Genomic DNA, 115,343 nt, shown 5'->3' on the forward strand with positions numbered 1-115,343 from the left:
ATTTTGAAAAGTCCGCAGCAGAAACTATTGGTGATTTAGAGCGTCAGTTAAGAAAACGCAAGGAAAAATTCAATAAACGTAAAAAAGCCATTTAGTTAGTATGAAAAGAATTTTGGTGCCCATAGATTTTTCCGAGACCTCATCTAATGCCTTGGAGATTGCAGCGCAAATCGCAAAAAGGCAACAGGCAGAAATTGTAGTGCTGCATATGCTGGGGCTTTCAGAAGCCGTACTGACTAAAAATGAAATACAGGAATACGAGGAGGCCAGATATTATATGGAACTCGCTAAAAAGCGATTCATACCTTTTTTGGACAAACCATATTTGAAAAATATTAAGATAAGGGAAATTGTCCAAAACTATAAGATTTTCAAAGAGTTCAACACCTTGGCCCAAGAACAAAAGATTGATCTAATAGTCATGGGGTCACACGGGACTAGTGGAATAAGTGAAGTGTTGGTTGGGTCAAATACCGAGAAGGTAGTGCGTACGTCAAATGTGCCAGTGCTCGTAGTAAAGATGAAAAATCCGGATTTTAAGATAGAAAAAGTGCTTTTTGCTTGTGACTTTTCAGAAGATGTTATATTGGCATTCAAGAATATTCAGGCTTTTACAAATGGTTTTTCCGCTAAATTAAAACTCATTTATATCAACACGCCATATAATGGTTTTAAAAGCACCAATGAAATCGAAGAAAAAATCGCAAAATTCTTTTTTAAGTCCAATAGTGTATCACAAGAAGTGGTAATATATGATGACTACACCGTTGAGCAAGGTTTATTGAACTATTCCAAAAAAGGCAATTTTGATCTACTTGCCATACCTACTCACGGCAGAAAGCCTTTTTTACACTTTTTATTAGGTAGTAGAAGTATAGGTGAGGATGTTGCCAACCATGCGAATTTACCTGTTCTTACCATTAAAATCTAAATTCTGAAATAATTCCGTACAAAGCAAAACTATTGAAGCTATTTCAACAACAAATCAAGCTTAGCCAAAATTATTAGTTCTGATTTGTTTTTTCCCGCAAAAGAATTAGCTACCGCTCTTGCGGTTTTTTTGGCTGTAGACTTTATTTCCTCCGTAAAGGCATGTGGGTGTTCTTTATAAAATTCCTTGAATTCGTCAAAACATTCTTCACTGCTTTTTGTATATTCCATGAGTACATCGAAAACAATTTCTATTTGGTTTGCGGAATCGGTGCCATACCTATCTGTAAAGTCATCTAAAGACAGCCAATCTTCCCTCACAATTTCTTTTAATTTATCCCATTCCTTAACATGAACGCTACCGTCACTAATCGCTACGGCATAAAATAATTTGCCTAAACTTTCATAGAGCTTGTTCATTGTTCTAGCTGTATTTTTCATCCTTTCTCTCTTTTTAATACTTAAATGTATTGCATGGGCCATAGTTAATAAATGATAAAAATCAGTCTAATCTCTTTATATTTGATTTATGCATGTTTTCAATAAAAACAGTAATATTTTTAACCTACTTTCAGAAGGGGTTTCAGAAGGTGTAATTGTCATAAATGAAGAGCAGACAATTGTAGCGACCAATTCTTCAGCCGAGGAAATGTTCGGATATGGAAAAGAAGAACTCATTGGAAAACCTTTAAAAATTCTAATCCCCAATCGTTTCCATAACCACCACGAAACCCATGTTCAAAATTTTATTGCCAAAGGTGAAAAACGCCAAATGGGTCATGGAAGGGATTTATATGGTGTTCGTAAAAATGGCCACGAGTTTCCTGTTGAGGCAGGTCTAAACCCTTTTGAACTGTATGGAGCTACCTACACCATGGCACTGGTCATTGATATTACGGAACGTAAGAGAATAGAGAAAGAACTTAGCCTTTGGGCACGCATTTTTGATGAAACCCTGAATGAAATTTATGTTTTTGATATTGATAGTCTCAAATTCATCAACGTAAATAAGGAAGCTCAGCGAAATTTAGGATATAACATGCAGGAACTGGCGGAGATGACACCTTTGGACATTAAACCTGACCTTAAACTTTCAGAATTTAGGTCTTTGGCTAAGCCTCTATTGGAAGATGAGATGGGTAAAGTAGATTTTGAGACCAAACATCTAAGAAAGGATGGTACATTATATCCGGTAGAAGTACACCTCCAACTTTCCCTAATGGGGGAGAAGAAAGTCTTTTTTGCAATCATTTTGGATATAACCGAACGCAAAGGTTATACTGAAAAACTTGAAAAAACGGTGGAGAAGCGAACAAGGCAGTTAACAAAAGCCTTGGCCAAGGAAAAAGAACTCAATGAATTAAAAACACGATTCTTATCCCTCGTTTCCCATGAATTCAAAACTCCTTTGAGCAGTATTTTAACATCCATTACTTTGTTGGGAAAATATACTGAAACAGAACAACAGGAAAAACGTGATAAACACGTAAATACTATTAAAAACAAAGTAAAATACCTGAACGCCATTCTAAACGATTTTTTATCTATAGAACGCTTGGAGTCCGGAAAGGTAAATTATAAGAACGAAATCTTTCCTTTGAGTAAAGTAGTGAATGAAGTAATCTATAACGCTAACATGTTACTCAAATCCGGACAGAAAATTCAGTATCCCGATAACATAGATGAAGCTATCGTCTTTTTTGATGAAAAGACATTGGAATTGGCACTTTCTAATTTGGTACATAATGCCATTAAATATTCCCCGGAGGATTCCATTATCGATTTAAAATTGGAAATTGAGGAGGAATTTGTTGTTATCAAAGTCATCGATGAAGGAATTGGAATTCCAAAAGAAGATCAAAAACATATATTTGACCGGTATTTTAGAGCGGAGAATGCCTTGGTTACGCAGGGTACAGGAATCGGTCTGAACATCTCAAAACAGCACCTTGAAAACTTGGGGGCAAGTCTTGAATTCTCCAGTAAGATAAATGTTGGCTCTACCTTTGTTTTGCGAATCCCCAAAAACTTAATCCAAATTAGAAAATGAAACAAATTCTATTAATTGAGGATGATAAGGCGCTTAGAGAGAATACTGAAGAGCTCTTAGAGCTTACGGGTTACTCGGTACTAACTGCTTCAAATGGACAAATAGGTATACAATTCGCAAAGAAAAATCTACCGGACATCATAATTTGCGACATAATGATGCCATTAATAGATGGATATGGTGTTTTGGAGGAATTATCTTCCGATGAAAAAACTAAGCAAATCCCATTTATTTTCCTATCCGCCAAAACAGAGCATAAGGAAATCAGAAAAGGTATGGATCTAGGAGCGGACGATTACCTAACCAAGCCATTTGAAGAAGATGAATTGATTAGTGCCATTGAAAGTAGGTTGGCCAAGGCACAACTTTTAAACCGTATGCTCGATTCAGAAACTACGGAACAAGCGATTTCAAACGATGAAATGCGTACGTTACATGAACTTAAGAACTTTTTTGATGATAATGGCGAGATAGTGGAATTTGATACAGGTGCTATTATTTATAAGGAAGGTTCACGATCAAATAAAATATATCTTATCCTTAAGGGGTTGGTCAAAAGCCATTGTATGGATGCAGACGGTAAGGAACTCACAACATCATTGTATAAAGCAGATGATTTCCTAGGTTTTACCTCTTTTTTAAACAATATTCCTTATCAAGAATCCGCAACGGCTTTGGAGCAAGTAAAGCTTGCCGGTATTTCCAAAGAAAACCTAATGGAGATTCTAGAAAAAAATAAAGATGTATCTATAGAGCTAATGGAGTTGTTTACTGAGAACATTTCCGTAATAAAAGCACAATTACTTCAAATGGCCTACAGCTCTGTACGCAAGAAAACGGCTCAAACTTTATTACAGTTCGCGGAAATCATGCAAACAAAAACTGACAAGCCTATTAAAATTTCCAGAAACGATCTTGCCAGTGTGGCAGGAATAGCTCCGGAAAGTCTAATACGCACCCTTTCCGGTTTTAAAAAGGAGGGACTAATCACCATTGAGGGTCGTAACATCAAAATCTTGGAACTAGAGGCTTTACAATATGTAGATTAGTCTTTATGATTGCAAAATCATAACATTAAATAATCTGACAAATATCATATAGTAGGTTTACTCAATGGTCTATTTTTGTTTAACAGACCAATTTAATGAAGCATATTTTAATACCCACAGACTTCTCCGAAAATTCTTGGAACGCTCTAGAATATGCGATATATTTTTTTAAAAATGAGGATTGTAGCTTTTATATACTGCACGTTGGAGAATTAAGCAAATCAGAAATCAAGAATAATTCCTTCGTATTTCCTCGAAAAACTTCTAGTCCTGTCATACGGAAAAAGTTGAAATCACTCTTCGAAAGAATTGCCGATGTATCTACAAATGACAAACACCATTTCTTGGCACTTCAAGATTATGGGAATTTTATAGATATTGTGCGTAAGACAGTGGAAACAAAGAAAATAGATCTTATAGTGATGGGTACTAAAGGTGCTTCCGGTATAATGGAAACCATTGTAGGTAGTAATACCGGGGATGTTATTACCAAAGTGCTTTGTAATGTATTGGTCATACCTGAAAACGCTTCATTCATTACACCTCAAAAAATTGCCTTCCCTACAGATTACAATCTGTATTACACCTATCCCATATTAAAAACCATTGCAGAACTATTACGCATTACAAATGCCAATCTCCAGGTTTTTAATGTGGAACAATTTAGTATCCCATTAACTGACCAACAAGAAAAAAATAAAGACTACTTGAAAGATTATTTGGAAGAGACATTGCCTAAATCACATAGTTTTTACAGTGTAAAAAGCAAGGATGTAAAATCCAGCATCCTAAATTTTGTTTCTGATAACCAGATTAATATGTTAACCATGGTCGCCAAGAACCTAAATTTCCTTCAACAAATCCTATTTGACACTACTATCGAAAAACTTAGTTTTCACACCACGATACCAATGTTGGTATTACATGAATAACTAAGACTATTTTGATTACTGCGATAGCATACCGTTAGTTTGATTTCAGTCCTATCTGCAAAGAAGTATTTTTAAAATTATCATTCTTCAAAAGTTATTAATGTAATTAGATTCAAAAAGTTGGTCGTACATCCCCTTAATTCGATTTGACATAAGCACTACAAATACCAACAATAAATGATGGGTTTAAAAGGCAATTCTTTAAACCAACCTTATATATAAAAAGCTACTAGAATTGAACTTGGGCAATGTTTTTCAGTGAAATGGTGCTAGCATTATAAATATAAATCCTAAGGTGATTAAAATTACCCAGGTTGAGCATTACTGCAATATTCATTTAATTTACGCAAGGACCGGAATGTAGCTCTAACTATCCAAAATCCGATAAGAAAAAATGTAAGTGATTTTATCAAGCTTACGAATTTTCACCGAGTTCTAGGTTCAGTAGTCCCAGTTTATTCAAAATATAAAAATCCCTTTACCGCATGACCTTTGTCATTTGATAACATCTGGATTACAAATACCTTTAAGTAAAAACATTTCGGAAATGAAAAATATACTGATACCAACAGATTTCTCGGAAAACGCTTGGAATGCCATTACTTATGGATTAGAGTTATTCAATAAAACATCTTGTACATTTTATATAGTAAATGTTCACCCAATAGCGGCATACTCTGGTGGGGAGACAGCAATGTACGTTTCTTCTCAAATACTTGAAGATAGTATTTTAAAGGAAAACAAAGAAAAGATGAACCACTTACTCAAAAGAGTGGAACACCTTCCAATAAACACAAGGCATACATTTAAGACTGAGGTTTTTTATGGTTTTCTTACTGATTACATAAAAAAAGAAGTCGTCGATAAAAATATTGACTTGATTATTATGGGAACAAAAGGAGCAACAGGATTGAAGGCCATTGCTATGGGCAGTAATACGGGTGATGTTATTACAAAAGTACCCTGTGCCGTTTTGGCTGTACCTGAAAATGCAAAATACCGTAGACCTAAGGAAATAGGCTTTCCAACAGATTTTCAATTGGGCTATAATTGGAAAGTAATGCAAAATATCAAGGAGCTGATCATAACACATAATTCGGCCTTACGGTTTTTATATGTTTCGACCAATGAAGAAAGATTTAGTGAACAACAACAAAAGAATCGACAATTTTTAGAGGATTATTTTACGGGTATCGAAATCTCTTTCCACACCCTTACAGGAAAAAAATTAGACGAAACCATTCAAAATTTCATTGAATGTCGCAATCTGGATATGATTGTAATGGTGGCCAAGCATTTGAATTTTGTAGAACGAATTCTTTTTAGGCCTACGGTTGAAAAAGTTAGCTACCACACAACAATACCATTTTTAGTGCTTCACGATTAAACATTCAAAAAACTCCATCGTATTTTTTCAGGTATAATGTTGGTAATTCTTAAGTGAAAAAATAAAAACTCATAGTAAACAATATGCTATCATGGACAAAAGAATATTAATTCCTACGGATTTTTCAAAAAATGCATTAAACGCCGCTAGATATGCACTTGACCTTTATGCGAAATTGAATTGTGAATTCTACTTTCTAAACGTTTTCAGCTTGGACGGCTATACGACCAAATCACTATATTTTCCTGAACCTGATAGCGCGGAATATAGGATTGCCCAAGCAAAATCCCATGATTCCTTTCTAAAACTCTTGGATATGTTGAAGCTACATAATGACAACCCCAAACATGCCTTTCATACAATTTCCACCTATAATTATCTTTCTGAAGCGATAAAGCGTACAATTGCTGAAAAAGACATTGATTTAATAGTAATGGGTACCCAAGGAGCTTCTGGCACAAAGGGGGTTATTTTTGGAAGCAATACCGTAAAAGCAATGGAAAAGATTAGAGAATGCTCGGTTATGGCCATACCCAAAAACGTAAAGTTTTCTATCCCAAAAGAAATTGTTTTTCCAACAAATTTTAAAGCCACTTTTAAGAGACGGAAACTTAGCTACCTTATTGAGATTGCAAAAATGTTTGAATCAACAGTAAGAGTGTTATATGTAAGTAAAAAACATGATTTAACTGAACTACAAGAAATCAATAAGCAATTGTTGCAAGATATTATGGAACCAATAAAGTATAACTTTCATAACCTAACTGAAAATGACGTATCAGAAGGCATAACTTCATTTGTTGAAAGTAGAAATAGCGATATGATCGCATTTATAAATCACAAGCACTTTTTCTTCAATAGTGTTTTCTCCAAACCATTGGTGAAGGAAATTGGTTATAAAGCCATAGTACCAATCTTGGCCCTGCACTGAAATCAAAATTCCTTTTCAAAAAGTGAGTTGAGTCTATATTGAATACTGTAAACAAATTTGAAATACCCACCAGCAAAGCAAAGAAACTGTTGCCTTGGTGCGATTAAGTATTTTAAGAGCGACAAAATAAATTTCATTCTAGCCCTTAACAACTAAAATTCCAATTAATCTTTTCGCAATCTAAAATAAACCAATAATTACATTTAAATTATGGTCGATTTTGACACCATGTTTAATTTATAAAAACGTCCCTACCAAAACAAACCTTAAATGAAAACTATTTCCATTATCAAAAAAAGCATATTTCACATTCTATTTGTCTTCCTTTTTACAACAGCCCTGAATGCTCAAAATTCATCTAATACATACCAGGATTTGACCGCTTTTTTTAAGGAGTGGAGAACCTTTGAAAACCCTCCTTTGCGGGATGGCGCACCGGATTACACCCAGGAAACCTTTGACAAAAGATGGCCGGCATTCCAAACCCTACATAAAAAGTTGCAGGAGATGGATACCACAGGCTGGTCCATACCCGATCAGGTAGATTGGCGTATCGTAAACGCAGAGATGAACGGCTACGACTTTAACCATCGCATCTTGAAACCCTGGCAGCGCGACCCCGCCTTTTATGCCACCATTTGGACGGCACGAAGCGATGTTCCCGCACACGAAGGGCCAACGCATCACGCCATCATAGATCTTTGGACCTATAATTTTCCGTTGGATAAGGAACAACGCACCAAATTATTGGCGCAGCTAACGGTCATTCCGCCCTTGAACGAACAGGCCAAACTGAACCTGACCGGGAATGCCAAGGACCTTTGGATTGCCGGAATTCGCGATATTAAAACCCAGAGCAAAAATCTGGAAGATATGAAGGTGCTCCCCGGAATATCAAAGGACCGAAAAATAGTAAAGGCCATAGAAGAAGCCATTGCTTCTACGAATAATTTAGCAAGTTGGTTGGAGGCTGAGGCATCCAACAAAACCGGGCCATCCGGTATTGGGAAGGAAAATTATACCTGGTACCTACAAAACGTTCATTTGGTGCCTTTGACCTGGGAAGATGAAGTCATGATCTTAAAACGGGAACTTTCCCGAGCTTGGTCGGCCTTAAAACTAGAGGAGCATCGCAATAGAAACCTACCGCAATTGACCGATGCCAATTCCCCCGAGGAATACGACCGCCGCGCCAAAGCCGCCGCCAAAAGTCTCCTGGATTTTCTGGACAAAAACGAAATGGTCACGGTTAAGGATTATTTTGAACCTGCATTAAATGCACATCTTGGCGGTTTTGTACCCCGGGAAACACGCAACTTTTTTTGGATTACAGCGCACTATGACCAACGTCCCCTCTACTCCCATTTTTACCATTGGTTCGAGCTGGCACGTATGGATACGGAACCGCATGCCAGTGAAATCAGGCGTACACCGTTACTTTACAATATATTCGACTCCCGTAACGAAGGTACGGCCACGGCCGTAGAGGAGATGTTCATGGATGCGGGACTGTATGACGATTCCTCTCGCTCTAGGGAAATCGTTTATATTATGATAGCCCAACGAGCCGCAAGAGGACTTGGTTCCCTGTATGCCCATGCCAATATGATGACCATGAAAGAGGCCGGGGGCATTCATTCTGAATATACCCCACGCGGCTGGATGAAGACTGAAAAGGAATTGTTGCTTTTTGAACAGCATCTCTACTTGCGGCAACCGGGCTATGGGACCAGCTACATTACCGGAAAATATCTCTTGGAAAATACAATGGCAGAATACGCCCGAATGAAAGAAGCCAAAAATAAACCTTTTGAAATGCGCGCCTTCTTTGATGAATTGAATTCCGTGGGAAGTATTCCCATTTCCTTAGGCCGATGGCAAATGACCGGTGTAGAAAATTACTTGGGGCAAGAACAGCGATAACTATAAATTTCCTATCGTAATGTTCAATGCCAAACCAAAGAAACTGGCCCGTCAAATGGGACTATTGGCCCTTACGGCCACGGGTGTATGTTCCATGTTAGGTGCTTCCATCAACGTGGTGCCCTTTATGATCCAACGAAATGTTCCCGGTATTGGGCCCTACGTTTTACCAGCCTTTGCCTTTGCTGCCATACCCGCATTGTTTGCCGCTTTGGCCTATGGAATTTTGGGTTCGGCCATGCCACGGGCCGGTGGCAGCTACATTTACGCCAGCAGGGGTCTTAATCCTTATCTAGGTTTTATTGCCAGTTTTTCGCAGTGGTTCGGGCTTTCAATTGTCATTGGGGTCATTGCCTATGTCACCGTTCCCTTCATTAGGGATGTCACCCTGGCCTTGGGTTGGGAAGAAATCTCCCAAAGTTTGGAGATTGGATGGATCCGGGTGACCATCGCTTTGGGTCTCATTTGGACCTTTGTGGCCATCAACATCCAAGGCATTAAAAGTTACGAACGCATAGTCCTGCCCATGATGTTCCTTATGTTTGGGCTGGGAGGCATTGTTATCGTTGCCGGATTGGTGTACGATGCATCGGATTTTCTATTGGCGCTTGAAAACAAAACGGGAACCACTTTTCAGCCCACCAAACAGACCGATTTTGACTGGCGCATCTTCCTATCGGCCGCAGCCCTATTATTCTCCAGTTTTATAGGGTTCGACTCCATTGCGCAGGCAGGTGGTGAGGCCAAAAACCCGACAAAATCCCTTCCCACGGCCATTATTCTGGCCATTTTTGGCGTGGGGTTGTTTTACTTTTTGTTCGCCGCATCGGTATACCACATCGTTCCTTGGAGCTATGTGGCCCAGGAGGCCATGAGTAAGGACATTTCGGCACCGGGCCTTTTAAGTTATGTATTGCCCTCTAGTCTGGGAATCGCCATTTTGGCCGGAGCGGCTATTGCCTTGATCAATGACCTGCCGGCAATGCTTTTGTCCGTCTCCAGATTGATGTTCGCATGGGCGAAGGACGGTATTTTTCCCAAGGCCGTTTCCAAAATACACCCTAAAAACCAGACCCCGCATGTTGCCCTTTGGGCGGCAGGTGGCATGGCCAGCATCGGAGTGTTGGGCTCCCATTTTGCGGGCGATTTCTTTTTAGGTATCGATATAATGGTCACTTCCATGATGGTGAATTTTTTGTTGATGTGCATTACTTTGGTTTCCATCGGCAAACTAAATCCAGTCCTTGCAAAGCGAAGCGGTGTCCTGAGAAATAGAACGATGCAGCTTCTCATAGGCTGGATGGGCATTATTACACTATCGGCCTTTTTGATTATCCATACCTATAAGGATATGATGGCGGAGACCAAAGCTTGGTATTTTCACTCCACCCCCATTTGGGGCATCGTCATGGGCGTGGCAAGTGCTATCTTTGTCTATAATTGGGTCCGACTCAAAAAAAATGAACCCCTTTTGAAAGAACGATTTTTACAACTTCCCGAAGAATAAAACATGCAAAAAACGATAGCGTTAGCGGATGGTCTGGAAATTTCACGTGTAGTGACCGGACTTTGGCAAATTGCCGATATGGAACGGCACGGAACTACCTTGGATCCCGTGGAAACGGCTAAATACATGCAACCGTATCTGGATGCCGGACTGACTTCCTTTGATATGGCCGACCATTACGGCTCCAGCGAAATCATTGCAGGTACTTTTAAAAACAACCTTGCAGATAAAAACGCTGTTCAACTTTTTACCAAATGGGTACCCAAACCGGGGAAGATTACCCGAGCGGCTGTCCGTGAAGCGGTCAATACCGCCCTGGAAAGGATGCAACAGACTTCCATTGACCTCATGCAATTTCATGCATGGTACTATCCAGATCCCAGTTGGTTGGACGGTTTGATCTATTTGAAGGAACTAAAGGACGAAGGGCTCATAAAACATTTAGGCGTTACCAATTTTGATGCGGCCCATTTGCGCATTGCCCTGGCCAGCGGTATTCCCATTGTGTGCAATCAGGTGTGCCATTCCTTGATAGACCAACGTGCCCGAGGAAACATGTCCGCGGTCTGTACCCAATACAATGTAAAATTATTGGCCTTTGGTACATTGGCGGGCGGATTTCTGACCGATGCCTGGTTAGGCAAACCCGAGCCCAAACAGGAGGAGTTGAACACTTGGTCACAGATGAAGTACAAGCGCTTCATCGATTCCGCCGGGGGGTGGGAACCTTACCAGTACGTGTTGAAAACCGTACGCACGGTGGCGGACAAACACAAGGCCTCCATTGCCAATATCGCTACGAGGTACATCCTTGAAAATCCGGCCGTGGCCGCCGTCATCGTTGGAGCTCGATTGGGTAAAAGTGAACACATACAGGACAACCGAAGCATGTTGGACATCACCTTGGACCGTTCTGACATGGAAAACATCAAAAATGCGTTGGAGGAATTACAAATGATTCCGGGTGACTGTGGGGACGAGTACCGAAAGCCTCCCTTCTTGACCGCATCCGGCGACCTCAGCGACCACTTGGAAACCATTCCAAAAGCGTTTACGCCGATAAAAACCGGACACAATCGCGAACAGATTTTTAGCGGTACGGAATGGGAGGATTACGCCGGATACTGCAGGGCCGTAAAAGTGGATAACAGAATCCATGTTTCTGGGACGACCGCCACCCATGGAAATCTATTGATTGGCGGGAACGATCCAGCGGCTCAGACCCATTTCATCATCGATAAAATTGAAGGAGCTATTACCTCTTTTGGAGGTTCGTTGAACGATGTAATCCGTACCCGAATTTTTGTGAACGAGTTATCCGATTGGGAAGCTGTGGCCCGCGCGCATGGAGAGCGGTTTAAAGACATCAATCCGGCAAATACCTTGGTGGAGGCCAAATTGGTGGGCGAAGGCTATATGGTGGAAATTGAGGCCGAAGCGGTATTAGGGTAAATCCTTCACACATTTTCATAGGAGAAAAACCGCCTTTAATAAACCAAATGTCAGTTCGAGTGGCGTCCTGGAAGAGACGTTGTATCGAGAACCTTTTTGTGTCCCAAAGCTTCTCGATACGTTTTCAACTTCACTACCGTTCGTTTGAAAACACTCGAAGTGACAGAGCGGTTAATTGAATTTTTTCTTGGCAAGGTTCGGCAAGTCGTCGAATTGCCCCAAGATTAAAGCCTTCTTTTTGGCTTTGGACCATTTTTTAATCTGTTTTTCAGTCTGGATTGCCATTGCGGCTTCCGTAAATTCACAAAAATACGCTAGCTTAACGGGTAGTCTTGAAGATGTGTAGCTATCCTTATATTTTCCGCTTTTATGGGATTCCAATCGTTTTTCCAAATCGGATGTAATTCCCGTGTAACAAGTTCCATCGGAACACTCAAGAATGTAAACAACGTATATTTTCATTTAAATAAAGTACGAATTATTACCAGGAAATCCGCCATAAAAAACCGATTGTCAGTTCGAGTGGCGTCCTGGAAGAGACGCTGTATCGAGAACCCTTCGCCTTCGCTCAGGGCAGGCTCCTTTTTGGCCCGATTGCTTCTCGATACTAATTTTCCCGTATCTCGAAAATTCACTCGAAGTGACAGCAAGGCGATAAAAATTATTACGAGGAAATCCGCCATAAAAAACCCGTTGTCAGTTCGAGTGGCGTCCTGGAAGAGACGTTGTATCAAGAACCCTTCGGCTTCGCTCAGGGCAGGCTCCTTGTTTACTCAAGTGCTTCTCGATACAAATTTTCTCGTTCCTTGAAAATTCACTCGAAGAGACAGCAAGGCGATAAAAATTATTACGAGGAAATCCGCCATAAAATAACCGTTGTCAGTTCGAGTGGCGGCCTGAAAGAGACGTTATATCGAGAACCCTTCGGCTTCGCTCAGGGCAGGCTCCTTGTTTACCCAAATGCTTCTCGATACAAATTTTTTCGTACCTCAAAAATTCACTCGAAGTGACAGAAAGTTTATAGTTACTCTTTTTCCATATCCAAATTAAAACCTGAATTTTTAATATCGCTTTCAAAAGAGGACCATTCTTTTTGCATAAATCGGTCTACCTGGGTCGAAAAATCAGAAATCAACCCCTTCGCCTGCTCTAGGGTCTCCCAATGCTGTTTGGATGGTTCCGTGGTCTGGGCGGCAGCAATCTGTAGGACTTCCCTAATTTTTGAATAGGCCGATGTTTCAAAGGATTGCCAAGCCCCCACCTGACGTTCCGGTCTTGGGGTCTGCCCTTTTGCTTTTAAGGCTTTTAAATCCGTATTCATTCGGTCGATTTTTCGTTGTAAGGAAGCGTTCGATTTCCCCGATGCATCTGAGACTAGCTTAAGTAGCTTTTCCACCTTTTTCTGCTTTTCATTAATGGATGTAAGTTTCCATGAAATCCGTTTTACCTGCTCATCGGCCCCTTTTCTGTAGTTGTACAACTGCCGGTCTACTTCCTCGTCCAAATCGAAACGTGGATCAGAGATTACCCTTACTTTTGTAGTATCGGATACATTTCCATACTTCAAGACGATGGTATAGTCTCCCGGCAGCACGGGGATATCCCTAGAAAAATCGTCCGTCCAGGAACCTGGTAGGGAACTTGACTTTTCGTCCAATTTCCAGAGCACGTAATTCAATCCAACTTTGAAATCTTTGGTTTCCACCGAATTGATGTTATTGCCTTGATGATCAAAAATATCGGCCTTAATGATTTCACCCTGCTTGGGTACTTCCGAAAGGTAAAAGGGGATTTCGGTTTTTTGAAAGACCTTGTTCTCGCCCTCAAAAGTGGTGTGGAACCCGGTCCAAATATTCCCGGGCGGATTTATAAATAGTCCTTTGACCTGTACGGCATCGTTCATGGGTAGGGCGGTCAATCCCTCTTTCAATCTGTTCCCGGCAATTTCACGTAAAGACAACAAATCGTCCAGCACCCAAATGGCCCTTCCAAAAGTTCCTACAATTAAGGCGGATTCCGTTTCCTGAATTTTTAAATCCATGGTGGAAACTGAGGGAAAACCGTTTTTAAACTGTGCCCATGTTTGGCCTTCATCGGCACTGATCCAAAGTCCGTGCTCCGTCCCCAGAAAAACCAGATTGGGTTCTACGGGATCTTGGATAACGGTGAGGGCATACCCACGTACCGTTTTACCGTTTACCATTCGCTGCCATGTCTTACCAAAGTCATCGGTCTTAAAAAGATAAGGCGCATAATCGCCCTTTCTATAATTGTTCACCACCATCCAAGCGGTTCCTTTGTTATAGGTCGATGCCTGAATCTGTGCAATCCACCCTTCTTCTGGCAAATCGGTTACATTGGAAGTGAGATTGGTCCATGTCTTTCCACCGTCCGTGGTCAATTGCACCTGACCGTCATCGGTACCTGCCCAAATCAATTGCTTGTCCAGCGAACTAGGGGCAATCGTTAAAATAGAAGAATAGCGTTCCGCCCCGGAAATATCCAGGGTGAGTCCGCCGTAATCCCCTTTTTGGTATGCCGGATTATTGGTGGACAGGTCCGGTGAGACAACCTTCCAAGTGGACCCTTTGTCCGGAGTAAAATGCACGAACTGGGAACCGTAGTAGGCCGCATTGGGGTTGAACGGGTCCCGTGCAAAACCAGCGTTCCAATTAAAGCGCAGCTCAGTTTTTAGATCGGGGGCGGGCGGTTGAATGCTTACGTAATAGCCTGTCAATTTATCGTACCGATACAAATTTCCATTCTGTGAGGAACCGTAGCCAAATCGGGAGTTGTCCAAATCGGGCGAAATGTCAAAGCCATCGCCCCCCACTAAATATTGCCAATACAGGGTACGGATGCCCCCGCGTTTCCAGGTATAGGCCGGTCCGGACCAGTTGCCATTGTCCTGCATGCCACCATAGACATTATACGGGCGGTCGTTATCCACACCTACATGGTAGAACTGTGCCACTGGAATGGTCTCCGGAAAATACCAGCTTTTGCCATGGTCATGCGTAATACCTAAACCACCATCGCCCCCAATGATAAAATGCCTTGCATCCTTGGGATTGACCCAGAAGGCATGAAAATCGGCATGGATTCCCTTGGTTTCGTCGGCAGGAATCATGGGAATCGTATCAAAAGTCACTGCACCATCATAACTGACGGATAAGGGCTGATAAATATTATAGACTCTATCTGCATCCTCTGTATCCACCGCCAAATCCTGAAAGTAAAAAGGTCGGTTATTGGCGAATTTGGGCGTATCATTGATGATTTCCCAATGCACTCCTCCATCATCGCTGCGGTAAATGGCATTTTTTTTCGCCTCTATCTTGGCATACATCCTATTGGGGTTGGAAGGGGCGATCGCCAGCCCGATTCGTCCCAAATCGCCAGAAGGCAGGCCTGCATCGGCACCCAATTTCCTCCAGTTTTTTCCTGCGTCCTCGCTCACAAAAAGTCCGGAACCTTCCCCTCCCGATGTAAAATAATACGGGGTACGTTCGTGCTCGTACAAGGCCACGAACAATTTCTTGGGATTCCTTGGGTCCATGACCATATCCGCAACGCCCGATTTTTCATTGGTAAATAGAATTTTCTCCCAATGGTCACCGCCATCGACGGTTTTGTAAAGTCCCCTATTTGGGTTGGCCGTAAAAGGATCGCCCATAGCACCAACATAGATAGTATTTGGGTCTTTAGGGTCAATGATAATCCTGTGGATGGTCTTGGTAGCTTCCAGTCCAAAATGCTTCCAACTTTTTCCTCCGTCCTCGCTTTTGAAAATTCCCATGCCCAAGTTCATGGAATTTCTAGGATTTCCTTCGCCGGTACCTACCCAAATCACATTGGGATTGCTTTGCTGTATGGCCAAGGCCCCAATATTCTGTGTGGGCTGTTCATCAAAAACTGGACTCCATGCAGAACCACCATTCTCGGATTTCCATACCCCACCAGAGGCAGCACCTACATACATGATATTTGGGTTTTCAGATACCACATCAATGGCCGTTATCCTGCCACTCATATTTGCAGGTCCCACAATCCTAATTTTTAGGTTCTGTAGTTTTGAAAAATCGATCTTTTGGGCAAAGCACGTAACTATAAAAAAAATAGAAAAAAGAAGCGTAAAAAGTGATTTGTTGGCCATTGGAATTATTGAGTTAAAAGTCAAAAATAAACCATCTGAAACAATTCGGATCTAAATTACTTACCCCTAAAATAGAATTTCAGTTTTAACTAAAGTAGACCTTCGTGTTCCAAGGTTTCCCTTAACTTCGACTGGTTTTCCCAAAAACGTTCCTTTATTTTTTGAATGGTCTCAGCGTACTCTGGATGGGTCTTAAGGGGGTCTATGAGCGGATCTTCTTCCAGAAACAATAATATCCAATATTGAAAATGGTCCTGTGTGGCAAAATTCTTAAGTTCGTCAATAGCTTCGTCAATTCTTCCGTCATAAGAATATTTCATAGCGATACTGGCACTTTTGTACATGGATACATCTTGTTCGCAATAAATGGCATAGGCATTATAAAACTCCCTTGCCTTTTCTTCCTTTCCCACCTTGGAATACGTTAAACTAATCTTCAGGTCTTCTTGTGGGTATATTTTTAGACTATTTTGACTCCTGGCTTCAACAAAGGCTTTATAATAAGGGTAAGCACCTTCATAATCCCTTTGAAAATAATGGAGCTTTGCCACTTCCTGTAGAATATCCAGACGGGTACTATCCTTTTCCAGTTCCTTTATCAAGCTTTTTTTGGTTTGCTCCATATCACCATTTTCGGCATACTTAATATAAGCCTTCAAGTAAGGGGCATAAGCGTTCTTTGGATCAAATTCAAGGGACTTGTCTATATATTTTGAAGCTTCTTTTATGAATCCTGTTTGTGCAAGTGCATTACTTAGTGTTAGGTAAATATAACTTTTGGCAACAGAGTCATTGGCAGCGATATCCAGTTGGATACCTATGAGGGCATATTTTAAATATTTGGCAGTATCCGGTATATAGCTGTTGTATAAAGTAGACAAAACCTGAACCACATCAGCCGAATTGGGATTATATTCCAACGCCTTTTCCAGATGGGGAACAGCTAACCTATATTCATCCGTATGCACATAATATAGAGCCTTGGCAATAAGGCTAACATCGTTTTTAGCATCGTATAAAAGGGCTTTGTCCGCATAATTGTTGATGAGCTCTGTGTAGTTTTTCTGCCTTCGATTGATATCCAGAAAATAATAGGAGATGGCCAAATTGGCGTAGGCCAATGCAAAGGTTGGGTCATGTTCAACTGCCTTTTCAAACAAGGGAATGGCTTCCTCCAGACCTTCTTTGGTCTTTAAATAGTAAGGGTCTAATGCTCTCAAGTAATACTCGTAAGCCTCAAGGTTATCTGTGGGTTTCTTTTCAATTTGGGCCAACTCTGCGGGCGTTACCACGGCTTCGATAGCATCTGCGATCCGTTTGGCTACATCATTCTGTAGGCTAAAAATATCTACTACTTCTTGATTGTACTGTTCAGACCATATAGGGGTATCCGTCGTTGCATCAATCAATTTCACGTTTAGCAAAACGGTATTTCCCACTCGTTGACCACTACCCTCTATCAAGTAGTTCACGTTGAGTTCCTGTGCAATCTCCTGCACATTTTTTTGGGTTCTTCTATATTTTTCTACCGATGTTCTACTGATAACCCTCAAATCCTCAATTTTTTGGAGATTATTCAGAGCAGACTCCATAAGCCCGTTTACAAAATAAAGGTTGGTAGAATCACTACTCTCATTTTTAAATGGAAGCACAGCAATGGATTTCTCCAATATCACCGATTGATTTGGCTCTTTTTTGGAAATAAAAAAATAAGCGGCCATGATTAGCAAAACTCCAACAATGGCAACAACCGGCCAAAAATAACGCCGTTGTTTGTCGTTGACCTGTTGTGGGGGCAAAGACAACTCCATCTCCTTATGTATTTCCCCTGGAGAAAAACCATATTCTTCCCTAAAGCATTTTATAAAGTATGAGGTACTTCCAAAACCTATTTGATAAGAAACCTCGGATACCGTAGAATCGGTTTCCTTTAACAAATTCACGGCCTCTTCCAATCTAATTTTACGTATAAACTGACTTGCAGATAATTGGGTTTCCTTTTTTATTTTCCGAAGCAAATTGGACCTGCTCATGTGCACGGCATCCGCCAGTTCGGATACCCCAAATTGTTCATTAGATAGGTTTTTGAGAATAATGTCCCTTGCTTCTTCTAAAAAGGTTGACCTGTTCACAGATTGGATACAATACTTGTTTTTACTGCCCCTAAATTAGAAAAAATGTAGAGAACCAAGGTATTTCGTTGAATCGCCTATCATCACAGGCCAAACACCATATTGCGTCATATTTTATACCGTTGCGCCATAGTTTTTATACCCTCCTGAAACTTGATATGTTCTTCCGCATAACTAGTAAACCTTGCATCACAGCCTCATCGACCTTTGTAATATCAAAAAAATCATATAAAACCTTTAAAAATTTATGCATGAAAACAATCAAAAAACAAATTATGTTAAGAATGGCCATTACTGCCCTTACCTTAATTACTACAATTTCTTATGCTCAGAAGAATTCGGCTTCTCATAACAATTTTACCAGAGATGGCTTTATGTTCGAATTTGGCCTTGGAGGTGGTGTTATTAGTATTGAAGATAGTGGTGGACTCCGAAACTTTGATGATAGTCAAGGTGGTGGTACTTTTCCGGAATTAAAGTTTGGTTACATGTTGAATAACAGTTTGGCGATTACCGTTTCTTTACCTGGAATGATTTACACGCTTGATGAAAATGATAGGGACTTTGGTGGTATCATACCTTCTGTTCAGTATTGGATAAAGGATAGATGGTGGGTACATGGCGGCGCTGGTTTAGCCATAGATTCTCCTGCTCTCTACGATATCAAGGAAAATGTTAATGACGATTGGAATACAGGAATAGCGGCAATGGTTAGTACGGGTTATGAAGTCTACAGAAAAAACAAATTTGCATTAAATGTACAATCCAAACTGCTTGTTGGTGGTGTAAAGCTAAACAATGACATTGACAGAGAGGTTGTGCAATTTAGTTTGGGAATTGGTTTTAGCTGGTTTTAATTAATAAGGAATTTTAAAAAGTAAAGAAAATGAAAAGTCTATTTGCAATACCATTGGCATTAATGATTCTTAGTGCCTGCAATGACCAATACAATACAAAAACCGAACAACCAACACCGGCTGATTATACGGCAGGTGAAAAATGGGTCTGGAAATACAAGGGTATGACTACTGAAGGAGAAGTACGCTCAGAAGGAACAGATACAAGGGTAGTCGTAAGTTATGATGGAGTTTTAGGAATGACTATCGGTAAAGATACCATTCCAATTGCAGAAATTGCTAAACCAGATGAAAGTGAAACACCTAAGTACGACTGGCCTCTTGAAATTGGCAAAAAGTGGAAATATGAGAATAATTGGACTAGTCAAGATGGAACTACGGGAAATCAAAGTCAAACTGCCGAAGTACTATCATTCAAAGAAGAAACAGTTGAAGCCGGAACTTTTATGGCATACACCATTAAATATTCTGGCAAGACTACCAATTCCAGGGGTTACAATGCAAATGAAACAGAAGTTTGGTTGTATGCTCCTGCCGTGAAAAATTTCATAAAACTAACCCAAGACCAAGGTGAATTTCACTACGTAGAGGAATTAATCGAATACTCAAAACCCAAATAAAAGCAAAAATGATTGTAAATAATGAACAAACGCATATAATTAAGACAGCGAGAACAACCGGTATATGGTATTTAATGATGGCTATTACAGGAATTCTAGGATTTATGGTCTTTCATTCTCAAATATTCGTATCCGGTAATCCTGAACAAACGCTATCGAATTTGGTAGCATTGGAATCGACTGCAAGAATTAGGTTACTGTTAGAGTTTGCTATAGTACTATCACAGGCACTCACCGCTGTTTGGTTTTTCAAATTATTTAAGGACAATTATGAATGGGGAGCTTGGACGCTAGGTATATGGGGCATGGTGAATGCCGTAGCCATAATGATAAGTGCAATTTCAATAGCCTCAGCAATAGGTATTGCAAATTCCGATATAAGTATTACTGAAGATAAAGTTCTACTAATTCAGATGCTTCAACATATGATTTCAAATGCTTGGGGAATTGGTGGTCTATTTTTTGGGCTTTGGTTATTTCCAATGGGATATATTGTTATTAAGTCTAAAAGGTTGCCTATCTGGTTAGGAAGAGTTCTTATTTTAGGTGGTATAGGCTATCTGGTTTCTACAATTATACGCCACGCGGGAATTGATTTTAGCTACAATAGATTTCTTACCATACCTGCAACCATTGGTGAATTTTGGATGATAGGGTATTTACTAATTTTTGGAATAAGGCCAATCAACGAGAAAAATTAAATTAAAATGGCATACAACATTGGTTTAAAAAAACGGTCGAAAGGTTTAAGTAAAGATTATGAAATTCAACAAAAATCAGTTCTCGGATGAAAGATTTTCGGTTCTAAAACCGTACTTTTCTTACTAGAGACCATTGCGGCTAATTTGAGTTAACCTATGAAATTATTTAGAAAAATTCGGCATAAGTTAATTTTAGACAATAAGAAAACGCAATACCTGAAGTATGGGTTAGGCGAAATCGTTCTAGTGGTTATTGGAATTTTAATTGCCATACAGATAAACAATTGGAACCAATCGATTAAGGATAAGGATTCCTTACATGAATATTTGACTAAAATTAAAACTCATACGGCTGAAGATATAGAACAACTTGCACTATTAACAAAAGGACGAAAACAAATTGCAGATATCTGTAAAGAAGCACGCAATAGCATTTTAAATAAGACCGAAAAAGAGAATCTTTTTTTATTCAAAGTAAGCGGGGCTGCTTTTGCTGATTTCTATTTCAAACCAAATTCGGGGGGGTATGAATCTTTGAAAAACTCTGAATTTTATGGAAAAATAAATAATACCAAACTTGATTCACTATTGGCTAAATATCACGGTTTAGTGGATATCATTGCGGAAAATGAGCGAAATTACAATCAATATGCCGTGTACCAAGAAAATTACCTCGATTCCCAATTCGATAGGTCACTTATGTTGGCTTCTGCATTCATGCCATTAGATTCCCTAGCAACCAAAGCCACACCTCAATCTGAATATGACCAAGCATTCATTGAGTTTACAGCAGAACCTGCTTATAGAAATGTCATAAGTCTAGCTGCGTGGCAGTTTGATACGATGATTGAACAATATAGCGAGTTAACGGAACTAGGACATCTCATAATAGAAGAAATTAATACGACAACCGGTGACTAAAAAAGAAAATATAATCCTAAAAATGGGATACTAGCCAAAACATGAATAAAATCAGTTGAATTATAAAAAATTACACCTGTATTGATGTAGCAGCCTACAAAAAATCATGAAGACCCTCTTCAAAACAGAACAAGGAAAACAAGCTATTTTACGTCTATATGATGAAAAGCTAAAGGAACTCAAAATTGCGCATAAATTTCTGAAGGTGAATACATCTTTTGGTGAAACAAACGTAATTGCAACTGGCAATTCATCTAATCCACCAATAATTTTAGTGCATGGCTCAAATGGCTGTGCATCAATAACTTTAGAAACGTATCCAAACTTACATAAAACACATCGAGTATATTCTATTGATGTTCTGGCTCAACCAAATAAAAGTGCTGGCACTCGTTTGAGTATGAAAGATAATTCTTATGGAAAATGGATGATTGAACTAATCCAAAACCTAAATTTAGACTCAGTAGCAATGGCAGGTTTCTCCTTTGGCGGATTAGTGATTTTGAAAACGCTGGAATACGATGAAAGTAGGATTACTGGAGTCTATTTGTCCTCCCCAGCTTACATCGTAAATGGCAATCCATTAAAAGCACTGTTCAAAATTTTCATTCCGATGAAACGTTTCATAAAGACTAGAAAACCAAAATATATTGAGAAGTTTTTAGCGGAACTATTCACCGATAGGGATGAATTTGCTTTCAAATACTTATCAAAAGTGTTTTTGGAGTTTGACATGGACTTCACACCAGTACCCGTGATTGATGCGAAGAATGCTGCCAATATTAAAACGCGGATTACAATTTTTGCTGCCCAGCATGATATTATTTTTCCTGGTAAGAAAATGCTAAAAAGAGCAAAAAGGATTTTCCCATCCTTGACATTGAATAATTTACTAATTGATTCAAAACACGTTCAGAGCAAAAACCAAAACCGAATCATTGAAGAAGTAATAATTAAAAATCCAATTTAATTTACTTTGACTTATACCTTTCTGGACGTACCGTATGGCTTGACCATTAGCATCGTATTAATTCAATTGGCACTCGAATGAGAGAAACATTTAAATCATCAATCATACCGAATGCAGCAGAAGCGAAAAAAGACACTATACCAATAAGTGTGCAAATAGAAAATTATGAGTAATTCCAGTATTTCCACTAATAGCTTACCACTAGGTCATAAATCCTGCTTTGCGTCATAATTTATATGAATTCACCATAGTTTTTATCCACTCCTGAAACTTGATATATGATTCCGCATAGCTTTTAAACCTTGCTTCATGACCTCGTCGACCTTTGTATCATCAAATAAATCGATTAATAATCTTAAAACAAAAAGTCATGAAAACAAGTTCTTTCAAATCGTTTAAAAACAGAGTTGGTATCTCCGTTCTTATGTTAGTATTCTTAACAGGATGTGGTGAATCGGCTAACAAGGAAAAAGTAACAACAGCTGTTACCAATGAAAAAAGCGTCCCTAAACCTACTATGGACCTACAGACGGCCATATTATCGAATAATGCAGAAGTAGTTGAACAACACATTGCTTCTGGAACGGACATCAACAAAAAAGACGCCATGAGTGGTTCCACACCGTTGATTACCGCAGTAACTTTTGACAAAGGAAACATCGCTGCAAAACTTATTGATGCGGGAGCAGATCTTACCCTTAAAAACAACGATGGTGCTACTGCTTTACATGTTGCAGCCTTTTTTGGAAGAGTAGAAATGGTACAACTCTTAATCGATGCCAATGCGGACAAATCCCTAAGAAACAGCTTTGGAGCTACTGCTAGGGAATCGGTAATGGGGCCTTATAATGAAGTTAAGCCCATTTATGAAATGTTACAGCAACAGTTGGCTCCCATGGGCCTACAGTTAGATCTTGCCGAAATAGAAAAAAAACGTCCAGTCATTGCAATGATGTTGCAATAGGACATTTTAATGCACTACAATGAAAACACAAAGAAGATACGACATTGATTGGTTGCGGGTCATTGCCATAGGCCTGCTTCTAATCTATCACATAGCGATTGTTTTTCAACCTTGGGCCATGTTCTTGGGATTTATTAGAAGTGAGGATTCATGGGAGGGTCTATGGAAGCCGATGACCATGCTCAATGTCTGGCGCATACCATTCTTATTCTTTGTTTCTGGCATGGGAGTTTATTTTGCCATGAAAAAAAGAAATTGGAAGCAATTGGTTTGGGAACGTTCCAAAAGGATCTTTTTACCTTTTCTCTTTGGAATCGTAGCGATTACACCGCTTCACATGTATATTTTTCAAAGCTATTACAAAATTTCCTTAAACTATTTTCCACATATGGGTCACTTATGGTTTCTAGGTAATATTTTTTGTTATGTTCTACTATTGATGCCGTTATTTTTTCTGCTAAGAAAATACGAGAATAGTACGTTTCAAAAAGTACTGTCCAAAGTGATGAATCATCCTTTGGGACCACTAAGCATTGCCCTTTTCTTCATGTTGGAAACGTATATACTACAACCTCAGCCCTTTGCAATGTACGCCCAAACTTGGCATGGCTTCTTTTTAGGATTGCTGGCTTTCCTTTTTGGTTTTATGCTCATGTATAGTGGCACTAATTTTTGGAAAACCGTCTTAAAATGGAAATGGGGGTATTTTGGCTTGGCTGCCATATTATATGGGATTCGATATTACGTTTATGCCACCGAAGCACCAGGGTATTTAATGTCCCTTGAATCTATAAGTTGGATTCTTTGGGTATTTGGAATGGGTTATACCTATTTAAATAAACCTAGTAAAACACTTACTTATTTAAGCAAAGCGGCATATCCTGTATACATTGTTCATATGTTCGCTTTGTATTTGGGAGCATTATTAGTTCTACCGCTGGATATACATGTATCCGCTAAGTTTATTATCATTACGATATTCACTATGGCGCTTTGCTTTTTTATCTATGAATTACTAATATGTAAAATTCCATTGGTAGGGCCTTTATTCGGATTGAAATGGGACATAAGACCAAATCCCAACAAAAAGCTACCTGAAATACAAAACACTTTCGATAAAGAAAACCTTAAAACGGGAAATGAATCCCTATCTTAAAGACTTATAGTCAAAATAATGAAAAAAAAGCTTCATACTATTTTTAGAATCGTTTTGCTTACGAGTACTGCAATCTCCTTGTTTTTCGTACCATGGTCCATTGTATGGGCTTGGATAGTTCCATTACCAAATTCGGTACAGGAACAAGTGAAAGAGGCTTTGGATAGAGGGTTCGATGGCATCATAGTCTATGTGGATAAAGCCGGAGAACCTCCAAAGACCTACACAGCTGGCTGGCATGATTGGGACCACACTATACCTGCCCGTAAAGATGCTTTGTTTAAAATTGCGAGCGTAAGTAAGCTTTACCATGCCGTAGCAATCGCTAAATTGGCAGAAGCCAAGCAGCTATCCTTGGATAACACCTTGGCCGATTATTTTCCAGAATTGGTTGGAAGAATCGAATATGCCGATGAAATCACGTTGCGTATGATGGTTCAGCACAGAAGTGGCATTCCCAACTACACCGATACATTTAATTATTGGGCAAACCCAAAGGAAACATCCGAAGAAAACCTAGCGTTAATCTTGGATCAACCGGCTACGTTTAAACCTGGCAAAGGGTACGAATATAGCAACACCAATTATTTGTTACTCTCGGAACTGATTAAAAAAGTAACTGGGGAAAGTGAATTTCATTATTTCAAAAGGGAAATCTTAAACCCTCTAAAACTTAAAAATACCTTTGCATCTATTAATGATGTGGATTTAGATGATGTTATGAGTGGTAGATATGAGGGTTACAATACCGACTTAAAAACGGATGACCAAGGAATGGTGGCCACTGCCCAAGACGTTGGTAAATTTCTAAGGGCCCTTAATGACAGTACGGTATTTAAAGGTGGAGAGCGTGAAATCTATGCCTCTATTTATGTTTTTGACCATACTGGATTGGTACCAGGATACCAGACTATTGCTAAATATGATGAAGATATGGATGCCGTAATCGTACAATTCACCAATACCACTAATTTTAAAGGATATAACTGGAATATTTCTGAAATCATATATAATCGAATCGTAAAATTAGTGCGTCGTGGACATACCGAATAAAACCTTGAAGACGATAACGGCTATTATTTTTGTTCTAATAGCAATAGTACTAGGAATCATTTTTTATCTGGACGTAGAATTTCCTACTGGCCTATCAAGCTATTTTAAAAGGGAATATTATGGTCAGTTTGGGTCTTTAGCCTTATGTGTAGAATTGTTGGTTGCAGGTATTTATTTATTAAATGAAGATAAAAAGGTGAATTTCACCCTGGCCCTTTTTGGTTTTTCGGTCCTAATGGATTTTCTATTTAGTATACTGGGAGTCTTTCCAAGTTCTTTACCGGTATATGCCAAGGTAATTTTTTTAATTTGTTCGGCTTGGTCCCTTTGGTTGGCATTTACGGATAGCTTCAATCTTGGGCGTATTTCCATATGGGGTGCATTGGTTAGCTTTATTTTGGGAAATATTGTTGAGTTATTTTTCAATCTTTGGTAAAATATCAGTACAAAAATCATTTATGACATACTTGAATTCCTCCTATTTTTTTGATTACAACGATACTACAATTGACGTTCTCCTAAAGAAGTCGCTGACTAATGACCTTTCATCTAAGGAGAAGGCCATTAGATTATATACCCTTGTCAGGGATGGTTGGAAATACGACCCTTATAGTATTAACCTTTCTAAAGAAAACTACAGATCAAGCACGATTGTACAAAAATCAACGGGAAACTGTGTAGAAAAATCCATTCTATTAATTTCCCTTTTGCGCGGTGCGGGCATTCCGGCCAGATTGCATTTGGGTAAGGTTAAGAACCATATTGCCGTGGAGCGATTAACGGAAAAATTTGGTTCCAACGAGTTAACACCCCATGGTATGGTCAATGCGCTTCTTGACGACAAATGGCTTAAAATGTCCCCTGCCTTTAACAAGTCGCTCTGTGAAAAATTCAATGTAGAACCCTTAGAGTTCGATGGCAATAATAGTTCCTACTTGCAGCAATACAACAATTCTGGAAGTCTTTTCATGGAGTATACTGACGACTATGGATATTTTGAAGACGTGCCACTCGATTTTATGAAAAAAAATATTGAGGAACATTACCCCCATATCTTCAAAACTAAAAAGGGAAAGACCGAATTTAAATTATAAAACTTTCATAAATCTTTGTTAAACCACGTGTTTACAGGTTAAACAGAGAGTGTTCCAAATACATCTTTTATTTACATTTAGTCCTTACCAACTCAATTCATAACCGATGCAAAAAGATTCAAAAAGCTGTAAAACCATGGTTTTCCCGTGGTTTAAACTCACGTTAAGTTCCTTTATTCTATTGGTTGCCTGCAATGAAAAACCGGTTGCGGACCTTTCAAAACCGGAAGAAAACAGGTTTACGACCACCGTTTTAACGGAACCCGGCGAATTGGACGAGCCTATGGCATTCACCTTTATTAACGATACGGAAATGCTTTTGGCAGAGCGAAAAGGAGGCGTCAAATCCTTCAATGCGGATACCAGGATCGTCAAAACCGTGGGGAATGTTCCTGTGAATACCATCTACACCAACAAGGAAGGCCAGACCAGGACCGCTGAAGAAGGCTTGATGGGCATTGTCGCCCATCCGGATTTTGCGAACAATCACTGGATTTTTATGCTCTATGCAGACCCTGATGAACCCAAACATGTTTTGGCTCGATGGGAATACAGGGATGGAAAGCTACTGGACGATACCAAAAAAGTGGTACTGGAATACCCTGCCCAACGCGAAGTATGCTGCCATACGGGGGGTGGAATGGTATTCGACAAAAATGGTAACCTGTTCATGACTATCGGTAATAATACGGCAAACCCGCCGCAAGGTACATCCAATCTGGACGAACGTCCTGGACATGAAACCTCGGACGACCAAAGAACGGCCGGAAACTCCAACGACCTACGAGGGTCTATTATCCGCATTCACCCAGAAGATGATGGTTCCTATACTATACCTGAGGGCAATCTCTTTCCGGAGGGTACGTCCAAGACCCGCCCAGAAATCTACACCATGGGGCATAGAAACCCATGGAGAATTTCCATCGATAATGAAACCGGATTTATTTATTGGGGCGAGGTAGGTCCGGATGCCTCCGAGGATTTGGACCAAGGACCCAAAGGTCATGATGAATTCAATCAGGCCAAAGGTCCAGGATTTTTCGGGTGGCCCTATTTTATTGGGGACAACAAGCCGTATGCCGACTATGACTATGAAACCGATTCCATTTACGGCTATTTTGACGTTGAAAAACCGATAAACACCTCTCCAAACAACACGGGTATTACCGAGTTGCCCCCACCACAAAAGGCATTTTTCTGGTACCCTTATGGCTATTCGGAGGAATTTCCCCTTTTGGGCAGTGCTGGTAGGAGCGCTACCGGAGGTCCCGTGTTCCGTCAAGCAGACTTCCCTGCATCGGACAAACGCTTCCCCGCCTATTACGAAGGCAAATGGTTGATTACTGAATTTATGCGCGGGTGGATCATTGCCGTAACGATGGATGAAAATGGGGACTATGTGTCCATGGAGCCTTTTTTACCCAAAGAGAATTTCTCAAGTGCCATAGACATGCAATTTAGTCCGGATGGGGACCTGTACGTATTGGAATATGGCTCTGCATGGTTTCGAGGCAATGAAAATGCCCAGATCAAAAGGGTACAGTACAATGGAGGCAATAGAATTCCGATCATCCAGGCCAGTGCGGATAAAAAAGCAGGTGCGGTACCACTTGAACTAAATCTTTCCTCGGAAGGCACCATGGATTATGACAACGACGCGTTATCCTATCAATGGACAGTGTCCTCGGATAGTGGCTTTTCCCAAAGTCTGGATGGCCCAAATCCTAAAATCACCTTGGAAGATGCAGGTATCTATACTGTAAACCTACAAGTGACGGATAGTGAAGGTTACAGTAACGAACAGCAGTTTAAGGTGACCGCGGGTAATGAACCGCCAACCATTGATTTGGAAATTGTGGAAGGGAATCAAAGTTTCTTCTTTCCAGATAATCAGCTAACCTATACCATCAAGGTTGCGGACAAGGAAGACGGCTCCGTATCGGATGGCACTATTAAGGAGGAAGAAGTAGCGGTCAACTTTGACTATGCCCCGGAAGGTTTTGACCCCATTGAAATTGCGCAGAACCACGTGAGTACGGATGAATGGATCACCCTCTCAAAAGGAAAGGCCCTGATCGATGAAAGTGACTGTCTTTCCTGTCACCGCGTGGATATCCGCTCCATTGGGCCCAGCTATCAGGAGGTTGCGGCCAAGTATAAGAACGATATCCAGGGGCAAAAGGAAATTGCCCAACGGATTATCAGTGGTAGTGTTGGAATCTGGGGCGAGCATGCCATGAGCGCCCATCCGGACCTGAGTGAGCAAGATGCGGCATTGATCGTGGACTACATAATGGGCCTCAACGATCTAGAACAGGAAGTTAAAAGGATACCGCTATCGGGAAGCTATATCACATCTGTACCGCAAAAAGAAAATGGAAAAGGTAGCTACCTCTTGCGCGTAGCCTATACGGATAAGGGAACGGACAAAGTACAACCGCTAACTTCCGAAAAGATCATCGCCTTGCGAAATCCCGTCATCACCTCGGAACAATATGACGAGGCCGAAGGCACCAAATTGTTGATAACACCTAACAGGGCTTTAAAGATGAATAGGAACGGTGGATGGTTATCCTATAAAAACATCGATTTTACAGGTATTACAGAAATGGTCATCAATGCGGAGGCCTCCACCCGTACCAAGGATATTGGCGGTATTATCGAAGTACATTTGGATGCCCCGGACGGACCTTTGATCACGACCACGGAAGAAATAGCGCCGTTGGAACTGAACTTTAGGGAGGAATTACAACGCCTTAGAAGCGAGTGGGAAGCTGGAGGAAAAAAAGGCCCGGAACCAAGTTTTAGGTCCGTAATGGCCCTTGCCCAAAAAAGCATTCCGGTGGATGTGAAGGATATAAACGGTTTCCATGACCTCTATTTGGTGGTCAGGAACCCAAATGCCAAGGAAGGGGAAATGCTCGTACAGATAAATACCTTGGAGTTCAAGAAAAATTCAGAGGCATTGTAAAAAAAATGTTCTATGTCCCTAAAATGGTAGAACATTTTTAGGTGTACGCAAATAAATAGAAAGTCGTCCAAGAAGGAATTTTTGGACGACTTTTTTGTTTCTATCATTTATGGGTCAAAGCGACAAATAGCTGAAACTCCACCAATAACAACCTTTAAATCCAAGTATTTATAGGCTAGTGGATTTTTATTGTCTCAAATTGAGACTTTAACATGGAATTGACCTAGATTCTTTAAATTAATCACTACATTCCCCTAATTTAATTTGTAAACTGACCGATCATTTCAATACAAACCGACAAGCTTTCAATCTTTTAACAATTTGAAAATCATACGGATACATTTAGGTAATGAACTTTTACGGGGATATGTGTATTCATATTCTTGCGCGCTGAACTTGTTTGAAGTACAAACACTAGGAAACGTAAAATGAACAAAAAAAACATATTCGAACGATTGACTTCCGGCGAGGTCATCCACATGAACGACCCCGATTATGGTGTAATACGGGAAATGGTCAACAGAACCAAAAAACTGTCGAATCAACTGAACCGGGCAGACCATGTGGACGATATCCGCAGTATCCTAGGCGAAATCATCGGTAAAAAAGTAGATGACAGCACTACTTTGTTCACACCCTTTTACACCAACATAGGTATCAATATTACGTTGGGAAAAAATGTCTTCATAAACCACGCCTGTAGCTTTTTAGATTTGGGCGGTATCGAAATTAAGGACGATGTGATGATCGGCCCCCGGGTGAACATCACTTCGGAAAACCATCCCACGGAAATTGCGACAAGAAAAAGCATGGTACCCAGTAGAGTAATCATCGAGGAAAATGTATGGATCGGTGCCGGAGCTACCATTCTACCTGGGGTAAGGGTAGGAAGGAATTCTGTAGTTGCCGCCGGCGCTCTGGTAAATAAGGATGTTCCTCCCAACACGGTTGTGGGGGGCATACCGGCAAAAATTTTAAAGAACTTAAATTAACCCATAAACCTTTAAAAATGAAAATCAAAAACCCAAGGTTGCATCCGAGGTAAAATCCCTTAGAAGATACATGTATTTTTTCATGGGAATCTTGATGACGGTCCCTTCCCTGATTCGTTCGCAAGAAGTAGGACAAACCGAACGATTGGTATCCCCTGAACTAAATGAAGACCGCTCCGTTATGTTTAGAATTAAGGCGCCACAAGCCGAAAGTGTTAGCTTATCAGGGAATTGGATGCCCATGGTACCCAATGGGGAACAGGGCATGACACGACAAACCGCGCAACTTACCAAGGACGCAAATGGTGTATGGTCCGTGAAATTGGGCCCTCTGGAACCTGAACTCTACACATACACCTTTAACGTGGACGGGGTTACCACTATAGACCCATCCAACCTTAAAGTTGCCAGGGACGGTATTTTTAGAACCGAAAGCGTGTTGTATGTGCCCGGGGAAGCATCGGATCTTTATTGGGCAAAAACAGGGCCCAAGGGCAGTGTTCACCAAATTTGGTACGAATCCCCTACCCTTGAACTTACACGTCGTATGTTCGTTTATACACCACCTGGTTATCACGGTTCCAAAGAAAAGTATCCCGTACTGTATTTATTGCACGGTGGAGGTGGTGACGAGGAAGCCTGGCCTACCCTTGGTGTGGCCCCAGTAATTTTGGATAACCTAATTAATAGTGGAAAAGCGGAACCTATGATCGTAGTCATGACGAATGGAAACCCGTCACAGGCATCGGCACAAACAATAACACCCAAACTGCCAGAAGTTGACCAATCCGTAAGAGGTATGGCCAGTATGCTGTTCGAAAAGAGTTTGGTAAACGATGTCATTCCTTATATCGAAGCTAATTTCAGGGTCAAGGCAGATAAAGAAAATAGGGCGCTTACGGGTCTTAGTATGGGCGGTTTGCAGACCATGAATACTTCCTTCGCCAATCCGGACCTTTTCAATTACATCGGCGTGATGAGCATGGGTTTTGCGGATTTAAGCCGATTTGGCATCGAAGTGGACCACTCCAAACGTGCCGAGCAAATCTTGGCACTAAAAGAAGCAAACCCAAAATTGTATTGGATCGCCTGTGGAAAAGATGATTTCCTATACCAAAGCGTGGTCACCATGCGCGACGAATTGGACAAGCATGACTTTGACTATATCTATAGGGAAAGTACCGGAGGACATACCTGGACCAACTGGAGAATATACCTTTCAGAGTTTGCCCCGATGCTATTCAAATAATTGAACCTTATAACCTTTACACCAAGAGTATGAATACAATATATAAAAATTACAATCCTAATTTACTTGTCCTATGTTTTGTTCTTGTATGCTACACAGCAGTTCTAAATGCACAAGAGACAAAAAAAAGATTGCCCATCATTGATGTCCATGTCCATGCCATGAAGGTAAATCCCAATTTCGCCCCTGAAATGTGTCCATGGTTTCTCAAGAGTATGCCGGGGAGTGGCCCCAACCAAGATGCACCATCGTTCATGAGTACTGGATGTGTGGCTCCACTAAAACCTGCTAAAACCGATGCCGAAATGCAAGAAGCCATTCTTAGGGCGAACAAAGAATTGAATATTACCATGGTAGTAAGTGGCGATGCCGATGTCATCCATAGATGGCACAGTGCCGCACCGGACAGAATTATTCCGTCCTTGGGAATATGCAATGCCGAACAAATGTCGGTGGAAGCCTTCAGGGATTCGCTCTCCAATGGTTTTTATAAGGTTATGGGCGAGGTAGCTCCACAATATCAGGGAATGTCCCCAAGCGATATGTCCTTGGATGAATATTTTGGTGTTGCCGAAGAACTGGGTATTCCCGTAGGCATCCATATGGGAACTGGAGGTAACGGCATGGCCAATATCTCTTCGCCTAAATACAGGGCTTCTCTCGGCCAACCCTTTTTATTGGAGGATATGCTGGCAAGGCATCCAAAGTTAAAAATTTGGGTCATGCATGCGGGTTATCCAATGGCAGACCAGATGATCGCTTTGATGGGTGCCAACGCCTACGTCTATGTAGATCTGGCCGGCTTCATTTGGAGCTATCCGCTTGAGGAAATTCATGCCTATTTAAAAAGATTGGTACAGGCAGGTTTTGCCAAAAGGATTTTATACGGTACGGACCTTATGATATGGCCCGGTCTGCTGGAAACTTCCATTGGGGTTATCGAAAACGCAAACTATCTTTCTGAAGAACAAAAGCGAGATATCCTATTTAATAACGCCGTTCGCTTTTTCAATCTGGACGCCATAATGTTTGAATAATGTAAGCTATTTTTAAAAGAAGCCAAAACGCTTCCCTATAAACAAAAAAAGATCAGAATTCAAAATTTCTAATCTTTTTCATTTAAAATGTGCCATTATCATTTAATTATTGACTGATTTGGGTCAATTTCAAAGGTTTTTCACCATTTATTTGGATTTTTAGATAAAAGGTGTAGGTTATGAACAAGTCATAATCTAAAACACTTTTATGCGTCAACTAAAAATCACAAAGCAAATCACCAACCGAGACACCAAGTCGCTTGAAAAATACTTTCAGGAGATCAACAAGATCGATTTGATTACGGCGGACGAGGAGGTGGAATTGGCCCAGCGAATAAAGCAAGGGGATCAAGAAGCTTTGGAAAAATTGGTAAACGCCAACCTTAGATTTGTCGTCTCCGCCGCAAAGCAATATCAAAATAGGGGCCTAAGTCTAACGGATTTAATAAATGAAGGAAATCTTGGTCTGGTCAAAGCGGCCAAAAGATTTGACGAGACCAGAGGCTTCAAATTCATTTCCTATGCAGTATGGTGGATCAGACAGTCCATCTTACAGGCACTTTCCAAAAATGGGAAATCCATAAGGCTGCCCCAGAATAAAATCGCGACAAATACCAAAATCTATAAGGTATATTCCTCCTTGGAGCAAAAATTGGAACGCCCACCAAACTCCTCCGAAATTGCTTCGGAACTGGATATGAGCGTACGTAAAGTGGAAAGCTCCATCAAAAATTCAGGTCGGTCATTATCCTTGGATGCCCCCTTTAAGGAAGAAGAATCATCTAACCTTTACAATGTACTATCATCCAAGGATGCGGATAAACCGGATGAGAAAATGATGGAGGAATCTCTCCAAACGGATTTGAAAGATGCGTTAAATAGCATACCGGAAAGACAAAGAGACGTTATTAGGCTATTCTATGGTATTGGAAAGGAACCGCCTATGAGTCTTTCGGAAATTGGCGATTTGTTTGATATCACCCGAGAGCGGGTACGACAGGTACGTGAAAAAGGACTGCGTGCACTCAGAAATAAGTCCAGAAATAAAGTATTAAGAACCTATTTATAAAAAAGAATATGCTAAAGATTGAAGTAAAAGAAGGAGAATCCATTGAGAGAGCCCTAAAACGGTATAAGAGAAAATACAGAAGAACCAAAGTATTGGATAAAATTAAAGAAAATCAATATTATACCAAACAATCTACCGAAAGGAGAGAAGCTCTACAAAAAGCTGAATATAAGCAACAATATTTATTGGAGAACGAAGACCAATAACACATTTTTGTCAATTGTCATATTTGTTTGTTTACCTCAAAATAATTGACAACCTAATAACTCCAGCGGGTAATAATTACATATTAAGTACCTGAAAATCAATATAACAAAAGCTTAACATGGTCAATTTGTATAGACCGTGCGGAATCTTATGTTACACCTGAACTTATATTAAAGAATACAATTGTAATGAAGATTATTTACATAAAAAGAGAAAGTAATGTGAAAGAAGTATATAGGACCAGATTGGGTAAGTTGAATTCAAAGGTAACCTGTATAAAAAAGTATTTTTTAGGGATGCCTTTTAAAACCGTTCACAAGTATACCCATACCTTTTTTACAAAGAAAAATAGCAATGTAGAAAGAATGCTATTTGTTTAACCGGAATATCCAATTAACAATTTTATAAACAACAAACTATCTTATGAAAATTTTAGTCATTGGAGCTGGAAACATGGGACTTACCTATGCAGAAGGCATGTCCAAATCCAAACTTTTGAAAAGGAGAAACATCATGGTATTGGACACCTCCGAGGAAAAACTGGAAGAATTACGGAAAGAAGCCAAATTCGACATTTTTAAGGAATTGTCAGCTTGTGTGCCGCAGGCAGATATAATTTTTATTGCCGTAAAGCCGTATCATGCAGACGGTCTCATGATGAAAATGGAACCTTTGGTAAACGATGGCCAAATAGTCATCTCTATAATGGCCGGGGTAACCATCAAAACGATTAAAGACTTAACAGGATTAAAAAAAGTGGTACGTGCCATGCCCAACCTACCAGCCAAAATAGGGAAGGGCCTTACCTCCTTTGTAGCATCAGAAGAAGTATCCAAAATAGAACTTTTAACGATTGAAAGCCTTTTGGATACTACTGGAAGATCCATTTTGGTAAGTGACGAAAATTTCATCGATGCCTCAACAGGAATATCAGGTAGCGGACCTGCCTATGTGTTTTATTTTATGCAAAGCATGATGGAGGCCGCATTGAAAATGGGATTTTCAAAAAATGTATCCAAAGTTTTGGTAAGCCAAACCTTTACGGGTGCTATTGAACTATTCAATCAAAACGACCTATCCCCAAATTCTTGGATGGACAAGGTAGCCAGCAAGGGAGGAACTACCCAGGCCGCCTTAGACAGTATGGAGAACAACAATGTAGGTGAATTGATAAAAGAAGCGGCATTCGCTGCATTTGACCGTGCCGTGGAACTTGGAAAAGAAAAATCGTATGTATAAAGAGTTAATAGTGGTAAAAGTTGGTACCAATGTTATGACCAACAAGGACAATAGAATCGTGCGACCTGTTCTGAGAAACTTGGTTGAGCAAATAGCGACATTGTATGAGAGGGATATCATTACGGTACTTGTTTCCTCCGGATCCGTCATTGCCGGAAAAGAGGTTCTGGGAAAATCCAATATTGAGGACAGGACTCAAAGACGGCAGGTGTATTCTGCCATAGGGCAGCCCAGGATGATGCGTTTGTATTATAATATATTTCACGATTATGGAATGAAATGTGCCCAGGTATTGCCCACAAAAAGGGATTTTAGCCCAGGCGTACACAGGCAAAATATGATTAATTGCTGTGAAGGTCTACTTTCAGAAGGGGTGATTCCTATCGCAAACGAAGATGACGCGGTATCTGTGACCATGAGCATGTTCTCAGACAATGATGAACTTGCAAGCCTTATTGCCCAATTGTTGAATGCGGACAAGTTAATCATACTTACCGATATAGACGGTCTCTATACTGGAGATCCAAACGCCCAGAACAGTAATCTTGTGGAACACGTAAAACCGGAAGAAAATCTGGACAAGTATATAAAGGACAATAACAAACGGGAAGAGGAAGGCCGTGGCGGTATGGGTTCCAAACTGGATTACGCGCAGCAGGCGGCCGCCAAGGGCATACCCACCTACATTGCAAACGGAAAAAAGAACGACACGATCATAGACATCATCGATGGTAAAAATGTAGGTACCAGAGTAACCTTAGAAGAAGAATTAATAAAATGAAACTTTTGACTACAGATAAAAAAAACAACGTTTTGGACAGCATGGTGCGACTGTTAGACGAAAATAGGGAAAGCATCATCGAAGCAAATAAAAAAGACCTGAATCTCTTTCAGAAGGAGGACCAGGCCATGTTTGATCGACTTATTGTTACCAACACCAAAATTGACGGTATGATCCAGTCGATTCGTGATGTAAAAAGTCAGGAAGATCCCGTCAACAGACCCATCTCTACAAGGATTTTGGACAACGGTTTAGAGATAACCAACAAAACCGCCCCTTTTGGTACGATCATGATTATCTACGAATCCCGTCCCGACGTCACTATTGAAGCAGCCGTGCTAGCGTTCAAGGCAAGTAATAAAATACTCTTGAAAGGTGGAAAGGAGGCTTTGCACAGTAATACTATACTGACCCAATTATGGCACAAGGCCCTGGAGGAAAACGGCCTTCCAAAGGATTATATTCAATTGATGACCTTGAATAGACAGGAAACCCAGGAGTTCTTAAAAAATCCTACGGAAAAATTGGACCTCATCGTACCACGAGGTGGCGAAAGGTTGATCAATTTTGTGAAGGAGCATGCCAACTGCGCCGTCCTTGTCAGCGGACGAGGAAACAATTTCCTGTATGTGGACGCTACTGCCGACTGGGAAAAAAGCATCAAGGTAATCATGAACGCGAAGACCGATAAAATTTCGGCGTGTAATGCCTTGGACAAAATATTGGTTAACCAGAAAATCGATAACTACGAACAAAAACTGACAGAGCTCTACAATCTATTAAGCTATAAAGGTGTTGAAACTTCGGTGGACCAGACGGTTGGCAAGACCTTAACATCTGCCAAGCCAATTACGGACGAATCTATCTGGAAAGAAGAATTTTTGGCCATGAAATGCTGCTTGGCGGCGGTGGATTCCTTAACCGAAGCGGTATCCAAAATCAACGAACATTCCGGAGGGCATTCCGCCACCATCATGACCAATGATAAAGGAAGTGCCATGCGATTTATGGAGGAAGTGGATTGCGCAGCGGTCTATCAAAATGCTTCCACAAGATTTACGGACGGCGGTCAAATGGGCGTAGGGGCGGAACTTGCCATCAGTACGGACAAGCTGCACCACAGGGGACCTTTGGGATTGGAACAATTGGTCACCAATAAATATTACGTTTTTGGCGACGGTCAAATAAGGGAATAAGGGGAAAATTCAAATTCAAATTCAATTTCAAGTTCAAGTTCAAGTTCAAGTTCAAAAACATAATTAAATCCTACAAATGTTTGAAACAATAGAGAATATTGAGGGCGCGACCATATATCATGGGGAAATCCATAATCGGATTTATTTATCGGAAATAAATTCCGCAAAAATCGATGCGATTTTGCCAAAAATGACCGAATTGGCAAAACAGAGAAAATATGATAAAATCTTAAGCCGCGTCCCTGAAAATGCCATCACGCATTTTAAATCAAACGGTTTTAAGATAGAGGCAAAAATACCCGGATTGTACAATGGAAAGACCACCGGCTATTTTTTGGCGGACTATTTGAACAAGAACAGGTTCCAATGTGATAAAAAACAGTTGAAGACCATTGAAACCGTAAAGAGAATAGCGATGGCCGCCAACAAACCAAATGAAAATCCGCATATGGGTATCCCCGAAGGCTATGCCATACGAAAACTTGGGACAGCGGACTTTTCCGACTTGGCAACCTTACATGAAAAGGCCTATAAATACCATCCAAAGCATATAAAAAAAATACAAGATTTTAGGGACTTGGAGGAAATGGCCCATCAATTTCATGGGCTTTTCGTTAACGATGAACTTTTGGTATCCGCGATTTTGAGGGTACATACAACAGAGGCAAATTTGGAGATTGTAGATTTTGCAACACATCCTGACTATAGGGGCCAAAACCTTTCCTATTACCTAGTGCAGGAGATCAAAAAACTTATGGGCAAAGAGGAATGTACAACGATTTACGCGTTGGCAAGAGCCACTTCGTACGGGTTGAACATTACGTATAGTAAACATGGTTTTAAGTTTGCCGGCACTCTTACCAACAACGCTTTTGTGCGGGACGCAATGGAAAGTATGAACGTTTGGTACTACAATCGGCTTTAAACTTGTAAGTCTATCCAAACTTCCTTTCAGGATCAAAAGGCGCAATATCCATGGAGGTCCCATCGCCTTCCATAACTTCCGAAATCAGTTTTCCCGTAGCCGGACCCAAACTCCAGCCCATCATGGCATGGCCCGTAGTGATGAAAAAGTTATCGAAGGCCTTCATCTTGCCTATGTAGGGCAATCCATCGGGCGAGACGGGACGCAGACCACATTTGGCACTGTTGATTTCGGCTTTGGTTATTTCAATAGATGGGTAGAATTTCTTTACGGCTTCCGCAATGGCCACTATCCTATCCAAATTAATTTCGTAGTTTACGCCCGAAAACTCCATGGTCCCTGCAAACCGGGTAAATCCGTCCATAGGCGTAATCGCCACTTTGGCTTCCATTAAAATCGCCGGCAATTTTATTCCCGTAGGCCGATGCACATCGATGCAATACCCTTTTCCCGCCTGTACCTGTAAGGTTAGGCCCAGTTGTTTCACCAAATCATTGCTCCAGGACCCCGAAGCCAACACCACGTTATCGGGTTGGTAGGATTGCTTGTTGGATCGGACGGTATGGATTTTACCGTTTGAGTAATCGAACTTTTTTACTTCTTCCCCATAGTTTATTTGAACGCCGTTCTTTAAAAGATAGTTCTTCATTTTGGCCATGAAAACCGTGGGCGTGGTATGGGAATCGCAAAAATAATGAAGGGCTCCCTTCCCGATGACTACCGTGTCCCCATGCAACTTCTTTAATGTATCGGTTTCCAAATGGGTAACCTCCAACCCAAAGCCCTTGGCGGTTGCCGCCACTTTTTTCTCGGCATCACCATAGGCATCGGTCTGATAAATCATGAGAAGCCCCTTTTTCTCCAAATGAAAGTCCCCCAAATCACCGGACTCCTTAATTTCATCGTACAAATTGGAACTCAAAAGATTGATATCTTTTATAATGGGTGCGGCCCTATCCACTTTTTCTTTAGTGGAAGATTTATGAAATGCCCAGGCCCATTTAAAGAAATCGACATCCCAACGTGGTTTTATATAAAAAGGACTCTTACTATCCATCATCATGGACAATCCTTTGGTAATCACCCCAGGTGCCGCCATAGGTACGATATGACTGGGCGTGAGATATCCGGCATTTACAAAAGAGGCTCCCTGGCCGCCCATGGACTGTTCCAAAACCGTGACCTGATGTCCCTTTTTATGCAGGTAATAGGCCGAACAAAGCCCCATTACACCTGCGCCGATAATCAATGTCTTTTTCTTCTCCGCCATATTATATTACTTGAAAGCCGAAGGCATAAGGGTCCGCTTCATCAATGGTAATTTCATTGTAACCATACTTTCTCGCCCAACCCTTTATGCTGGGAATTATACCTGTAAAATTACCAATTTTACATTCCTTTTCAGCCATCCCTATGAATTTTGAGCCTATAATACTTTCATGTACAAACTCCGCTCCAAGCCCCAATTTACCCTTGGCATACCACTGGGCCATGCGCGCCGAGGTACCGGTACCACAAGGGGAACGATCAATGGCCTTATCGCCGTAGAACACGGCGTTTCTTGCCGTAGCATCGGGTGAAATGGTCGTACCCGTCCAAAGGACATGGCTCACATCCTTGATGGACGGATTCTCTGGATGTACAAATTTTCCCGGATATTTCAAGTTGATGTTCTGTCTGAGCTCCCTCGCCATTTCTATCAATTGGGAGGCCGAATAATCCTGCAATCCAGAAAAGTTCTTCTGTGGGTCAAAAATCGCGTAGAAATTTCCGCCATAGGCCACATCAAAAACAAGTTCTCCCAAGTAACTGGAAGAAACTGTCAAATCCGATGCCGCCAAGTAAGAACCTACGTTGACCAGTTTTACCCACTCCACTTTATTTCCGTTCTGTTGGTAGGTCACCTCCACCAAACCTGCCGGGGCTTCCATTCTTATCTTACCGGGCTCTTTGGGAACCACAACGCCCTCTTCAATGGCCATGGTTATCACGCCGATACTGCCATGCCCGCACATGGGAAGGCAACCACTTGTTTCTATAAAGACGATGCCAAAATCGTTATCAGGATTTGAAGGCGGATATAAAAAGGCACCGCTCATCATATCATGGCCCCTGGGTTCGTACATCAGTCCCTTTCTGATCCAGTCATACTCCTTCATAAAATGGAGTCGCTTTTCGCTCATATTCGCCCCCACCAAAGTAGGTGCACCTTCAACGACCAGCCTAACGGGGTTCCCACAGGTATGGCCGTCAATACATTTAAAGACATGCTCTTTCACTCAATTTCTATTTTGTTGGATATGCTGGAATTTGTACCCTCGAAGCTCGTTCAAATTTATGGTTCGCTCCTAGGATTTTTTACTTTTGATATAATCGTTTACCCTTCTTTCCAAAATGGGCAAGGTCACCGTACCCTGACCTAAAATTACCTCGTGAAACTCCCGGATGTTAAAGTCGGGACCAAGCTCTTCTTCCGCTTTGGTTCGCAATTCCCGTATCTTCAGTTCGCCCATTTTGTAAGATAGGGCCTGCCCGGGCCAAGCGATATATCGGTCGGTTTCTGTATTGATTTCATGTAAGGAGAGTGCCGTGTTGTTCTTCATAAAGTCCAAGACCTGTTGCTTTGTCCATCCTTTGGCATGAATGCCCGTATCCACGACCAAACGGGTTGCGCGCCACATTTCATAGGTAAGCTTCCCGAATTTTTCGTACGGTGTCTTGTACATACCCATTTCATCGCCCAAAAACTCCGTGTACAGGGCCCATCCTTCCCCAAAGGCGGAGAGATACATGTTTCTTCTGAATTGGGGAATACTATCGGACATTTCCTGATTGAGGCTGCCCTGCAAATGATGCCCGGGAACCGCTTCGTGAAGGGTCAAGGATGGCAATACATATAGAGGCCTACTGTCCAACTTATAGGTATTTACCAAATAATACCCCGGTTCTGTAGGACTGCGAGAGCCGGAATACCTACCGCCCGTATATTTGGGTGCCAAGGCATCGGGTACTTTTATGACCCCATAGGGTTTTCTTGGCAAGGTAGAAAAATAGGCGGGTAATTTCGCGTCGATTTGCTTTGCGATGTTTCGCGCCTCCTTTAATAAGTCCTCGCCATTGGTCACGTAAAACTGGGGGTCGGTTCGCAGAAACTCCAGAAAATCGGCAAAACTTCCCTTGAAACCGACGGCCTTTATGATTTCCTCCATTTCGGAACGAATCCGAGCTACTTCTTTTAGACCGATTTGATGCACGTCTTCCGCGGTGTATGTATTGGTCGTGGTATAATAGTTTACCCTGTTCTGATAGAGTTCCGCTCCCCCGGGCGTATCGGAAATACCAAACGTGTTCCGGGTATTGGGCAAGTATTCCGATTCAAAAAAGTCCTTTATTTTTTTGAAGGTTGGTACGACCGCTGCCTCAATGGCTACTTTAGCGGCACCAAGAATGGAATCCTTTTGTGCTGTTGTTAGCGATGATGGCAGGTCCTTAAAGGGGCCGTAAAATGCATTGTCCGAAATGTTTTCAGTAATATGCTGGTTGTAGGTGGATTCATAGCCTTCAAAAATCACCTTGGGCTGGGAAACCTTTTTTTCAAGGGCCATTCGCAAAACCTGAAAATGTTCCTCGGCAAAGCGAGGCATGTCATTGAGAGCCTTCAAATACTGCCTGGCACTTTCATAATCCCGTAGGGGCCGAATACGATAATTTAGACTGAGGTGAAAACCTTGGTCGGCCTGAATGGGGTTTAGGTAGAGTTCGTGCTTGTACTCGTCCACCCTGTTTTGGAGACTAAATTTCAGCAGTTCCAGGGAAATCATTACGGTTTCGGAAAGATCGACCGTTTCAATAGATTCCAGTTTTGCCAGTTGTTCCTGGGCAAAATTGGCATCCTTTTTATAGACTTCGGGAAGGTATCGGCCTAGGGGGAATTCGCTTCGGTCGTACAGTTCAAACGCCTCCACCTCCCCGATGATTTTTTCCAAGGCTTGCTTTTGGGCAAACATCGGTATAGAATGCAATAGTAACCCAAGACCTAGGATTAAAATTCGATTAAGATACTTTTTTGCCATGAACCTAGCCATTAAATCATTGCTTCTTCCAGGTGCAAATAATCCGGCAATTGGGGCCTGTTCGCCATCCCGATCTCGATAATCTTCAGCACTCTTTCCCGCTCCGCACCTTGCAAAGGCAGTCGGGGAGCCCTAACATTTTCTGTGCCTATGCCCGTGGCGACTTCGGCCAACTTTATATTCTGTACCAACTGTGGATTGATGTCCAATTCAAGTAAGGGCAGAAACCATCTATAGATTTCCAGGGCCTCCTTGATCCTTCCGGCCTTTGCTAATTTGTAAATGGCGACCGTTTCAGCCGGGAAGGCACAAACCAGTCCGGCTACCCAGCCTTCGGCACCCATTAAGAGACTTTCAAGTCCAAGGGTATCCACCCCGGTCAGAATTTTAAGTCGGTCTCCAAAACGGTTTTTTATCCGGGTAACATTGGAAATGTCGCGCGTACTTTCCTTAACGGCTGTGATATTTTTTTCCTTCAACAAGGTCTCGAACATATCAAGGGTCACCATAATACCGTAATCGATCGGGTTGTTATAGATCATGATGGGCAAATCCGTGCTACGTGCCACTTCCTGAAAATAGGTCACCGTCTCAAAATCATTGGCCTTGTAACGCATGGGGGGCAGCATCATAAGACCTGATGCGCCATTCTTTTCAGCCGCTTTCACGGCATCTATGGCCCCTTGGGTGGTCTGTTCCGCAATATTCAAAATTACCGGAACTTTTCCATCCACAATCCCGATCGTCCTTTTTAACAAGGTCTCCTTTTCCGGTCCGGTCAAGGTACTCGCCTCGCCCAGGGTGCCACCTAATATGATACCGTTTACCCCGGCAGCCACTTGGGCCTCGATGTTTACCTGGAACATATCCAGGTCCAATGCTCCGTCCTTTGTAAATTTTGTAGTAACCGCGGGCAGTACCCCACTCCATGAAAATACCATAACTCAATAATTTTGTTTCCTTAAAATTAAATAGACAGTGTACAAAGCCCTAATTGCATCTTATCCAATTTCAGTATTATATTACCCCTAAATTTAATAACGAATAGTATAATGTGGATAATTTGGACTACTTTCATAAAATGAAAGTACTTCCCTTTGTAATCCCAAAATCGCCCTCGGAGAATTTGGTCTTCCAGGTTGATGAGGAAATCCGTTTCTATGATAAACTCCATCAACATGAAGAAATACAGATAAGTTATATTGAACGGGGTACCGGAAAACTGGTCTTTATGGACGGAATTCACCCATACAGCTCCAACGACCTTTTTGTAATAGGAAGTACCATTCCCCACCTGTTTAAAAGTGAGGATAGTGGTAAGACCCCTTCCAAAATGTACACCTTGTTCTTTACCAAGGATTCCTTTGGCGAAAATTTCTTCCGTTTATTGGAACTACAAGATATACGGATGTTTTTTGAAAAGGCTCAATATGGGTTTAGGGTATTGGAGGAGCAAAATGAACTCGGTCAATTTATAAAGGGAATGGAATCAAAAAATAGATTCGACCGATTCCTAGGCTTGTTGCAGCTACAGAGTAAATTATGTGGCCTTCCTAGCCAAACGCTCTCGCTATCGGCCACAACGAAGGTGCGAAGTTTGGACGAAGGGGAACGGTTACAGCGCATCTTTGATTTGGTAATCCAAAATTTTCATAGGCCCATACCTTTGGAAGAAGTAGCTTCTATAAGCCATATGACCAAAAATTCATTTTGTAGGTTCTTTAAAAAACATACCAACAAAAGTTTTATGGATTTTTTGATCGAATATAGGGTGTCCCATGCGTGCCAGCAATTGGTGCTTTCCAACACCCTGTCAATTGGCGAAATCGCCGAAGCCTGTGGTTTTCAAAATCAGTCCAATTTTAATAGACAGTTCAAGGCCCAAAAAGGCGTATCGCCATCTTCTTACAAAAAGAGCTTTGAATAGCAATTATCCATGGTAATAAACATCGTTACTATTTTTGCATAAATAGTGTTAAATTACCCTTTGAAAAACTCACCTAATGAACACCTTAGCAATGAAACAAGTATATGCGTTCACCATTCTTTTATGTATCGGCACGTTAACATTCGCCCAAAAGGCCAATACCAAAACCCTTGAAAAGTTTACGGAACTGAAGGTCTACGACCGAATTGTAGTTTCCTTGGTAAAAAGCAATGAGAACAAACTCGTAATCACGGGAGACGACCGTGACGAAGTGGAAATATCCAATAAAAACGGACTTCTAAAAATCAAGATGGAGTTTGGTAATTTCATGGACGGCGATGAGGCCAAGGGCACCTTGTACTATACGGAAGACTTGACCTTGTTGGATGCAAATGAAAATGCAAAAATTATTTCTGAAGAAACCTTCAAAGGTTCCAAAGTCGAAATCAAAGGGCAGGAAGGTGGAATCATTGACCTAAAGGTCGATTTGGAGGAGGTCTATGTACGTTCCGTATCCGGAAGTGAAATAACCCTAACGGGAAGCAGTAAAAAACAGGAGGTTTCCGTAAATACGGGCGGAAAGGCCTATTGCAAGGATTTGAATACGGAGATGACCGAAGTAACCGTGATGGCAGGCGGTAGGGCCGATGTCAAAGCCACGGAGGAAGTAAATGCCAAAGTGAAGGCCGGTGGATCCATTTACATCTATGGAAAACCGAAAAATGTGAAAAAGGATAAAGTCTTCGGGGGTAAGATTCAAGAAATGGATTAGTTATTGTCCAATTTCCCTAGCTTCAAAACCCACCAATACATCGCCTAGAAATTCCGGGGTCACTTCAATTGGATTACAACATACCTCGCAATCCTCAATATAGGTCTGTTTGGATATGGAAGGATCCATGAGCATGGAAACCTCTTCCCAACAATAGGGGCATTGAAAAAAGTGTTCGTACATAACTTGATACGATTAATTCCCTTTAAGTCTTTTGGTCAATTCCTCCAAGGTCATCCGTTGCACCAGATTTTCCGCATTGGAACTGAAAATAACCTGATTCCCCAATTTAAGCTCCAATTCATCCTCCTCCCTATCCAAGAATAGGTCTGAAGCTTTGGCCCTGATTTCCTCAAGTTTAATATCAAACCGCTTTTTTAAGGTAATATCGCCATCCGTGCGCGCCAGTTCAAAGCCACTGTAGTCGAACAATCTTTTTAGGCCACTAAAGAATTTGATGCCAACAAAAACGAGTCCCGCCATGGCAAACTTGACGGCCAGGGTAAAAACATCAATTTCATCGCCATTCACAAAGGTCATTATAAGATTTACGACACCGTTGACGCCCAAGAAGAAAATAATGAGCCCCAAAATGACCGCAAAGACATCGGTCAAGGTAGCGTTTAAGGTTCTAGTTACTAAAAATTTAGTATTGGTAGTTTCGGCCTTAAAACCAAAATCCTTCAAAAATTCAAAATTTTTAATTCGGGAAATCTTGTCTTCTATAGCGGCATCGAGTTCCGAGGTATCTGCAATAAGACCTCTCGTACTGATTTCGTCCTTTAAACTTAGTTGGGACTCGAATGTTAATTGGGAATATTGTTCCAACACCTCCAAAAGTTCTTTGTCCGTTTTATCCTTGTACATGGTACTTTACTTTATAATTTGAACTGTGCCGTTTATATTTCAACATTCAGTAACTGTCCTGTAAGTTGGAGTAATTGCAATTCCGCCAATTTGGCGTCATATTTAGCGAAATTCTTATTGGTCTGGGCATTCAATAGATTTATCTGTGCCTGTCTCAACTCAACGGAGGTAATTTGCCCTAGTTTGTATTGTTCATTAGACCGATCAAAATTGTTTTGAGCCGTTATCACATTTTTTTCTTGAAGGGCCAAAATATCCAATCGGTTTTGGTAGTCGTCTTTTGCATTTTCTATATCCCTTTTTACCTCTTGAATGGTCTGTTCCTCCAATATTTCCTGATTGTCCAAGAGAATCCTTGCATTTTTTATTTGGGTGATGCTAGTTCCCCCATTGAACAAATTCCATGTTAAATTAAGACCAGCGGAAACACCTGTAGAAACGTTGGAGGCCAAGAAGTTGGTGGCGGGGAAATTACCTTGGTTCCACCCATAAGACCCCGTAAGTCCCACTGTGGGCAAAAAAACGGACTTACTTGATTTTAAGGTATAATCGTTTATTTTGATATTCTGTTTCATTTGAAGGATGCGTACATTATTCTCTACCCCTACTCCAAGAAATTCTTCCAATCTAATTGAGTTGGTAAAACTAACGACCGTATCTACCTCAAAAGTGGTAAGTAGCTCGCGGTTCAACAGTAGATTTAAATCTCTTTTAGTATTTCTGAGCGTTTGCCGCTCGTTCATAAGATTTATACTATCGTTGACCAAGTCCACCTCTGCATTTAAGACATCCAATTTATTTGTCCGTCCAAATTCGAAACTATATTCTGCCCTTTGCAATCTGTTCTTAGTATTGGAAAATGTTTCCTCTAAAACGTTGATATTCTCGGTAAGTCTTGCCACCTCAAAATATACAGTAAATAACTGCAACATGGTCGTTTCGATAGTTTCCCTTGTTTCCAGTGCACTGAGATTATATTCCTCCTTAAGCCTTTTGAAGTCATACATTCTTCCAAGCCCATCAAAAAGCGTATAATTAAGGTTCAAAGATGCATTGTAACGAGTTGTTTCCGCACCATCTATAGCCCTTACGTTACCATCCTGGAATGTGGCCTCTTGATTGTTTTTATCATAGGATGCACCTGCATTTCCTGTTAAGGAAGGTAAAAAGCCTGAATTCATTAGGCTTTTATTGTTCTCGGCAATCCTTAAATTATTATTGGCAACCAAAATCCCAAAATTATTCTCAAGTGCCTTGGTAATCGCTTCTTCCTTGGAGAGAAGGTCTTCTTGTGCAACAACTAATAAAGAGAATAATAAAAGGAACGTTGTTAATCTAAATCTTGTCATTATATGGTTTCTTCTAATTCTTTATGGTGTGGTTTTTCCTCGATTAGATTTCCGTTCAGGCCATGGTTCTTTTGTCCTTCCAAATGTTCGGACTCCCTTTTTTCCAAAATAGCTCTTTCTACCTCTTCCTTGGTAATCTTATGACCGCTCGCCAACATTTTGTTCTTTGATTTCAATTTATTCCCAAAGGATAGAAACAATGGTAACATCAATAGGGTCAAAACCGTGGCGATGCCAATACCATATGCAATGGATATGGCCATAGGCTTTAGAAACTGTGCCTGTCTGCTTGTCTCCAACATAAGGGGAGCAAGTCCTGCAATGGTCGTTACAGAGGTCAAGAAAATTGCCCTAAACCTTGATTTACCTGCTTCATATATGGCTGCATCAAAGGTCATACCTTCTCTAAGGTTATTATTGAACTTACCGATAAGCACCAGACCATCGTTCACCATAATTCCTATCAAGGCGATGATACCCAAAATGGAAAGTACGTTCAAGGGGAAATCATGTATCCAGTGTCCCCAAGCTACCGCCGTAAAGCTAAAAGGAACCAACAACAATAACATTAATGGCTGACTAAAGCTTCTAAACGTGAATGCAATGGTTATATAAATAAGCAGTAGCACCGATAGGCCCACCACCTTAAGAGAACCGGTGAGTTTGCCCAATTCCCTGTTCTGACCTTCGTAGGAAGCGGTAACGGTAGGATATCTGGACTGAATATCGGGCATAATCACATTTTGGATTTCTGCCATGATCTCCGTTGGGCTATCCTTAATATCCTTCATATCTGCAGAAACCTGAATCTCCCTGCGGCCTTCCAACCTATTGATGGCGACATCGCCACGTTCAATGGAATATTCCGCTATTTCCTTCAAGGGCACCCGATCACCGGAAGGCGTAACGATGCGCATCTCGTCCAAATTTGTAATGGACGACCTGTCTTCCCTATCATATCTGACCCAGACCCTGATTTCATCCTGAGACCTTTGAAAACGCTGAGCCTGTACGCCGAAGAATCCGGCTCGCACCTGATTCATGACCGTTCTCAGGTCCAGCCCCAACAAATAGGCATTTTCCTTTAACTGCAATCTAATTTCTTTGATACCCGCAGGATCGTTGTCCGAAATATCCTTTAAACGGGTATTGTTCTGCAAAATACCTTTAAGCTCGTTCTTGGCCGCCTTGAGCTCCTCAATATTGTTCCCCAATAGGGATACGGAAACGGGCGAACCGCCAAAATTTCCCCCGGAACCATAAATGAGGCTTTCTACGCCAATCACTGGCCCTACCAGTTCCTCTATTCTTCTCGTTACGACATCGGCCACAACGGCATCGGGTCGTTCTTCACCTGGTAATAAGTTGATGGTCAATTGCGCCGTCGAAGATCCGGGCCCTAGTCTACGGATCATGTTTTCAAACATCATCTTATCCGAATTGGGCAAAAATTCCTCCGTAAGTTGCTTATTTACAATTTCGGCTTTTTCCTCAATGAGGCTTATGATGGAATCGGTAATCTTTTCATTGGTACCATTTGGCATCTGCAATTCAATACTAACCCTGTCACTGGCAATCCTAGGAAAAAAAGCTGTGCGTATGATACCACCTCCAAGGGACCCAAAAGTGAGCACAAGAGCCATGGCAAAAAAGCTGAATGTAAGTATTTTGTAACGCATGGCAAATCGCAACGATGGCGCATAGAGCTTATCACGCATCCAAACCATGATCTTGTCCCCAAAATCATTGATGACCCGTAGCTTGGCAAAAGCGCTGGCGGTTCCTTTCTTGGGCTTGTCATCCAAGGGCTGTAAGGCCTTTGAATGTGCCAAGTGTGCTGGTAGTATAATCAAAGCCTCCACTAAAGACACCACCAAGGTTAGAATAACGATGACGGATACCTCTCCAAAAAACTCCCCAATCCTACTATCGAGGAATAAAAAGATGGAGAAGGCCAAAATGGTGGTGATGATGGCCGATATAATTGGGGGCAGTACTTCCATGGTACCATCTACGGCGGCTTGGACAGGGGTTTTCCCCTTTTCATAATGCTGATAAATATTCTCCGCGATCACAATACCGTCGTCTACCAAAATCCCTATTACAATAATCATCCCGAACAAGGACAACACATTAATCGTGACGTTAAAAAATCCGGCGAATACGAACATTCCAAGAAAGGCTACGGGCAATCCAAAAGCTACCCAAAACGCTAACCTGGTATTTAAAAAGAGTGATAGGAATATCAGAACCAAAATCATTCCCATAATGGCGTTTTCGGCGAGTAATTCGGTCCGTTGCACCAATGTTTCGGATTGATCGGAAACAACATCCAATTCCACATTGGAGTACTTTTGGTTGAATTCCTCCACATAGGCCTTAACATCGGTGGCAGATTGTATCAAATCCTCCGTATTGGTACTGGTGATGGATACGTTTACGGACAGATTACCGTCAAAGTAACTGGCGTTGGGGTCTTCTGCGAACCTATCGCGAATTTCCGCAACATCCTTCAAACGCACGGTACTACCGGATACATCAGCACGAACGATCAGATTGGAAAGCTCATCGCCATAATAAGACCGATTGTTGGCGCGAATCAAGTATTCCTCCGCATCCGTTTTTATGTTACCACCGGTAACCAAAATATTTGCATTGCCTACGGCAGTAGCGACTTCCTGAAATGAAATTCCATAGGCCAATAAGTTGTTTTCGTTAACGGCAATTTCAATTTCTTCCTGCGGAAACCCAGAAATCTCTATCTGGGAAATTCCGGGTATGGCCCTTAAATCGTTCTCAATCTGCCTACCCACATTTTTCAAAGTGGCCAAAGGAATATCCTCACCACTAATGGCGAAGGAAATCGTTTGCCGAACCGCTTCCAATTTGGACACTATCAAAGGCTCCATGCCGGTTGGAAAGGTAGGTACCCTGTCCACGGCATTTTTTACCTCAAGCAGCATGAAATCGATATCCCTTCCTTTTTCTATTTCGATGTTAATGGTACCACTATTTTCCCTAGATGTGGAAGTGACACGATCCACCCCTTCCAAACCTTTTAGGTTATCCTCTATTTTAAGTACGATACCTTCCTCCACCTCTTGTGGTGAGGCACCCGGGTAGGTAATGCTAATGGAAATGTTCTTGGAATCAGTTAATGGAAAAAAAGAGGATTTCAGGGACTTGTACCCCACGATGCCAAAAAGGGCAAAGGAAATAACTACCACGTTTACGGCGACATGGTATCTAATAAAGTATTCAATGATCTTTCGCATTATCCTTTAGAGTTATCTGGTTGGTCTTCGTATACCTTTACGGCCATACCCGTATATGCACCGATCAATGGCTTGGACATAATTGTCATTCCATTGGGAACATCCTTCAAAACAACACTTTTTTCAGAAAAATAGACTGGCTTTACATCAATAAGGTCCAATACGGAATCACGAACTACGAATATTTTATTACCTTCCAAAAGCAGGCTTCTATCTATTTCGATGGCATTTTCTTCCTTTTTGGCATCCAGATTCGCCTCTAGGTACATACCTTCCCGAAGTTTGTCGTTGTCCACTTCTATGTAGGCCTTAATTGTCTGAGAAGCCTGGTCAACCCTTCCATTAATTCTGGTAACCTTACCTGTATAGACTTCTTCGCCGTCCAAACTGGTCAATTCCACGGATTCGCCCACCTTTAATAAATCAGTGAACGATTTACTTACCGAAACTTCCAATTCGTAAACACCTGGATTGATGAACTCGCCCAATTTCTGACCAGATCTTACCAATGTACCTTCCGTTACCAGAGCTTCGGTCAATACGCCGGTAAAAGGAGCGACTATCCTATATTTTGATAGCCGTTGCTCCAGGTTCTTTACATTGTAGTAACTGGAAAGAATACCTCTTCCCGTGATAAAGAAACGCTCACTTTCTGAAGTCATTTCGGGCAATTTTGGTGTACTCTTGGAAAGGTCGAAACCGTTTAGGTACTTCTGCCATTTTGGATAAAAATCCGGGTAGTCCAAGCGTAAATCCGGCATAATGGATGTTAGCTCATTGTAAAGGTTACTCTTGGCGGATTGTACACTTGCAGTGTATTCATCGGCATCAATACTGATGATGGTTTCACCTTGGTTATAGGCCTGACCTTCCTTGAACAATTTGCTGCCCCTTCTAAAGACACCCTGCACTTCGGCATACAATTCAACCCGCTGTTTTGCCCTAAGATTTCCGTTAGCGGATACAACGATGGGAATGGTCTTGTTTTCAACTACTTCAGTAAAAACGGTCTTTACTACCTTTTGGGCGCGTGGCTTAAAGACCTTTTTATTGTCTATAATGACTTTCGCCAAAAAAAATGAAGCTACTATTAATACGATACCTAGTCCGGTAAAGATGATTTTTCGCATTTTGGTTTTGGTTTTAACAATTGATTTTTTAAAACGACTACAAATATATTTCTGTCTATGTGAAACAATTATTTTATGTACATGAAACGTCCAAATTGATTTGTGAAATGACCTTAAGCTTTACCCAATTTTTTGGATTATGGTTCAAGTACGCTTCAATATGCTCCAAACATGAATAGTAACCCTATAAAAAGTTAACTAGATTAAATTCAGTGATTTAGGATGAAATTAAACGGTTTTAAACGGCGAAACTACAAAAAATCGGTTCCCGTATATTCTTTACAGGAGGTTAAAAATTTCATAAAACTTGAAAAACTGCAACTGAAGTAAATGAAACTTACGTGTAGACGATTAACGTAAAAACTAAAAAGAGGTGCTTAAAGCAACTCTTTTAAATAGTTTAGTTCGTAGATTTTAATTTTTTGAGTAATCAAATTTTGTATCTGCCATTCTTGGTTTGCTAAACCCGATCTTATCCCTAATTTGAATATTCATAATCAAGTCATAACTGTCAAAGCTAACCAGACCTTAGGATTTTGAGATCTAAAAGCCCTTATGAAATAAGATTGTTCCTATGCAATTGTACCAATTCAAGGTGTTCCAAATTAGTGATACTTTCAGGTAGGTTTCCCTCAAAGCTATTATAGGACAATACCATTTCCTCCAAATGCACCATATTTTCCATTTCAAGTTTGATTTCGCCACAAAGCCAATTTCCAAATAACTACACCTGTTCCAATTCCATAAGGCAGAAAAGACCTTGGAGCAGGGAACCGGTAAAATAATTACAGGAAAGGATTAGTATTTTTAATGCCTTGGCATTCCCAATTTTACCTGGAATAACTCCTCCCAATTAATTATTAAAAAGGCTCAATTCCGTTAGCTTGCAATCCATAGAAATCTCTTTGGGCAATGTACCTGAAACGAATTCATTTCTAGTCGTAATATTCTTAAACGCGAAGTATTGAAAAGGAAAAAAGGAAGCGTACCATTTAAATCGTTAAAAGCTAGATTTAGGCTATCTAAGTATGGTAGGTTCTGAAAATTTTTCGGTAGTTCGCCTTTTAGTCAATTATAATAAAAATTTATGGAAATGACATGACCATTTTCTACCCGAATTCCTTGCCATGACGATACTTCTTCCTGCAAGTTCTAAGTGATCGCCCAAGATTCATCAGATGTTCTAACATAAAGTTCCTCCAAGGCTTTGCGCGCCAGTCTAGGGACTCGCGGATGAAGAATGTTATTGAAAAAATGAGGACTACACCAAAGCTTAGCTTACATAGGAGTCTTTTTTTTTTACTATATTATTGAACCAACCGTTGTCCATTTTCCTAATCTTTTGTAAAAGCTACTGAATACATCTAAAGCTCGAAATCAGAGGCTTTTATTTTATCCAAAAAAACAAAAAGAGGTGCTACCAACACCTCTTTTTTCACCAAACTAACTAAAAGTGTAAACTACTCTTAATTTTCTACGTCTTCGTATTTTGTATCGGCCATTCGAGTCTTATCCAACTTAAGCTCCTTAAAATCAAGGTTTTTATCGAACCCATCATAGTCGAATACCAAATACTCCCTAGTCTTTAATATTTCAAGATTCTTAAAGGATGAAAAATTATTGTTCTGTATTTGAAAAATCTGGAGGCTTGCCAATTGATTGAATTCTTCTGGAATTTCACCGTTCAAGCTATTATTTGCCAAGACCAGTTCCTTTAATTTTGTCAAACGACCAATTTCCCCTGGGATGGATCCTTCCAAGGTATTTTCGAAAAGTCCCAATGTTTCCAATTGTGTCAATTGTCCAAGAGATTCCGGAATGGTTCCATTTAGGGAGTTACTGGAAAGGTTAAGAATTTTTAAATTACTTATGTCACCAATACTCTCCGGTATACCTCCAGAAAGAAAATTATTGAAAGCGGTCAGTTCCACTAAGTTCGATAGTCCGCCAATATTAGTTGGAATTCCTCCCTTTAACCTATTCATCTCCAACTTTAAAACCCTTAAATGTGACAATTGTACCAAGTCTCCCGGTAATTCCCCCGTAATTGAATTAAACGCCAAATTCAACACCTTGAGATTTTCCAATTTAGAAATTCCAACCGGTAAGGGACCCATCAAATTATTATGGAATAAGTTGATTTCAACGACCTTGTCGTCTTCAATCTTAACACCGTACCATTCTGAGACTGGCTTTTTCAAATCCCACTTTCGAATCCAATGTGCCCCGTTTGTGCTATTATAGAGCGCAATCAAAGCCTTTTTTTCAGTTTTTGAAACTTTGGCCATACCAAGACTGGAAATTAACATGAATATGGATAACAGTACGTATAGATTCTTCATATATGATGAAATTATGTGTTCTTAACTAGGATTAAGAATTATCTTACAAATTTCTAACATAAACGATAAAGAGCCAAAAATTATCGTTCAACGCATACATTTTGTTGTGAAACTTCCGGAAAACGTTGTGAAACTACGAATGTAGTAGGTCAAGGTTATTGTATACTTTCAATTTCCAAGGTAAGGCTTTCCCATTTATCCATGTGTTTTTCAAGCTTTGCCTTTTTAGCTTGATATTCATCAAAAAAGTTGGGCTTGGCAATGGTGGCGTCATAATTCATCAACAACTCGTGATCTATCTTTTTTATCTCCTTCTCAAGAGCGGAAATTTTACTTTCCAATCCGCTGAGTTGGTTTTTAAGGCTCTTCAGTTGTTTTTGGTCATCAAAAGAAGTGTTTTTCCGTTCCATGGGTTTCACTTCCTTTTTTTCCTCCCGCTTTTCTATACTTCTAAAGTCATTGACCTTACGCTGTTCCAGATAAAAATCGATATCCCCAAGATACTCCTTGATTCGCTTGTCCTTAAACTCATAGACCTTGTTGGTCAATCCCTGAAGAAAATCCCGATCGTGGGAAACCAGAATAAGCGTTCCCTCAAAATTTAGACAGGCCTGTTTCAGTACATTTTTTGATTTGATGTCCAAGTGGTTGGTAGGTTCGTCCATTACCAAAACGTTGAAAGGCTGTAAGAGCATTTTGGCTAGGGCGAGTCGGTTTCGTTCCCCACCGGAAAGCACCTTCACGTATTTTTCAACATCATCTCCCCGGAACAAAAATGAACCCAAGATATCACGCACCTTACTTCGGTTGGACTCATTGGCGGCATCTATCATGGTATCCAAAATAGTCTTGTCCCCATCCAAATATTCCGCTTGGTTCTGGGCAAAATAACCTATCTGGACATTGTGCCCCAGCTTAAGATGGCCTTTATGCTCCAGTTCCCCCACAATAATTTTGGCCAAGGTGGATTTTCCCTGTCCGTTCTGACCCACAAAGGCCGTCTTACTATCACGCTCCACCAGCAGGTCCACATTTTCCAGGACCTTTTTTTCACCATAGGATTTGGATAGGTTCTCCATCTCTACCACCACCTTGCCCGGCGTTACGGAAACAGGAAACCGAAGGCTCATCACACTGTTATCATCCTCATCGACTTCGATGCGTTCTATCTTATCCAGTTTTTTTATGAGCGATTGGGCCATAGAAGCTTTAGTAGATTTGGCCCTAAATTTCTCTATGAGTCGTTCTGCCTGTTGTATTTCGCGATCCTGGTTCTTTTGTGCGCTCAACTGTTGTTGGCGAATCTCTTCCCTAAGGACCAAATATTTTGAGTAGGGCTTGTTATAGTCATAAATCCTTCCCAAGGAAATCTCAATAGTTCTGTTGGTGACGTTATCCAAGAACATTTTATCGTGCGAAACGATCATGACCGCTCCGGTATAATTGTTCAAAAATTGCTCGAACCAGATGATGGATTCAATATCCAAGTGGTTGGTAGGCTCATCCAGAAGCAGCACATCGTTATTTTGCAACAACAATTTTGCCAGTTCGATACGCATGCGCCACCCCCCGGAAAAGGTTTCGGTCTTTTTGTCAAAATCGGCTCTTTTAAAACCAAGGCCCTGTAATATTTTTTCCGTTTCGCCCTGATAGTTGTATCCGCCCAAAATTTCATAGTGGGAAGTTACATCGCTCAAATCGATGATGAGCTGGTTGTAGCCTTCGCTTTCATAATCGGTACGTTCCGCCAGTTGATAGTTGATTTCGTCCATTTTAGCCTCCAGCACCTTTAGTTCCTCAAATGCTTGATAGGCCTCCTCCAGGACCGTCCTTCCCAGTTCAAAGTCGATATCCTGACGCAAAAACCCGATCTTAATATCCTTTTCAACGGCAATGGTGCCGGAGTCTATCGGCATTTGCTTGGCCAGTAATTTAAGCAGTGTTGACTTTCCCGCGCCATTTTTTCCTACGAGCCCTACCCTATTTCCGGCATTTAACCGAAAGGAGATTTCCTCAAATAAATATTCCCCGCCAAATGAAACGGATAAGTTGTGAATGTTAAGCATTCTATCTAATTTTTAATATCGACAAGAAACCGGCATATTAGGTTTATATACTGTCCTTTTTTTGGATGTGCAAAGGTCAAAAAAAGGATTTTAACTCGATAGAAATTTATAAAGAAGTTCCCGTATTATTTAAGTATTGTACTATGGATACGCCAATGTGATTAGTTTGACAGCAAACTAAGAAATCTATGGATATCAACTTCAGGGTCCAATGATGTTCCTTTTTCAATAGAATTAAATAATTCCAAGGCCACCCAAGGTGCAATCATGACACCATGGGAACCAAAACCATTGATAATATGAAGATTTTTGTGATTTGGATGTGTACCTACTAAGGGTCTCCTGTCCTTGACCGTAGGCCTGACCCCTGCAACATGCCCTACCACTTCATAGGAACAATTCACTATACCCTCCAGTTTTTTGAGCAGTTCTATCTTGGTTGCTTCCGATGGTCTATTGTCCTTGTCTACCGGATTATAGTTTGCCCCTACCAAATACCGATTATTCCCTAGTGGTATTACAAAGACGGATGACTTTACGGCGTTTTTTTCCGATAATTCCTTGGATTCGATGATGAGATACTCCCCCTTTGAGCCTTGTACCGGAAGATAATTAAAGAAGGGATTTTTCGTTACCCCGAAACCTTCGGCAAAAACAAGGTTCTTGGCCTTTACACCTTTATATTCCAAATGCTCCAACCTTATCTGCAGCTTAGAATAATCAAATGTTTCCAATGAGAATTGATCCGATGCAAGTATTTTTATTTGATAGGCAGTTAGGAATTCTTCGGTCCTTAATCGGTACGCACCGTTCAATACACCAAAATCATAGGGAGCATTCAACGCTGGATTGGTATTCCTTAAGAGTTGGGAGGATAAAAATTGATTTAAATGTTCCTTGTCCGATGCTTCAAACCATAAATTTTGCTCCTCAATGGAACTGAATTTGCGCAAAATGGGTTGCTCGATCAGAAAGGATTTTCCCAATTCACTTTCGATTTCCTCATAAAACCTTTTGGAAAACGGTAATAGACTATGGGCTCTCCAGGCCAAATTGAACCGCTTTAAAATAACAGGATTGGACAGGCCCGCAGCCACTTTTGAGGAAGTCTGGGATTGGTCGCTAAAGACATGAAAACTTTTTTGATTGCGTCTAAGGGTCTCACAAAAAGCGGCTCCTGCCAAACCGAGGCCTACAAGGATATAATCTACCATTTGGCAAAAATAGCCATAAACAAAAAGCTCCGATACTTATCGGAGCTTATATTGTTGAATTGGAATTTTTTTTTTGACCTAGTAGGCCCACATATCTTGTTCCCTGTCCCTAATGGTTTCCTTGATACGTTTTGCTTCCAGCAATTGGAAAAGCGCATTGTCCGCAATGTAATCACTGACCTTGCGGTCTCCGTGAACGTTATCCTCTTTATAGATAACGGCATTAAACCTTCTTGCGTTCAACAACATATCAAAAGAGATGGGCTGGGCGGAATTTTGCTGGTTGAAGACCTTGGCCTCGTGCAAAATTTCACGGGCATCCGGGTACCATACCCAGAACAGCTCCACCATATCCGGATTATCATCGTCGATGAAGTTTACGTCCGGAGCAACCGGGGCAATCCCCAACAAACGATATTTTAACTCTCCCTGCCTTTTATCAAAATACCACATGCCTTTAATATGGTATTCCTCAATTTCACCTGCAGTTATGTTTCTTCGGGTAATGTACTCTGCAGAAACCTGCTCCCCGGCATTCATTTGCTCATACCCATAGTCCAAAGTATCTACGGATTGCAATGCACCTGCAAGGTCATTATAAGTTCTTTTTTCTGTAAAATAGGAATCCGTATAGGCTTCCAGTTTACCTTCCCTAAGATTTTTGATCAATACATGGTATAGGGACCTTCTATTTTTTCCGATATCCATCGTATCCGTAGGATAGTAAAGCGGGAAATTTACCCTTTCGTCCAAATCAATGGTTTCCCATAGCGTCTTGGACCAAAGAATATCCCTATCGTCCACATAACCATATTCTAAAGGAGCGTCATTATCCACAGCTTTCTGTTCCTCGGTACGCACTCCTATATCCTCAGGTTTTTTAGCGTTAAGGATATTGGCCTGGGCCATCATGGAGGCAGGCAACAATGTTACCGCACCCATTAGTAAAACATTTTTCCAATTCATTCTTATAAAACTTTAAAATTAACCGGGCAACCATTTGCTGGTTACCCGGTAGTATTCATTATTTTAATTTGTAATCTCCACAACAACCGGAGATACTTTCTTCAACTTGTAACTTTTGTTATTTGTAATGTAAGCCTCTATATCAAAGATTTGTACCACATCACCTCGACCTGCACGTTTAAGGGCGGCTTTGGCTCTACCATCCAACTTGTCACCGTTTACAGTAACTGTTGGTTGACCAGGCACCTTGAATTTAAATCCGCTAACAGCAAGGTTCAAGTCAAAATCAAAGTCATCCAACATAGCGCCAATGGTAGCAATCTCCACATTTGCCCTAGGAAGTTTAATACTACCTGCCTGTCTGCTAAGAGTACCTTCTGGTCTTGGAATGTCCTTAATTCTAAATTCAGATTTGGAGGAAACAGTCTGCCCATCAGGTAATGTACCAGAGGCGGAAATCGTTACCGTTCTACCAGTACCTGGGTTCATTACATAGTTGCTGCCTCCTACTGATTTTAAACCTGGAGCAGATGCAGTAACTTTGTTATTTGGAATACCAGGGATGGAAATTGACATTGGGTTTGCCACGCCACGATACACCACGTTCATTTTATCCGCAGCGATCAAAGCGGCGTTTGGCTTGGAAATAGTTGCAAAAGAGTTACTAACAGGTACCTCGATTTCCTCACCATCCTGCATAAAATAAATAGTACCTTCCACTTTGTGGTCTCCTGCATTTCCTGCACCGATCAACATTTTCACGCCACCTGCTTCCAATTTATAGTCCGTCCCTTCGGAAAGTTTTCTACCGTCCAAAGTCAATTCAGCTCTCACTGGAGTTGAGGTGTTATCCGTTTTGCTTATGATGATTTTACCATCGTACTTTTCACCGGCATAGTATGCAGATTTAGAAGCCGAAAGTGAAGTTGCAAAGTTCTTTAAGGAAACTTGGCTTGTTAACTCTCCTTCCAACATAGATTTCAATGCAGCTTCTTCCGTAGCCTTAACATCGGCCTGTAAAGAAGTCAACTTGGCCAAAGAGGCAACCAAAGGATACCCTTCATAGTGGTAGTTGATCCAATCCTGCTTGGTTCCGTCCCTTTTCTCGACCTTACCGTTTTCATCGCCAGTTTTAAAACGATCGATAACGGATTGCTTTAGCGTAGCTGGAACGATTGCGGCTACTTGATCTCTATATTCGGTCAATCTATTCATAAATTCCTGGCCGCCTTCGGATAGATTGTCACCCTGAAAGAATTTTTGATCCAAATAATCTGAATTGTCCATACGGGCATAATCTGTGGGATCTTCCAATCCTTCGGTCATACCGTCCTTAAGGGATTCCAAATAGTCGAAATACTCTTGGGACATTGCTTTGATCTTCTGTGCATTCTGATACAGCTTTTCATATTTGGCCGCATCTTCAGATGCCTTAGTTTCCAGACTACCCAAGAACGCTTCGTTACTTGCGGTCGTCTTTTCGTTAGAAGTCTCCAGCTTTTCGTTCATAATACCGAATGCCGCTAGTACTTCTTTACTCATATTTAACGCCAGCATTGCGATGAAGATCAAATACATAAGGTTGATCATCTTCTGACGTGGTGTTGCTTTTCCTCCTGCCATGGTTTTTTTAATTAGATTTTAATTAATACTGATTTGGTTTGGTTTACTTAAAATCCAATTTAGTTTCTGTTCATTGCGGACAACATTCCACCATAAACACCATTTAAAGAAGAAAGGTTTGTAGACAATGAAGCCATTTGCTCCTTAAGTGCACTTGCGTTTTGTACTACTTCCTCGTTAACGGAAGCTTGTCTGCTAGCACTCTCTAATTGTACTTTATAAAGACTGTTCAAAGATTCCATCTGAGCGGCAGCCTGTACCATTTCCTCAGAATACTTTCTAGTAGATTCCATAGCATCTACGGTTGGTGCAATACCTTTGGCGGCACCTTCAAAGTTCTTAATACTGGTACCTAAACTTTCCATTAGGTTGGCATCTACACCTGCCTCTTTTAACAAATCATCCAATTTTTTGGACAAAGAAGTTTCGGCTTCCTTAATTTCGGCCACTTCATTTTTTCTAGCCTTGGCTTCACCTCCAGCTAATTCTGGGTATACCAAAGACCAATCCAATTCGTCGTCTACAGGTTCGAATGCACTGATCGCAAAGATTAGGGCTTCTGTAATAAGACCAATAGCCAATAAAAGTCCACCTGTTAAAGGTCCAAATTCCCAGTGAAGGATTTTAAACAATGCACCTATAATTACGACTGATGCTCCAAGCCCGTAGGCCATGTTGAATAATTTTTTTGTTGATTTTGACTGTGCCATGATTTAATTTTAATTTAAAGGTTTAATACTAAAGATTTGGTTACTAATTAATTAATTTAATATGAATAGTTTACTTGTTTACTGTGTTGAATCTTCCTCGCCCATGTAATCCTGTACTGTCCTAAAGCCTATGTAACTACGTGCGGAATCTGCATATTCGTAATCCCTTGTACTTACTTGTAAGAAGTAGGCAACATCCTTCCAGGAACCTCCTCGTATTACTTTTCTGGTATTTGACTGATCACCACCGTTAGGATTCATTGTGGACACGTAGTCGTAAGCACTAGGGTCATAACTAGAGTTTGTCCACTCAGATACGTTACCGGCCATATTGTAGAGATTAAAGTCGTTTGGCTCATAGGATTTGGCTTCTACGGTGTATAGCGCTGCATCCGCTGCATAATCCCCTCGCTGAGGTTTAAAGTTGGCCATAAAGCAACCTGTATCACTGATTACATAAGGTCCGCCCCAAGGGTATGTTCCACCTTCGATTCCACCTCTGGCCGCATATTCCCATTCGGCTTCTGTTGGCAATCTAAACTGGTTTACGAACTGTTTTCCACGACTTTTCTGGTCATCGTTCTTGAACTTGGTCCTCCAGTTACAGAATGCCTTGGCCTGCTGCCAGGAGATACCTACTACAGGATAATCGCTGTAGGCATCGTGCCAGAAATAATCGTTGTGCATTGGCTCGTTGTATGAGTATTCGAAATCCCTGATCCAAACGGTCGTATCAGGATAGATTTCCAATTCTTCCGTACGGATGAAATCCTTTCTACTTCCCTTGCCTTTTTTGGCGGCACGGGCAGCAGCCTCAATATCCATCCAGCTATACTTGTATTTTAACTTTGTTACGTCGATGCTTCTTTGGCCATTATAGGACTCCTCTTCTGGTATGTATAGGGAATCCATAACTTCGGCATAATATTCATCCGGATATTCAGAAGTGTCCCAAATAAGATCTTCGTCCTTATTCAAGGCCCTTCCCTCATAACCTGTTTCACCCATACCGGAATAGTTGTCCAACATATATTTGTCATAAACAGATGATTTTGTGGTATCCGCATCCTTAAAGGCATACTCGCCAATTCCACCATCTTCCGGTCCAATTCCCAATTCATCGGCCAAAATCGCCAAACGGGTTCTTGTGATGGAATCCTTTACCCATTCTACGAACTGACGGTACTCACTGTTCGTTATTTCAGTATCGTCCATGTAAAAGGAACGAACCGTTACTGTTTTGGTAGGGGCGTTTAACACTTTGGCCTGGTCTTCTTCACTTTTACCCATAATGAAAGAACCCCTTGGGATAAGTTCCATTCCATATGGTTTTTCGGGATACCATTTTTTGCCCTGGACGCCGACTAGCTCTCCTTTAGTCTTTGACCCACAACTCGTGAGCAAAAAAAACAAACGCTATAGATGATAACAATAGCTTCTTCATACTTTAGGTTAAATTTCGATTATGGTTAAAATGCAAATACTATAATGTTATTCTAACTCTTAAAACTATCTTTTGAATAAATTATTGTATTATTAATTTTATGTCTTACTAATTTTTCAATTAATTAAAGCCCTTTTTATAGGCCTTAAACCACCGTTCAGGAATTTTTTGGTCACATGCGTCCAAATAATCCTGCTCTGTGCAAGGTAATAACGCAGGTGTACCTTCTTTAGTATGCGAAGAAAAAATAGATGGCACCTCTACCCACCATCTTTCGGTAAGAAGGCTCTTGTAGAAAATGAGCTCCTCTTCCTCATTGGGTACATTGTACTTGGTAAAGTCGTCCGTTTTGGAATAGGGAGACTCCTTGATCCTGTAATTGATACCCTCAATGAAATACCATATAATTTGTGCCAGAAGTTGTTGGCACTGGATGTTGTTTTCCATTTCAAAAATACCGAATGCCATGACCCGCTCACTGATACCGGCGTATCTGGCAATGGCACAGATTTCCCTTCCCGTAAAACCGTTTGGGGAAAAATTACCTGAAAATCCAATTTCACTGGCTTTGATAGCCCTGGCGTCCAAACTTACCATATGGGCGTTTCTAAGCACCGGCTCTGCCAAGGAAAGTTCGTGGGCAATCTCACCCAACCTGTAGGAATCAAAAAATAGCCGCTCCATAAGATCCACTTCCTCTTGGGCATTGAAGTAGCTCTGATAACCAATATTGGAAAAGTTGAAAAGGTTGTTGGGTTTATCGGTAATGATCTTGCTCATGTAGGAATGGGAAGAAATCAACTCGTCATCGATGCCAAAATCGAACCGACTGTCAACCGCGACCATATTTATCATATCCTTGATACCGTCAAAAGCCCGGTAAACCGGATAGGTAATGTCCTGCGTGGCACCCAATAGTATAGGTATCACATTTTCTTCCAACAGGCCAGCGGTCACTTCCTTTACTACAAAATAAGTATCCTCAACGGTTTCTCCTTCCTCCAAATCTCCAAGGTCTACAATGGTAGTATCCCAGTTACCCAGCATCAATTTGTATAATTGTAATCGAATGCCCGATACATCCAAAGTTTCCAGTTTTTTCTCGTAAGCATTTCTGGACTCCTTGACTCCAAATATGGCGACGGTGGCATTTGCCAAAACCGGCAATCCATCCTTTTCCGTATGTATATGGGTATTTCTACCAATGGCCTGTGCGGGCAGTAATTCACAATGGGCAAGTACCTTATCTTCTACTGGGACTAAAAAATCAAAAGCCATGTGGGTTACGCGGTATTAATTTTGATGATTGAAAGTGATTTGCTGCTTCACTATTTTCAAAATTATACTACTTTTTTGATTTAGTTTTCGCTTTGGTCTTTTTTTTGGGTGTCTTTTTTTCTATGAGTTCGGCAGCTTGTTCCAAGGACATTTTGGAAACGTCTACCGTTTTGGCCAGCTCCACCTTAATCTTTCCTTTAATAATGTTATGGCGACCCCATCGTGCCTTTTCGATTCGGATACCTTTTTCCGGCCAGTTCTGCACTACCTTTTCCCGTTCCTTTTTCTTTTTGTCCTCTATCAATTCCTCAATATCATCCTGGGAAAGATTATCAAAATCATACTTTTTGTTGACATTGATAAACATTCCGTTCCATTTGATATAAGGGCCAAAGCGGCCAACACCTTTTGTAACTTCCTCACCCTCATAATTGGCAATAGGCGCATCGGCCTTTTGTTTCTCCTTGATGAGTTCAATGGCACGCTCCATTTCAACTTCCATGGCACTTTCATCCTGGGGCAGGGAAATAAAGGTTTTGCCAAAGCGCACATAAGGGCCAAACCTGCCCACGTTCGCCTCTACTTCTTCACCTTCATAAACTCCTAATTTTCTGGGAAGTTTAAAGAGATCCATGGCTTCCTCGTACGTTATGGTATTCAGGGACTGATCTGGCAGAAGACTTGCAAAGAGCGGTTTTTCCTCTTCCTCCACGGTTCCAATTTGCACCATGGGTCCAAACCTTCCTAAACGAACGGACACCTGTCTGCCAGTTTTGGGATCTTTGCCCAAAACGCGTTCGCCGCTCGCCCTATCCGCATTTTCCTCTACATCAAGGACATTGGGATGGAAATCCTTGTAGAAGTTTTTCATCATTTTTTTCCAATCTTCCTCGCCCGTGGCAATTTCATCAAAATCCTCCTCTACCTGTGCCGTAAAGTTGTAGTCCAGGATATTCCCAAAATTGCTTACAAGGAAATCCGTAACGATGGTCCCAATATCCGTGGGTACCATTTTACCCTTATCTGAACCAACATTTTCTGTAAGGTTCTTTTCTTTTATATTATGGGCCTGCAAAATTAGTTGGACATATTTTCTTTCCGTGCCTTCTATGGTTCCCTTTTCAACATAGCCCCTATTTAATATGGTAGAAATCGTTGGTGCATAGGTGGAAGGTCTTCCAATACCCAGTTCCTCCAACTTTTTGACCAAAGAAGCTTCTGTAAATCGATAGGGAGGTCTCGTAAACCGCTCCGTAGCGGTGATATAATTGTTATAAAGGACCTCGTTTACCTTCATGGACGGTAGCATACCGTCCTGCTCCTCGGCCAAATCCTCCTCGTCAACATCCTCAAAATATACCTTTAGGAAACCATCGAATTTAATGACCTCACCATTGGCTGTGAATTCCTCGGAATGTTTATCTGCCTGGATACGAACATTTGTACGTTCCAGCTCGGCATCGCTCATTTGTGACGCGACCGTCCTTTTCCAAATAAGGTCATATAATTTTTCCTGATCTCGTTCCAGGGAAGGAGATTGGTTGGACATATCCGTAGGTCGGATGGCCTCATGCGCTTCTTGGGCTCCTTTGGATTTTCCTGTAAAGTTCCTGACTTTACTGTATTTTTCGCCGTAGTTTTTTATGATGGCATCTTTTGCCGAATTTATAGCTTCGCCTGATAAATTCACACTATCGGTTCTCATATAGGTAATGAGTCCGGCCTCGTACAATCGTTGTGCCACCTGCATGGTTCTTCCCACGGAAAAATAAAGCTTTCGCGAAGCTTCCTGTTGCAAGGTAGAGGTGGTAAAGGGTGACGATGGGGATTTTTTGGCCGGTTTTTTGTCCAATTTGGCAACTGAAAATTCGGCCCTGATATTTTGTTCCAAAAAGGCATTTGCCTCTTCCTTGGAATCAAAGGCCTTGCCCAACTTCGCCTGAAAAACGCTGCCCGATTCCGTTTTGAATTCCGCAGAAACCTTGAACGAGGCTTCCGGTGTAAAGGCCTCGATATCGCGTTCCCGCTCAACAATCAGCCTGACCGCTACGGATTGAACACGACCGGCGGACAAGCCTGGTTTTATCTTCTTCCAAAGCACGGGCGATAGTTCATAGCCCACCAAACGGTCCAAAACCCTTCTGGCCTGTTGGGCATTTACGAGATTGTAATTTATATCCCTGGGGTTTTCAATGGCCCGCTGTATGGCCGCTTTGGTGACCGAGTTAAAAACGATTCTTTTGGTCTTCTTTTTGTCCAGGCCCAATTCTTCGGCCAAATGCCAGGATATGGCCTCTCCCTCCCGATCTTCATCACTCGCCAACCAAATGGTTTCCGCTTTATTGGCCAAATCCTTTAATTTTTTGACCAGGGCTTTTTTCTCCTTCTCAACGATATATTTTGGTGTAAAGTCGTTTTCCACATCTACGCCCAATTCCTTGGAGGGTAAATCGGCAATATGTCCAAAACTGGATTCTACCTTAAAATCCTTTCCTAGGAATTTCTCAATGGTTTTTGCTTTTGCCGGGGACTCGACGATAACTAAATTCTTGGCCATGCATTGATTTTTATGGATACAAATGTATACTAAAATTTATACTTTAAAATTTGAGTCCTTTTATTTCAGGGTAATTTCAAAGAATTTCATGAAATCAAAGAATTGATGATTAGCTATGAATTGGAAAGATTTGTTTTCTTATTTTTAGAAGAATTAATTCAAAAACCGACCTAAAATGAAAAAGAACTACTTCCTAGTTGTATTGTGCTTGCTTTTTTATCTACCCGCAAAGGAAGCATTTGCCCAGCGAAAAAACAACAAAGTAAAGGGCGTGCAGTTTGACCAGTCACTATATCAAGGGATGGAATGGCGTTTGGTGGGACCCTTTCGAGGTGGTAGGGCCGGAACGGTAACCGGTGTTATCAATGACCCAAATCTATATTATATGGGGACCGCGGGTGGTGGTGTCTGGAAAACAACCGACGCTGGTAATTCATGGGAATGTATTTCAGATGGCTTTTTTGGAGGTTCCATAGGGACCGTTGCCGTAGCCGAGTCCGATCCTAACATTATATATGTAGGAGAGGGGGAACAAACGTTGCGGGGGAACGTTTCCTCAGGCCATGGTATGTGGAAAAGTCTGGATGCCGGGGAGACTTGGAAGTTTATTGGATTGGAAGGGTCTGAACACATTGCGCGCATTAGGATACATCCAACAAATCCGGACATTGTCTATGTGGCCGCCCTAGGAAACTTGTGGAAACCAAACGAAACAAGAGGCGTTTACCGCACACTGGACGGTGGCGTGAACTGGGAAAAAATACTTTATATAAGCGACAAGGCAGGTGCCGGCGATCTTATCATGGACCCCAATAACCCAAGAATTTTGTATGCCACAACTTGGGAAATGAAACGAAATGGCTACCGTATGGACAGTGGGGGCCCAGATAGCAAAATGTATAAAAGTATCGATGGAGGGGATTCTTGGACGGACATTTCAACAAATTCCGGTTTACCAGGATTTCCATGGGGCATTGTTGGAATTACGTTATCACCTGTAGATTCAAAAAGGGTTTGGGCCTTAATCGAAGCGAAAGAGGGTGGTCTTTTCCGATCGGACGATGGCGGTAAGACTTGGGACAAGATAAATGAAAACCGTGCCCTAAGACAACGCGCCTGGTATTACACCAGAATATATGCGGACACACAAAATGTGGATAAGCTATATGTAATGAACGTAAGTTACGGGGTATCTACGGATGGAGGAAAAACCTTTACTTTAAAGAACGCGCCCCACGGGGACCATCATGACCTTTGGATAGATCCCAACAACAATTTGAGAATGGCCATTGCCGATGATGGGGGAGCACAAATCTCAAATGATGGCGGAAACAATTGGACTACCTACCACAATCAACCCACCGCCCAATTCTACAGAATAGCGACGGATAGTGTATTTCCCTATCGCATATATGGTGCGCAGCAGGACAATACGGCCATCCGAATAGCCCATAGAACCGCGGGAAGTGCCATTACGGAAAGAGATTGGGAACCTACCGCCGGAGGCGAAAGTGCTCATTTGGCCCCTGATCCAATGAACAATGATATTGTTTACGGTGGAACCTATAAAGGATACATGAACAGATTGGACCATAGCACAGGCCAAGAAAGGTCTACTAACGTATGGCCGGACAATCCTGCCGGATCCGGGGCCGAGGTTATGAAATACCGCTTCAATTGGAACTATCCCGTTACTTTTAGCATGCACGATTCAAACAAACTCTATGCGGGATCCAACTATTTACACATGACTACAGATGGAGGACAGTCCTGGGAGACCATATCTCCGGATTTGACCAGAGGTCTCCCTGAGACCATACAATCAAGTGGTGGCCCAATTACCCAGGACAATACAGGTGCGGAATTCTATTCGAATATTTTTGTGATATCGGAATCGGCATTAGAGGAAGGGGTACTATGGACCGGTAGTGATGATGGACTTATCCATGTAACAAGGGATAATGGTGAGAATTGGGAGAACGTAACCCCTCCTTTGGATATGTCCCCAAAATTGAATATGATCAATTGTATCGATGCAAGTCCCTTTAAAAAAGGAGCGGCCTATGTAGCCGCCTCGTCCTATAAGTTTGGCGACTATACACCTTACCTCTACAAAACGGAGGATTATGGAAAAACATGGGAATTGATCACCAATGGAATACCGGGAGAATATTATACAAGGGCTATACGTTCAGATAAGGTAAAGGAGGGTCTCCTCTATGCCGGAACGGAATGGGGCATGTACATTTCCTTTGATGATGGCAAATCTTGGTCCCCTTTTCAGCTGAATTTGCCCATAACTTCCATACGAGACCTTCATGTGAGGGATAACGACCTCATCGCCGCTACCCATGGTAGAAGCTTTTGGATGATTGACGACCTCACCCCGTTACATCAATTGTCGCAGGAGGTTGCCAACAGTGATTTTTACATGTATAAACCCGATAGCTCCTATAGGATGTATCAATCTGGTGATGGGGACGATAGAAATGTAAAATTGGAAGGGGAAAACCATCCAGATGGTACCATCATAAATTATTACCTTAAAGACCTCAAAGAGACAGATTCCGTACAAATCGATATTCTGGAAACCAATGGAGATATCATACAAAGTTTCTCTAACAAGGCCATTGCCGATAATTTGAATCCTTCGGCCACTAAAACTTTAAAAGTAAAATCCGGTGGCAACCGACTCGTTTGGAACATGAGATATCCCGGTTTTGATGCCTTTAAGGGAATGATTTTTTATTCATCGCCCAACATAGGCCCAAAAGCCGTGCCCGGAAACTATAAGGTAAGGCTAACCTATAATGGACAGGTGCAGGAACGGGACTTTACCATTCTAAAAGATCCAAGACTGGAAATAACGCAAGAAGAACTACAAGATCAGTTCGATTTTCTGATTAGAGTACGGAATCAGGTTAGCCGTGCGAACAATGCCATCATTTCAATCAGAAAGGTAAAAAGCGATTTGGATTATTTGAAGGAGAAAACCAAAGAGGATACCGCAATGCAGGAACTCATCAAAGAATTTGAGTCGGAATTAACGGTAATCGAAAACAACATCCATATGACCAAAAACCAAAGTAGACAGGACCCTTTGAATTATGGAATCCGAATAAACAATCGGCTTGCGTTTTTATTGGCCGATTCCCAAAGAGGTGATCAGCCTCCAACAAAACAGGCCAAAGAATTCTTTGAGGTAGTAACAAAAGAATTGAATGTTGAAATCGAAAACCTGAATAAATTGATGCAGGAATACGTGGAAAACCTAAATAACAAAGTGCAAGAAAGCAAAATCAAAATGATTTCATTGGAGTAAACTAACATAGGGCAAGCTCACGAGGGGATCGTAGGAAACGACCTTTTAATTTCGAGACCTGCCCGACAAGCGTTCATGCAGGCAGGCCTTGGCATATTAAATCATTTGGCGGTGCCAATAACCGGTTACATACTATTTTAATTAAAAAGGGAAGCTCTATGTGCTTCCCTTTTTATTATTATTATTATTATTTGTTGATTACAACTCAAAAGTACTTATCAACTGGATATCATTTTCCAAATATTCATATTGCCGTAACGTACCTCCTCCAATCATCAACAAGGTGTTTTCCAAAGGAATAACATCATAGGCTTCGATATCAGGGAAATGGTTGAGTTGGGTAATGTTGGGAGCATTACTCTTGTCAAAGACCTTAAGCCCATCGCTTCCATCACAAATAAAGAGTTTGTCCCCTTTTATACCCAGTCCATTGGGACCGAACATAGGATAAATCACCTTCAAATCAGGATTTTTTAAATCGGATATATCCACCACGTAAAGACCGCTCTCGGTATTACCACAAAAATCCCCGCCTTTTAAGGTCACATAGGCGAAGTTACCGTCCACTACCACAGGGTCACACGCAGTTCCATGTCTGAATTCAGAAACGAATTCAGGTTTGGCAGGGTCTTTAATATCATAGATGTACATGCCCTGTCTTCCACCTATGAACAAAATTTCACCTTGGTTAAATATCGTCTCTATGTCCCAAGCTACGGATACATCTTCCAAAGCGGTAGGGGTCTCCAAATTTGAGATATCAAAAATATTCAGGTCGCTATAATCCACTACATACAGATAGTCGCCCACAATCTTGAACCGAGCGAGGGAACCACCTTGGCCCACATTACTTTCTGCAGTGTTTACAACGTTATCGAAATTTCTAAATTCACAGTTATCGCATCTGAATTGTTCTTCATATTCAGAAACCGGTCTTCGCTCCATTTTCACTTCCCAACCAACGACCACATACCTGTCGTAATCGATAGTGCCGTAGTCATAAATATCGGCCTGGGGAAACTCCACATTCTGTATCCAAACATCATAGTTCTTGTATATGGCATTTACCATACGGCTGGTCAATTGAATGTTATTGATATCGGAAATATCAAAAATGACGAGATCCCCATAGCTATCGGCAAATAGTTTATCGTCCTTAATGGAAATATCGTTGTTTCCTTCCAATTTAATGAAGGCAATATTTTGTGGGTTGGAAGGGTTCTGATTGTCGATGACGTGAAATCCGCTACCTACATCATTAATAAAAATATAATTCTTGTAGGCATAAATTTTCCCCGATGTCTGTATAGGAATTGGGTCGATAATATCTATGGCTTCGGCCTTAAATGAAATGGCATCTTCCAAAATGGGGCGTGCTACCAAATAGTCCTCATATGGACCATCATCATCACAGGATACGAAAGGTAGCGCAGCCAATAAAAGCAACAGTAGTATACTCTTTTTCATTGCATTAGCAGTTTATTTGTTTCAATTATTAGATACAAAAAGGGCTTTCTAGTTGCGTATTCCATAATAAAAAAATTTGCACCCATTTCTTTCTACATCTAAACGAATGACATTCCATTTATAATAATTCAAACTATAAATTAAAGCTAAATTAAACTGTCATCTTGTCATATTTTTGAATATAATGCTATCTTTGCCCACCCAATATTTAATGGTATTTGGAGGCATTATGGAGAAAATAATTGACGAAAGCGTGCAAGGTTCCGCGCTAAGGACCCAAGCTAACATCAAAAACAAAAGGAATTTATACATAGAGAGTTATGGCTGTCAGATGAATTTTTCAGACAGTGAAATCGTAGCCTCCATTCTGGCCCAGGAAGGGTTCAACACCACACAAAATTTGGAGGATGCGGATTTGGTGTTGGTGAACACTTGTTCCATACGCGAAAAAGCTGAACTGACCGTTCGCAAAAGACTTGAAAAGTTCAACGCCATCAAAAAGGACCGGCCGCATTTAAAGGTGGGTGTCTTGGGATGCATGGCGGAACGATTGAAGCATCAGTTTTTGGAAGAGGAAAAAATTGTGGATATGGTGGTTGGTCCGGATGCATACAAGGACTTGCCAAACCTCATTCAAGAAATTGATGAAGGTAGGAATGCCGTAAATGTAATACTCTCCAAGGACGAGACCTATGGGGATGTCGCGCCTGTGCGCTTGAACTCCAACGGAGTTACCGCCTTTGTTTCCATTACCAGGGGGTGCGACAATATGTGTACCTTTTGTGTGGTTCCCTTTACACGTGGAAGGGAACGAAGTAGAGATCCACAATCCATTATTGAAGAAATCAACGATCTATGGGACAAGGGGTTCAAGGAAGTGACCCTATTGGGACAAAATGTGGACAGTTATCTCTGGTACGGTGGAGGCTTGAAAAAAGACTTTAAAAAAGCCACAGAAATGGAGCAGGCTATGGCGGTGAACTTTTCCCAGTTATTGGAAAAAGTGGCGTTGGCACAGCCAAAAATGAGAATCAGGTTTTCCACTTCCAATCCGCAGGATATGACCTTGGACGTCATCCATACCATGGCGAAATACGAAAATATTTGTAATTACATCCATCTTCCGGTGCAAAGCGGAAGCAATCGGATTTTAAAGGCGATGAACCGCCTGCATACCCGGGAAGAGTATTTTGAACTTATTGATAACATTAGGAACATAATTCCCGATTGTGGGATTTCACAGGACATGATCGCGGGATTCCCCACGGAAAACGAGGAAGACCACCAAAATACCCTAACTCTGATGGAATATGTGAAATATGACTACGGATTCATGTTCGCCTATTCTGAAAGACCGGGAACCTTGGCAGAACGTAAGCTAAGGGACGATGTACCCGAAGAGACAAAAAAACGTAGGCTAACGGAAATCATCGAATTGCAAAGACAGCATTCCTTGGAACGGATAAAGGCCAATCTAGGGAAGACAAAAGAGGTGTTGGTCGAAGGCACTTCCAAGAAATCCGATGCGCATTGGATGGGAAGAACCTCGCAAAACACCGTGGCCGTTTTTCCCAAGGAACATTATAAGGTTGGGGATTATGTAATGGTAGAAATGCAGGATTGCACATCGGCTACATTATTGGGCAAAGCCGTTGGATACTCACACAATAATTGAGTTGAAAACGGAATAGCAAAGGTATTCTGGGCAACCTAAGGGAAGATTTATAAAAAATTCAAGTTTTATTCCGACCGAAATATCGGAGTATTTTAATCTCGATTATCGAGTTTATGGAAAGCATACAAAGCATAAAACAACGATTTGAAATCATTGGTCAGGACCCTAAACTGAACCGCGCAATTGAGAAGGCTATTCAGGTAGCGCCTACGGATATATCCGTTTTGGTAACGGGAGAAAGTGGTGTGGGCAAGGAATCCATTCCCAAAATCATTCACTCCCTCTCGCACAGAAAGCACGCCAAGTACATCGCCGTAAACTGCGGGGCCATTCCTGAAGGTACGATCGACAGTGAACTGTTCGGACACGAAAAGGGCGCCTTTACCGGAGCTACCCAAACAAGGAGCGGTTATTTTGAAGTGGCGGACGGAGGTACCATTTTCCTAGATGAAGTTGGTGAACTCCCCTTAACGACACAAGTAAGACTGCTTCGGGTTTTGGAAAATGGCGAATTTTTGAAGGTAGGTTCTTCCCAAGTCCAGAAAACCAACGTTCGTATTGTGGCCGCGACCAATGTGAACATGTTCGAGGCCATAAAAAAGGAAAAATTTAGGGAAGATCTATATTACAGGTTAAGTACGGTGGAAATCAATATTCCTCCCTTGCGGGAACGGCAGGAGGATATCCATCTGTTGTTCCGAAAATTTGCTTCGGATTTTGGACAAAAATACAAGATGCCCACCATCCGTTTGGAGGACAGTGCCGTAGATTTGTTGTTAAAATATAGATGGCCGGGAAACATCCGTCAACTTAGAAACATAGCGGAACAGGTCTCCGTATTGGAAGAAAACCGCTCCATAGATGCTGCAACGCTCCATGGTTACCTGCCACATAATGTGGGCAATAACCTTCCGGCCGTTGTCAGTAATAAAAAGTCCGAAAGCGATTTCAGCAATGAACGTGAAATTTTGTACAAAGTGTTGTTCGACATGAAGGGCGATCTCAACGACCTTAAAAAGTTGACCATGGAACTCTTGAAGAACAATGACAGCCAAAAAGTGCAAAAGGAAAATGAAAACCTCATACGCAAGATCTATGGCGATAAACAAGAGGAGGAAATAGAGGAACAGGAAGTCTCTTCCCTGGAAGTGCTAAGTCTTCCGGAGCCCAAGGTAGACAGGACCTACACTCCTATGCCCCAGGAGGACAAATATCATTTTGCGGAGGAAATTGAGGAAGAGGAAACCTTATCTTTACAGGAAAAGGAAATTGAACTGATCAAAAAGTCCCTGGACAGAAATAGGGGCAAAAGAAAGGCCGCTGCCTCGGAACTGGGAATATCGGAACGCACCTTGTACAGAAAAATAAAGCAATACGATCTTTGATTTGAGAAAGCAAGGAAAAACGACCGAAGAAACGGAAACCTGAAACCTGAAACCTGAAACAAATTAAAACCTTGGACACACTTAAAAAATTAATTTGGCTCCTACTGCCCTTCTTTTTGGCGAGCAGCTGTGGTATTTATAATTTCACGGGGGCAGGACCCATAGACGCGGAAACCTTTCAGGTAAACTATTTTCAGAATTATGCCACGCAAAGTCCAGGTTCCATATTTGAGCCGGGAATGGACCGGGATTTCACCCAGGCCTTACAGAATAGGATATTGGATCAGTCGAGTTTGGATCTGGTGAACAATGGGAATGCCGATTTATTGTACGAAGGTGAGATAACGGAATATCGAATTTCGCCCATGGCGGCCACGGCGCAACAGACCGCGGCCCAAAACCGACTTTCCATAAGGGTGAAAGCAAGATTTTACAACAGGAACAATCCCGATGCGGATTTTGACCAGAGTTTTTCCTTTTTTTATGACTATCCCGCCAACGTACAGTTAGCTGCGGTAAAGGACGAAGCTCACGAAGTCATTTTTGAACGTATCACCCAAGATATTTTTAACGCTTCCTTGGCAGATTGGTAACCATGACAATTACGGATTTTACATATTTCCTTGAGCATCCCAACAAAGTTGTGGACCCGTTGCAGACCAAGCAATTGGAAGATATCATTGCGGAATATCCGTATTTTCAGGCGGCCAGGGCACTGCATTTAAAGGGGTTAAAAAACCTCAACAGTTACAAATACAATAAGAACTTAAAGATTACGGCGGCTTATACTGCGAATAGGGACGTACTTTTTGACTTTATAACCTCTAAGGACTTCCTAAACTATGATGCGCCTACCCCCAAGGAGGCTGCCGAAAATGAAGCGTCTTATGAACTGCCTGTTATATCCAAAAATGAAAAACAACTGATCGAAGAATCAGAAGATAAACCCTTACCACAGGATATCCATGACGCGGAACACATTTTAGACCCCGATATTTTCACCACCAAGGAACCCTCAGAAGAACTAAAAAAAGAGGCCAAGTCCTTGGACATGGGCAAGCCACTTGACTTTGACAAAAAGGAAAAATATTCCTTTACGGAATGGCTTCAATTAGCTTCCAAGAAAAAAATCGACAGGGAAGAAAGAGTAGGAACGTCCAAAGAAAAGGAACAAACAAAAGAAACTACACAGGAAAAGCCCGCCAAAAAAACCGACCCTAAAAAACATAAATTCGCACGCATCGATAAGTTCATTGCGGAGAATCCAAAAATAGTTCCCAAGGAAAATATCAAGACAACCTTCAATCCCAAGGACTCCATCAAAATCGACAAAAATGAATTGATGACGGAGACTTTGGCAAGGGTCTATCTGGAGCAAAAAAAATACAAAAAAGCCATACAGGCCTACAAAATTTTAAGTTTGAAATATCCGGAAAAAAGTGGTTTCTTTGCAGACCGAATAAAATCGGTGCAAAAAATTCAACAAGAAAACAAGTAATTATAATGAGTACATTTTCAATATTCCTGATACTGATTATCATAGTTTGCTTTTTATTGGTATTGGTAATTATGGTACAGAATCCCAAAGGTGGAGGGTTATCGTCTTCTTTTGGTGGTGGTGGAAATCAAGTTGTGGGAGGCGTAAAGAAGACCGGTGACTTTTTGGACAAGAGCACCTGGACGTTGGCCGGCTTGCTGGTGGTATTGATTTTGGCTTCCAACATTGCCCTAAAAGGAAACTTTGGCGATGCTGATTCCAAATTGTTACAGGGCGATGATTTTGAGACTACCGTTCCGGAGACATTGCCGGAGGAAGTTACCCCACCTGCCACAAATGAGCCTGCAGCAAACGACAGCTTGTAATCAAGACTCAAAAAATAGATATAAAATGCCAGCTTTGTGACAAGCTGGCATTTTTGTTTTTACAATGTGTCAGTTTTTAGGTAATGGCATAATTTCTGCCTATACTGTGTGAAACTTAAAAAATCAATTTAAAATTTTAATATTATGGCTAAAATTAATATCAAACCATTGGCTGATAGAGTTCTTATAGAGCCAATGGCAGCTGAAACAAAAACTGCGTCAGGTATATACATTCCGGACACGGCAAAAGAAAAACCACAGAGAGGTAAGGTAGTTGCCGTTGGACCTGGTACCAAGGACGAAAAAGTTACTGTTAAGGTTGGTGATACCGTTCTTTATGGAAAGTATGCCGGTACCGAATTAAAGTTGGAAGGTTCCGATTACTTGATGATGCGCGAAAGTGACATTTTAGCGATCATATAAATGACACCCTCGCCAATGGCCATTGGCCTTTGGCCCAATCAAAGAAAGTTTAATAGAATATTTTAATTAGGTTTGAAGGCAAATGGCCTTTGATCAAAAAGCTAAAAAATTAAAAACATGGCAAAAGACATAAAATTTGATATCGATGCAAGAGACGGACTCAAAAGAGGCGTGGATGCATTGGCGAACGCTGTAAAGGTAACTTTGGGACCAAAAGGAAGGAACGTAATTATCAGTAAATCCTTTGGAGCTCCACAAGTAACAAAAGATGGTGTGACCGTAGCAAAAGAAATTGAATTGGAAAATGCCCTAGAGAACATGGGTGCCCAAATGGTAAAAGAGGTCGCTTCCAAAACAAACGATTTGGCCGGTGATGGGACTACTACCGCTACCGTTCTTGCCCAAGCAATTGTTAAGGAAGGACTTAAAAACGTTGCTGCCGGAGCAAACCCAATGGATTTGAAAAGAGGTATCGACAAAGCCGTGGAAGCTATTGTTGAAAACTTGGCAAAACAGGCCAAAAAAGTGGGAGATTCATCTGAAAAAATCAAGCAAGTTGCATCTATTTCGGCCAATAACGATGATGCTATCGGGGATTTGATAGCACAGGCTTTTGGCAAAGTTGGTAAGGAAGGGGTAATTACTGTTGAGGAAGCCAAAGGAACGGACACCTATGTGGATGTTGTAGAAGGTATGCAGTTTGACAGAGGATACCTGTCCCCATACTTTGTAACCGATTCAGAAAAAATGGTTACGGAATTGGATAACCCTTACATCCTATTGTTCGATAAGAAAATCTCTTCCATGAAGGATTTGCTTCCTGTATTGGAACCAGTTGCCCAGTCTGGTAAACCTCTTTTAATCATTGCCGAGGACGTTGACGGTGAAGCTTTGGCTACCTTGGTAGTGAACAAATTAAGAGGATCTCTAAAAATTGCCGCAGTGAAAGCACCAGGTTTTGGAGACAGAAGAAAAGCAATGTTGGAGGATATCGCCATCCTAACAAAAGGTACCGTTATTTCAGAAGAAAGAGGCTTCTCCTTGGACAATGCAACCATCGATATGCTGGGTACTTGTGAAAAAGTACAGATCGATAAGGACAACACGACTATCGTAAACGGTGGTGGTGTTGCCAAAGATATCAAAGCAAGGGTAAACCAAATTAAATCTCAAATCGAGACCACCACTTCTGATTACGATAAAGAAAAGCTACAGGAGCGTTTGGCAAAATTGGCTGGTGGCGTTGCCGTACTTTACGTAGGTGCAGCCTCTGAGGTTGAGATGAAAGAGAAAAAAGACCGTGTGGACGATGCTTTGCACGCTACAAGGGCTGCCGTTGAAGAAGGTATCGTATCCGGTGGTGGTGTTGCTTTGGTACGAGCGAAATCGGTGCTGGCAAAAGTTAGCACTGAAAACGACGACGAAGCTACTGGTCTTCAAATTGTAGCCAGGGCCATTGAAGCGCCACTAAGGACCATCGTTGAAAACGCTGGTGGTGAAGGATCCGTTGTAGTCGCCAAAATCTTGGAAGGAAAAGGTGATTATGGATACGACGCCAAGTCGGATCAATATGTTGAAATGATGAAAGCAGGTATCATAGATCCCAAAAAAGTAACGAGGGTTGCTTTAGAAAATGCAGCTTCTGTCTCAGGAATGATCTTGACTACGGAATGTGCCTTAACTGACATTAAGGAAGATGCTCCAGCAGGTCCTCCAATGGGCGGCGGCGGTATGCCAGGCATGATGTAATAAGCCCCTAAATCCCAAAAGGGGACTTAGATAACCAAAAAAAGCCGTTCAAAAAGCTAAGTTTTGAACGGCTTCTTTGTTTCTAAGCCATAAAAAAACCACCTTCTTTCTTTACAGAAGGTGGTTTCTTTTTCCAAAGGTAAGGGCCTATCCCATAGGTCCGAACACGACTACTTCTTTCTAGGAGCAGCTTTTGGAGCAGCCTTTTTGCCAGCCTTAGCTGGTGAAGGCTTTGCAGCTGGCTTACCAGCTGATTTTGCTTGTGCCATTGAAATCTAATTTATAGAAATTTACACGAATGTATTTCAGATTGTGATCCATGATATTTTTGTTAAGAAAATATTAACTAAAATTGATTTATCTCACCGGAAAAACACTTTTAAGATGTTGATTTACTGGTATTTATATAACATTTTAATGTTTCAAAAAATTAAGCCAAATCAATTGTATTTCTAATTGTTTAACCCCAATTTTGCCAAAAAAAGTCGAATATGTTTACTTCTTTACAACCCAAGGTCCTATCAATTTTAAAATCCAAGAATGATGTGGATGCAAAACTTCAGGAAGTGTGCGAACTACTAAAAAAAGAAGTAACACATTATGATTGGGTGGGTTTTTATTTTAAGAACGGTGATAAAGAGGAATTAAAGTTGGGGCCCTATGCAGGTGCACCTACGGACCATACTGTCATTCCTTTTGGAAAGGGCATTTGTGGACAGGTGGCAGTAAGCAACCAAAACTTTGTGGTACCCGATGTAAAGGCCCAGGACAATTACATCGCCTGCAGCATCACCGTCAAATCAGAAATCGTTGTACCCTTGTTCGTCAACGGTAAAAATATTGGGCAAATCGATATAGATTCCAATACCTTGGATCCCTTCACCGAAGATGATGAACGGTTTTTGGAATTCGTGAACTGCGAGGTCGCTAAAATTCTTTAAAACTTTCCTTTTTTTGTTGATAAACTCGGCCTCTTTTTACTTCTAAAAAGGGTACTTTTGTTGCCTTAATCAAACCCATAAGTATCCTATAATGAGTCCCTCAAAAAAAGCCTCCTCGGCCTTAATTTCAGTATTCCACAAGGATGGTCTGGAACCCATCGTGAAAAAATTTCAAGAACTTGGTATTACCATATATTCCACGGGAGGAACCGAGAAGTTCATAAAGGATTTGGGAATCGATGTCATACCTGTTGAGGACGTGACGAGCTATCCATCCATATTAGGCGGAAGGGTAAAAACCCTGCACCCCAAGGTTTTTGGTGGGATTCTTAATAGGCAGGACAATGCAAGCGACGTGGCACAGCTGAAGGAATATGAAATTCCCCAATTGGATATCGTAATCGTGGACCTGTATCCCTTTGAAAAAACGGTGGCCAGTGGCGCATCGGAACAAGATATCATTGAAAAAATTGACATTGGAGGTATCTCATTGATAAGAGCGGCTGCCAAGAACTATAAGGACGTAATATGTGTTTCTTCCATGGAGGATTATGCCGAGTTTTTGGAAATTATATCCAAAAACGAAGGGGCGACCACGTTGGAAGATCGCAAGAAATTCGCAGCGAAGTCGTTCAATGTTTCTTCCCATTATGATTCCGCTATTTTCAACTATTTCAACAAGAACCATGATATTGCAGCCCTAAAAGTAAGCGAGACGCAAGGAAAGGTATTGCGGTACGGGGAAAACCCACATCAAAAAGGATTCTTCTTTGGAGATTTTAATGCTATGTTCTCCCAGCTGCATGGCAAGGAACTCTCCTACAATAACCTGCTAGATGTGGATGCGGCGGTAAACTTGATGCTCGAGTTCATGAACGAGGCCCCAACATTCGCTATTCTAAAGCACAACAATGCCTGTGGATTGGCACAAAGGGAGACCTTGCACCAAGCCTATATCGATGCATTGGCCGGAGATCCGGTTTCCGCTTTTGGCGGTGTATTGATCAGCAACCAAAAAATAGACAAGGATACTGCCAAGGAAATCCATGAACTTTTTTGCGAAGTGGTTATTGCGCCAGGCTATGATGCGGATGCTTTGGAAATACTTAAGGGAAAGAAGAACCGAATCATTTTGGTACAGAACGAGGTAGCTATGCCAGAAATGCAAGTGCGCACTTGCTTGAACGGAATTCTACTTCAGGAAAAGGACCATAAAACCGATACAGCATCTGATTTGACAAACGCTACCCACTCAAAACCGAGCGAAAGGGAACTTGAAGACCTTTTGTTCGCCTCCAAAATCTGCAAACACACAAAGTCGAACACGATTGTTTTGGCCAAGAACAAACAGCTATGTGCTAGCGGAACGGGCCAGACCTCTAGGGTGGATGCCCTGAACCAGGCCATTCACAAGGCAAACTCCTTTAATTTCGACTTAAAGGGAGCCGTTATGGCCAGTGACGCTTTCTTCCCGTTTCCAGATTGTGTGGAGATAGCGGACAAGGCCGGTATTACCAGCGTAATACAGCCAGGTGGTTCAATCAAAGACCAACTAAGTATCGATTATTGCAACCAAAATGGAATTTCAATGGTGATGACCGGCACACGTCATTTTAAGCATTAATTTTACTACTTTTGTCGATGTATTGCACCCCCTAATCCATAACCAAACAGTATTATATGGGATTTTTTGACTTCTTGACCGAGGAAATAGCCATCGATTTAGGTACGGCTAACACCTTAATCATCCACATGGACAAGGTCGTGGTAGACAGTCCTTCTATCGTTGGAAGGGACAGAATCAGTGGAAAAATAATTGCCGTTGGTAAAGAGGCCAACATGATGCAAGGAAAGACCCATGAAAACATAAAGACCATTAGGCCATTAAAGGATGGTGTAATTGCGGATTTTGATGCATCTGAAAAGATGATCAATATGTTCATAAAGAACATTCCGGCACTTAAGAAAAAATGGTTCCCACCTGCCCTAAGAATGGTTATCTGTATACCATCGGGCATTACGGAGGTTGAGATGCGGGCCGTAAAGGAGTCTGCGGAAAGGGTGAACGGAAAAGAGGTTTATTTAATACATGAACCTATGGCTGCGGCCATAGGTATCGGCTTGGACATTATGCAGCCAAAGGGCAATATGATCGTGGATATAGGTGGGGGTACCACAGAGATTGCAGTCATTGCTTTGGGTGGTATCGTTTGTGATAAATCCGTAAAGATTGCAGGTGACGTTTTCACCAATGACATTATCTATTATATGCGAACCCAACATAACCTATATGTGGGCGAAAGTACGGCGGAGGCCATAAAAATTGAAATCGGTTCGGCAACGGAAGACCTTCAATCTCCCCCTGAGGAAAAATCCGTACAGGGAAGGGACCTTTTGACCGGGAAACCAAAACAGGTACAAATATCCTATCGGGAAATTGCCAAGGCCTTGGACAAGTCCATTTTAAGGGTGGAGGATGCGGTCATGGAAACCTTATCCCAAACACCACCGGAATTGGCGGCCGACATCTACAATACGGGAATTTACTTGGCCGGTGGCGGGTCTATGTTGCGAGGATTGGATAGAAGACTTTCACAAAAGACCGATTTGCCCGTGTACATCGCAGAAGATCCACTACGGGCAGTAGTTCGCGGAACTGGTATCGCCCTTAAAAACCTGGAAAGATATAAGAGCATATTGATAAAGTAATTACCAATATAGAATCCTTAAGTGAAAATTTAGAAGTGAATGCAACAGATTATAAATTTTCTGATTCGGTATAAGATATTCCTGTTATACCTTTTGTTGCTATTCATTTCCCTAGTTTTTACGTTTCAGTCCCATTCCTATCATCAATCCCGGTTTCTGAACTCTGCCAATTACGTTTCGGGCACCATCTACGCTTTTTTTGATAACACAACCTCATATTTTGGCCTAAGGGAGGAAAACGAGAGGCTTTTACGGGAAAACCAGCGATTGCGTTATCAGCTTTACAACAAAAAACCCGAAGCCATCCAACCTTTGGATTCCTTGGAGCGTAATTATTTGGTAGTACGTGGAAGGGTTATAAAGAACAGCTATGCTGACCAACGTAACTACATTACCATAAACAAAGGCAGGAAGGATAGCGTGGAACAGGATATGGGTGTTATCACTACCAGAGGGATACTTGGTATCGTAGAAAATACATCCAACGGATTTTCTACAGTTCAGAGCATCCTGAACGAAAAATCCAACATCAATGCCAAAATCAAAAATTCCAACCACTTTGGTTCCTTGATATGGGATTCCAAGGACTATAACACGGTGCAGCTTATTGATATTCCAAGATTGGTTCAGCTCACCATTGGAGACACGATTGTAACAGGGGCTATGAGCAGTATTTTCCCCGAAAATATTCCCATTGGGATTATAAAAAAATTCGACTTGGACACCTCCAAGAACTTTTATCGCATAGATGTTTCCCTCTTTAATGACATGACCAATATCAACAATGTCTATATCATAAAAAACCTGAACAGGGAGGAAATTTTGGAACTTCAGGAAGAAACGGAATCAAATGATCAATAGCACTTTCTTTATAAACGTTTTAAGGTTCGTGCTATTGATTTTGGTACAAGTACTTGTATTCAATAGGTTGAACTTCTTTGGTTTTATAAATCCGATGGTCTATGTTTTGTTTCTTTATTGGTACCCTATAAAAAAGAACAGGACTACCTTTATTTTGATTTGCTTTTTACTCGGTCTTTTAATCGATGTTTTCTCGGATACCATGGCCTTGAATGCAGCGGCTACAGTTACCATAGCCTATTTAAGACCTTCAATTATGCGGTTCGTTTTTGGTGTGAATTATGAGTTTCAAAGTTTTAAGTTAAATAGTGCTACCAAGGCACAACAATTCACCTTTTTAGCGTTATTAATTGTGGTTCATCACGTTATATACTTTACGCTGGAGATTTTTAGTTTTGCGAATGTCTTGCTGATCTTCAAAAAAAGTATCACTATTGGGACGGCATCCATTATTTTGTGCTTATTGTTTAGTTCATTGTTCAGTACCAAGAAGGAATGAGAAGAGTCTTACTTTCATCGATTATCGTAATCATAGGAATTACCTTTTTAGGTAGGCTATCCTATTTACAGATATTCAGTTTCTCTCCCGATCAGGTTATTGAAGACCCAAGTATAAAAAGGGTTTACACCTATCCGGAAAGAGGTTATATCTACGATAGGAACGGTAATCTCCTTGTAGGTAACGACCCCGCTTATGATGTCATGGTCATACCCCGTGAAGTACAACCTTTGGATACCCTTGAATTCTGCGAAATGCTGGGTATCGATACCGATACATTCGTAGAAAAGCTGACAAAGGCCAGGGTATATTCCCCAAGGCTGCCCTCCGTACTGGTCCCTCAACTCTCAAAGGAAGACTATGCCAAATTGCAGGAGAAAATGCGTAAGTACAAAGGCTTCTACATACAAAAGCGTTCCTTAAGATATTATGATACGCCCAGTGCGGCAAACGTGTTGGGTTATATCAGTGAGGTAAACGAAGGTGACTTGGCAAAAAACAAATATTACATACAAGGGGAGCTTAGAGGTAGAACCGGGGTTGAAAGGTACTACGAGGAACTATTGAGAGGAAGAAAAGGGGTGCAGTATATTCAAAAAGACAGATTTAACCGTGACATTGGTCCGTACAAAAATGGTTCACTGGATACCCTTCCAGAGCAAGGAAAACAGATAAGCGTTACTTTGGACAAGACCCTACAGGAATATGGTGAACGATTGATGGTAGGCAAACGTGGTGGTATCGTTGCGCTTGAACCTGCAACGGGTGAAATATTAACAATGATTTCGGGGCCTACCTATGATCCGTCCCTACTGGTAGGTAGACAACGTTCCAAAAACTATACGGAACTCTACAACGACACCATTGCGAATCCAACATGGGACAGGTCCATTCACGCGCAACAACCGCCAGGATCCCCCTTCAAGACCTTGAATGCCCTTATTGCCTTACAGGAGGGGGTTTTGGACGAATCAACCACCATTCAATGTTATAATGGTTTTTACGTAGGTAAAAAGAAACGCGGCTGTCACTGCGGTGGTGGGCTTCGTAATTTGAACAGTGGTATTTATCAATCCTGCAATGCCTATTTCGCAGGTACCTTTCGCAAGATTTTTGAAAAGTTCGACACCACGGATGATGCCATGGATGTTTGGGAAAACCATATGAAGAGTTTCGGACTGGGCGATTACCTAGGGTATGATCTGCCATTTGGGCAAAAAGGGAGAATCCCCAGTAAGGAATATTATGACAAGTGGTACGGGGACAATAGATGGAGCTCTTCTTACATCATTTCAAATTCCATTGGTCAAGGTGAAGTCCTGGCGACCCCAGTGCAATTGGCCAACATGACAGCGGCCATTGCAAATCGTGGTTTTTACTATACACCCCATATCCTCAAAAAAATAGAAGGGAAGGATATTAAAGATCCAAAATTCACGGAGCCCAAGTACACCACAATAGATAGGGAACATTTTGAACCCGTAGTGCAAGGTATGGCAGATGTTTACAAAAAGGGGACGGCACGATGGTTACAGGTTCCAGGTATCGAAATCGCGGGAAAAACAGGTACTGCAGAAAATTTCACCAAGATTGACGGAGTACGCACCCAGTTAACGGACCACTCGGTATTCGTGGCATTTGCGCCGGTAAACGACCCCAAAATTGCCATTGCCGTTTACATTGAAAATGGATACTTCGGTTCTAGGTATGCCGGTCATATAGCCTCATTAATGATAGAGAAATACCTGAAAGGCGAAATTACCAGAAAGGACTTGGAGAAGAAGATGTTGGAGAAGACCTTGGAACATGAATATGCCAAACCTTATAGTGGTGAGGAATTTAAAATAAACGAACGTGTTTGGTAAGGTTCTAAGGAGAATAGATTGGCTTACGATTCTTATTTACTTAGCACTGGTCTTTATCGGCTGGATCAACATATACTCCAGCACCTTTAGCGATGAACAAACCTCCCTTCTTGATTTAAGTACGCGATCTGGGAAACAGCTTTTTTTTATAATTGTTAGCTTAGTAACCATTATCGTGGTACTAGCCCTAGAAGCAAACTTTTACGAGCGCTTTGCAAGTCTATTCTATCTTTTGACCATGGTATCCCTCTTGGGATTGTTCGTGTTTGGCAAAACCATTGCGGGAGCCACCTCATGGTACGACCTGGGTTTTTTTAATTTTCAACCTTCGGAATTGGCAAAAGTCTCCACCGCTCTTGCCCTTGCAAAATACCTAAGCGATATCCAGACCGACCTAAGGCGAGTAAAGGACCAATTGTATGCATTATTGATTATACTTATTCCAGCGTTGCTTATCATTCCCCAACCGGATCCAGGAAGTGCCCTCGTATTCTTTTCCCTTGTATTCGTGATTTTTAGGGAAGGACTCCCGCTTTATTATTTGGGCATAGGCTTTACACTGATTTTGATCTTTATAATCACTCTGATGTTCGGGACCATTTGGTTGACCATTGGGCTATCGCTGTTGATCGTTTTGTTTTTTCTTTTAAAACGAAAAACCCTAAAAGTTCCCATTATTCCCATCATAATAGGATCTATTGTGGTTATTCTTTTCTCATTGTCAGTGAATTTTGTTTTCAATAATCTTTTTGAACAGCGGCACAGAGATCGATTTAGCCTATGGTTGCGATTGGAAAAAGACCCAGAAAAATTGGAGGAAATACGAAAGACCATTGGCTATAATACCTATCAGTCCGAAAAGGCCATAGAATCTGGAGGTCTATCAGGAAAAGGTTTTTTGGAAGGAACTCGTACCAAGGGTGATTTTGTTCCGGAACAGGACACGGATTACATTTTCACTACCATTGGGGAAGAATGGGGCTTTGTGGGTACCGCTACGGTAATCATTTTGTTTTCAATCCTCTTTTTACGACTGATTTACTTAGCGGAACGTCAAAAAAATGGGTTCTCCAGAATGTACGGTTATGGTGTGATATCGGTTCTTTTGGTACATTATTTTATCAATATAGGTATGGTGATAGGAATTCTACCTACCATAGGTATTCCCTTACCCTTTTTCAGTTACGGGGGCTCCGGACTTCTTTTCTTTACCCTTTTGTTATTTATATTTTTAAAGTTGGACACCAACAGATTGAAGGAAAATTTTTAAAACTTCCAATCGTGGCTGGCCACGGAACTTTCCAATGTTTCCGCAAGTCCCGTATTCAACTCCTTGAAAAAGTCGATTCCTGTTAAGGATTCAATACTATCCACCGCCACACAAAAGCTTTCCAAGGGCCGTTGCTGTTCTACCCCGGGAATCAAGAACCCAAGAATCTTAAGTCTATCCCTTTCCTTACGAGCTACTATTTTGTAAAATTTCTTAGGAACGTCAACAGCTTCCTCCCCTATTTCTTGTAAACCAGGTTCCAGAACGCCGCCCGTTATAACGATCACTTTTCCGTAGCGTTTCGCCCATTGACGTACTTGCATCTCCAAGCGGTTCCAAACACCGGCATTGAAGTCCTTGTCCTGCGGACTTATATTACTGGTATAAAATGTTTCATTATACGCTTGTTCCGAAAACCTACGGTCCCCGGCGGGACATAAATGCCCCCTATCGTACCCTGAACCTCTGTAATTGCGCCAATCTGCCGACTTGGATTTTACATAGGGATCCTCAATGAAGTAGGGCCTATCCCTATCATCATAGGTCAAATGTTTCTTGTCCAATTCATAGGCCACCCATTCCGCTTGCTCAAAGGGTTCGTTATAGGAGAGCGAGTAATAGGAATGGTGTACGATGTCGCCGGTTGTGGAACTGGGCAAATACTCCAAAGGAAAGGAACTTGCGCCATTTTCATCATTGTTTTTTGAATAGGTATCCGGGGTGTAAAAGTTCTCAAATACCCAAAACCCAACGATGCATATCACTATTAAAATGGAGTAAATAGTGCTATTTTTACGATATCTGGACATCCTTCAAAGGTAACCACAAATTTGTAAGATTTTCAGGTTTAGACCGACCTATAAAACATCTAATAATTACTAAAGAAAGGACACTTATGGCACTTACGTGGAAAGATGTAATTCATTTTTCAGTGAAAGGAAATCCCGTTCCGGATAATCGGGTAGAAAAATCCGAGAACGAATGGAAAGAATTGTTGACACCGGAACAATTCAGGATTACCCGAAAAAAAGGAACGGAAGCCCCACATTCTGGAGCCTTGTGTAGCGTACACGATGCCGGAAAGTACGAATGTATTTGCTGCGGAACGCCCCTATTCGATTCCAGCATCAAATTTGAATCTGGGACGGGATGGCCAAGTTTCACACAGCCCATAAAGGAAAACGCAATCAAGTATAGTAAGGATACTTCTTTTGGCATGACCCGGGTGGAAGTACTATGCAACACTTGCGATGCTCATTTAGGACATGTTTTTCCCGATGGTCCTCCTCCAAGCGGCCTACGATATTGCATCAATTCGGAATCCATGAAAATGACAAAGAAAAACGAAAATGGGTAACATTAAATTGGAAACCATTACCGTAGGGGGAGGTTGTTTTTGGTGTACCGAAGCTATATTTCAAGAAATCAAGGGAGTTCAAACCGTAGTATTAGGATATACGGGAGGAAATGCACCGGGCAAGCCCACCTACAGGGAAATCTGCTCTGGTCTAACCGGTCATGCCGAAGTAGTCCGTGTTACTTTCAATAATTCCATGATTACCCTATACGACATATTGCACATCTTTATGACGACACATGACCCAACCACCCTGAACAGGCAGGGCGCCGATGTGGGAACGCAATACCGATCTGCAATCTATTATACCAATGATAATCAGAAAAAAATTGCGGAGCATGTACTGGCGGATGTTTCTAAACTTTATGAAAACCCCATCGTTACGGAATTGACCCCAATGGCTATTTTTTATGAAGCCGAAGAGTATCATCAAGACTACTATAAAAACAATCCCTCCCAAGCATATTGCCAAGTTGTAATCGACCCAAAATTGGCAAAATTGAGAAAGTTACATGCTAATAAATTAAACTAAAAAGCCCCTATTTAAGGGGGCCTTTTAGTAAATGTAAGCTTTGCTTATTAATTTTTTGTGCTACTAGCCAATTTGATATTTTTCAAATTGTTCATTTTTAAGTCCTCCAGGACATTCACCGCTTCTTCCACGTAAACATCCTTCGCCAAGCTTTTATGCCATCTATCCCTTTTCTCCCGTAAGACGGAATCCTGGGTAAAGAGTTCCTGTTCGTACTTCAAGGACTCGAAAGTCAATTTTGAATCATAGTCGGATAGATTCTTGAAGTAATCGGACTGCTCCTTATCCTTTTCCTTCTCCTCTTTATAAGTAATGTAATTCAAGGAGATTTCGGTTTCGTCCTGTTCGGATTTCAACCATTTGGCATTTTCCTCTATCAACTTTATCTGTGGATTGCTCGCCATTCGCTTTTTAGACTTGGCCACGGTTTGTTCATAATCCAAATATCCGTTCCAAACCTCATAATCGGCCGGTGTGATTTTATCCCATTTTAGAGGATTTGCCTGATCGCGTTCCCCAAGGTCGATGTAACTGTACTTATCCGGAACAACTACGTCACTCTTCACACCTTCCAACTGGGTAGAACCTCCATTGATCCTATAAAACTTTTGGGTGGTCAATTTAATGGCTCCCAAATCCCCGTGTTCATTGCTTCGAACGATATTGTCCAAGGGAATTACGTTCTGTACGGTTCCTTTTCCAAAGGTTTGCTTGCTACCTATTACAATGCCTCTTTTGTAGTCCTGCATGGCGGCGGCCAATATTTCAGATGCTGATGCGGACAGTTCGTTTACCAATATTACCAAAGGGCCGTCCCACTGGATTCGCTCATCATTATCGTCATACACTTCTTTTTGCTTGTTGCCCGATCTTACCTGTACAATGGGTCCGTCCTTTATAAACAGACCGGCCATTTCAACCACCGTTTTTAGAGATCCTCCTCCGTTATCCCTAAGATCTAGAATTAGGCCTTCTGCACCTTCTTCCTTGAGACGCTCTACTTCCTTGGCAACATCCGTAGCCGCATTCCTTTCGTTATAATCCTCAAAGTCCACATAGAATTTGGGAAGGTTGATAATCCCGAATTTTTGATCTCCTCGAATTATGTTTGCCGATTTTGCATAGGACTCCTCCAGTTCAACAACATCCCTTGTCAAGGATATTTCCTCCAAAGATCCATCCACTTTTCTCACCGTTAGATCTACAATGGTTCCCTGTGGGCCCTTTATCAATTTAATGGCATCATCCAAGCGCATTCCAACAATGTTGATAGGCTCTTCCCCGTTCTGTCCTACTTTGATGATCTCATCACCAACCTCCAAACGCTGGTCTCTCCAAACGGGTCCGCCAGAAATAATTTCGACTATTTTGGCACCTTCCGGCTTTTTCTGAAGCCTGGCACCGATTCCCTCAAATTTCCCGGACATGTTCATGTCGAATTTCTCCTTATCGTCCGGTGCAAAATAAAACGTATGGGGGTCGAACTCGTCTACTATAGTATTTATATACTGTACGAACCAGTCCTTGCGCTCCAAATCATCCACAAAATCGAAAAACTCGTCCAAGGTGGCCTCGGTAGATTTTCTGGATTCGATTTCTGCCTCCTCAGGGGTATGTGCACTATGATCGTGGTCATCGGTCGAAGCCTCGTCGGCTGGCTTCTCGGCATGTGAAATCTTGGAATCGTATGTTCCAAGAGTGGCATATTTTAATTGTTTTCTCCAACGCTCCTTCAATTCTTCCTTATTGGAAGCAAAGGGTTCATCCTCGTACTTGATACTGATGCTTTCGTTTTGGGTATAATCGAATGGCTGCTTCAGCACCTCCTTATAAATTTCCTTGGCGTCGCCCATTCTTTTTATCAATCTTTCATACACCAAATTGAAAAAGGAAATATCCGTATTCTTGATTTGATCGTCGATTTGAAATTTATACTGTTCAAAATCGGCTATGTCCGAAGCCAAAAAATAACGTTTGGTGGGATCCAACACATCGATGAAATCTTCAAATACACTTACAGAAAAATCATCGTTAATGTCCTTTGGCTCATAATGGCCTTTTTCCAGAACGTATGTAATCAGATCTAATAACAGTTTGTCCTTGTCGTCATTCTCAAATGACTTATTAGTAAAACTACAAGAGGCAACCGCCACTAGCATAACCGTAAGAACATAGGCTAAATTTCTTTTCATAAAAATATTTTTAAATCTGTTTTTCAAAACCTTTTGAATTTGAAGATTATATGGACAAGTTTTGTATCGAAATCCTCTAAGATAAAGAAAAAACCATGCCAATTGGGGGACTGGGAATTAATTTTTTGTTAAACGGGCCCATCGGCAAATCCTATTTAAAAACGTATTTTTGCCCCGAAAAGTATGTGCCATGGGAAAACCTTTGATATTGGTAACCAATGATGACGGAATAACGGCTCCCGGGCTTCGTGCTTTGGTCTCCTACATGAAGGAGATAGGGGACGTTGTGGTGGTCGCCCCGGATAGTCCACAATCCGGCATGGGGCATGCCATTACCTTGGACAGTACCCTATATTCGAAAAAAATGCAGGTGGACCTTAGCCATACGGGTACTGAGGAATATAGTTGTAGTGGTACACCGGCTGATTGCGTTAAATTGGGCCTTCAGGAACTTTTGGGGCATAAACCCGATATCTGTGTCAGTGGTATCAACCACGGATCTAATTCTTCCATAAACGTTATCTATTCCGGTACCATGAGTGCCGCCATAGAGGCAGGAATAGAGGGAGTGCCCGCCATAGGTTTTTCCTTGTGCGACTATAATTGGGAGGCGGACTTCGCCCCTTCGGAGAAATACGTTAAGAAAATTGTAGGCGAGGCGTTAAAGTGCGGTATACCAAAAGGAGTGGTACTCAATGTGAACATCCCCAAATTAGCAAAGAAGGAGATCAAGGGAATAAAGGTCTGTAGACAGGCAAAAGCAAATTGGAAAGAGAAGTTCGATAAAAGAACGAACCCTATGGGCAAGGACTACTATTGGTTGACGGGCGAATTCGAACTATTGGACAAAGGCGAGGATACGGACGAATGGGCGTTGGCGAACGGGTACATTTCAGTAGTTCCAACACAGTTCGATCTAACGGCCCATCATGCGATGCAGGACATTAATAATTGGAATCTGAAATGAACATAAAAAAGGAGCTTATCATTGGATTTTTAGTCGGTATCATTGCAAATACCCTTGGAACCTTGGCTTATATTGTTTTATTTTCTGACCTTAGTATTTCAGAAACATATCAGGCGGCTGTTTCCCAAGGTCATGTGGGCAGTCTATTGGCCCTAGGTGCGATTTTAAACCTGATCGCCTTCTTCGGGTTTTTAAGGATCAAGAGGGACAACCGCGCCAAGGGCGTGCTTATTGCCACTATTTTGACCGCTTTGTTAATCCTGTACTACAAAGTTTTCTAGCATGCGGTACTATATCATAGCGGGAGAGGCCTCCGGAGACCTGCACGGTTCCAACCTCATCAAGGCCATTAGAACCGAAGATCCGGATGCGCAGGTACGTTGTTGGGGCGGTGATTTAATGCAACAGGCCGGCGGAACCCTGGTAAAGCATTACAAGGAAATGGCCTTTATGGGTTTTCTTGAGGTAGTGATGAACCTACGTTCCATTTTTAAAAATATCAATTTTTGCAAAGCCGATATTGAAAGTTTCCAGCCCAATATCCTCGTTTTTATAGATTATTCTGGTTTTAACCTACGGATTGCCAAATGGGCCAAGGAACATGGTTACAGGACCAACTACTATATTTCCCCACAGATTTGGGCCTCAAGGGAAGGCAGGATCGAAAAAATAAAAAGGGATATCGATGCCATGCATGTCATACTTCCCTTTGAAAAGGAGTTTTACGAAAAAAAACATGGCTATCCCGTAAATTTTGTTGGGCACCCATTGATCGATGCCATTTCCGATCGGCCGGAACTGGACGAAGCAAAATTTAGAAAATCTTCTGATATCGATCAAGGTAAACCCGTAATAGCTTTGTTACCGGGAAGTCGAAAACAGGAAGTACAAAAAATGCTTTCCGTGATGCTGTCCATTACAAAGGACTTTCCCGGCTACGAATTCGTAATCGCGGGCGCTCCCAGTATGGAACCCGAATTTTACGTACCCTTTTTAGAAGGCAACAATTTAAAAATGGTAAAAAACAGTACCTACGACCTGCTTTCCATAGCATCGGCTGCATTGGTCACCAGTGGAACGGCCACCTTGGAAACGGCGCTTTTTGGGGTGCCCCAAGTGGTTTGCTACAAAGCCAATTGGATTTCCTACCAAATTGCAAAAAGGATTATCACATTAAAATATATCTCCCTTGTTAACCTTATCATGAACAAGGAAGTCGTTACAGAATTGATTCAAAACGACTTAAATACCGTAAGACTCAGAAAAGAATTATCGGCCATATTGACCGGAACAAAACGGGAGGAAATCCTAAAGGATTACAAAGACCTTAAGCAAAAATTGGGCGGGATCGGTGCCAGCAAGAAAGCCGCACAGGCCATAGTGGCGAACGCCAAATCCTAGTGCAAACCAGTCCGTTACAAAATAATTCTCTAATTTTGATGTTCAAGTAAAAGATGCTACTTGAAATCCATGCGCTACTTCTCCACCTCATTGCTACTTATTTTATTGGCCAGTTGCGGCAGTTCCAAAAAAAAGGCGACCCCAAACGAACGTACCATATCCGTTGCTGCGGCGTATGAGGCCCGAAGAAACGGTACCGAAATTAAAGAGGAGGACAATCCAAAAGCTTACTATCCTATTGAAACTCCAAAGGGTAATGCTTCCAAAGCCGATAATATCATCAATACCGCATTGACATTTTCCGGTGTGCGATACAAATATGGCGGAACCACCCGAAAAGGTATGGACTGCTCCGGACTTTTATATGTTTCCTTCAGCGAACATGATGTGGAGCTGCCAAGAACCTCAAGCCGTATGGCCGAAAGAGGTACGAGAATCCGGGTGAAGGATATTGAAAAAGGTGATTTGCTTTTTTTCAAGACTACCCGTGGTTCCAAACGGATCAACCATGTGGGTATGGTGGTAACCGTTGAAAATGACGAAATAAAATTCATCCACGCATCCTCCTCTAGGGGTGTGACCATTTCTTCACTGCGGGACGGTTTTTGGAACCAAGCCTTTGTAAAGGCCACCAGAATTTTATAACATGAGATTGTTGGCGTTTGTCCCGATCAAGGGTACGCTACTGCTGATTCTAGGCATTCTTATTGGATTTTTCTTTCCCCTACCCTTGGAATATTGCTTCGGTATTTTGTTGGTAAGCTTTGCCATTTTGGGGTATTTGTTCATTCGAAAGGATACTAAAGGTTCGAGATTCGAAATTATGGCAGGGGTATCCGTCATACTACTCGGCATGTTTTCCTACGTGCAATACCAGCCGATTCACTACGACCATCATTTTAGTAAGATTACCACGACCGATACTTCGCAACTTCATCTAAAAATACGGGAGACCTTAAAACCGAACGCCTATTCCCAGAACTACATAGCATCGGTTTTGACGGTAGACAATAAGAAATCCGTAGGGCAACTACTGGTAAATCAGCCACTGGACAGTGCTTCAAAGCTCTTAACGGTAGACCAAGAATTGGTAGTGCGGTCCACTATATCGGAAATGCATCCGCCCGTAAATCCACATCAGTTCGACTTTAAAAAGTACATGGAGCGAAACGGCGTGTATCATTCCTTGAAGCTTTCGGATGAAGACTTTGTCAGCTTACCTCATCCATCCAGGACCTTGATAGGTTATGCACAAGAAATCCGAAGCGATATCATCCAAAAACTGAAAAAGGAAAATTTTGGCACCGAGCAACTTTCGATTATCCAAGCACTGCTTTTGGGCGAACGTGCCAATATTTCAGAGGAAACATACTCCAACTATGTGGACGCCGGGGCCGTACACATTTTGGCCGTCTCCGGACTTCATGTGGGCATTTTGTTACTGCTCATTCAATTTCTTCTAAAACCGATGCATAGCATCCCTCACGGCAAAAAAATAAGTCTACTGCTTACGGTTTTATTTCTTTGGGCGTTTGCGTTTATTGCGGGGCTTTCACCCTCTATTATACGCGCATGCGCCATGTTCACGTTTGTGGCCTATGCCATGTACCTGAACAGGCCCTCGAACAGTTTCAACATTCTGGCCCTGTCCATGTTCTTTATTTTGTTGGTTATTAATCCAAACCTGCTGTTCCAGGTCGGTTTTCAAATGAGCTATGCCGCCGTATTCGCCATTATATGGATATTTCCACTTTTACAGCGCCGGTGGTATCCAAAGAACAGAACTTTGCGGTATCTATGGCAATTATTGTCCGTAAGTATCGCCGCCCAATTGGGGGTATTGCCTATAAGCCTATTCTACTTTCACCAGTTCCCGGGCTTGTTCTTTGTCGCAAATTTATTGATCGTTCCTTTTTTAGGAGTCATATTGGGGATGGGAATCTGTATCATTTTCCTGTCGCTTTTGGACATTGCCCCAAGTCCATTGATTTCGGTTTACAATATGATTATTGGTCTCATGAACCGAATCGTTGGCTGGATTGCCGATCAGGAAACCTTTGTTTTTAAATCCATTTCCTTTGACAGTGTACAACTGCTCTTGGGATACCTTCTTATCGGCTACCTGCTATATGCTTTCTCCAAAACAAACTATAAACACCTTATGTTGTTCTTGGGTTTCCTTTTGATGTTCCAAGGATATACATTGTATCAGGAATATGAATCTGACAACTTACAGGAAATCCTCCTACTGCATCAGATAAAAAATTCGGTGTTACTGGATAGGAAGGGAAAAAACCTGCATGTGTTCACCACGGACACTACCAATGCGAAACGGTTGATAGCAAATTACGGGGTACAAGAGCGCATAACCGAAACCGATTACTTTCCCATTAAAAATAGCTACCTTATCAATGGGACTTCCTTACAAATAATCGATAGCTCGGGCGTTTATCTGCCAATGGATTCCAGTTTTAAAATTCTACTGACGGTGTCGCCCAAAATAAACTTGGAACGCCTCATTTTGGAAACCAAGCCAACTGAAATAATTGCAGATGGAAGCAATTACCCAAGTTTCATCGTATCCTGGAAAGCGACCTGTAAAAAATACGATATCCCATTCCACTATACAGGTGAAATGGGATATTACGCTTTTGATATTAAATAGGCTTAATTTACATCGCCCATCCATTTTTTGATAAAGGGTCCGGCTACCAAGAAAATAATTCCCGCACCAACGGAAACCCAAACGACGTTCAAGAAAATATTAGGCATTTCAAGGACATTTGCAGGATCAAAATTACCGCCTATCAATCCGGCGATTAAATTGCCCAGGGCCGCCCCAACAAACCAAATTCCCATCATTTGGCCCAAGTATTTGGCCGGGGACAACTTGCTTGTTGCACTCAGACCAACAGGACTAATGGTCAACTCTCCAATGGAGTGCAGAAAATAGGTGAGAATCAAAGCGAACATTCCAGCCTTGGTACCACTTGCCGCAACATTGGCGGCACCAACCATCACCCAGAAACCGGCACCTAATAAAATAAGTCCAACAGCGAACTTTAAGGGGGTTCTTATATTTATATTCCTTGCTGCCAGTTTTACCCATAATGCCCCTATGATGGGTGCAAAAATTATTATAAAGGCGGAATTAACGGATTGCAACATCCCCGCAGGCATTTCCCAACCTCCTATAAACCTGTCGGTGAAGTCCCTAGCGAACAAATTCAAAGAAGAAGCCGCCTGTTCAAAACCGGACCAAAATATAGCTATCCCTACAAAAAGTATAAAAATAACCCCCACCTGTTTCTTCTCGATAGTGTTCAAACCCCCATTGAACAAAATGTTTATGAAGTAACCCATGGTTATCAAAACGATGATTAGACCAAGTGCCTGTGCAATGCCCGTAGCTGTTGTCACATCAATATAACCTAAGAACTGCAACAGAAAAAGGGAAATCAAGACTATCGCAATAATTAAAATGGATATTGAGGTATTGGAGGATGTTTTTTCTACTCCTGCAGATTTGACTTTGGGTTCAACGCCAATGTCGGCCAAATACTTTGGGGAGTATACCTTAAAGGCAATCAATCCAAACAACATACCAACAGCGGCAAGTCCAAAGCCAAGATGCCAGTTATACTCTGCCAATAATGGCACAAAAATCTGACCTAAGAAAGAACCCAAGTTTATTCCCATATAGAATATGGAAAATCCTGCGTCCCTTTTTGCACCACTGTCCTTTGAGTATAATTCCCCAACCAACGTACTGATATTTCCTTTCAACAACCCGGTTCCCAAAGCTACAAAGGCCAATCCCGTAAAAAATATTATGGGAGAACCTGGGATGGCCAAAATTAGATGGCCAATCATGATCAGGACACCGCCATAGAAAACGGCTTTTCGTTGCCCGAAAATGTTATCGGCCAACCACCCACCGGGTAAGGTCATCAAATAAACAGATGCGGTATAAAGGCCGTATACTGCGCCCGCAGTTTCTGTGGTCAACCCCAAACCTTCATATGCTACGTCCGTAGTCATAAAAAGTATCAAAATGGCACGCATACCATAATAGCTGAAACGTTCCCACATTTCTGCGGTAAAAAGCACATACAATCCTTTTGGATGTTTGAAGCTATCCTTGCTGGGTTTTGAAGTAATATCCATAGTTCTTGGTTTGGTTTATAGGTTGATTATAAATGTTCCTTTACAAAATTGGTCATCTTGTTAAATAAATGTATTCTGGTATTACCCCCATAAATACCGTGGTTCTTATCTGGATAAATCGCCCATTCAAATTGTTTGTTGGCCTGCACCAGCGCTTCTATCATCCGCATGGTATTCTGCACATGAACGTTGTCATCGCCTGAACCATGTATCAATAAGAAATCCCCTTTTAAAAGTTCAGGATAATTAAAGGGCGAGTTATCGTCATATCCACTAGGGTTTTCCTCTGGGGTCCTCATAAAACGCTCTGTATAGATGGTGTCATAGAAACGCCATGAAGTCACCGGTGCAACGGCAATGGCCATTTCAAAGGTGTCATTTCCCTTAAGCAGGGAATTGGTTGCCATGTGTCCGCCAAAACTCCACCCCCAAATACCCGTTCTTGCTGCATCGATATACGGCCTTTCACTTAATTTTTTGGCTGCTGCAATCTGATCTTCGGTCTCGTACTTTACCAAATTCAAATACGTGGTCTTTTTAAAATCCCTTCCCCTGAATCCGGTACCTCGGCCGTCCACACAGGCAACGATATAACCTTCTGCAACCAGCACCTGATGCCAATAATCCCTGGCACTATACCATGTATTGCTCACACTTTGGGAGCCGGGACCGCTATATTGGTACATCAACAAGGGATATTTTTTGGAGGCATCAAAATCCTGCGGCTTGATGATGTACATATTCAAATCGTTACCATTGATATTGATAGTGGAAAACTCCCTTGGATTCAAAACATAGCCTTCCATCTTTTCCAAAAGCGCGGTATTATCCTTAATGTCCTTAAGTTTTTTACCCGATAAGGCCTTGTGCAGGGTGTAGACGGGAGGTGTGGTAGCGTTGGAAAACGTGTTGATGAAGTAACTGAAGTCGGCACTAAAGGATGCGCTATTGGTCCCTTCGGCAATGGCCAAATCCCGCTTATTTTTCCCATCGCTCTCCACACTGTAAACGCCCCTGTTTATAGCTCCATTTTCGGTGGATTGATAATATACCTTGTCCTCGTTTTGGTCGTAGCCATAGTAACGGGTAACTTCCCATTGGCCTTTGGTGATTTGGTTCATCAGTTCCCCATTAGAATTGTACAAATAAATATGGTTCCAACCGTCCTTCTCGCTCGTCCAAATAAAACTGTCATCGGCCAAAAAAGTAAGGTCGTCCGTAATATCGACGTAGGCCTCATCCGTTTCCTGTAACAGTAATCGAACCGCTTTTGTATTGGCGTTCACCTCATGCAAGCGCAGGTCGTTTTGATGTCTGTTAATGGTCTGCACACTCAAATAATTGGGATTGTTCATCCATTTTATTCGAGGGATATAATAAGGATTGCCTAGATCAACCCCGGAAATTGTTCCACTGGCAACATCCAACAAATAAAGTCTAACGATGGCATTGTCCTCGCCGGCCTTTGGATACTTGAACACGTTTTGGGAAGGATATTTTTCGGTACCATATAGGTCCATGGAAAATTCCGGCACCTTGGTCTCGTCAAACCTTAAAAAAGCGATCTTGGTCCCGTTACTGTTCCATGCAAAGGCACGCACGAAGGCAAATTCCTCCTCATAGACCCAATCCGTTATACCATTGATAATTTCATTCTTTTTGCCGTCCTTGGTAATTTGTTGGGTGTTCCCTGTCGTCAGGTCCATCACATACAGGTTGTTATCCCTAACATAGGCCACCTTTTCACCGTTGGGCGACAAGGCAGGTTCCTGAATTTTCATTTCATCGATCTTTACCAGCTCCTTGGTTTTGATATCAAGGACATAGAAAATCCCCAATGTGGACCTTCTAAAAATCGATTCCACTTCCGTGGCCAATAACACCTTTGACTCGTCATTGCTGAATTCATAGGATGAAAAGTAGGGGACACCTTCCAAAGCATCCGAGGAAACGATGGTTTCAACTTTTTCCAAGGTTTTATAATCGTATTTGTCTATTGTAGAAACCTTTCTGGCAGGGTCAAAGTTCAGCACGGTATATTGTCTGCCATTGTTCATGGAGCGAAGCACATCAAGGCCTTGGGTACTAAAGGCCCCGGAGTAAATTTCGGCTACCGTGATTTTTTTTTGTTGGGCGATAACTACCGATTGAAAACCAATCAAGAAAAGTACCAGCACGTAAAATTTTCGCATGAAATGATGAAATTTGTTAAATTCTCCAAGTTTACCACTAATTCTCTAAAAAACCTCGGAATCCATTCAAAAAGACCTGATTTTTAACGATGCTTTCACGTTGGTTTGCATTAGGTCCATTATGATTATCTTTACCCTAGAAACTACCGTTTCACGGCCTGGTTTAAACTAAAAAAGTTACCCGATTTACCCAAGAAACCCTAGAGAATGAAGAAGCCCATTGCAGGTTTTTCCAAGCTATCCAAATCAGAAAAAATCGAATGGATTGCCGCCAACTATACCCAAAATCCCCAGGAATCAAAAAAAATCCTAGAATCCTACTGGAATTCGGATTCACGGTTGCAGCAACTCCATGACGAGTTTATAGAAAATACCATCAGTAATTTTTATATGCCGATGGGCATTGCCCCAAATTTCCTGATCAACGATAGGCTTTACGCCATTCCCATGGCCATTGAGGAAAGCTCCGTAGTTGCCGCCGCCAGTAAGGCGGCCAAATTTTGGGAGGGCCGGGGAGGTTTTAGGACCACCGTCTTGGGTACGGAAAAAGTGGGCCAGGTACATTTCATATACCATGGGAGTACGCCCAAACTACTGGATTTCTTCAAAAATATTAAACCAACGTTGTTGTCCGAAGCCGAACATTTGACCCAAAGCATGCAAAAGCGAGGAGGCGGAATCAAGGACATTGTTCTAAAGGACAAAACTGGCGAGCTTTCTAATTACTATCAACTGCATTGTACGTTTGAGACCCAAGATGCCATGGGCGCGAACTTTATCAATAGTTGTTTGGAACAGTTTGCCGAAACACTTAAAAAAGAGGCCTTGGCACATCCCGATTTTTCGGAGCAGGAAAAACAGTTGGAGGTCGTAATGAGTATTTTGTCCAACTATGTGCCCAATTGCCTGGTAAAGGCCGAAGTGCGTTGTCCCATTGACCAATTGGACCTTACCCAGGATATATCGCCCAGGGATTTCGCCGAAAAAATGGTGCGTGCCGTGGAAATTGCTAAAGTTGAGCCGTACAGGGCCGTAACCCATAATAAGGGTATCATGAATGGAATCGATGCCGTTGTATTGGCCACGGGTAACGATTTTAGGGCCATTGAGGCCGGCGCACATGCCTATGCCGCCAAGGACGGAACTTACAGCAGCTTGACGCATGCCAAGATCGAGGGTGACCTATTCTCTTTCTGGATAGAGATTCCGCTTGCGGTAGGCACCGTTGGCGGACTCACAAAGCTGCATCCATTGGTGAAACTCAATCTGGAGATACTACAGCAACCTTCGGCTGTAGAGTTAATGCAGATCATGGCCGTGGCGGGTCTTGCACAGAACTTTGCGGCGGTAAGCTCCTTGGTTACCACCGGGATTCAAAAAGGCCATATGAAAATGCATTTGATGAATATCCTGAACCAACATAACGCGACCGACAAAGAAAAAGAAGCCATCTTAGCTCATTTCAAAACCCATACGGTAACCCATAGGGGTGTTTTGAATTCCCTTGAAAACCTACGAAAATAGATGACCGAGTTTTACAGCAACGGAAAATTGTTGCTTACGGGCGAGTATGCCATTTTGGATGGTGCAAACGGACTTGCAATACCTACCAAATTTGGTCAATATTTATCCGTAAAAAACGCGACTACGGGCCAAATCAACTGGCAAAGCCTGACAGACAAAAACATCCCATGGTTTACTGTGGACCTATCCTTAAAAGATTTCAGCCTTCTCGCCACCTCCGACGTACAATTCGCCGAAAGATTAATCTCCATTTTAAGGGAAACCAAAGCTTTGAATCCTTCCTTTTTGGATGCATGTAAGGGCGTTTATGTCGACACGAAATTGACCTTCCCCAAAGATTGGGGCCTAGGATCCTCATCTACCCTCATCAATAACATTTCCCAATGGGCACAAGTGGATCCCTATAAACTTCTGGAAGCTACTTTTGGCGGCAGTGGATACGATATTGCGTGTGCCCAGAACGACACTCCCATCGTTTATCATAAAATTGGGGGCAATCCTAAAGTAGAAAAGGTAAATTTTGACCCAGTTTTTAAAAACCGACTTTTCTTTATTTATTTAAACAAGAAACAGAATAGCAGGGATGCTATTAAGGCTTATCGTCAATTAAATATTGATAAAAATGAGCTTATTACCCAAATAAACGGTCTTACCACTCAACTTATAGCGGCTAAAGATCTTGGAAAATTTGAAACTGTAATAAATAGGCATGAGCATTTACTTTCCAAAACTTTAAAAGTCGAAACGATTAAAAACCAACTTTTTCCCGACTATCAAGGCTGTATCAAAAGCCTGGGAGCTTGGGGCGGAGATTTTATTTTGGCAACCGGAACTATGGACGATATGCAATATTTCCGCCAAAAGGGATACGATACCATACTACCCTATTCCAGCATGGTTTTATAAAAAAAGCCCTCCAAGTGGAAGGCATTAAATTTTATAGATACGAACTATTAATAAAAGGTAGCTCTTTTATCCTCAATTTCAGAGGACTCCTTTAGGGCATTGTACACATCAGAATTCACCCTATTGGCCGAATTGGTCTTTAAGGTATTCGCATATGTAGCATAGTTGTCCAATTTAGGGGCCTCGGTTTTCTTGATTACCTCAATTTTAAAAATACCTGTGTTACCTTCCAAAAGACCTGAAGTTTCGCCTTCTTTCATTCCGTAGGCAGTACCCACGATTACCGGTTCGCTACCCGCACCAGGAATAGTAGGCGACTTTACGGTTAGGGCACTTGCCGTGGAAACCGTTGTATTGTTGTCTGAAGCAATGGCATTCATGTCCTTACCTTGGTTAGCGGCCATGATTTGCGCTGCTTTTCTTTCCTTTCTAATAATAGGAAGTACGGTGGCCGAAGCATCCTCGGCACTCATTAGTCCTTCTTTGTATATGCCCGTTAATTGTACTATGGCATAACCATCGTTGATATTGAATCGTTTGATGTCACCAACTTCGGTATCTTCATTAAAGGCCCACTGAACAATAGCTCTTTGGGCGCCCAAACCTGGAAGGTTCTCGTCCAGTTGTTTTATTTTGTTTACGGGACGAACCAAATACTCGCTTTTCTGTGCTATTACGGAGAATGCGCTTTCATCGGCAATTGTTTCCATTTCAAACTTGGTAGCATCGGTAAACAACTTATTGGTCGTTTCTTCGGATGCCGTTACCTCTCTGGACAAGGTGGCGATTTGAACCAAATCTTCCTTATCATCGACTTTTATAACATGGAAACCAAAATCGGTCTCCACCATCCCAATAGTTCCAACGTCATTCCCAAAGGCAAAATCGTTGAAAGCTGGCACCATGGTTCCTTGTTGGAAATATCCCAAATCACCACCGTTGGGTGCAGATGGGCCATCAGAGTTATCCCTAGCCAATTCAGCGAATACCACTCCGGATTTTTTTGCCTCTGCCAATAAACGCGTTGCTTCCTTTTCTGCCTCTTCCTTAGTTCTGGTAACTTCTGGATTGGCTCTTGTGGCACCTTCATAGGCAATCAAAATATGACTAGCCTTTACGGAGCCATTGGGCCTTCTACCCATCATTTTAGAAACCTTATAGGAACCGGCATCTTTGTAAGGCCCGTAAATTTCACCCACATTTAAGGTCATTAAGGTATCGGCCACACTGGAAGGCAGGTTCTTTTTCGCTTTATAAATGGTATCGAATTTGATATCGGAATTCCTGTCCAGGAAAGCCTCCATATCCTGGGTATTTCGAAAACCTGCAATGGTATCGTTCTTATCGGTCTGTGCATTGTACTCTACAGTATCATCCAACAACTTGGTAATCGCTTCCTTCACGGCCAAATCATCCTCATCCGAGGGTTTTTCACTAAAATAAACAAATTGGATATCACGGGCAGGGTCCTGTTTAAAATCATCCTTATGTTCGTTCACATAGGCCGAAATCTCGCTCTTGGTTACCGTTATAGTACTGTCCGGAATTGAGGAATACGGAACCCTCACATACCGAATATCCATTTTCTCGTTGGCCAATTTATAATCCAGTTCCCCTTCCTTTAAAGTAGCGCCCACACCTGCCTTGATAAGGTCAAAGTATGTTTGCTCCTTTGCCATTTGAACGATTTCCTTTTCGGTCTGTAACCAAAAATCGTACTGGGCCGGGTTGTTGTTCTTCCAATCCAATACCGTGGAGCGGAACCTGTTAGGATCAAAAACCCCGTTCTCGTTCTGAAACTCGGGATTTTGGGCGTATCCGGTAGTTCTTAAAAAATCTACGATTTGGTCCTGCTCGATGCCGATTCCCAAATCCTCAAATTGTTCTTCCAAAATGCTCCTTCTTACCTCTTGATCCCAGACCTGGTTCATGGTCTGCATGGAAGAAACCGTTGGCCCCATTCTTTGGGAAGCCGTTTCCACCTTCTGCCTGAACTCGTCTATGGATATTTCCTTCCCATTGATTTCGGCTACGGAAGAACCTATTTTACCTCCGGCCCCAAAATTACTACTTGTAAATACCCCAGAAATCACAAAGGCGAATAGTGCCAGACCTATAATCAGTATCAATACCGTGGTACGCTTTCTAATGTTTTCTAAAACTGCCATCCTATCGAATCAAAAAGTTAAAATCAGTTGGCGAAATTACCATTTTTAATTGAAATAATAAAAACTAAAATGGCACGTAAAATATGGTTGCTTCGGCTCCCAATATTTTGATTTCCACCACTTGGAATATCCGAGTAAATCTGTTAATCCTCCTTTAAAAGTTCCAGGGAAACCAAATCTATTTTGGTGTTTGAAACCTCCAAAACGATGAACTTAAAATGATCGATCGTTATTTCCGAATCCTTTTCAGGAATTTCCCCAACTTGATGCACCAAAAGACCTCCCAAGGTCTCAAACTCATCACCAATGGGCAGTTCCAGTTTGTAGCTTTCGTTGATGTAGTCCACTTCCAATCGAGCCGAGAACAAATAGTTTCGTTCGTCGATTTGTTCCTCCTTCAGGTCGGTGGTATCATGCTCGTCCTCAATTTCCCCAAAAAGCTCCTCTACAATGTCCTCTACGGTCATTAGACCGGAAGTCCCTCCATACTCGTCCAAAACAACAGCTATACTTTTCCGCTTTTTGATCAGCACATTCAATATATCCTGAATGAGCATGGTTTCTGGAACAAATTCGACGGGAAGCAGAATACTCTTAATGGTCTTGGGCTTTTTGAATAGTTCATAGGAATGTACATAACCTATGACATTGTCAATAGTATCCTTGAAAACCAATATTTTGGAATAGCCGGTTTCCGTAAACAACTTGGCAAGATTTTTAGGCGTTTCATGTATTTCCACAGCGGTAATTTCAGTTCTGGGAACCATGACCTCACGGGCCTTGACCTCTGCAAACTCCAACGCATTTTGAAAAATTTGGATTTCGGAATCCACCTCATCGGCCTCTTCAACCGTTTCCATTTGCTCTGTTATATAATCTCCTAGTTCCAATTTGGTAAATGCCAACTGGACCTCATCACCGGAAGTGCGAAAGATGTATTTCAAAATGAAATCCGAAACATAGATTACAAAATCCGATACCAAACTAAATGCCAAATAAAACAGATAGGCAGGAATGGCAAGTAACTTCAATAAACTGTTCGCATAGATTTGAAACAGTACTTTGGGGAGAAACTCGGCCGTAATCAAAATAACCAAAGTTGAGATGATGGTTTGGGTCAATAAACTGAAATCCGTCAGAAAGACCCTAACGATTTCATTTTCAGGATGCATACCCAAAAACCAATTCATAAGCACTTCGCCCATAAAAAGACCATACACCACTAAGGCGATATTGTTACCAATTAGCATGGTCGCAATAAACTTGGAAGGTCTTTTGGTGAGCCTTGTCAATACCTTGGCGAGAAATCCGGCCTGTTTTTTCTCAATTTCAATATGGATTTTGTTCGCGGATACAAAAGCAATCTCCATTCCTGAGAAAAAGGCTGAAAAAACCAAACAAAGAACAATAATTACGATACTACTATCCACTACTGGTTCTGATTATCCTTTGCGCGCTGTTCAAATTTTTTGCGATAATTTCTTCGGAACAAGAACATCCCAATGGAAACAATCGCAAAAAAAATGAAAATATAGGCCATACTTCTATCAGTGTTCCAGTCCGAGTAAACCCTGTATATCGAAAAAACAGCTACTACAACGTATACGTATTCCGTATAACGTAAAATCTTAATCATCCTTTTCTTCTTTAATCAACATTAAACCGTAGGTTTTATGGGCATTTAAGAAGGTGAGGTCCTTTTTTATGTCCATCCCCTCGCCGTCCAAAACGGTACCATCCTCCGGATTTGTAAACTTAAACTTTTCCTGGGTAAAAGCCCACTCGTTTTCTTGGTCGTAGTACAACTGTGGGGCTTCCAACATTTTACCATCATGGCCCTTGATCACCACGTTTCCCTGAAGATCAATGACGTCCGTTGCCGTGAAATAAATACCTTGATCGGCCTGTATGGTCGTCCTTTCATTCCTCTCATTAAATATTTCCACCAAAACCCCTTCAGGAAAGGTCTGGTGTGGAAATTTCAAATTGTCAAAGTCATTGCGAAGAGGCCCGGAAATTACGGCCAACACCTTAGAACTCCCTGTATCCTCAGCACTCAGGTTTTCTGGAATTTCCGTATAGGTCAACACAAAATTCTTTGCGACACCCTGCGGAAAAATTTCCTTCTTGGCTTCTTCGCCAACCCGTTTGTAATTATCCTTGCATGAAAAAAAAAGCATTGCCATGGAAACCATGGCAATGCCCTTGAATATATCTACAAAATGTATTGTCATTTTATAATGAAGGTACCTTTACACTTCCTCCTACCCAACAAGAGAAAGATACCGATTGTCCTGCCATGCCGGCACTGAAAATCATCTCCTTGGTTGGTGCTTTTGCGTTGTAACTAGCCGCAGCCTGGCCGGCCCTTCCACTTAACGCAGGGTCTACCCTACCGGCCTGTCTGGCCATATCAGCTGCCTTCCAATAGATGGCACGCTTTTCAAATGGGGTGTTCCCACATTCGTTGGCACTACCAGCATACAAGCTTGCAATCAACAAATAAGCCCTACCGTTCGCCGGATTGGCATCAATTGCCTTTTGGGCGTAACTTCTTGCAGTGGATCTACTTGATTTAGTATAACTAGTCGCAATTTTGTAAGCGATATTCGACTTCTTTTTAGCATCCGTTTCCAGTTCCAATGCTTTGTTGTAATCCGCTACAGCACCATTGGTATCGCCACTTGACTTTTTCAAGGAACCTAAATATACATAGGTATCCGCTGATGGTGCGAGTTGTGCTTGTACCTCCACCAATTTTTTAAACATCGGGTCTTCCGTACATTCCTTATTATACATTCTTCCCACTGCAGCTTTTACCCACTTCACGTCACCTTTCTTTTCCTCAAAACTCTTTTCGTATAGGGGAATTAGGTTTTCACAATCTGCCAATTTTCCTAATTTAGAATCGATGCTCCCGGCAATTTTACCGTAGTTTTCTGAGTAGGAATTGTAAACTTTAAGAGACCTTTGCTCCTTTGAGGTCAACGTACCGGCCTCCTCCTTTGGAAGTAACTTAGCAATGTTATCCGTAAGCTTTTCGTTCTCCTCATCGATTTTTGCAGTTACGTCATCATATACGTCAAAAACCTCTTGAAGTTCCTTTTTACCTGCTTCGTGCAAATCCACTAAACTTGAGAAGTATAGATACAAAGCTTTTGGGTTGGTGAAATTCTCCCTATCCTTGCTGAAAGCTTCAGACAACATGCTGTACATTTTGGAATCGTCGGCCATTTTGTTATCATACATTACCATTGCCTTATCCACCATAGTTTCTCCAGGACTGGTCTTTGAGGAAAAGTGGACAAGCTTGTTGTCATAAAGCCCCATAAGCTCATTGATATACCCTTCCTTTTCAGCTCCGGTAGATTTTTCAATTTTATCGTTCAGGATGCGCTCACCATAGACATAGATCGCATTGTTCAACTGAGGACAGGTCTCATATGTCTTTTTCCATGGCTCATAAGCCGCATCATAATTTTTAACTTTTGCATGCTCTGAAAATATAGACAGGTTCGTCATACATTCAGGGTTTTGCGCCTGTGCATTACTTACTCCCATCATCCCAAGGAACACAATTGCCGCGAAGTAAAGTTTAGTTTTCATCGTTCTAATTTTAAAAGTGGTTAATGTACTAAAAATTTATCAATTAATCTTTCGTTTTTGGAACCATCGATCGTTTAAAGATAGGCCTACATTGACCTTAAAGTAACTCTCCTCTATCAAATTCGCCCTGGTGGTTCCCCTTCTGCCCAGCTCAAAACCAACATTGAGATTGGAGAAACTTCGTCCCAATGGTAACCCTAATCCAAAAGTTATGCCAAAATTATTTATGTCCACATCGTTGACCACCATTCCGGTCTTGTCCAAACGCACGCCTGCTCGATAGGTAATTCTTTTTAAGTAGCTATCAAAAGACCTTGCATCAGGTGTTATAAAACCACCCAAGGCCAAGGAACTGGCGTCGTTGTATTCTATATTATTAGTTCCTAAAAAAGGATTTTCAAAGGAACCCAACCCCTGAAAACTATATTCTGCACCTAAAAACCATTTAAAATCCATTCCATAACCCAACCCTAAAGTAGTGGTAGTAGGAATCTTAAACTCCGTATTTCTGAGGTTGATTGCCTCCAGATCAACCTCTAAGTTCTCGATATTGGTGCCGCTGGCGACTGAGAACGAACCGATATTCCTATTGTTCCTTGAAACCAAATTTCCTTGGGTATTTACCCTAACGGAAGTATGTAAGGTATGATTCTCATTGATCTGTGGGGTATACAAGAGGGCATAATTAAAATCAAACCCGTTTATTTGGGAGGACCTTCTATCAAAAGTACCAAACTGCACATCCTCGATTTGTTGGAGCCTTTCATTGGACAAAGTGCCATAATTATAGTTTATGGTCACACCCAGGCTAAGATCCTTTATAATTTGATAGCCCACGGAATAATACACCTTAGTTAAATCCCCTTCCCCGCTGAAGATGTTTGTCAATGCTTGACCACTGCTGGAAGTTGCATCCACAAAATTATAGCCAACCGAAGAATAGGGCATAATCCCAAATCCCATTCCAAAACCTTTTCCCAGACTAAAACCTAAGGATAAATAGTCCAACGTGGTCAGGGAGCTACTCTGTTCTTCCTCAAAACTTTTGAGCCGCACCTGTTTGTTGGAAATCCCGGCCGTATACGTCACCAGACCCACTTTATCCATTACGTCTAGACCTAATTCTCCATAGGCCGCAGGGTTCTGTAAATTTAGATGAATACTATCCGCATAGACCCCAATATGACCCATCATTTGGTTTTCAACCGTTGCCGAAGTCCTTAAGTCACCAATACCGAAAAACGAATAGGGAGAAACCGTACCATTTTGAGCATACATGCCCGCGGAGGCCATGCACACTATTGCAATTACAATTTTCTTGATCATCTAGTGCTTATTGTATTCCAGCAAATAATTAAGTCCCTTTAGCAGGAATTTGGAATCCGCAAAGATGGTATTTTTTAGTCTTTTAGACAAAAAATGACTATCACCCCCTGTTAAAATAACTGTTAAATCTTTAAAACGGGTTGCATATTGATCGATTATTCCGTCCAATTCGGCACAAATACCATTGACGACGCCGCTGTGCATACTGCTGTTGGTGGTATTTCCTATTAAATCCAGGGGTGCCTCCATAGGAAGCAGCGGCAATGCCAAAGTCTGTTGGTGCATGGCCTTGTAGCGCATTTCCAGTCCTGGGGAGATGGCCCCTCCAAGGTATTCGTCAAAATCGTTCACCATATCATAGGTGATACAGGTACCGGCATCTATCACTAGCGTATTTTTATGGGGCGCATGATAAAAAGCGGCCGTTACCAGGGCAATTCTATCGATTCCCAACGTTTGGGGCGTGGCGTAACTGTTCTTAAATGGGACTTTGGATTCATGGGACAGCACATGTACCTTACAGAACAAGGTCAGAACGGTAAGGTAGGTATTATCGGTGACACCTACGGATGCATAGATGGCCCTTTCTATGCCCGAGAAACGCTTAAAAAGTTCTTTGACCCTGTCCGTAAATTCCTCCAGTTTAAACCGTTCGTCAAAAATCAAGGTATTTTTGTCAAATACGGCAAATTTCACGAACGTATTCCCTATGTCAACGACTAGATTCATGGTGTAAAGTTATAGAATGGCTTTTGCATTGAAACAGTTGTAACCTAATTTATCTTTGGCAGGAGCCATAAAAATCCCATGCTCAAAAGAAAACCCATAAAAAACCAAATGGCAGGAATGCTTTGGGGCAGGAATTTTTCCTTTTGGTCCGTAACCGTAGAATCAAAGAATCCCTTGTTCCGTTTCAGGGTATTTTGGGCGGTCAAGGAATTCCAGTTTCCCGCCTCCATAACATAAAAATTTTGGGACGCCTCACTATCCAGTTCCGATGCCAATTCATGCCAACCCTTTTCCTTAGGATAGACCCTTCCCTGCCATTCATCATGAACCACAGTGTTTTTTAATATTGGAACCCGATACTGATTTTCTAAGGTCACTACCGGGTTTTCTTCCGATGTAAAAAACGAAAAATCGTAAGGTTCGTCAATAAATGCCAAGTTGGATTCAGACCGAAATGCTCCCGCATTACGGGTTTCCTTCCGAAGTCCGTTGATCAAGGATGTCCAAATTTCCCTGTATTCTGCCTGCTTACCGTCCAGCAGCAATTCATACGTATTCTTCAAAGAAGTGGTCCCGATAATCCCTTGGCCCAACCGCTTGGAATATCCGTAATTTCCGATGGCCATTTCCGTCAGTCCTCTGGCCGGAAAGCGCACCGGATATTTTTCCAGCAATGGTTTTGTCCCAACCGCTACGTTAAGGGTGTTTTCAGTATCGGGCTGCGTTTCAAATGCTCCCAGCTTGGTTTTGGCTTGAAACCGATCTCCCGTTTGTTGCACAAAAACACAGAGTCCGTACTGCTGTATCGCTTCGGTCAGAACGGTCCTTTCCCGATTGGAAAGTGTATTTAAGGAGGCATCGTCAAAAACGATCAGGTCCAAAGCCGCTAGATTCTCCGAATTCAAGGAAGACACAGGTTGCCTTTCCGTATTGAAATATTCATACTTGTATTTCTGTTTGGTCAGTTTCGTCTTTACGATGACACGATGCCCTTCTTCAGATAAAAAATTCTTCAAATACTTGGTTTCAAAGGAGGGAAACTCATTGACCATTAAAATTGTCAAAGGAGTTTTCACATCCACAAGTACTGGTAACGGTTCTATCTTAGTAACAGTACCGGAACTGCCCTTGGTCTGTAAAGAAAACAGGAACTTTCCAGATGCCTTTAAGTTGGTCTTTAACGAAAAACGATGGTCATCATTATTGGGAAACACCAAAGAATCCAATACGCTTCCGCCCGGTCCCTGGAGTACCAGCCTGCTTTGCGGAGTGGGGTTTATAAAAGTACCTTGGACGATCAAGTCATCTCCCAAAACGGCCTTTTGGCTGTACTTCAATTGTACGATTCCCTCGGAAACAGCTTCCGGAATAAATGAAACGGAACTTTGCTTAAACTGCCAAAGATCGTAATCCCGGACTCCATGTCCCACAATCAGCAAACGGTCAATGGAATCCAAATTGGAAGAAAGGTCCATTCCTGGTGCATACTCCAGAACGGAAATCCTTCCGTTGCTTTTTTTTAGACTGTCCAAGGTTTCCGCTTGGTATCCATTGGTCAAAAGAACTGCCTCCTTCCTGACCTTTTGTAGGTACGTTGGTTTCAGAACCAAGAAGGCCAAACAGAGAATGGCAATGAAGCCAAGGAGCGTCTGTAGATAGAATCGCCTATCCGCCACCCTGTTCCAAGTCTTCCAAATGAAAACGGCGAACAACAGAAGTCCCGTAAGCACAACGGCCAACATCCAATCTTTATTTTCAAAAGCAAGGTTACTCAACATTCAAGGATTCTATAAACAGATTGTTCAGCTCGTTTTGATAGCACCCACTGGAATTGGGCAGCACTTGTTTTTTGGGCAAAGCCCGATATAAGCCTTGTAACGCGTTTTTCATTTGCTGGGTATCTATGTTTTCCGATTCCGATAACCATTTGACGGTCTGTAGGGTTTCCAGATATTTTCCCGGTTCCTCAATGGCCTTGCGCGCCAGTTCGTTTCCTGCTTTATTGAACAGGTCTTGATCGGTTTTGGTAATTTTAGAATCGGAATCCAATAAAACTTCCAAACGTGCTACAGCTTTCCGCATGTTTTCGTATTCGTCTTCCTTTTCCAAAGTTTCGTTCTTGGAATAGTTCCCAATCTCCTTCAGGTCGCCCGTCAAACGCTTGTCCTCTTTGATGGGCGGGGGATCAAACCCGATTCTGTGTACATATATCCGTGCGCTGTTTTTAATTTCCTGAATCAGTTTTAAGGCCTTGTACTGGTAAGGCAGGGATTTTTCCGGTTGAAAAAGTCGCAAATACAATTCGGCATCCCACATTTCCGCCATGGCCTGCTTCAATTTACTTTTTAGGGATTGGGCAAAGAGCGTGGAGGCTTCCGGATCCTCGTGATTATGGACATAGGCTTCCAGCGGATCTTCCGCGTCGTCTTCGTTTCCATGATCCTCGTGGTCGTGGTCTTCATGCTCCTCGGCCACCAAATTGTGCTCGTTTGAACCATCATGGTCATGGGTGTATTCCGCCAACGGATCTTCTGTTGCAGCTTCAACTTCGGTAACGACTACAGGGCCTCCCTCGCTTTCGTCGCCCATAAATTCCCCATATTTTATGCGCAAAGCCTTTTGGTCAAAGCCCAGCTCGTTGCTCCTAAAGTTGAACTCCTTGGTTTCAATGACGGGTTTCTCCGCAATCAATTTTTCCGTATCGATAATCAATTGGCGTTGGCTCCTGAAATAATCCGGCATTAGGTCGGCGCCCAAAGTTCCTTCTACCGCAAATTGATTGGTAACAGTGTCCTTTATGACGGAAAAGAAAGTTTCTGTCCTGGAAATATTGGGTCTAGGCTGTTTGTTGTCAATAGCCTCCACATAAAAATAAAGTTCGTCCCCAGGTTCCATTTTCAGCTCCCTTAAATTAAGGGTCTTGCTGAAATCCTGACGTTTTGTTCCCAGACTCAGTTTTGTATCGAAGTCCAAGCGTTCCTCCCTAAATTTGACGGATTCCCCACTTCCCTTGCTTACCGTGGCTATGATGGCGACATCGGCCAGGCCAAAATCATCCTTTAATTGGGTGGTAAACGCCAGTTTTTGGGGACCTTCAAAATCAAAAGGGCTGAACTGCGGCAAACCTTCCATTTCAATAACGGGCGGTTCATCCTTATAGGTCTCCAACGCGAACAAATCGGATACGTAGGAATTGCCGAGGGAATCCTCAAATTTGATGGCATAAAAATTGGCATAATCCGCCACCAGCGATTTTGAAAAGGAATCTTTGGTACCGTCCATCTGGAGCGAATCGGCACCCATTTGTAGTTGCACCCCGTTGACCGATTGATCAAATACAATGTTCCAGGATATACGGGATCCTTCCAAGACCCGTAGGTTCATTTGGGTGGTGTATGTATCGAGTTTTTGGGTGTAATTTGGGTAGCTGATGCGGATTTCCTGACTCCTTATTTTTGGAGGAAGGATTTCGAGGTCTGTGGAATCCAGTGGCTGAAAGGTCACCACATCGGCCTCCGGAATGTTTTTTGTATTGCGGTCCAACTGAAAAACTCCCGATGCATGTATCAACCACGCTAACAAAACAACAAACAGGGAAACACCGGCAGTAGGTACTAGGGCATGTTCTATACGTATGTCACGTTGATGGTTCTTGAGGGTTTCACTGGCCCTTGCCCGTTGGATTTTGGAAAGCAGCGGCAATTGGTTTTCATTTTCCAGAATCAAGCCCGTACTGTGCTCCATGGTCGGGATGGTTTCGTCTACACGGGAACAGATTTGGGCCAGGGTAAACTTCCAAGGTCGAACAAACCATAAACCGACCGACAACGAAATCAAAAAGGCTAGTACTGCCACCCAAAAAGAGGAAAGAAGTAAATAAGCGCTCCCCCCAAGAGCCAACGCTACCAGCAATGGCTCCGTACTTTTCAACAAGCGCCATTTACGCAAAGCCCCGTATAAAATATCCTGCGCCTCCTTCATTGCTTCCTTACTTTTGAGAGTATCCGCTCTGCCAAGAGCACTAAAAAAACGACCACCAAAATCCATGGAGACATATCCATGGTACGGACCTTCATTTTAGATTCCGAGGTGGCTACATTCGGGGTAAATTCCGTTTCGGGCAATACACGTTGGTCACGTTCAATCAAATTGTCCTCCAAAGTCCTGTTGAACAACAGCAATGAGGCCAAAGAATTGGTGAAATTTTTGGTGATTGTATTTTCTATATTCAATCGCCCCGTCAAATGAAAAAGATTTTTGGATTCGGTAGGTTCTATAAGGGAATTTGCCAAAGAATCAGGTACCATCGCTAGGGTGGTTTGACTTATATTCGGGACGTTGCCATTCTTTAACCAGACCAACAAATCCAAAGGTTTTCCTGTCTCCGGTAAGGCATCGGCGTCCATCGTTTTTAGTTTGATTTCCCGCATCCCATACGTGCCAATAGCTTTTAACGCCGATGTAACATACCGCATTTCTCTTTCATAACTTTCGTCAAATGCTACGGTAACATGCAGGGTATCGTTCTGTAAAATAGGGACTTTGGTCGTTTCTCCCGATGCGTTCCAAACCAGACTATCCGCAGTTAGCGAGACAACGCTTGCATCATTTTTGGAGAGCATGTTTGCCTGTAAATCGGTTATTTGGGAAGAACTCTTTGCTTCGAATAGCCTTATAGAATCCCCAATGATTTTTGCGCCAATGGGCTCAACAAAATCCGCTTCATTTTCAACGATGACCCAACGCACATTTGGGTCTACCACTGGTCTTGGTCCTTTGATTCCTTTGGCCAAGCCTTTAGTAAAGACCACGATACTATCCGAATGTATTTCAGTTAAGCTTTGCGCAAGCTGCCAATAGGTAGGGACGGTGCCACGGTCAACCTCAGCTTCCAAATCCGGAAAATTTTCGGCAAACCATCGCATATCGTTTTGCGGTAGGGAATCCGCAAAGGCCATAAAAGCTTCGTTGGACGCCAAAGAAGGCTCAATAAGATAGGTCAGTTTAGCCTTTTGCACATTGGTCTTCCACCGTGGTTCTGCCAAATACAGAATGATCAGGCCCAATAAAAGCATCCGCAGGAACAACAGGAACAATTCGTGCAACCGGATCTTTCGGGATTGCTTGGTATCGGATTCCTTTAGGAATTTTACACTACCTACCTTCACCGTTTTTACATCCCCTTTGTTCAACAAGTGGATGAGCAAGGGAACGGCCAAGGAAAAAAGGGCCCAAAGATATGTAGGTTGCAAAAATGTCATTTACCTCAACGCCATCCGTTTTTTTAAAAATAATTGCAAGGCCTCTTCCATCGGGTTATGAAGACAGAACAGTTCATAGATGATATTCTTGAAAAGGAAATCATTTTTTAGTTCCCTTAGATTCGCTTCCATCAATTTTAAATATTCCTTTCTGGCATTTTTTGCCTCCACCTTCACCTTTTTTCCCGTTTCCAGGTCTTCAAATACCAGGGCACCGGAATAGTTGAACTCCAATTCATTTTCTCCCAAAACATGCAGGACGACCACCTCATTTCTAGAAGTTTTAAGATTTTGAATCCAACGGGTCAGTTCGGCACCCGCTTCGTGCATATCGGTAATGACGAACAACAATTCCTTTTGGGTGCGTTGATGTATCTTCTCCAAATCGTTCAGATTTGTGGGCCACTCCCCACCCACTTTGAGTTCGATCAGTTCATGCAAAATGCGGTTATAATGCTTTTTATGTGCTGCAGGATATACACTTCGCAATCCCGAGCTGTTAAGTGCATACAGTCCCACCATATCCCCTTGGTTGTGTGATAGATAGGCCAAGGAAGCCACCAATACCTTTACAAAATCGATTTTTCGCAGTCCGGCTTCCTCGTGGAGCATAGAAGCACTGCTATCCAGAATGAACTTTACGTTTACCTGGGTATCAATGTCCGATTCCTTGATGTAATACCTCCCGGAACGGGCCAACATTTTCCAATCCAACAGCCTCATGTCATCCCCGGGTTGATAGCCCCTGTACTGGCTAAATTCCTGACCAGGACCCACCCGCCTACTTTGATGCGACCCGGATAAAAATCCGTCCACAATCGCACGTGCGATGAGCGCCAAGCCAGATACACTGTTGATGATCTGCGGTTGAAAAAGTTCCCTGTAGTCCGTTTTCAAAGGGCAGCTATTTTACGTTTACCTTACTTTTTTCCAACAATTCCT

95 protein-coding genes and 1 pseudogene (2 of these 96 running past the window's edge) are annotated in these 115,343 nt (G+C 41.8%); 55 read left to right on the forward strand and 41 right to left on the reverse strand.

The window, feature by feature from the left end:
* Together PP181_RS08290 and PP181_RS08295 are read left to right on the forward strand one after the other, a co-directional pair.
* On the forward strand, nt 1-95 hold the 3' portion of the coding sequence (locus PP181_RS08290) for an HPF/RaiA family ribosome-associated protein (RefSeq protein ID WP_154918235.1). Its footprint begins 217 nt before the window's first position; the window shows 95 of its 312 coding nt (coding positions 218-312); the start codon falls outside the window, past its left edge; its stop codon occupies nt 93-95.
* A gap of 5 nt (nt 96-100) precedes the next feature.
* Nucleotides 101-931, forward strand: coding sequence for a universal stress protein (locus PP181_RS08295; protein ID WP_272636719.1), 831 nt, complete (start codon nt 101-103; stop codon nt 929-931).
* A 38-nt stretch (nt 932-969) separates the two neighbouring features.
* Here the strand turns inward: PP181_RS08295 and PP181_RS08300 are convergent, their stop codons facing one another.
* The gene (locus PP181_RS08300) at nt 970-1,371 is read right to left on the reverse strand and encodes a hypothetical protein (RefSeq protein ID WP_272636720.1); all 402 of its coding nucleotides are present in this window, start codon (nt 1,369-1,371) and stop codon (nt 970-972) included.
* An 88-nt stretch (nt 1,372-1,459) separates the two neighbouring features.
* Here PP181_RS08300 and PP181_RS08305 point away from each other — a divergent pair, with 88 nt between their 5' ends.
* From PP181_RS08305 to PP181_RS08340, 8 genes are all read left to right on the forward strand, one after another.
* Nucleotides 1,460-2,980, forward strand: a complete 1,521-nt coding sequence (locus PP181_RS08305; RefSeq protein ID WP_272636721.1) for a sensor histidine kinase — start codon at nt 1,460-1,462, stop codon at nt 2,978-2,980.
* Entirely contained in the window at nt 2,977-4,029 is a 1,053-nt protein-coding gene (locus PP181_RS08310; protein ID WP_272636722.1) for a response regulator, read from the forward strand. The genes PP181_RS08305 and PP181_RS08310 overlap by 4 nt, the downstream gene beginning before the upstream one ends.
* A 95-nt stretch (nt 4,030-4,124) precedes the next feature.
* On the forward strand, nt 4,125-4,961 hold the full coding sequence (locus PP181_RS08315; protein ID WP_272636723.1) for a universal stress protein: 837 nt from the start codon (nt 4,125-4,127) through the stop codon (nt 4,959-4,961).
* Nucleotides 4,962-5,508: 547 nt separating this feature from the next.
* On the forward strand, nt 5,509-6,348 hold the full coding sequence (locus PP181_RS08320) for a universal stress protein (protein WP_272636724.1): 840 nt from the start codon (nt 5,509-5,511) through the stop codon (nt 6,346-6,348).
* A 91-nt stretch (nt 6,349-6,439) separates the two neighbouring features.
* Nucleotides 6,440-7,279, forward strand: a complete 840-nt coding sequence (locus PP181_RS08325) for a universal stress protein (protein WP_272636725.1) — start codon at nt 6,440-6,442, stop codon at nt 7,277-7,279.
* Between the two features lie 270 nt (nt 7,280-7,549).
* Nucleotides 7,550-9,202, forward strand: coding sequence for a hypothetical protein (locus PP181_RS08330; RefSeq protein WP_272636726.1), 1,653 nt, complete (start codon nt 7,550-7,552; stop codon nt 9,200-9,202).
* A 19-nt stretch (nt 9,203-9,221) separates the two neighbouring features.
* On the forward strand, nt 9,222-10,709 hold the full coding sequence (locus PP181_RS08335; protein WP_272636727.1) for an APC family permease: 1,488 nt from the start codon (nt 9,222-9,224) through the stop codon (nt 10,707-10,709).
* A gap of 3 nt (nt 10,710-10,712) precedes the next feature.
* Nucleotides 10,713-12,161, forward strand: coding sequence for an aldo/keto reductase (locus PP181_RS08340; protein ID WP_272636728.1), 1,449 nt, complete (start codon nt 10,713-10,715; stop codon nt 12,159-12,161).
* A 171-nt stretch (nt 12,162-12,332) separates the two neighbouring features.
* Here PP181_RS08340 and PP181_RS08345 read toward each other — a convergent pair whose 3' ends face one another.
* From PP181_RS08345 to PP181_RS08355, 3 genes are all read right to left on the reverse strand, one after another.
* Nucleotides 12,333-12,623: a GIY-YIG nuclease family protein gene (locus PP181_RS08345; RefSeq protein WP_154918215.1), complete on the reverse strand. Its 291-nt coding sequence runs from the start codon at nt 12,621-12,623 to the stop codon at nt 12,333-12,335.
* 562 nt (nt 12,624-13,185) lie between these two features.
* Nucleotides 13,186-16,317: a WD40/YVTN/BNR-like repeat-containing protein gene (locus PP181_RS08350; protein WP_272636729.1), complete on the reverse strand. Its 3,132-nt coding sequence runs from the start codon at nt 16,315-16,317 to the stop codon at nt 13,186-13,188.
* A gap of 89 nt (nt 16,318-16,406) precedes the next feature.
* Nucleotides 16,407-18,449 carry a helix-turn-helix domain-containing protein gene (locus PP181_RS08355; protein ID WP_272636730.1) on the reverse strand — a complete coding sequence of 681 codons (2,043 nt, stop codon included), beginning with the start codon at nt 18,447-18,449 and terminating at the stop codon, nt 16,407-16,409.
* A 251-nt stretch (nt 18,450-18,700) separates the two neighbouring features.
* Here PP181_RS08355 and PP181_RS08360 point away from each other — a divergent pair, with 251 nt between their 5' ends.
* The 8 genes from PP181_RS08360 to PP181_RS08395 all read left to right on the forward strand — a co-directional run bounded on the left by PP181_RS08360 (nt 18,701) and on the right by PP181_RS08395 (nt 25,691).
* Nucleotides 18,701-19,306 (forward strand): hypothetical protein, encoded by a 606-nt coding sequence (locus PP181_RS08360; RefSeq protein WP_154918209.1) that lies wholly within the window; start codon nt 18,701-18,703, stop codon nt 19,304-19,306.
* Nucleotides 19,307-19,335: 29 nt separating this feature from the next.
* On the forward strand, nt 19,336-19,926 hold the full coding sequence (locus PP181_RS08365; protein WP_154918207.1) for a hypothetical protein: 591 nt from the start codon (nt 19,336-19,338) through the stop codon (nt 19,924-19,926).
* An 8-nt stretch (nt 19,927-19,934) separates the two neighbouring features.
* Nucleotides 19,935-20,627, forward strand: coding sequence for a DUF4386 domain-containing protein (locus PP181_RS08370; protein ID WP_272636731.1), 693 nt, complete (start codon nt 19,935-19,937; stop codon nt 20,625-20,627).
* 156 nt (nt 20,628-20,783) lie between these two features.
* Nucleotides 20,784-21,548 (forward strand): DUF6090 family protein, encoded by a 765-nt coding sequence (locus PP181_RS08375; protein ID WP_272636732.1) that lies wholly within the window; start codon nt 20,784-20,786, stop codon nt 21,546-21,548.
* Between the two features lie 106 nt (nt 21,549-21,654).
* Entirely contained in the window at nt 21,655-22,518 is an 864-nt protein-coding gene (locus tag PP181_RS08380; protein ID WP_272636733.1) for an alpha/beta hydrolase, read from the forward strand.
* A 370-nt stretch (nt 22,519-22,888) separates the two neighbouring features.
* Entirely contained in the window at nt 22,889-23,482 is a 594-nt protein-coding gene (locus tag PP181_RS08385; RefSeq protein ID WP_272636734.1) for an ankyrin repeat domain-containing protein, read from the forward strand.
* A gap of 19 nt (nt 23,483-23,501) precedes the next feature.
* A complete protein-coding gene (locus PP181_RS08390; protein WP_272636735.1) occupies nt 23,502-24,638 on the forward strand; it encodes an acyltransferase family protein in 1,137 nt (378 codons plus the stop codon).
* A gap of 18 nt (nt 24,639-24,656) precedes the next feature.
* Nucleotides 24,657-25,691 carry a serine hydrolase domain-containing protein gene (locus PP181_RS08395; protein WP_272636736.1) on the forward strand — a complete coding sequence of 345 codons (1,035 nt, stop codon included), beginning with the start codon at nt 24,657-24,659 and terminating at the stop codon, nt 25,689-25,691.
* Between the two features lie 171 nt (nt 25,692-25,862).
* On the opposite strand, the gene PP181_RS08400 is transcribed toward PP181_RS08395, so the two are convergent.
* Nucleotides 25,863-26,063 (reverse strand): hypothetical protein, encoded by a 201-nt coding sequence (locus tag PP181_RS08400; protein WP_272636737.1) that lies wholly within the window; start codon nt 26,061-26,063, stop codon nt 25,863-25,865.
* A gap of 86 nt (nt 26,064-26,149) precedes the next feature.
* On the opposite strand from PP181_RS08400, the gene PP181_RS08405 reads away from it, so the two are divergent.
* The 11 genes from PP181_RS08405 (at nt 26,150) to ablB (ending at nt 38,451) form a co-directional block, all read left to right on the forward strand.
* The gene (locus PP181_RS08405; RefSeq protein WP_272636738.1) at nt 26,150-26,785 is read left to right on the forward strand and encodes a transglutaminase-like domain-containing protein; all 636 of its coding nucleotides are present in this window, start codon (nt 26,150-26,152) and stop codon (nt 26,783-26,785) included.
* Between the two features lie 106 nt (nt 26,786-26,891).
* Nucleotides 26,892-29,756, forward strand: a complete 2,865-nt coding sequence (locus PP181_RS08410) for a PQQ-dependent sugar dehydrogenase (RefSeq protein ID WP_272636739.1) — start codon at nt 26,892-26,894, stop codon at nt 29,754-29,756.
* A gap of 428 nt (nt 29,757-30,184) precedes the next feature.
* Nucleotides 30,185-30,748, forward strand: coding sequence for a DapH/DapD/GlmU-related protein (locus PP181_RS08415; protein WP_272636740.1), 564 nt, complete (start codon nt 30,185-30,187; stop codon nt 30,746-30,748).
* A gap of 70 nt (nt 30,749-30,818) precedes the next feature.
* On the forward strand, nt 30,819-31,997 hold the full coding sequence (locus PP181_RS08420; protein WP_272636741.1) for an esterase: 1,179 nt from the start codon (nt 30,819-30,821) through the stop codon (nt 31,995-31,997).
* 29 nt (nt 31,998-32,026) lie between these two features.
* Nucleotides 32,027-33,034 (forward strand): amidohydrolase family protein, encoded by a 1,008-nt coding sequence (locus PP181_RS08425; protein WP_272636742.1) that lies wholly within the window; start codon nt 32,027-32,029, stop codon nt 33,032-33,034.
* A gap of 208 nt (nt 33,035-33,242) precedes the next feature.
* Complete coding sequence (locus tag PP181_RS08430; RefSeq protein ID WP_154918182.1) at nt 33,243-34,103, forward strand: sigma-70 family RNA polymerase sigma factor; 861 nt, start codon at nt 33,243-33,245, stop codon at nt 34,101-34,103.
* Between the two features lie 8 nt (nt 34,104-34,111).
* Nucleotides 34,112-34,309, forward strand: a complete 198-nt coding sequence (gene rpsU, locus PP181_RS08435) for a 30S ribosomal protein S21 (RefSeq protein WP_138257138.1) — start codon at nt 34,112-34,114, stop codon at nt 34,307-34,309.
* A gap of 424 nt (nt 34,310-34,733) precedes the next feature.
* Nucleotides 34,734-35,549: a pyrroline-5-carboxylate reductase gene (gene proC, locus PP181_RS08440; RefSeq protein ID WP_272636743.1), complete on the forward strand. Its 816-nt coding sequence runs from the start codon at nt 34,734-34,736 to the stop codon at nt 35,547-35,549.
* Nucleotides 35,542-36,330: a glutamate 5-kinase gene (gene proB / locus PP181_RS08445; protein WP_138257135.1), complete on the forward strand. Its 789-nt coding sequence runs from the start codon at nt 35,542-35,544 to the stop codon at nt 36,328-36,330. The genes proC and proB overlap by 8 nt, the downstream gene beginning before the upstream one ends.
* A complete protein-coding gene (locus tag PP181_RS08450) occupies nt 36,327-37,526 on the forward strand; it encodes a glutamate-5-semialdehyde dehydrogenase (protein WP_272636744.1) in 1,200 nt (399 codons plus the stop codon). Before proB ends, PP181_RS08450 begins: the two co-directional genes overlap by 4 nt.
* A gap of 76 nt (nt 37,527-37,602) precedes the next feature.
* Nucleotides 37,603-38,451 carry a putative beta-lysine N-acetyltransferase gene (gene ablB, locus PP181_RS08455; protein ID WP_272636745.1) on the forward strand — a complete coding sequence of 283 codons (849 nt, stop codon included), beginning with the start codon at nt 37,603-37,605 and terminating at the stop codon, nt 38,449-38,451.
* 10 nt (nt 38,452-38,461) lie between these two features.
* On the opposite strand, the gene PP181_RS08460 is transcribed toward ablB, so the two are convergent.
* The 4 genes from PP181_RS08460 to PP181_RS08475 all read right to left on the reverse strand — a co-directional run bounded on the left by PP181_RS08460 (nt 38,462) and on the right by PP181_RS08475 (nt 43,465).
* Nucleotides 38,462-39,721 (reverse strand): NAD(P)/FAD-dependent oxidoreductase, encoded by a 1,260-nt coding sequence (locus PP181_RS08460; RefSeq protein ID WP_272636746.1) that lies wholly within the window; start codon nt 39,719-39,721, stop codon nt 38,462-38,464.
* 1 nt (nt 39,722) lies between these two features.
* Nucleotides 39,723-40,730 (reverse strand): 4-hydroxyproline epimerase, encoded by a 1,008-nt coding sequence (locus PP181_RS08465; RefSeq protein WP_272636747.1) that lies wholly within the window; start codon nt 40,728-40,730, stop codon nt 39,723-39,725.
* A gap of 69 nt (nt 40,731-40,799) precedes the next feature.
* Complete coding sequence (locus PP181_RS08470; protein ID WP_272636748.1) at nt 40,800-42,458, reverse strand: DUF885 domain-containing protein; 1,659 nt, start codon at nt 42,456-42,458, stop codon at nt 40,800-40,802.
* Between the two features lie 77 nt (nt 42,459-42,535).
* Entirely contained in the window at nt 42,536-43,465 is a 930-nt protein-coding gene (locus PP181_RS08475; protein ID WP_272636749.1) for a dihydrodipicolinate synthase family protein, read from the reverse strand.
* 140 nt (nt 43,466-43,605) lie between these two features.
* Here PP181_RS08475 and PP181_RS08480 point away from each other — a divergent pair, with 140 nt between their 5' ends.
* On the forward strand, nt 43,606-44,451 hold the full coding sequence (locus PP181_RS08480) for an AraC family transcriptional regulator (protein ID WP_272636750.1): 846 nt from the start codon (nt 43,606-43,608) through the stop codon (nt 44,449-44,451).
* Between the two features lie 76 nt (nt 44,452-44,527).
* Entirely contained in the window at nt 44,528-45,223 is a 696-nt protein-coding gene (locus PP181_RS08485) for a head GIN domain-containing protein (RefSeq protein WP_272636751.1), read from the forward strand.
* Here PP181_RS08485 and PP181_RS08490 read toward each other — a convergent pair whose 3' ends face one another.
* The 15 genes and pseudogenes from PP181_RS08490 to topA form a co-directional block, all read right to left on the reverse strand.
* Nucleotides 45,224-45,406 (reverse strand): CPXCG motif-containing cysteine-rich protein, encoded by a 183-nt coding sequence (locus PP181_RS08490; protein WP_272636752.1) that lies wholly within the window; start codon nt 45,404-45,406, stop codon nt 45,224-45,226.
* A gap of 12 nt (nt 45,407-45,418) precedes the next feature.
* Nucleotides 45,419-46,090 carry a hypothetical protein gene (locus PP181_RS08495; RefSeq protein WP_154918161.1) on the reverse strand — a complete coding sequence of 224 codons (672 nt, stop codon included), beginning with the start codon at nt 46,088-46,090 and terminating at the stop codon, nt 45,419-45,421.
* A gap of 32 nt (nt 46,091-46,122) precedes the next feature.
* Entirely contained in the window at nt 46,123-47,439 is a 1,317-nt protein-coding gene (locus tag PP181_RS08500; RefSeq protein WP_154918159.1) for a TolC family protein, read from the reverse strand.
* Nucleotides 47,439-50,714: an efflux RND transporter permease subunit gene (locus PP181_RS08505; RefSeq protein ID WP_272636753.1), complete on the reverse strand. Its 3,276-nt coding sequence runs from the start codon at nt 50,712-50,714 to the stop codon at nt 47,439-47,441. The genes PP181_RS08500 and PP181_RS08505 overlap by 1 nt, the downstream gene beginning before the upstream one ends.
* The gene (locus tag PP181_RS08510) at nt 50,714-51,844 is read right to left on the reverse strand and encodes an efflux RND transporter periplasmic adaptor subunit (protein ID WP_272636754.1); all 1,131 of its coding nucleotides are present in this window, start codon (nt 51,842-51,844) and stop codon (nt 50,714-50,716) included. Before PP181_RS08510 ends, PP181_RS08505 begins: the two co-directional genes overlap by 1 nt.
* A gap of 553 nt (nt 51,845-52,397) precedes the next feature.
* The gene (locus tag PP181_RS08515) at nt 52,398-52,529 is read right to left on the reverse strand and encodes a hypothetical protein (RefSeq protein ID WP_262713839.1); all 132 of its coding nucleotides are present in this window, start codon (nt 52,527-52,529) and stop codon (nt 52,398-52,400) included.
* A gap of 781 nt (nt 52,530-53,310) precedes the next feature.
* The gene (locus PP181_RS08520; RefSeq protein WP_138257121.1) at nt 53,311-54,186 is read right to left on the reverse strand and encodes a hypothetical protein; all 876 of its coding nucleotides are present in this window, start codon (nt 54,184-54,186) and stop codon (nt 53,311-53,313) included.
* A 155-nt stretch (nt 54,187-54,341) separates the two neighbouring features.
* Nucleotides 54,342-56,252, reverse strand: coding sequence for an ABC-F family ATP-binding cassette domain-containing protein (locus PP181_RS08525; RefSeq protein ID WP_272636755.1), 1,911 nt, complete (start codon nt 56,250-56,252; stop codon nt 54,342-54,344).
* 161 nt (nt 56,253-56,413) lie between these two features.
* Nucleotides 56,414-57,466 carry an NAD(P)/FAD-dependent oxidoreductase gene (locus PP181_RS08530; RefSeq protein WP_272636756.1) on the reverse strand — a complete coding sequence of 351 codons (1,053 nt, stop codon included), beginning with the start codon at nt 57,464-57,466 and terminating at the stop codon, nt 56,414-56,416.
* 78 nt (nt 57,467-57,544) lie between these two features.
* Nucleotides 57,545-58,432 carry a type IX secretion system ring protein PorN/GldN gene (gene porN / locus PP181_RS08535; RefSeq protein WP_154918149.1) on the reverse strand — a complete coding sequence of 296 codons (888 nt, stop codon included), beginning with the start codon at nt 58,430-58,432 and terminating at the stop codon, nt 57,545-57,547.
* A gap of 63 nt (nt 58,433-58,495) precedes the next feature.
* Nucleotides 58,496-60,055: a type IX secretion system motor protein PorM/GldM gene (gene porM, locus PP181_RS08540; protein WP_138257117.1), complete on the reverse strand. Its 1,560-nt coding sequence runs from the start codon at nt 60,053-60,055 to the stop codon at nt 58,496-58,498.
* Nucleotides 60,056-60,114: 59 nt separating this feature from the next.
* A complete protein-coding gene (porL, locus tag PP181_RS08545; protein ID WP_138257116.1) occupies nt 60,115-60,765 on the reverse strand; it encodes a type IX secretion system motor protein PorL/GldL in 651 nt (216 codons plus the stop codon).
* Nucleotides 60,766-60,843: 78 nt separating this feature from the next.
* Nucleotides 60,844-62,209: pseudogene (gene porK, locus PP181_RS08550) on the reverse strand (type IX secretion system lipoprotein PorK/GldK).
* A gap of 120 nt (nt 62,210-62,329) precedes the next feature.
* Nucleotides 62,330-63,487: a formimidoylglutamase gene (locus PP181_RS08555; RefSeq protein WP_154918144.1), complete on the reverse strand. Its 1,158-nt coding sequence runs from the start codon at nt 63,485-63,487 to the stop codon at nt 62,330-62,332.
* A gap of 67 nt (nt 63,488-63,554) precedes the next feature.
* A complete protein-coding gene (topA, locus tag PP181_RS08560; protein WP_272636757.1) occupies nt 63,555-66,044 on the reverse strand; it encodes a type I DNA topoisomerase in 2,490 nt (829 codons plus the stop codon).
* Between the two features lie 175 nt (nt 66,045-66,219).
* Between topA and PP181_RS08565 the strand changes: the two genes are divergently transcribed.
* Nucleotides 66,220-69,366, forward strand: coding sequence for a WD40/YVTN/BNR-like repeat-containing protein (locus tag PP181_RS08565; protein WP_272636758.1), 3,147 nt, complete (start codon nt 66,220-66,222; stop codon nt 69,364-69,366).
* Between the two features lie 198 nt (nt 69,367-69,564).
* Here the strand turns inward: PP181_RS08565 and PP181_RS08570 are convergent, their stop codons facing one another.
* Nucleotides 69,565-70,833: an LVIVD repeat-containing protein gene (locus PP181_RS08570; protein ID WP_272636759.1), complete on the reverse strand. Its 1,269-nt coding sequence runs from the start codon at nt 70,831-70,833 to the stop codon at nt 69,565-69,567.
* A 229-nt stretch (nt 70,834-71,062) separates the two neighbouring features.
* Between PP181_RS08570 and miaB the strand changes: the two genes are divergently transcribed.
* From miaB to rodA, 14 genes are all read left to right on the forward strand, one after another.
* Nucleotides 71,063-72,508, forward strand: coding sequence for a tRNA (N6-isopentenyl adenosine(37)-C2)-methylthiotransferase MiaB (gene miaB, locus PP181_RS08575; protein WP_154918134.1), 1,446 nt, complete (start codon nt 71,063-71,065; stop codon nt 72,506-72,508).
* A 113-nt stretch (nt 72,509-72,621) separates the two neighbouring features.
* Nucleotides 72,622-73,893, forward strand: coding sequence for a sigma-54 interaction domain-containing protein (locus tag PP181_RS08580; protein WP_138257110.1), 1,272 nt, complete (start codon nt 72,622-72,624; stop codon nt 73,891-73,893).
* A 71-nt stretch (nt 73,894-73,964) separates the two neighbouring features.
* The gene (locus tag PP181_RS08585) at nt 73,965-74,486 is read left to right on the forward strand and encodes an LptE family protein (RefSeq protein ID WP_138257109.1); all 522 of its coding nucleotides are present in this window, start codon (nt 73,965-73,967) and stop codon (nt 74,484-74,486) included.
* 2 nt (nt 74,487-74,488) lie between these two features.
* Nucleotides 74,489-75,391, forward strand: coding sequence for a hypothetical protein (locus tag PP181_RS08590; protein ID WP_272636760.1), 903 nt, complete (start codon nt 74,489-74,491; stop codon nt 75,389-75,391).
* Between the two features lie 5 nt (nt 75,392-75,396).
* Nucleotides 75,397-75,756, forward strand: coding sequence for a preprotein translocase subunit SecG (gene secG, locus PP181_RS08595; protein WP_138257107.1), 360 nt, complete (start codon nt 75,397-75,399; stop codon nt 75,754-75,756).
* Between the two features lie 144 nt (nt 75,757-75,900).
* Nucleotides 75,901-76,179, forward strand: coding sequence for a co-chaperone GroES (locus PP181_RS08600; RefSeq protein WP_138257106.1), 279 nt, complete (start codon nt 75,901-75,903; stop codon nt 76,177-76,179).
* 117 nt (nt 76,180-76,296) lie between these two features.
* Nucleotides 76,297-77,928, forward strand: coding sequence for a chaperonin GroEL (groL, locus tag PP181_RS08605; RefSeq protein ID WP_272636761.1), 1,632 nt, complete (start codon nt 76,297-76,299; stop codon nt 77,926-77,928).
* Between the two features lie 491 nt (nt 77,929-78,419).
* Nucleotides 78,420-78,869 (forward strand): GAF domain-containing protein, encoded by a 450-nt coding sequence (locus PP181_RS08610; protein WP_272636762.1) that lies wholly within the window; start codon nt 78,420-78,422, stop codon nt 78,867-78,869.
* 91 nt (nt 78,870-78,960) lie between these two features.
* Nucleotides 78,961-80,493 carry a bifunctional phosphoribosylaminoimidazolecarboxamide formyltransferase/IMP cyclohydrolase gene (purH, locus tag PP181_RS08615; RefSeq protein WP_272636763.1) on the forward strand — a complete coding sequence of 511 codons (1,533 nt, stop codon included), beginning with the start codon at nt 78,961-78,963 and terminating at the stop codon, nt 80,491-80,493.
* Between the two features lie 56 nt (nt 80,494-80,549).
* Nucleotides 80,550-81,578: a rod shape-determining protein gene (locus PP181_RS08620; RefSeq protein WP_272636764.1), complete on the forward strand. Its 1,029-nt coding sequence runs from the start codon at nt 80,550-80,552 to the stop codon at nt 81,576-81,578.
* A gap of 39 nt (nt 81,579-81,617) precedes the next feature.
* Nucleotides 81,618-82,439, forward strand: a complete 822-nt coding sequence (mreC, locus tag PP181_RS08625) for a rod shape-determining protein MreC (protein ID WP_138257101.1) — start codon at nt 81,618-81,620, stop codon at nt 82,437-82,439.
* Nucleotides 82,429-82,938, forward strand: coding sequence for a rod shape-determining protein MreD (gene mreD / locus PP181_RS08630; protein ID WP_272636765.1), 510 nt, complete (start codon nt 82,429-82,431; stop codon nt 82,936-82,938). Before mreC ends, mreD begins: the two co-directional genes overlap by 11 nt.
* The gene (gene mrdA / locus PP181_RS08635; protein ID WP_138257099.1) at nt 82,935-84,803 is read left to right on the forward strand and encodes a penicillin-binding protein 2; all 1,869 of its coding nucleotides are present in this window, start codon (nt 82,935-82,937) and stop codon (nt 84,801-84,803) included. The genes mreD and mrdA overlap by 4 nt, the downstream gene beginning before the upstream one ends.
* Nucleotides 84,793-86,073 carry a rod shape-determining protein RodA gene (rodA, locus tag PP181_RS08640; protein ID WP_154918122.1) on the forward strand — a complete coding sequence of 427 codons (1,281 nt, stop codon included), beginning with the start codon at nt 84,793-84,795 and terminating at the stop codon, nt 86,071-86,073. Before mrdA ends, rodA begins: the two co-directional genes overlap by 11 nt.
* Here rodA and PP181_RS08645 read toward each other — a convergent pair.
* Nucleotides 86,070-86,882: a DNA/RNA non-specific endonuclease gene (locus PP181_RS08645; protein ID WP_154918120.1), complete on the reverse strand. Its 813-nt coding sequence runs from the start codon at nt 86,880-86,882 to the stop codon at nt 86,070-86,072. The two genes, rodA and PP181_RS08645, sit on opposite strands and share 4 nt — an antisense overlap.
* Nucleotides 86,883-86,968: 86 nt before the next feature.
* On the opposite strand from PP181_RS08645, the gene msrB reads away from it, so the two are divergent.
* Complete coding sequence (gene msrB / locus PP181_RS08650; RefSeq protein WP_272636766.1) at nt 86,969-87,430, forward strand: peptide-methionine (R)-S-oxide reductase MsrB; 462 nt, start codon at nt 86,969-86,971, stop codon at nt 87,428-87,430.
* Nucleotides 87,423-87,962 (forward strand): peptide-methionine (S)-S-oxide reductase MsrA, encoded by a 540-nt coding sequence (gene msrA / locus PP181_RS08655; RefSeq protein WP_272636767.1) that lies wholly within the window; start codon nt 87,423-87,425, stop codon nt 87,960-87,962. The genes msrB and msrA overlap by 8 nt, the downstream gene beginning before the upstream one ends.
* Before the next feature lie 47 nt (nt 87,963-88,009).
* Here the strand turns inward: msrA and PP181_RS08660 are convergent, their stop codons facing one another.
* A complete protein-coding gene (locus PP181_RS08660) occupies nt 88,010-90,154 on the reverse strand; it encodes a carboxy terminal-processing peptidase (RefSeq protein ID WP_272636768.1) in 2,145 nt (714 codons plus the stop codon).
* A 190-nt stretch (nt 90,155-90,344) separates the two neighbouring features.
* On the opposite strand from PP181_RS08660, the gene surE reads away from it, so the two are divergent.
* The 5 genes from surE (at nt 90,345) to PP181_RS08685 (ending at nt 95,187) form a co-directional block, all read left to right on the forward strand.
* On the forward strand, nt 90,345-91,121 hold the full coding sequence (gene surE / locus PP181_RS08665) for a 5'/3'-nucleotidase SurE (protein ID WP_272636807.1): 777 nt from the start codon (nt 90,345-90,347) through the stop codon (nt 91,119-91,121).
* Nucleotides 91,118-91,402 (forward strand): hypothetical protein, encoded by a 285-nt coding sequence (locus PP181_RS08670; protein WP_272636769.1) that lies wholly within the window; start codon nt 91,118-91,120, stop codon nt 91,400-91,402. Before surE ends, PP181_RS08670 begins: the two co-directional genes overlap by 4 nt.
* 1 nt (nt 91,403) lies before the next feature.
* Nucleotides 91,404-92,522: a lipid-A-disaccharide synthase gene (lpxB, locus tag PP181_RS08675; protein WP_154918115.1), complete on the forward strand. Its 1,119-nt coding sequence runs from the start codon at nt 91,404-91,406 to the stop codon at nt 92,520-92,522.
* 69 nt (nt 92,523-92,591) lie between these two features.
* Nucleotides 92,592-93,167 (forward strand): C40 family peptidase, encoded by a 576-nt coding sequence (locus PP181_RS08680; RefSeq protein WP_272636770.1) that lies wholly within the window; start codon nt 92,592-92,594, stop codon nt 93,165-93,167.
* 1 nt (nt 93,168) lies between these two features.
* Entirely contained in the window at nt 93,169-95,187 is a 2,019-nt protein-coding gene (locus PP181_RS08685) for a ComEC/Rec2 family competence protein (RefSeq protein WP_272636771.1), read from the forward strand.
* A gap of 2 nt (nt 95,188-95,189) precedes the next feature.
* On the opposite strand, the gene PP181_RS08690 is transcribed toward PP181_RS08685, so the two are convergent.
* Both PP181_RS08690 and PP181_RS08695 read right to left on the reverse strand, forming a co-directional pair.
* Nucleotides 95,190-96,689 (reverse strand): peptide MFS transporter, encoded by a 1,500-nt coding sequence (locus tag PP181_RS08690; RefSeq protein ID WP_272636772.1) that lies wholly within the window; start codon nt 96,687-96,689, stop codon nt 95,190-95,192.
* A gap of 26 nt (nt 96,690-96,715) precedes the next feature.
* Nucleotides 96,716-98,881, reverse strand: coding sequence for a S9 family peptidase (locus tag PP181_RS08695; RefSeq protein ID WP_272636773.1), 2,166 nt, complete (start codon nt 98,879-98,881; stop codon nt 96,716-96,718).
* A gap of 207 nt (nt 98,882-99,088) precedes the next feature.
* On the opposite strand from PP181_RS08695, the gene PP181_RS08700 reads away from it, so the two are divergent.
* The gene (locus PP181_RS08700; protein ID WP_272636774.1) at nt 99,089-100,405 is read left to right on the forward strand and encodes a hydroxymethylglutaryl-CoA reductase, degradative; all 1,317 of its coding nucleotides are present in this window, start codon (nt 99,089-99,091) and stop codon (nt 100,403-100,405) included.
* Nucleotides 100,406-101,311, forward strand: coding sequence for a GYDIA family GHMP kinase (locus tag PP181_RS08705; RefSeq protein ID WP_272636775.1), 906 nt, complete (start codon nt 100,406-100,408; stop codon nt 101,309-101,311).
* Between the two features lie 47 nt (nt 101,312-101,358).
* Here the strand turns inward: PP181_RS08705 and PP181_RS08710 are convergent, their stop codons facing one another.
* From PP181_RS08710 to PP181_RS08765, 12 genes are all read right to left on the reverse strand, one after another.
* Nucleotides 101,359-103,479, reverse strand: coding sequence for a peptidylprolyl isomerase (locus PP181_RS08710; protein ID WP_272636776.1), 2,121 nt, complete (start codon nt 103,477-103,479; stop codon nt 101,359-101,361).
* Nucleotides 103,480-103,622: 143 nt separating this feature from the next.
* Complete coding sequence (locus PP181_RS08715; protein WP_272636777.1) at nt 103,623-104,909, reverse strand: hemolysin family protein; 1,287 nt, start codon at nt 104,907-104,909, stop codon at nt 103,623-103,625.
* A complete protein-coding gene (locus tag PP181_RS08720) occupies nt 104,909-105,115 on the reverse strand; it encodes a hypothetical protein (protein WP_272636778.1) in 207 nt (68 codons plus the stop codon). The genes PP181_RS08715 and PP181_RS08720 overlap by 1 nt, the downstream gene beginning before the upstream one ends.
* Complete coding sequence (gene lptC / locus PP181_RS08725) at nt 105,108-105,713, reverse strand: LPS export ABC transporter periplasmic protein LptC (RefSeq protein ID WP_272636779.1); 606 nt, start codon at nt 105,711-105,713, stop codon at nt 105,108-105,110. The genes PP181_RS08720 and lptC overlap by 8 nt, the downstream gene beginning before the upstream one ends.
* Before the next feature lies 1 nt (nt 105,714).
* Nucleotides 105,715-107,085 carry a tetratricopeptide repeat protein gene (locus tag PP181_RS08730; RefSeq protein WP_138257082.1) on the reverse strand — a complete coding sequence of 457 codons (1,371 nt, stop codon included), beginning with the start codon at nt 107,083-107,085 and terminating at the stop codon, nt 105,715-105,717.
* 39 nt (nt 107,086-107,124) lie between these two features.
* The gene (locus tag PP181_RS08735) at nt 107,125-108,411 is read right to left on the reverse strand and encodes a hypothetical protein (protein ID WP_272636780.1); all 1,287 of its coding nucleotides are present in this window, start codon (nt 108,409-108,411) and stop codon (nt 107,125-107,127) included.
* The gene (locus PP181_RS08740) at nt 108,412-109,140 is read right to left on the reverse strand and encodes a type III pantothenate kinase (RefSeq protein ID WP_272636781.1); all 729 of its coding nucleotides are present in this window, start codon (nt 109,138-109,140) and stop codon (nt 108,412-108,414) included.
* 44 nt (nt 109,141-109,184) lie between these two features.
* Entirely contained in the window at nt 109,185-110,918 is a 1,734-nt protein-coding gene (locus tag PP181_RS08745) for a hypothetical protein (protein WP_272636782.1), read from the reverse strand.
* On the reverse strand, nt 110,908-113,121 hold the full coding sequence (locus PP181_RS08750) for a tryptophan-rich sensory protein (protein ID WP_272636783.1): 2,214 nt from the start codon (nt 113,119-113,121) through the stop codon (nt 110,908-110,910). Before PP181_RS08750 ends, PP181_RS08745 begins: the two co-directional genes overlap by 11 nt.
* Nucleotides 113,118-114,392, reverse strand: a complete 1,275-nt coding sequence (locus tag PP181_RS08755) for a BatA domain-containing protein (RefSeq protein WP_272636784.1) — start codon at nt 114,390-114,392, stop codon at nt 113,118-113,120. The genes PP181_RS08750 and PP181_RS08755 overlap by 4 nt, the downstream gene beginning before the upstream one ends.
* Nucleotides 114,393-114,401: 9 nt before the next feature.
* Nucleotides 114,402-115,298, reverse strand: coding sequence for a DUF58 domain-containing protein (locus PP181_RS08760; RefSeq protein ID WP_272636785.1), 897 nt, complete (start codon nt 115,296-115,298; stop codon nt 114,402-114,404).
* A gap of 7 nt (nt 115,299-115,305) precedes the next feature.
* Nucleotides 115,306-115,343, reverse strand: the 3' end of a protein-coding gene (locus PP181_RS08765) for an AAA family ATPase (RefSeq protein WP_272636786.1). Its footprint extends 967 nt past the window's final position; only the last 38 of its 1,005 coding nucleotides appear in the window; its start codon lies off the right edge, out of view; it ends in the stop codon at nt 115,306-115,308.

The organism is Maribacter sp. PR66 (assembly GCF_028464205.1).
GTDB lineage: Bacteria > Bacteroidota > Bacteroidia > Flavobacteriales > Flavobacteriaceae > Maribacter > Maribacter flavus.

Excerpts from the sequence above, each read along its gene's own strand:
- PP181_RS08295 (WP_272636719.1), top strand. The coding sequence starts at position 101 with ATGAAAAGAATTTTGGTGCCCATAGATTTTTCCGAGACCTCATCTAAT.
- PP181_RS08300 (WP_272636720.1), bottom strand. The coding sequence starts at position 1,371 with ATGAAAAATACAGCTAGAACAATGAACAAGCTCTATGAAAGTTTAGGC.
- PP181_RS08305 (WP_272636721.1), top strand. The coding sequence starts at position 1,460 with ATGCATGTTTTCAATAAAAACAGTAATATTTTTAACCTACTTTCAGAA.
- PP181_RS08310 (WP_272636722.1), top strand. The coding sequence starts at position 2,977 with ATGAAACAAATTCTATTAATTGAGGATGATAAGGCGCTTAGAGAGAAT.
- PP181_RS08315 (WP_272636723.1), top strand. The coding sequence starts at position 4,125 with ATGAAGCATATTTTAATACCCACAGACTTCTCCGAAAATTCTTGGAAC.
- PP181_RS08320 (WP_272636724.1), top strand. The coding sequence starts at position 5,509 with ATGAAAAATATACTGATACCAACAGATTTCTCGGAAAACGCTTGGAAT.
- PP181_RS08325 (WP_272636725.1), top strand. The coding sequence starts at position 6,440 with ATGGACAAAAGAATATTAATTCCTACGGATTTTTCAAAAAATGCATTA.
- PP181_RS08330 (WP_272636726.1), top strand. The coding sequence starts at position 7,550 with ATGAAAACTATTTCCATTATCAAAAAAAGCATATTTCACATTCTATTT.
- PP181_RS08335 (WP_272636727.1), top strand. The coding sequence starts at position 9,222 with ATGTTCAATGCCAAACCAAAGAAACTGGCCCGTCAAATGGGACTATTG.
- PP181_RS08340 (WP_272636728.1), top strand. The coding sequence starts at position 10,713 with ATGCAAAAAACGATAGCGTTAGCGGATGGTCTGGAAATTTCACGTGTA.
- PP181_RS08345 (WP_154918215.1), bottom strand. The coding sequence starts at position 12,623 with ATGAAAATATACGTTGTTTACATTCTTGAGTGTTCCGATGGAACTTGT.
- PP181_RS08350 (WP_272636729.1), bottom strand. The coding sequence starts at position 16,317 with ATGGCCAACAAATCACTTTTTACGCTTCTTTTTTCTATTTTTTTTATA.
- PP181_RS08360 (WP_154918209.1), top strand. The coding sequence starts at position 18,701 with ATGAAAACAATCAAAAAACAAATTATGTTAAGAATGGCCATTACTGCC.
- PP181_RS08365 (WP_154918207.1), top strand. The coding sequence starts at position 19,336 with ATGAAAAGTCTATTTGCAATACCATTGGCATTAATGATTCTTAGTGCC.
- PP181_RS08370 (WP_272636731.1), top strand. The coding sequence starts at position 19,935 with ATGATTGTAAATAATGAACAAACGCATATAATTAAGACAGCGAGAACA.
- PP181_RS08375 (WP_272636732.1), top strand. The coding sequence starts at position 20,784 with ATGAAATTATTTAGAAAAATTCGGCATAAGTTAATTTTAGACAATAAG.
- PP181_RS08380 (WP_272636733.1), top strand. The coding sequence starts at position 21,655 with ATGAAGACCCTCTTCAAAACAGAACAAGGAAAACAAGCTATTTTACGT.
- PP181_RS08385 (WP_272636734.1), top strand. The coding sequence starts at position 22,889 with ATGAAAACAAGTTCTTTCAAATCGTTTAAAAACAGAGTTGGTATCTCC.
- PP181_RS08390 (WP_272636735.1), top strand. The coding sequence starts at position 23,502 with ATGAAAACACAAAGAAGATACGACATTGATTGGTTGCGGGTCATTGCC.
- PP181_RS08395 (WP_272636736.1), top strand. The coding sequence starts at position 24,657 with ATGAAAAAAAAGCTTCATACTATTTTTAGAATCGTTTTGCTTACGAGT.
- PP181_RS08400 (WP_272636737.1), bottom strand. The coding sequence starts at position 26,063 with ATGGAAATACGCCCAAGATTGAAGCTATCCGTAAATGCCAACCAAAGG.
- PP181_RS08405 (WP_272636738.1), top strand. The coding sequence starts at position 26,150 with ATGACATACTTGAATTCCTCCTATTTTTTTGATTACAACGATACTACA.
- PP181_RS08410 (WP_272636739.1), top strand. The coding sequence starts at position 26,892 with ATGCAAAAAGATTCAAAAAGCTGTAAAACCATGGTTTTCCCGTGGTTT.
- PP181_RS08415 (WP_272636740.1), top strand. The coding sequence starts at position 30,185 with ATGAACAAAAAAAACATATTCGAACGATTGACTTCCGGCGAGGTCATC.
- PP181_RS08420 (WP_272636741.1), top strand. The coding sequence starts at position 30,819 with ATGTATTTTTTCATGGGAATCTTGATGACGGTCCCTTCCCTGATTCGT.
- PP181_RS08425 (WP_272636742.1), top strand. The coding sequence starts at position 32,027 with ATGAATACAATATATAAAAATTACAATCCTAATTTACTTGTCCTATGT.
- PP181_RS08430 (WP_154918182.1), top strand. The coding sequence starts at position 33,243 with ATGCGTCAACTAAAAATCACAAAGCAAATCACCAACCGAGACACCAAG.
- rpsU (WP_138257138.1), top strand. The coding sequence starts at position 34,112 with ATGCTAAAGATTGAAGTAAAAGAAGGAGAATCCATTGAGAGAGCCCTA.
- proC (WP_272636743.1), top strand. The coding sequence starts at position 34,734 with ATGAAAATTTTAGTCATTGGAGCTGGAAACATGGGACTTACCTATGCA.
- proB (WP_138257135.1), top strand. The coding sequence starts at position 35,542 with ATGTATAAAGAGTTAATAGTGGTAAAAGTTGGTACCAATGTTATGACC.
- PP181_RS08450 (WP_272636744.1), top strand. The coding sequence starts at position 36,327 with ATGAAACTTTTGACTACAGATAAAAAAAACAACGTTTTGGACAGCATG.
- ablB (WP_272636745.1), top strand. The coding sequence starts at position 37,603 with ATGTTTGAAACAATAGAGAATATTGAGGGCGCGACCATATATCATGGG.
- PP181_RS08460 (WP_272636746.1), bottom strand. The coding sequence starts at position 39,721 with ATGGCGGAGAAGAAAAAGACATTGATTATCGGCGCAGGTGTAATGGGG.
- PP181_RS08470 (WP_272636748.1), bottom strand. The coding sequence starts at position 42,458 with ATGTTTGCCCAAAAGCAAGCCTTGGAAAAAATCATCGGGGAGGTGGAG.
- PP181_RS08475 (WP_272636749.1), bottom strand. The coding sequence starts at position 43,465 with ATGGTATTTTCATGGAGTGGGGTACTGCCCGCGGTTACTACAAAATTT.
- PP181_RS08480 (WP_272636750.1), top strand. The coding sequence starts at position 43,606 with ATGAAAGTACTTCCCTTTGTAATCCCAAAATCGCCCTCGGAGAATTTG.
- PP181_RS08485 (WP_272636751.1), top strand. The coding sequence starts at position 44,528 with ATGAACACCTTAGCAATGAAACAAGTATATGCGTTCACCATTCTTTTA.
- PP181_RS08490 (WP_272636752.1), bottom strand. The coding sequence starts at position 45,406 with ATGTACGAACACTTTTTTCAATGCCCCTATTGTTGGGAAGAGGTTTCC.
- PP181_RS08495 (WP_154918161.1), bottom strand. The coding sequence starts at position 46,090 with ATGTACAAGGATAAAACGGACAAAGAACTTTTGGAGGTGTTGGAACAA.
- PP181_RS08500 (WP_154918159.1), bottom strand. The coding sequence starts at position 47,439 with ATGACAAGATTTAGATTAACAACGTTCCTTTTATTATTCTCTTTATTA.
- PP181_RS08505 (WP_272636753.1), bottom strand. The coding sequence starts at position 50,714 with ATGCGAAAGATCATTGAATACTTTATTAGATACCATGTCGCCGTAAAC.
- PP181_RS08510 (WP_272636754.1), bottom strand. The coding sequence starts at position 51,844 with ATGCGAAAAATCATCTTTACCGGACTAGGTATCGTATTAATAGTAGCT.
- PP181_RS08515 (WP_262713839.1), bottom strand. The coding sequence starts at position 52,529 with ATGGAAAATATGGTGCATTTGGAGGAAATGGTATTGTCCTATAATAGC.
- PP181_RS08520 (WP_138257121.1), bottom strand. The coding sequence starts at position 54,186 with ATGAAGAATCTATACGTACTGTTATCCATATTCATGTTAATTTCCAGT.
- PP181_RS08525 (WP_272636755.1), bottom strand. The coding sequence starts at position 56,252 with ATGCTTAACATTCACAACTTATCCGTTTCATTTGGCGGGGAATATTTA.
- PP181_RS08530 (WP_272636756.1), bottom strand. The coding sequence starts at position 57,466 with ATGGTAGATTATATCCTTGTAGGCCTCGGTTTGGCAGGAGCCGCTTTT.
- porN (WP_154918149.1), bottom strand. The coding sequence starts at position 58,432 with ATGAATTGGAAAAATGTTTTACTAATGGGTGCGGTAACATTGTTGCCT.
- porM (WP_138257117.1), bottom strand. The coding sequence starts at position 60,055 with ATGGCAGGAGGAAAAGCAACACCACGTCAGAAGATGATCAACCTTATG.
- porL (WP_138257116.1), bottom strand. The coding sequence starts at position 60,765 with ATGGCACAGTCAAAATCAACAAAAAAATTATTCAACATGGCCTACGGG.
- PP181_RS08555 (WP_154918144.1), bottom strand. The coding sequence starts at position 63,487 with ATGGCTTTTGATTTTTTAGTCCCAGTAGAAGATAAGGTACTTGCCCAT.
- topA (WP_272636757.1), bottom strand. The coding sequence starts at position 66,044 with ATGGCCAAGAATTTAGTTATCGTCGAGTCCCCGGCAAAAGCAAAAACC.
- PP181_RS08565 (WP_272636758.1), top strand. The coding sequence starts at position 66,220 with ATGAAAAAGAACTACTTCCTAGTTGTATTGTGCTTGCTTTTTTATCTA.
- PP181_RS08570 (WP_272636759.1), bottom strand. The coding sequence starts at position 70,833 with ATGAAAAAGAGTATACTACTGTTGCTTTTATTGGCTGCGCTACCTTTC.
- miaB (WP_154918134.1), top strand. The coding sequence starts at position 71,063 with ATGGAGAAAATAATTGACGAAAGCGTGCAAGGTTCCGCGCTAAGGACC.
- PP181_RS08580 (WP_138257110.1), top strand. The coding sequence starts at position 72,622 with ATGGAAAGCATACAAAGCATAAAACAACGATTTGAAATCATTGGTCAG.
- PP181_RS08590 (WP_272636760.1), top strand. The coding sequence starts at position 74,489 with ATGACAATTACGGATTTTACATATTTCCTTGAGCATCCCAACAAAGTT.
- secG (WP_138257107.1), top strand. The coding sequence starts at position 75,397 with ATGAGTACATTTTCAATATTCCTGATACTGATTATCATAGTTTGCTTT.
- PP181_RS08600 (WP_138257106.1), top strand. The coding sequence starts at position 75,901 with ATGGCTAAAATTAATATCAAACCATTGGCTGATAGAGTTCTTATAGAG.
- groL (WP_272636761.1), top strand. The coding sequence starts at position 76,297 with ATGGCAAAAGACATAAAATTTGATATCGATGCAAGAGACGGACTCAAA.
- PP181_RS08610 (WP_272636762.1), top strand. The coding sequence starts at position 78,420 with ATGTTTACTTCTTTACAACCCAAGGTCCTATCAATTTTAAAATCCAAG.
- purH (WP_272636763.1), top strand. The coding sequence starts at position 78,961 with ATGAGTCCCTCAAAAAAAGCCTCCTCGGCCTTAATTTCAGTATTCCAC.
- PP181_RS08620 (WP_272636764.1), top strand. The coding sequence starts at position 80,550 with ATGGGATTTTTTGACTTCTTGACCGAGGAAATAGCCATCGATTTAGGT.
- mreC (WP_138257101.1), top strand. The coding sequence starts at position 81,618 with ATGCAACAGATTATAAATTTTCTGATTCGGTATAAGATATTCCTGTTA.
- mreD (WP_272636765.1), top strand. The coding sequence starts at position 82,429 with ATGATCAATAGCACTTTCTTTATAAACGTTTTAAGGTTCGTGCTATTG.
- mrdA (WP_138257099.1), top strand. The coding sequence starts at position 82,935 with ATGAGAAGAGTCTTACTTTCATCGATTATCGTAATCATAGGAATTACC.
- PP181_RS08645 (WP_154918120.1), bottom strand. The coding sequence starts at position 86,882 with ATGTCCAGATATCGTAAAAATAGCACTATTTACTCCATTTTAATAGTG.
- msrB (WP_272636766.1), top strand. The coding sequence starts at position 86,969 with ATGGCACTTACGTGGAAAGATGTAATTCATTTTTCAGTGAAAGGAAAT.
- msrA (WP_272636767.1), top strand. The coding sequence starts at position 87,423 with ATGGGTAACATTAAATTGGAAACCATTACCGTAGGGGGAGGTTGTTTT.
- PP181_RS08660 (WP_272636768.1), bottom strand. The coding sequence starts at position 90,154 with ATGAAAAGAAATTTAGCCTATGTTCTTACGGTTATGCTAGTGGCGGTT.
- surE (WP_272636807.1), top strand. The coding sequence starts at position 90,345 with ATGGGAAAACCTTTGATATTGGTAACCAATGATGACGGAATAACGGCT.
- PP181_RS08670 (WP_272636769.1), top strand. The coding sequence starts at position 91,118 with ATGAACATAAAAAAGGAGCTTATCATTGGATTTTTAGTCGGTATCATT.
- lpxB (WP_154918115.1), top strand. The coding sequence starts at position 91,404 with ATGCGGTACTATATCATAGCGGGAGAGGCCTCCGGAGACCTGCACGGT.
- PP181_RS08680 (WP_272636770.1), top strand. The coding sequence starts at position 92,592 with ATGCGCTACTTCTCCACCTCATTGCTACTTATTTTATTGGCCAGTTGC.
- PP181_RS08685 (WP_272636771.1), top strand. The coding sequence starts at position 93,169 with ATGAGATTGTTGGCGTTTGTCCCGATCAAGGGTACGCTACTGCTGATT.
- PP181_RS08690 (WP_272636772.1), bottom strand. The coding sequence starts at position 96,689 with ATGGATATTACTTCAAAACCCAGCAAGGATAGCTTCAAACATCCAAAA.
- PP181_RS08695 (WP_272636773.1), bottom strand. The coding sequence starts at position 98,881 with ATGCGAAAATTTTACGTGCTGGTACTTTTCTTGATTGGTTTTCAATCG.
- PP181_RS08700 (WP_272636774.1), top strand. The coding sequence starts at position 99,089 with ATGAAGAAGCCCATTGCAGGTTTTTCCAAGCTATCCAAATCAGAAAAA.
- PP181_RS08705 (WP_272636775.1), top strand. The coding sequence starts at position 100,406 with ATGACCGAGTTTTACAGCAACGGAAAATTGTTGCTTACGGGCGAGTAT.
- PP181_RS08710 (WP_272636776.1), bottom strand. The coding sequence starts at position 103,479 with ATGGCAGTTTTAGAAAACATTAGAAAGCGTACCACGGTATTGATACTG.
- PP181_RS08720 (WP_272636778.1), bottom strand. The coding sequence starts at position 105,115 with ATGATTAAGATTTTACGTTATACGGAATACGTATACGTTGTAGTAGCT.
- lptC (WP_272636779.1), bottom strand. The coding sequence starts at position 105,713 with ATGACAATACATTTTGTAGATATATTCAAGGGCATTGCCATGGTTTCC.
- PP181_RS08730 (WP_138257082.1), bottom strand. The coding sequence starts at position 107,085 with ATGAAAACTAAACTTTACTTCGCGGCAATTGTGTTCCTTGGGATGATG.
- PP181_RS08735 (WP_272636780.1), bottom strand. The coding sequence starts at position 108,411 with ATGATCAAGAAAATTGTAATTGCAATAGTGTGCATGGCCTCCGCGGGC.
- PP181_RS08740 (WP_272636781.1), bottom strand. The coding sequence starts at position 109,140 with ATGAATCTAGTCGTTGACATAGGGAATACGTTCGTGAAATTTGCCGTA.
- PP181_RS08745 (WP_272636782.1), bottom strand. The coding sequence starts at position 110,918 with ATGTTGAGTAACCTTGCTTTTGAAAATAAAGATTGGATGTTGGCCGTT.
- PP181_RS08750 (WP_272636783.1), bottom strand. The coding sequence starts at position 113,121 with ATGAAGGAGGCGCAGGATATTTTATACGGGGCTTTGCGTAAATGGCGC.